83 protein-coding genes and 2 riboswitches are annotated in these 96,270 nt (G+C 76.6%); of the genes, 33 read left to right on the top strand and 50 right to left on the bottom strand.

Going from position 1 to position 96,270, the window contains the following annotated elements:
• Nucleotides 1–87 precede the first annotated feature (87 nt).
• The 8 genes from ACI79E_RS14905 to ACI79E_RS14870 all read right to left on the bottom strand — a co-directional run bounded on the left by ACI79E_RS14905 (nucleotide 88) and on the right by ACI79E_RS14870 (nucleotide 8,206).
• On the bottom strand, nucleotides 88–483 hold the full coding sequence (locus tag ACI79E_RS14905; protein ID WP_456933341.1) for a hypothetical protein: 396 nt from the start codon (nucleotides 481–483) through the stop codon (nucleotides 88–90).
• Nucleotides 484–595: 112 nt separating this feature from the next.
• Nucleotides 596–1,381: an esterase/lipase family protein gene (locus tag ACI79E_RS14900; protein WP_456933340.1), complete on the bottom strand. Its 786-nt coding sequence runs from the start codon at nucleotides 1,379–1,381 to the stop codon at nucleotides 596–598.
• A 71-nt stretch (nucleotides 1,382–1,452) separates the two neighbouring features.
• A complete protein-coding gene (locus ACI79E_RS14895) occupies nucleotides 1,453–1,662 on the bottom strand; it encodes a hypothetical protein (RefSeq protein ID WP_456933339.1) in 210 nt (69 codons plus the stop codon).
• 296 nt (nucleotides 1,663–1,958) lie between these two features.
• A complete protein-coding gene (locus ACI79E_RS14890) occupies nucleotides 1,959–3,158 on the bottom strand; it encodes a hypothetical protein (RefSeq protein ID WP_456933338.1) in 1,200 nt (399 codons plus the stop codon).
• A gap of 92 nt (nucleotides 3,159–3,250) precedes the next feature.
• A complete protein-coding gene (locus ACI79E_RS14885) occupies nucleotides 3,251–5,479 on the bottom strand; it encodes a sensor histidine kinase (protein ID WP_456933337.1) in 2,229 nt (742 codons plus the stop codon).
• Nucleotides 5,476–6,861, bottom strand: coding sequence for a hypothetical protein (locus tag ACI79E_RS14880; RefSeq protein WP_456933336.1), 1,386 nt, complete (start codon nucleotides 6,859–6,861; stop codon nucleotides 5,476–5,478). The genes ACI79E_RS14885 and ACI79E_RS14880 overlap by 4 nt, the downstream gene beginning before the upstream one ends.
• Before the next feature lie 35 nt (nucleotides 6,862–6,896).
• Nucleotides 6,897–7,562, bottom strand: a complete 666-nt coding sequence (locus tag ACI79E_RS14875) for a response regulator transcription factor (RefSeq protein ID WP_456933335.1) — start codon at nucleotides 7,560–7,562, stop codon at nucleotides 6,897–6,899.
• Complete coding sequence (locus ACI79E_RS14870) at nucleotides 7,553–8,206, bottom strand: sensor histidine kinase (RefSeq protein WP_456933334.1); 654 nt, start codon at nucleotides 8,204–8,206, stop codon at nucleotides 7,553–7,555. Before ACI79E_RS14870 ends, ACI79E_RS14875 begins: the two co-directional genes overlap by 10 nt.
• Before the next feature lie 193 nt (nucleotides 8,207–8,399).
• On the opposite strand from ACI79E_RS14870, the gene ACI79E_RS14865 reads away from it, so the two are divergent.
• Complete coding sequence (locus ACI79E_RS14865) at nucleotides 8,400–10,913, top strand: Hsp70 family protein (protein ID WP_456933333.1); 2,514 nt, start codon at nucleotides 8,400–8,402, stop codon at nucleotides 10,911–10,913.
• Nucleotides 10,914–10,947: 34 nt separating this feature from the next.
• Here ACI79E_RS14865 and ACI79E_RS14860 read toward each other — a convergent pair whose 3' ends face one another.
• From ACI79E_RS14860 to ACI79E_RS14830, 7 genes are all read right to left on the bottom strand, one after another.
• Nucleotides 10,948–11,151 (bottom strand): hypothetical protein, encoded by a 204-nt coding sequence (locus ACI79E_RS14860; RefSeq protein WP_456933332.1) that lies wholly within the window; start codon nucleotides 11,149–11,151, stop codon nucleotides 10,948–10,950.
• Between the two features lie 320 nt (nucleotides 11,152–11,471).
• Nucleotides 11,472–11,648 (bottom strand): hypothetical protein, encoded by a 177-nt coding sequence (locus ACI79E_RS14855; protein WP_456933331.1) that lies wholly within the window; start codon nucleotides 11,646–11,648, stop codon nucleotides 11,472–11,474.
• A 222-nt stretch (nucleotides 11,649–11,870) separates the two neighbouring features.
• Nucleotides 11,871–12,668, bottom strand: a complete 798-nt coding sequence (locus tag ACI79E_RS14850; RefSeq protein WP_456933330.1) for a hypothetical protein — start codon at nucleotides 12,666–12,668, stop codon at nucleotides 11,871–11,873.
• Nucleotide 12,669: 1 nt separating this feature from the next.
• Nucleotides 12,670–13,098, bottom strand: coding sequence for an S-adenosylmethionine decarboxylase (locus ACI79E_RS14845; protein WP_456933329.1), 429 nt, complete (start codon nucleotides 13,096–13,098; stop codon nucleotides 12,670–12,672).
• A gap of 100 nt (nucleotides 13,099–13,198) precedes the next feature.
• Nucleotides 13,199–15,451 carry a putative bifunctional diguanylate cyclase/phosphodiesterase gene (locus ACI79E_RS14840; protein WP_456933328.1) on the bottom strand — a complete coding sequence of 751 codons (2,253 nt, stop codon included), beginning with the start codon at nucleotides 15,449–15,451 and terminating at the stop codon, nucleotides 13,199–13,201.
• Between the two features lie 200 nt (nucleotides 15,452–15,651).
• Entirely contained in the window at nucleotides 15,652–16,845 is a 1,194-nt protein-coding gene (locus ACI79E_RS14835; RefSeq protein ID WP_456933327.1) for an FAD-dependent oxidoreductase, read from the bottom strand.
• On the bottom strand, nucleotides 16,842–18,035 hold the full coding sequence (locus ACI79E_RS14830) for an alpha/beta hydrolase (RefSeq protein WP_456933326.1): 1,194 nt from the start codon (nucleotides 18,033–18,035) through the stop codon (nucleotides 16,842–16,844). The genes ACI79E_RS14835 and ACI79E_RS14830 overlap by 4 nt, the downstream gene beginning before the upstream one ends.
• Before the next feature lie 70 nt (nucleotides 18,036–18,105).
• Here ACI79E_RS14830 and ACI79E_RS14825 point away from each other — a divergent pair, with 70 nt between their 5' ends.
• Nucleotides 18,106–18,774, top strand: coding sequence for a TetR/AcrR family transcriptional regulator (locus ACI79E_RS14825; protein WP_456933325.1), 669 nt, complete (start codon nucleotides 18,106–18,108; stop codon nucleotides 18,772–18,774).
• Here ACI79E_RS14825 and ACI79E_RS14820 read toward each other — a convergent pair.
• Nucleotides 18,717–19,685, bottom strand: coding sequence for an MsnO8 family LLM class oxidoreductase (locus ACI79E_RS14820; protein WP_456933324.1), 969 nt, complete (start codon nucleotides 19,683–19,685; stop codon nucleotides 18,717–18,719). The two genes, ACI79E_RS14825 and ACI79E_RS14820, sit on opposite strands and share 58 nt — an antisense overlap.
• Before the next feature lie 267 nt (nucleotides 19,686–19,952).
• On the opposite strand from ACI79E_RS14820, the gene ACI79E_RS14815 reads away from it, so the two are divergent.
• On the top strand, nucleotides 19,953–21,317 hold the full coding sequence (locus ACI79E_RS14815; RefSeq protein WP_456933323.1) for an alpha/beta fold hydrolase: 1,365 nt from the start codon (nucleotides 19,953–19,955) through the stop codon (nucleotides 21,315–21,317).
• An 89-nt stretch (nucleotides 21,318–21,406) separates the two neighbouring features.
• Entirely contained in the window at nucleotides 21,407–21,952 is a 546-nt protein-coding gene (locus ACI79E_RS14810; RefSeq protein WP_456933322.1) for a hypothetical protein, read from the top strand.
• 4 nt (nucleotides 21,953–21,956) lie between these two features.
• Here the strand turns inward: ACI79E_RS14810 and ACI79E_RS14805 are convergent, their stop codons facing one another.
• From ACI79E_RS14805 to recD2, 5 genes are all read right to left on the bottom strand, one after another.
• Nucleotides 21,957–22,229: a hypothetical protein gene (locus tag ACI79E_RS14805; protein ID WP_456933321.1), complete on the bottom strand. Its 273-nt coding sequence runs from the start codon at nucleotides 22,227–22,229 to the stop codon at nucleotides 21,957–21,959.
• 81 nt (nucleotides 22,230–22,310) lie between these two features.
• Nucleotides 22,311–23,393, bottom strand: a complete 1,083-nt coding sequence (locus ACI79E_RS14800; protein WP_456933320.1) for a PD-(D/E)XK nuclease family protein — start codon at nucleotides 23,391–23,393, stop codon at nucleotides 22,311–22,313.
• Nucleotides 23,390–24,841, bottom strand: a complete 1,452-nt coding sequence (locus ACI79E_RS14795; protein ID WP_456933319.1) for a hypothetical protein — start codon at nucleotides 24,839–24,841, stop codon at nucleotides 23,390–23,392. Before ACI79E_RS14795 ends, ACI79E_RS14800 begins: the two co-directional genes overlap by 4 nt.
• A gap of 294 nt (nucleotides 24,842–25,135) precedes the next feature.
• Entirely contained in the window at nucleotides 25,136–25,591 is a 456-nt protein-coding gene (locus ACI79E_RS14790; protein ID WP_456933318.1) for a hypothetical protein, read from the bottom strand.
• A 51-nt stretch (nucleotides 25,592–25,642) separates the two neighbouring features.
• Nucleotides 25,643–27,892: an SF1B family DNA helicase RecD2 gene (gene recD2 / locus ACI79E_RS14785; RefSeq protein ID WP_456933317.1), complete on the bottom strand. Its 2,250-nt coding sequence runs from the start codon at nucleotides 27,890–27,892 to the stop codon at nucleotides 25,643–25,645.
• Nucleotides 27,893–28,079: 187 nt separating this feature from the next.
• Here recD2 and ACI79E_RS14780 point away from each other — a divergent pair, with 187 nt between their 5' ends.
• From ACI79E_RS14780 to ACI79E_RS14770, 3 genes are all read left to right on the top strand, one after another.
• Nucleotides 28,080–28,580, top strand: coding sequence for a single-stranded DNA-binding protein (locus ACI79E_RS14780; RefSeq protein ID WP_456933316.1), 501 nt, complete (start codon nucleotides 28,080–28,082; stop codon nucleotides 28,578–28,580).
• A gap of 195 nt (nucleotides 28,581–28,775) precedes the next feature.
• Nucleotides 28,776–29,465: a hypothetical protein gene (locus ACI79E_RS14775; protein WP_456933315.1), complete on the top strand. Its 690-nt coding sequence runs from the start codon at nucleotides 28,776–28,778 to the stop codon at nucleotides 29,463–29,465.
• Between the two features lie 34 nt (nucleotides 29,466–29,499).
• The gene (locus tag ACI79E_RS14770) at nucleotides 29,500–30,351 is read left to right on the top strand and encodes an alpha/beta fold hydrolase (protein ID WP_456933314.1); all 852 of its coding nucleotides are present in this window, start codon (nucleotides 29,500–29,502) and stop codon (nucleotides 30,349–30,351) included.
• Between the two features lie 143 nt (nucleotides 30,352–30,494).
• Here the strand turns inward: ACI79E_RS14770 and ACI79E_RS14765 are convergent, their stop codons facing one another.
• Nucleotides 30,495–31,682, bottom strand: a complete 1,188-nt coding sequence (locus ACI79E_RS14765; RefSeq protein ID WP_456933313.1) for a cytochrome P450 — start codon at nucleotides 31,680–31,682, stop codon at nucleotides 30,495–30,497.
• A 399-nt stretch (nucleotides 31,683–32,081) separates the two neighbouring features.
• Between ACI79E_RS14765 and ACI79E_RS14760 the strand changes: the two genes are divergently transcribed.
• Nucleotides 32,082–34,667 carry a DUF4062 domain-containing protein gene (locus ACI79E_RS14760; protein WP_456933312.1) on the top strand — a complete coding sequence of 862 codons (2,586 nt, stop codon included), beginning with the start codon at nucleotides 32,082–32,084 and terminating at the stop codon, nucleotides 34,665–34,667.
• A 158-nt stretch (nucleotides 34,668–34,825) separates the two neighbouring features.
• On the opposite strand, the gene ACI79E_RS14755 is transcribed toward ACI79E_RS14760, so the two are convergent.
• Nucleotides 34,826–35,194, bottom strand: coding sequence for a cupin domain-containing protein (locus tag ACI79E_RS14755; protein ID WP_456933311.1), 369 nt, complete (start codon nucleotides 35,192–35,194; stop codon nucleotides 34,826–34,828).
• A 242-nt stretch (nucleotides 35,195–35,436) separates the two neighbouring features.
• Here ACI79E_RS14755 and ACI79E_RS14750 point away from each other — a divergent pair, with 242 nt between their 5' ends.
• Nucleotides 35,437–36,423, top strand: coding sequence for a rod shape-determining protein (locus ACI79E_RS14750; RefSeq protein ID WP_456933310.1), 987 nt, complete (start codon nucleotides 35,437–35,439; stop codon nucleotides 36,421–36,423).
• Between the two features lie 4 nt (nucleotides 36,424–36,427).
• Here the strand turns inward: ACI79E_RS14750 and ACI79E_RS14745 are convergent, their stop codons facing one another.
• The 3 genes from ACI79E_RS14745 to ACI79E_RS14735 form a co-directional block, all read right to left on the bottom strand.
• Nucleotides 36,428–39,376 (bottom strand): FtsW/RodA/SpoVE family cell cycle protein, encoded by a 2,949-nt coding sequence (locus ACI79E_RS14745; RefSeq protein WP_456933309.1) that lies wholly within the window; start codon nucleotides 39,374–39,376, stop codon nucleotides 36,428–36,430.
• Nucleotides 39,377–39,397: 21 nt separating this feature from the next.
• Nucleotides 39,398–40,579: a hypothetical protein gene (locus ACI79E_RS14740; protein ID WP_456933308.1), complete on the bottom strand. Its 1,182-nt coding sequence runs from the start codon at nucleotides 40,577–40,579 to the stop codon at nucleotides 39,398–39,400.
• A gap of 245 nt (nucleotides 40,580–40,824) precedes the next feature.
• The gene (locus tag ACI79E_RS14735) at nucleotides 40,825–41,541 is read right to left on the bottom strand and encodes an HpcH/HpaI aldolase family protein (RefSeq protein ID WP_456933307.1); all 717 of its coding nucleotides are present in this window, start codon (nucleotides 41,539–41,541) and stop codon (nucleotides 40,825–40,827) included.
• A gap of 217 nt (nucleotides 41,542–41,758) precedes the next feature.
• Here ACI79E_RS14735 and ACI79E_RS14730 point away from each other — a divergent pair, with 217 nt between their 5' ends.
• Entirely contained in the window at nucleotides 41,759–42,268 is a 510-nt protein-coding gene (locus tag ACI79E_RS14730; protein WP_456933306.1) for a phosphohydrolase, read from the top strand.
• A gap of 7 nt (nucleotides 42,269–42,275) precedes the next feature.
• Here the strand turns inward: ACI79E_RS14730 and ACI79E_RS14725 are convergent, their stop codons facing one another.
• Nucleotides 42,276–44,990, bottom strand: a complete 2,715-nt coding sequence (locus ACI79E_RS14725; protein WP_456933305.1) for a PEP/pyruvate-binding domain-containing protein — start codon at nucleotides 44,988–44,990, stop codon at nucleotides 42,276–42,278.
• 130 nt (nucleotides 44,991–45,120) lie between these two features.
• Between ACI79E_RS14725 and ACI79E_RS14720 the strand changes: the two genes are divergently transcribed.
• Nucleotides 45,121–46,377 (top strand): cytochrome P450 family protein, encoded by a 1,257-nt coding sequence (locus ACI79E_RS14720; RefSeq protein ID WP_456933304.1) that lies wholly within the window; start codon nucleotides 45,121–45,123, stop codon nucleotides 46,375–46,377.
• Nucleotides 46,378–46,393: 16 nt separating this feature from the next.
• Here ACI79E_RS14720 and ACI79E_RS14715 read toward each other — a convergent pair whose 3' ends face one another.
• The 3 genes from ACI79E_RS14715 to ACI79E_RS14705 form a co-directional block, all read right to left on the bottom strand.
• Nucleotides 46,394–47,374 carry a patatin-like phospholipase family protein gene (locus tag ACI79E_RS14715; protein ID WP_456933303.1) on the bottom strand — a complete coding sequence of 327 codons (981 nt, stop codon included), beginning with the start codon at nucleotides 47,372–47,374 and terminating at the stop codon, nucleotides 46,394–46,396.
• A gap of 102 nt (nucleotides 47,375–47,476) precedes the next feature.
• On the bottom strand, nucleotides 47,477–48,718 hold the full coding sequence (locus tag ACI79E_RS14710; protein ID WP_456933302.1) for a vanadium-dependent haloperoxidase: 1,242 nt from the start codon (nucleotides 48,716–48,718) through the stop codon (nucleotides 47,477–47,479).
• Between the two features lie 18 nt (nucleotides 48,719–48,736).
• Nucleotides 48,737–49,348 (bottom strand): superoxide dismutase family protein, encoded by a 612-nt coding sequence (locus tag ACI79E_RS14705; protein WP_456933301.1) that lies wholly within the window; start codon nucleotides 49,346–49,348, stop codon nucleotides 48,737–48,739.
• A gap of 301 nt (nucleotides 49,349–49,649) precedes the next feature.
• Between ACI79E_RS14705 and ACI79E_RS14700 the strand changes: the two genes are divergently transcribed.
• From ACI79E_RS14700 to ACI79E_RS14685, 4 genes are read left to right on the top strand one after another with little or no spacing between them, the layout of a single operon-like run.
• Nucleotides 49,650–49,901 (top strand): hypothetical protein, encoded by a 252-nt coding sequence (locus ACI79E_RS14700; protein ID WP_456933300.1) that lies wholly within the window; start codon nucleotides 49,650–49,652, stop codon nucleotides 49,899–49,901.
• Entirely contained in the window at nucleotides 49,898–50,728 is an 831-nt protein-coding gene (locus ACI79E_RS14695; protein WP_456933299.1) for a hypothetical protein, read from the top strand. Before ACI79E_RS14700 ends, ACI79E_RS14695 begins: the two co-directional genes overlap by 4 nt.
• A complete protein-coding gene (locus ACI79E_RS14690) occupies nucleotides 50,728–52,524 on the top strand; it encodes a fumarate reductase/succinate dehydrogenase flavoprotein subunit (protein ID WP_456933298.1) in 1,797 nt (598 codons plus the stop codon). Before ACI79E_RS14695 ends, ACI79E_RS14690 begins: the two co-directional genes overlap by 1 nt.
• Before the next feature lie 22 nt (nucleotides 52,525–52,546).
• Nucleotides 52,547–53,362 (top strand): succinate dehydrogenase/fumarate reductase iron-sulfur subunit, encoded by an 816-nt coding sequence (locus ACI79E_RS14685; protein ID WP_456933297.1) that lies wholly within the window; start codon nucleotides 52,547–52,549, stop codon nucleotides 53,360–53,362.
• Between the two features lie 15 nt (nucleotides 53,363–53,377).
• Here the strand turns inward: ACI79E_RS14685 and ACI79E_RS14680 are convergent, their stop codons facing one another.
• The gene (locus ACI79E_RS14680) at nucleotides 53,378–54,394 is read right to left on the bottom strand and encodes a site-specific integrase (RefSeq protein WP_456933296.1); all 1,017 of its coding nucleotides are present in this window, start codon (nucleotides 54,392–54,394) and stop codon (nucleotides 53,378–53,380) included.
• 132 nt (nucleotides 54,395–54,526) lie between these two features.
• Here ACI79E_RS14680 and ACI79E_RS14675 point away from each other — a divergent pair, with 132 nt between their 5' ends.
• The gene (locus tag ACI79E_RS14675; protein WP_456933295.1) at nucleotides 54,527–55,696 is read left to right on the top strand and encodes a hypothetical protein; all 1,170 of its coding nucleotides are present in this window, start codon (nucleotides 54,527–54,529) and stop codon (nucleotides 55,694–55,696) included.
• Between the two features lie 28 nt (nucleotides 55,697–55,724).
• On the opposite strand, the gene ACI79E_RS14670 is transcribed toward ACI79E_RS14675, so the two are convergent.
• Nucleotides 55,725–56,756, bottom strand: a complete 1,032-nt coding sequence (locus ACI79E_RS14670; protein ID WP_456933294.1) for an ion channel — start codon at nucleotides 56,754–56,756, stop codon at nucleotides 55,725–55,727.
• A 174-nt stretch (nucleotides 56,757–56,930) separates the two neighbouring features.
• On the opposite strand from ACI79E_RS14670, the gene ACI79E_RS14665 reads away from it, so the two are divergent.
• From ACI79E_RS14665 to ACI79E_RS14640, 6 genes are all read left to right on the top strand, one after another.
• Nucleotides 56,931–57,530, top strand: coding sequence for a DUF4178 domain-containing protein (locus tag ACI79E_RS14665; protein ID WP_456933293.1), 600 nt, complete (start codon nucleotides 56,931–56,933; stop codon nucleotides 57,528–57,530).
• The gene (locus tag ACI79E_RS14660) at nucleotides 57,527–58,036 is read left to right on the top strand and encodes a DUF2617 family protein (protein WP_456933292.1); all 510 of its coding nucleotides are present in this window, start codon (nucleotides 57,527–57,529) and stop codon (nucleotides 58,034–58,036) included. Before ACI79E_RS14665 ends, ACI79E_RS14660 begins: the two co-directional genes overlap by 4 nt.
• Nucleotides 58,033–58,437 (top strand): DUF4247 domain-containing protein, encoded by a 405-nt coding sequence (locus tag ACI79E_RS14655; RefSeq protein WP_456933291.1) that lies wholly within the window; start codon nucleotides 58,033–58,035, stop codon nucleotides 58,435–58,437. Before ACI79E_RS14660 ends, ACI79E_RS14655 begins: the two co-directional genes overlap by 4 nt.
• Before the next feature lie 46 nt (nucleotides 58,438–58,483).
• A complete protein-coding gene (locus ACI79E_RS14650) occupies nucleotides 58,484–58,948 on the top strand; it encodes a DUF350 domain-containing protein (protein WP_456933290.1) in 465 nt (154 codons plus the stop codon).
• Between the two features lie 4 nt (nucleotides 58,949–58,952).
• A complete protein-coding gene (locus ACI79E_RS14645; RefSeq protein ID WP_456933289.1) occupies nucleotides 58,953–60,524 on the top strand; it encodes a polyamine aminopropyltransferase in 1,572 nt (523 codons plus the stop codon).
• Between the two features lie 87 nt (nucleotides 60,525–60,611).
• Nucleotides 60,612–61,667, top strand: a complete 1,056-nt coding sequence (locus tag ACI79E_RS14640) for an App1 family protein (RefSeq protein ID WP_456933288.1) — start codon at nucleotides 60,612–60,614, stop codon at nucleotides 61,665–61,667.
• A 13-nt stretch (nucleotides 61,668–61,680) separates the two neighbouring features.
• Here ACI79E_RS14640 and ACI79E_RS14635 read toward each other — a convergent pair whose 3' ends face one another.
• Nucleotides 61,681–63,063: a carotenoid oxygenase family protein gene (locus ACI79E_RS14635; protein WP_456933287.1), complete on the bottom strand. Its 1,383-nt coding sequence runs from the start codon at nucleotides 63,061–63,063 to the stop codon at nucleotides 61,681–61,683.
• A 199-nt stretch (nucleotides 63,064–63,262) separates the two neighbouring features.
• On the opposite strand from ACI79E_RS14635, the gene ACI79E_RS14630 reads away from it, so the two are divergent.
• Genes ACI79E_RS14630 through ACI79E_RS14615 form a run of 4 tightly spaced genes read left to right on the top strand, consistent with a single transcriptional unit; the run spans nucleotide 63,263 to nucleotide 67,442 of the window.
• Nucleotides 63,263–64,231: an asparaginase gene (locus ACI79E_RS14630; protein WP_456933286.1), complete on the top strand. Its 969-nt coding sequence runs from the start codon at nucleotides 63,263–63,265 to the stop codon at nucleotides 64,229–64,231.
• A gap of 53 nt (nucleotides 64,232–64,284) precedes the next feature.
• A complete protein-coding gene (locus ACI79E_RS14625) occupies nucleotides 64,285–65,169 on the top strand; it encodes a polysaccharide deacetylase family protein (protein WP_456933285.1) in 885 nt (294 codons plus the stop codon).
• A gap of 44 nt (nucleotides 65,170–65,213) precedes the next feature.
• The gene (locus tag ACI79E_RS14620) at nucleotides 65,214–66,209 is read left to right on the top strand and encodes a GNAT family N-acetyltransferase (RefSeq protein ID WP_456933284.1); all 996 of its coding nucleotides are present in this window, start codon (nucleotides 65,214–65,216) and stop codon (nucleotides 66,207–66,209) included.
• A gap of 54 nt (nucleotides 66,210–66,263) precedes the next feature.
• Nucleotides 66,264–67,442 (top strand): MFS transporter, encoded by a 1,179-nt coding sequence (locus tag ACI79E_RS14615; RefSeq protein WP_456933283.1) that lies wholly within the window; start codon nucleotides 66,264–66,266, stop codon nucleotides 67,440–67,442.
• A gap of 28 nt (nucleotides 67,443–67,470) precedes the next feature.
• Here ACI79E_RS14615 and ACI79E_RS14610 read toward each other — a convergent pair whose 3' ends face one another.
• On the bottom strand, nucleotides 67,471–69,861 hold the full coding sequence (locus ACI79E_RS14610; protein WP_456933282.1) for an ATP-binding cassette domain-containing protein: 2,391 nt from the start codon (nucleotides 69,859–69,861) through the stop codon (nucleotides 67,471–67,473).
• Nucleotides 69,862–70,044: 183 nt separating this feature from the next.
• Nucleotides 70,045–71,256, bottom strand: coding sequence for an L-2-hydroxyglutarate oxidase (gene lhgO / locus ACI79E_RS14605; RefSeq protein ID WP_456933281.1), 1,212 nt, complete (start codon nucleotides 71,254–71,256; stop codon nucleotides 70,045–70,047).
• A gap of 168 nt (nucleotides 71,257–71,424) precedes the next feature.
• Here lhgO and ACI79E_RS14600 point away from each other — a divergent pair, with 168 nt between their 5' ends.
• The gene (locus ACI79E_RS14600; RefSeq protein ID WP_456933280.1) at nucleotides 71,425–71,754 is read left to right on the top strand and encodes a WhiB family transcriptional regulator; all 330 of its coding nucleotides are present in this window, start codon (nucleotides 71,425–71,427) and stop codon (nucleotides 71,752–71,754) included.
• Between the two features lie 33 nt (nucleotides 71,755–71,787).
• Here the strand turns inward: ACI79E_RS14600 and ACI79E_RS14595 are convergent, their stop codons facing one another.
• The gene (locus tag ACI79E_RS14595; RefSeq protein ID WP_456933279.1) at nucleotides 71,788–72,336 is read right to left on the bottom strand and encodes a TIGR03086 family metal-binding protein; all 549 of its coding nucleotides are present in this window, start codon (nucleotides 72,334–72,336) and stop codon (nucleotides 71,788–71,790) included.
• Between the two features lie 36 nt (nucleotides 72,337–72,372).
• Between ACI79E_RS14595 and ACI79E_RS14590 the strand changes: the two genes are divergently transcribed.
• Complete coding sequence (locus tag ACI79E_RS14590; protein WP_456933278.1) at nucleotides 72,373–73,206, top strand: helix-turn-helix domain-containing protein; 834 nt, start codon at nucleotides 72,373–72,375, stop codon at nucleotides 73,204–73,206.
• A 54-nt stretch (nucleotides 73,207–73,260) separates the two neighbouring features.
• Nucleotides 73,261–74,079, top strand: coding sequence for an alpha/beta fold hydrolase (locus ACI79E_RS14585; RefSeq protein WP_456933277.1), 819 nt, complete (start codon nucleotides 73,261–73,263; stop codon nucleotides 74,077–74,079).
• Here the strand turns inward: ACI79E_RS14585 and ACI79E_RS14580 are convergent, their stop codons facing one another.
• A complete protein-coding gene (locus ACI79E_RS14580; RefSeq protein WP_456933276.1) occupies nucleotides 74,080–75,096 on the bottom strand; it encodes an SDR family oxidoreductase in 1,017 nt (338 codons plus the stop codon). It lies immediately after the preceding gene.
• 325 nt (nucleotides 75,097–75,421) lie between these two features.
• On the opposite strand from ACI79E_RS14580, the gene ACI79E_RS14575 reads away from it, so the two are divergent.
• Together ACI79E_RS14575 and ACI79E_RS14570 are read left to right on the top strand one after the other, a co-directional pair.
• Nucleotides 75,422–75,796 carry an ArsC/Spx/MgsR family protein gene (locus tag ACI79E_RS14575; protein WP_456933275.1) on the top strand — a complete coding sequence of 125 codons (375 nt, stop codon included), beginning with the start codon at nucleotides 75,422–75,424 and terminating at the stop codon, nucleotides 75,794–75,796.
• 231 nt (nucleotides 75,797–76,027) lie between these two features.
• Complete coding sequence (locus ACI79E_RS14570; RefSeq protein WP_456933274.1) at nucleotides 76,028–77,287, top strand: NAD(P)/FAD-dependent oxidoreductase; 1,260 nt, start codon at nucleotides 76,028–76,030, stop codon at nucleotides 77,285–77,287.
• A gap of 105 nt (nucleotides 77,288–77,392) precedes the next feature.
• Here ACI79E_RS14570 and ACI79E_RS14565 read toward each other — a convergent pair whose 3' ends face one another.
• The 5 genes from ACI79E_RS14565 to ACI79E_RS14545 form a co-directional block, all read right to left on the bottom strand.
• Nucleotides 77,393–78,319 (bottom strand): hypothetical protein, encoded by a 927-nt coding sequence (locus ACI79E_RS14565; RefSeq protein WP_456933273.1) that lies wholly within the window; start codon nucleotides 78,317–78,319, stop codon nucleotides 77,393–77,395.
• Nucleotides 78,320–78,597: 278 nt separating this feature from the next.
• A riboswitch (cyclic di-AMP (ydaO/yuaA leader) is annotated at nucleotides 78,598–78,750 on the bottom strand.
• Between the two features lie 196 nt (nucleotides 78,751–78,946).
• A complete protein-coding gene (locus ACI79E_RS14560; RefSeq protein ID WP_456933272.1) occupies nucleotides 78,947–79,831 on the bottom strand; it encodes a dihydrodipicolinate synthase family protein in 885 nt (294 codons plus the stop codon).
• A gap of 2 nt (nucleotides 79,832–79,833) precedes the next feature.
• On the bottom strand, nucleotides 79,834–80,814 hold the full coding sequence (locus tag ACI79E_RS14555) for a sugar kinase (RefSeq protein WP_456933271.1): 981 nt from the start codon (nucleotides 80,812–80,814) through the stop codon (nucleotides 79,834–79,836).
• Nucleotides 80,807–82,249, bottom strand: a complete 1,443-nt coding sequence (locus ACI79E_RS14550; RefSeq protein WP_456933270.1) for an Nramp family divalent metal transporter — start codon at nucleotides 82,247–82,249, stop codon at nucleotides 80,807–80,809. Before ACI79E_RS14550 ends, ACI79E_RS14555 begins: the two co-directional genes overlap by 8 nt.
• A 93-nt stretch (nucleotides 82,250–82,342) precedes the next feature.
• Nucleotides 82,343–83,626: an alpha-hydroxy acid oxidase gene (locus ACI79E_RS14545; protein ID WP_456933269.1), complete on the bottom strand. Its 1,284-nt coding sequence runs from the start codon at nucleotides 83,624–83,626 to the stop codon at nucleotides 82,343–82,345.
• Between the two features lie 176 nt (nucleotides 83,627–83,802).
• On the opposite strand from ACI79E_RS14545, the gene ACI79E_RS14540 reads away from it, so the two are divergent.
• Nucleotides 83,803–85,602 (top strand): IlvD/Edd family dehydratase, encoded by a 1,800-nt coding sequence (locus tag ACI79E_RS14540; RefSeq protein WP_456933268.1) that lies wholly within the window; start codon nucleotides 83,803–83,805, stop codon nucleotides 85,600–85,602.
• 6 nt (nucleotides 85,603–85,608) lie between these two features.
• Here the strand turns inward: ACI79E_RS14540 and eda are convergent, their stop codons facing one another.
• From eda to ACI79E_RS14500, 8 genes are all read right to left on the bottom strand, one after another.
• On the bottom strand, nucleotides 85,609–86,265 hold the full coding sequence (gene eda / locus ACI79E_RS14535; protein ID WP_456933267.1) for a bifunctional 4-hydroxy-2-oxoglutarate aldolase/2-dehydro-3-deoxy-phosphogluconate aldolase: 657 nt from the start codon (nucleotides 86,263–86,265) through the stop codon (nucleotides 85,609–85,611).
• The gene (locus ACI79E_RS14530) at nucleotides 86,262–87,203 is read right to left on the bottom strand and encodes a phosphoglycerate dehydrogenase (protein WP_456933266.1); all 942 of its coding nucleotides are present in this window, start codon (nucleotides 87,201–87,203) and stop codon (nucleotides 86,262–86,264) included. Before ACI79E_RS14530 ends, eda begins: the two co-directional genes overlap by 4 nt.
• 89 nt (nucleotides 87,204–87,292) lie before the next feature.
• Nucleotides 87,293–89,446, bottom strand: a complete 2,154-nt coding sequence (locus ACI79E_RS14525; RefSeq protein ID WP_456933265.1) for a putative bifunctional diguanylate cyclase/phosphodiesterase — start codon at nucleotides 89,444–89,446, stop codon at nucleotides 87,293–87,295.
• 140 nt (nucleotides 89,447–89,586) lie between these two features.
• Nucleotides 89,587–90,177: a hypothetical protein gene (locus tag ACI79E_RS14520; protein WP_456933264.1), complete on the bottom strand. Its 591-nt coding sequence runs from the start codon at nucleotides 90,175–90,177 to the stop codon at nucleotides 89,587–89,589.
• Nucleotides 90,178–90,189: 12 nt separating this feature from the next.
• Nucleotides 90,190–91,359 carry a zinc-dependent alcohol dehydrogenase gene (locus ACI79E_RS14515; protein ID WP_456933263.1) on the bottom strand — a complete coding sequence of 390 codons (1,170 nt, stop codon included), beginning with the start codon at nucleotides 91,357–91,359 and terminating at the stop codon, nucleotides 90,190–90,192.
• A gap of 180 nt (nucleotides 91,360–91,539) precedes the next feature.
• The gene (locus ACI79E_RS14510; RefSeq protein WP_456933262.1) at nucleotides 91,540–93,192 is read right to left on the bottom strand and encodes a bifunctional 3'-5' exonuclease/DNA polymerase; all 1,653 of its coding nucleotides are present in this window, start codon (nucleotides 93,190–93,192) and stop codon (nucleotides 91,540–91,542) included.
• A 37-nt stretch (nucleotides 93,193–93,229) separates the two neighbouring features.
• Nucleotides 93,230–93,598: a hypothetical protein gene (locus ACI79E_RS14505; RefSeq protein ID WP_456933261.1), complete on the bottom strand. Its 369-nt coding sequence runs from the start codon at nucleotides 93,596–93,598 to the stop codon at nucleotides 93,230–93,232.
• Between the two features lie 10 nt (nucleotides 93,599–93,608).
• Nucleotides 93,609–94,856: an MFS transporter gene (locus ACI79E_RS14500; RefSeq protein ID WP_456933260.1), complete on the bottom strand. Its 1,248-nt coding sequence runs from the start codon at nucleotides 94,854–94,856 to the stop codon at nucleotides 93,609–93,611.
• Nucleotides 94,857–95,578: 722 nt separating this feature from the next.
• Nucleotides 95,579–95,729: riboswitch (cyclic di-AMP (ydaO/yuaA leader) on the top strand.
• Nucleotides 95,730–95,735: 6 nt separating this feature from the next.
• Here ACI79E_RS14500 and ACI79E_RS14495 point away from each other — a divergent pair.
• Nucleotides 95,736–96,270: transglycosylase family protein (locus ACI79E_RS14495; RefSeq protein ID WP_456933259.1), on the top strand; the 535-nt coding region annotated here is incomplete at its 3' end.

Raw genomic sequence — 96,270 nt, 5'->3', positions numbered from 1 at the left:
GGCGCGGGTGGGGGCGGCGCGGGTGGGCGGTCGCGCGGCGCGCGGGAAGGGCGTGGCGCGGCGCGCGGGGAGCCGGTGGGGGGCCGCTCAGGCGGCGGAGGCGACGCCGGCGGCCGCGGCCAGGGACGGGTAGCGGTCGAACGCCGGGCGCAGCAGCGGCACGAACTCGATGACGGTGGCCACGCTGCCCTTGATCCGGATCCTGCCGGTGGCGACCGCGATGGGCATGAGCAGACGGCCGGCCCACAGGGCGTCGGCGGTGTCGCAGGACATCTTGATCACCATCGACGTCGGCGCGGGCGGCGCGTCGACCCGCACCCCGTCGCCGTCGACCACCAGCTCGAAGTCGGGCCTGGTGTGGACGAACCGCACCGACAGGGCCTGGTCGCGCACCAGCCGGGCGAACTCGTCGTCCTCCAGCATGATCTCGAACAGCTGCGAGAAGACGGCGACGGCCTGGGTCTTGGACGTGTATGCGGGCATGGCGGTACCTCGTGTCCGGGGTCGGGGGTGGGTCCTTGCGGGAGGGGCGGCGGGAGCGGGGCACGGGCGGCCGGCGCGGGAGGGCCGCGGGCCCGCGCCGCGGGGGCGCGCCTCACGCGGCGATCCCGGGAGCGGCCGGCCGGGGGTGTGCGTCGGAGCGCAGCAGGTGGACGACCGAGGTGAGGAACAGCGGCGACCGGATGATCCCGAGGTGCCCGACGCCCGGGACCAGGACGTTGGTCGCGCCGAGGGCGCGCTCCTCCAGCCGGGAGGAGCGGGGCCGGACGAGCAGGTCGCGGTCGGAGTAGTAGGAGACCCAGCGGACGCCGCTGGTGCGGGCGCCGCGGCGCAGGTCCTCCAGGATCCGGGACCCGGGCGCCAGTGCGGCGGCCACGGTGCCCCGGCCGAGCCGGGCGGCGACGGTGCCGCGGTGCGGCGCGGCGACGGTGACGGCGGTCCGGACGTGCGGCTCCAGCCCCAGCTCCTGGACGGCGTAGCGGACCACGACCCCGCCGAGGCTGTAGCCGATGAGGTGCACCTGGTCGGTGCCCGCCTGCTCCATGGCGCCGTGGCAGTCGCGCACCAGGGCCCGCGCGACGTCGGACACGCACCGGGCGAAGGGGCTGTAGGTGGCGTGGGAGACGGCGAGGCCGGCGGCGTCCAGCCAGCCCTCGAGGAGGGACCACGTGGCGGCGTTGCCGCCGAAGCCGTGGACGAGGACGACGGGCGCCCGGGGCCCGGCGGCGGGCGCGTGCGGGGTGGCGGCCAGGTGCCGGGGTGCGGGCCCGCTGCGGGTGGGGCGGCGGTTGACCAGCTGCAGCACGCCCGTGACCGCGCTCTCGTGGACCGACCGGGCGACGCCCAGGGCTCGCGTCGTCAGCGGGGGGACGGTGCCCACGGGGTCCTCCTCTCGGTCGTGGACGGTCTGCGGGGGTGGTCGTCGAGTGGCCGGTGGCTGGTGGCCGCGGCTCAGGCGACGGCGGTCAGCGCGGGGACGGCACCGGGGGCGGCGGCCGGCACGACGGTCAGGCGCGGGACGGCGGGGACGCGCGGGGCGAGGTCACCGGCGGCGGCGTCGCGGGCGGCGATCTGGCGGGCGAGGTGCCAGGCGGTGCAGTCGCCGCAGTAGGCCAGCCACCTGCGCTCGGTGTGACGCAGGCACGGAATGGGAGCGGACATTCTCTCTCTCCTCTTCGGGAGGCCGGGAAATGGTTTCCCGTGTTCTTCTTCCTGAGAAAGAGAATGGCGATCGGCGAGCCGGCGGAACACCGAGCCGACCCCCCGGAACGGCGTCCGGAGCCCCCGTTTCCCGGGTGGGGTCCACCCCCCGCCGACGCCCGGGGACGCCCCCTCCCCCGCCGGTGACGGCAGCGCCCGGCCCGTCGGATCCGGGGGTCCGACGGGCCGGGCGGGGTCTGCAGGAGGAGCCGCGGGAGCGGCCCTTGACGGGGCCGGCCCGAGCCGGCCGCGGGGTCTCAGGCCACCGGGGTGAGGCGGCGTCCCGGCGGCGGGTCGGCCGGGGGGTGGCGGAGGCGGCGGGCGCGGTCGCGCAGCTCGGTCACCGAGCCCAGGTCCGCGTCGACGTCGGCGAGCTCCTCCGCCCTGTGGTCGGCCGCGGCGGCGGCCGAGCGGGCCGCGTCGAGGCGGTCACCCAGCTCGCGGCCCCGCTCGTTCACCGCGGTCGACGTGCTGGTGCGCAGGTCGCTCTGCAGGGTCCGGATCGCGTCGCGGACCTGTTTGCCGAGGGCGAGCTGGTAGTCGTCGACGAATGCACGGACCAGGGCGCGGGCGTCGCTGCGGCGCCGCTCCAGCTGGCGCCGGCGGTCCCCGGTCAGCGCGGCGCCCCCGGTGGCCAGGGCACCGAGGACGGCGCAGAGGACGATGACCCACGTCGGCAGGTGCAGCCCGAGGAACCGGGAGAGCACGAAGGCCATCATGATCCCGGCGTACCCGGGCATGACGACCATGAGCAGCCGGGTGGACAGCGGCTGGGCGCCCCCGCCGGGGGGCGTGTGCGGGTGCAGGCCGGCGACGAGCTCCGCGGCCGGGAGCACCGGGAGGGCCGGCGTCGGGTGCGGGCGCAGCCCCAGGTCCCGGGCGACCCGCGCGGCGATCGCGCGGGCGCCGGTGTGCAGCCGGTGGTGGATGCGCTCGGCCTCGAAGGTCAGGCGCTCGCGCAGCCAGCCCTCCAGCTGCGCCCGGTGCCGGGCGGGGTCCCCCGCCTCGATGCTCGCGTCGGCGTCGGCCTGCACGGCGCGGGTCGCGCTGCGGGCCTCGAACTCCAGGTCGGAGCTCAGCGCGGCGAAGCCCTCGCCCAGGACCGCGGGCCACACCTGGGCCGGCGTCTCGAAGGCCTCGAAGCGGGCGCGGGCCTCCTCGAGCTGCGCGCGCGCCCGGGCGGGCAGGGCCGGGTCGAGCAGGTCCGCGCGGCGGGCGCGGAGGTCGCGCTCGAGCTCGTCGCAGGCGTGCAACGCGACGGCGGCGGCGTCCCGGACGGCGCCGGAGGATGACCACCCCGGCCCGGCGGTCCCCAGGGCCCGCCGCGCGGTGGTCAGCCACTGGACCAGGTCCTGGCGGCGGTGCACGGTCGCGCCCTTGGTGCACAGGTCCAGCAGCTCCCGGGCGGCGGCCTCGGGCCCGGCTGTCTCGGTGCGGTCCGGCCGCGTGGGGGTCATCTCGCGCCTCGTCCTCGCTGTCTGGGGCGACACCGGTGCGGCGTCATGGCGAGGGTCGTCCGGTGGGCGCCTCGGGGGCGACCGGGGAGCCCCTACGACCGGTCGGGTCCGGCCCCCGTGCCCGGGTGGGGACAACCCCCGGTCGGCTGGTCCGCCGGGGCGGCCGTCGCCGACAGCAGCCGTTCGCAGGTGCGCACCAGGTGGTCGGCCAGGTGGCGGGACGCCGCCGTCGACGCCGGGTGCGCGGCGAGGGCCCGCCAGCGGGCCAGTTCCGCCGTCGCCGCCGCGGCGAGCTCGGCCGGCAGCGCGTCCGGGTCGCAGCCCAGGCGGGCCCACGCGGGCACGCCGTCCACCCCGAGCAGTCGCTCCGCGGCGCGGCGCCGGTCACCGGGGACGCGGACCTCCCCCGAGCACAGCGCGTCGAGGAGGTCCAGCTCGGCCAGCTCGTGGGCGCGGGAGCGGATCGCCTCCAGCTGGTAGACCAGCGGCCCCGACGGCGCCCCGGCCAGGACGGTCTCCAGCGCCGACAGCACGGTCCGGGCCTTGAGCACGTCGGCGCGGGCGACCAGGCGGCTGTCGACCGCGTCCCGCAGCCGCGCCAGGGCGGCGGCGTCCAGCAGCGTGCCGGTGCGCGGCCGCACCGCGACCACCGTCTGGCAGCACCGGGCCGCGGCGGGGAGGGGCCCGTCCCCGAGGTGCACGCCGACCGTCTGTGCGGGGCGGGCGGTGCGGGGCAGCCACGAGGGGCGGACGCCGACCTCCGGGCCGGGGTCGCCGAGGACGAGGACGACGGCGTCGGCCGCGTCGTCCCGCGAGGCCGCGGGCGTGTAGCGCACCCCGGGTGGTGCGCCGGCGGCGAGCGCCTCGGCCACGGCCGGCACCGGCGCGCCGGGCGGGCCGGCCACGACGATCCGGAGCGGCTCGTCGAGGAGCCGGGCGAGGGACTGCAGCCGCCCGGCCAGGGCGGTGCCCCGGTGCACCTCCCGGGCGGTGCGCACGGCGGCGCGGACGGCGTCGAGCAGCCCGGAGGCCGCCGGTGGGCCGCCCGGCGGCCGGGTGGCCGGGGGTGCGGGCAGGGACACGGAGCCCTCGACCGTGGTGCCGGCGCCGGGAGCGGACCGGACGTCGACCCGTCCGCCGACCGCGGCGATGCGGGCCGCCAGGTTGCGCATGCCCCGCCCCGCTGACCCCGCGCCGTCCGAGGGGTCCCAGCCCGGACCGTCGTCCTGGACGGCGAAGTGCAGCCGGGCCCCGTCGACCCACAGCCGCACCCGCACGGTGGCTCCGGGTGCGTGCTTGCGGGCGTTGTTCACCGCCTCCAGGCAGCAGAAGTAGACCGCGGCGTCGACCTCCGGGGGGAAGCGCAGGTCCCGCGGGGCGTCCAGGGCGACGGGCGGGTCGTCGGCGCCGAGGTCGGCGTCGAGGGCCGCGACCAGCCCGGCCTCGGCGAGGACCGGTGAGGTGACGCCGGTGCTGGTCCGGGCCAGCAGCTCCTCGACCGTGTCGATCCGCGCGCTGATCTGGTCCAGGGCGGTACGCGCCTGCTCCAGCCGGCCGGTGGCGAGCTCGTGCTCCACCAGCCCCAGCCCGAGGCTCAGGGACACCAGGTGGTGCTGGGCCCCGTCGTGCAGGTCGCGCTCGATCCGGCGGCGCTCACCGTCGGACTCGGCGACGGCGCGGCGGCGGGCGGCCGCGATGTCCGTGGCGTGCGCCAGCGCCGCCCGCAGCTGCCGTTCCAGCTCGATGCCCGCCCGTGCCGCCTGCAGGGACACCCCGAGACTGCTCGCGACCGCCTCCAGCAGCTGCCGGCGCTCGGCGTCGGTCGAGGCGACCGTCACCCGGTCGACGGCGAGGGTGCCGACGTCCTCGGTGCCGTGCCGGACGAGGACCTCCCACCGCAGCTCGCCGGGGTCGGCGCCGGGCCGGGTCCAGGTGTGCACCCGGTCGCGCAGGCCGGGCCGCCGGACGGTCAGTACGCACACGCCCGCCCCCAGCCCCGAGCCCACGGCCTCGGCCACGCGGGCGAGGTCGGGGACGTCGCGGGTCGGCCGGGGCAGGGCGGCCAGCTGGGCGAGCACCTGGTAGCCGGCCGGTCGGTCGGCACCGGCGCGCCGGCCGGTGACCCGCCGTGCGGCCGCGTAGGCGGGCAGGGCGACGGCCGCGGCCGCGGCGGGGGCCGCGACCGCCGCGGCCGTGGCCCCGGCGAGCCGGTCCGCGACGAGCTGCACCAGCAGGTGGACGCCGCCGACCGCCACCGTGACCAGCGCCCAGGAGAGCAGGCCGGCCAGGAGCGCGCGCCGCTCCGGGCGCCCCCGGGTCACCGGAGCGCGACCTCCGTCCCGGTGGTGTCCACCACGACCGGCTCGACGCGGTCGGGCAGCCAGGCGCGCACGACCAGGGGCACCGGGGCGTCGGGGTCCCCGCCCGGCGGGGGTGCCGTGCCGACGTCCATCCCCCCGCCCAGCGCGGCGAGACGGTCGGCGTCGTCGGCCAGCAGGGCGCCCAGCCGCTCGGGGGACACCGGCGGGGCGGGGTCCTCGACGTGCGCGACGATCCGGCCGCCGGGGTGGTCCAGCCGGACGAGCACCGTGCCCTCCCCCGGCCGGCCGGCCAGCGCCCGGACCGCGGAGGCGGTGAGGTAGTAGATGCCCGACTCCAGCTCCCACGGCAGCCGCTCCCCCAGCCCGCCGGTGAGCCGGACCGGCCGGGGCAGGTCGGCGACCACCTCGTCGAGGGCCGCGGCCGGTCCGTGGTCGCGCAGCACGGCCGGGTAGACGCCGCGGGCCACGGCGCGGAACCGGTCGAGCAGGTCGTCGAGCTGGACCCGCGCGCGGGACAGGGCCTCCCGCACCGGCGCGGGGTCGGGCCCGGGGCCGGCCAGCCCCGTCACGGCGCGGCCGACCTCCGCCCGCAGGGCCTCCAGCCGGTCCCCGGTGGCGTAGGCCAGCTCGGCGACCAGCCGCCGCCGCTCGGAGTCGCGGGCCGAGGCGAGCCGGCGCCGCGACGCCTGCAGCTCCTCGGCCAGGTCGGCCGCTCGCCGCACCCGCTCGGCGAGCTCCGCGTTGAGCGCGACGACCCGCAGCAGCAGCCCCGCCCCGTTGGCGACGTCCTGCATGAGCCGGCGGTCCTCGGCGGTGACCGCACCCGGCTTGTGGATCGCCACCACAGCGCGCAGCACCGACCCGTCGAGGACCGGGACGACGTGGTCGGTGTCCGGGCGGGCGAGCAGCGCGGCGAGGTCGGGAACCGTGGCCTCCCCGGCGCCCGGCTCCGGCGGGTGCCGGGCGACCTCCACCAGGCGGTCCCCCACCGCCAGCCACACCGCCACCCGCGCGGCCCCGGTGCCGTCGGCCACCACCTGGGCCAGCCCGGGCAGCGCCCGCTCCAGGGAGCCCGACTGCATCCGCCGGGCCGCCTCGGCCAGGGCGGAGAACCGGTCCGACTCCTGAGCGGCACGCGACCCACGCACCCGGGGCAGGAGCAGGTGCAGGCCGAGGGCGGCCAGCGCCGCCCCGGCGACGGGCAGCACGGCGGCCGGCACCGCGGGGCCGACCACCCGCCCGAGCCCGTGGACGACGGCGACGAGCACCGCGGCCACCCCGAGGGTGACCAGCACGCCGCGCACCGCACCGGCTCCGGTCGCCCGGGCCATCCCCACCACCGACCCCTCGGCCTGCGGAACCGGCAGGTCCCGTGCCGTCACGCTAGGGCGGCCGGCCGCCCGGGCCAACCCGCGCGTTACCGCTGGCCGCGCTGGGAGCGCAGGTAGGTGAGGACGGCCAGGACCCGGCGGTGGTGCTCGCTGCCGTCCTCCTGCAGGCCGAGCTTGCTGAAGATGTTGGCGATGTGCTTCTCGACGGCCTTGGGGGTGACGAACAGCTGCGCGGCGATGCCGTTGTTGGACCGGCCCTCGGCCATCAGCCGCAGCACGTCCAGCTCCCGCGGGGACAGGGCGTCGACGGCCTCCTTGCGGTCCCCGCGCGGGCGCTCGACCAGCCGCTTGGCCAGCACCGGCTCGATCACGATCTCGCCGTCGGCGATCCGGTCGAGGGTGTCGGTGAGGACGTCGACGCTGCCGACCTTCTCCTTGAGCCGGTAACCGACCGCCTCGGTGCCGATCTCGAGGATCCGCATCAGGTAGTGCGTCTCGGCGTAGTGGGACAGGAACAGCAGCCCCATGTCCGGGTGCGCGGCCCGCAGCCGTTCGGCGGTCACCAGCCCGCCGTCGGGTTCCGGCGGCATGCGGATGTCCAGGATCGCCACGTCCGCCGGCTGCTCGGCCAGCAGGTCGACCAGCGCGTCGCCGTCCGCGGTGCAGCCGACCACCTCGTGGCCGGCGGCCTGCAGCAGCATGAGCAGGCCCTCGCGGAACAGGGCGCCGTCCTCGGCCAGGGCTACGCGCACGGGATCCTCACCTCGATCGTCCCCCTCTCCTCCTCGCCGGAGGGCGTGACCTCCCCCTCGAGGCCGCAGACCTGGTCGAGGACCCCCGCGGCCAGCCGCAGGGGCACCCCGGACAGGACCAGGACGAGGACGTCGCCCTCGCGGCCGCCGACCACCTCGATCGGGGCCCCTCCGGCGCGCACGGCGGCGAGGCAGTCGGTGACCGCGAAGTAGGCCGCCCCCTCGGCGGCGGGGCCGAAGCGCCCCGGGCGCACGTCGATGCGCACCGGCACCTCGGCGCGGTCGGCGAACTCGCGCAGCGCCGGTCCGAGCCCCGCCTCGTCGAGCAGCGGCGGGTAGATGGCCCGCGCGATCTCCCGCAGCTCCTGCAGCGCCGCGTGCAGCTGGTCCTGCAGGCCCTCGATGGAGGCGTGCAGGTCCGGCCGCGACTCGGGCACACCGCTGCGGACCACGCCCAGCTGCGGGACGAGCGCGGAGATCCGCAGCGAGGCACCGTCGTGCAGCTGCCGCTGCAGGTGCAGCCGGCGCCGCCACCGCTCCCGCTCGGCGCGGGAGGGCACCGGCCGCAGGGCGGGGGCCACGGGGTGGTCGGCGTCCGGCGGCCCGGCCGCCCCCGGAGCGTCGCCCGCGGAGGCGGCAGGCATCGACGGCATCCCTGGATCGTCGCGGGCGCCGCACCCGAGCGGTAGGGGGGCTCTCCCTACCCACTGGTGGGGTCCTCACCCCGCCCGGTGTTCGCCGCACGGGGCCGGGACACAGGTCGTTGCCAGCCCGATGCGGGCAGTGTTTGGTGTCGGCGACACGAGCCCTCCGTGTGTCGCCCGTCCGGGAGCCGCTGTGGACCACTGCCTCGGAGTCGACCTCGGCACCACGTTCCTGGCTGCCGCGGTCGCCCACGACACGACCCTCGAGATGTTCGCCCTCGGCGACCGCTCGACGGTGGCCCCGGCCGCGGTGTTCGTCCGCGAGGACGGCGTGCTGGTCACCGGTGACGCCGCCGCCCGCCGGGTGGTGAGCAACCCGGACCGCGTCGCGACGGAGATCAAGCGCCGGCTGGGCGACCCGACCCCGATCCTGCTCGGCGGCACGTCCTACGCGGTCACCGACCTGCTCGGGGCGCTGCTGCAGGACGTCCTCGCGCGGGTCGCCGCGGAACGCGGTGCACCGGAGGTCGTGGTGCTGACCCACCCGGCGAACTGGGGGCCCTTCCGGCGCGAGCTGTTCGAGGACGTGCCGCGGGTCGCCGGGCTGTCCTCCGCGCTCACCGTCACCGAGCCCGAGGCGGCGGCCGCCTACTACGCCACCACCCGCCGGCTGGAGCCCGGTGAGGTCATCGCCGTGTACGACCTCGGCGGGGGCACCTTCGACGCCACGGTCCTGCAGCGCGTCGACGACGGCATCGAGATCCTCGGCTCGCCGGACGGCATCGAACGCCTGGGCGGGACCGACTTCGACGAGGCGATCCTGTCCTTCGTCAACCACGCCTCGGGCGGTGCCCTCGACGAGCTGGACCTCGGCGACCCGAAGACGGTGGTCGCGCTGTCCCGGCTGCGGCAGGACTGCGTGCTGGCCAAGGAGGCGCTCTCCCTCGACACCGAGGTGACCATCCCGGTCTTCCTGCCCACGCGGCACCTGGACGTGCCGCTCACCCGGGCGGAGTTCGAGGACATGATCCGCGCCCCGGTCGAGTCGACCATCGGCACGCTGACCCGGGCCCTGCGCACGGCCGAGGTGCGGCCCGAGCAGCTCTCGGCGGTCCTGCTCGTCGGGGGCTCCTCGCGGATCCCGCTCATCGGTCGCATGATCACCGAGGAGCTGGGCCGCCCGACCGTGGTCGACACCAACCCCAAGCACGCCGTCGCCCTCGGCGCCGCCACCCTGGCCCAGGCCCACAGCCGAGGCGGCCGACCGCAGGGGGCCGGCCGGCCACCGGCCGACCGGCGCCCGGGCGTCCAGGGCGTCCAGGGCGAGCCCACCGCCGCCGCCCTGCCCGCGGCCCGGGCCGCGGGGGCCCGCGCGGAGACGGTCGCGGCGGCCGGCCCGCAGCACCCGGTGGCGGCCGGGGGCCCGCTGCGGACGGACGGCCCCGCCGTCGCCCTGGGGGAGGACGCGCCGTCCAGGGACGCACGCCCCACCCTCGGCGTCGCGGCCGGCGGGCCGTTCGACCGGGCACCGGGCGGGGGCGACGGGTGGGACGGCAACGGCGCCGGCGGCCGGTCCGCGGCGCCGCCCCCGCCGCCGCCCATGCCCACCCGGCGGGGACGGCTGCGCCCGCTGGTCATCGGCGTCGCCGCGCTGCTGGTGGCGGCACTGGCGGTGGTGCTCGCGGTCGTCTTCCTGCAGGACGACGAGGCGCCCCGTGCGGGCGCCGACCCCTCGGCGCCGTCCTCGGGCGCGGCCCCCGCCCCCGCTCCGACGGCGAGCGCACCGCCCCAGGCGGCCGTGCCCGTCCCACCGGCCGGGACGCCGATCGAGGTCGGGGAGCTCTCCGGCTTCGTCGCCGTCTCCCCCAACGGGCAGCACCTCTACGTCGCCCGGCGGGCCACCGGGATGCTCACCGTCGTCGACACCGCGCTGAACGCGGTCACCGCGGACATCCGGATCACGGCGGGGCCCCCGCAGTTCCTCACCTTCTCCCCCGACGGCAGCCGCCTCTACGTCAGCGTCTACGACGACGCCCGCACGATCGCCGCGGTGACCGTCATCGACACCTCGACCAACCGCGAGGTGACCACCATCCCGGTGCGCACCCGGCCCTACCTGGGTGCCGTGACCCGCGACGGCGCCCGCCTGTTCGTGCCCAACCACGACTCGGGCAGCATCTCGGTGATCGACACGGCGACCAACGAGGTGGTCAGGGACGTGGAGGTGCCTGCCAACCCGCACTGGATCGAGTTCACCCCCGACGGCTCGCGGGCCTACGTCGCCAACCACGAGTCCAACGTGGTGACCCTGCTCGACCCCACCACGCTGCAGGTGACCCAGCAGGTCCCGGTGGAGCGGAGCCCGCACAGCGTCGCGGTGCACCCGACCCGGCCGCTGGTGGCCAACGTCAACTACGACGCCGCCTCGGTGACGATGATCGACACCGACACCCACCAGGTGGTGCGCAGCATCCCCGTCGGGCGCAACCCGCAGGACATCACGTGGTCGGCCGACGGCCGGTTCGCCTACGTCGCCAGCGTCGAGGACGACAGCGTGTCGGTGATCGACGGCGAGACGTTCGAGGTGACCGCGCGACTCCCGCTCGGGGACGGACCCACCTCGGTCGCGGTGCTGCCCGACGGCAGCCGGGCCTACGTCAGCCTGCTCAACGAGGGCAGGCTGGCCGTGGTCGACACCGCCGGCTGATCCCGGGCAGGGCGCGGGCCGGGCCGGCCGGGGGTCAGCGGGGGGAACCGGCCGCGAGGTACATGTCGAGGACGGCGTCCAGCCGGGCGCGGCACTCCGCGACGGCAGCGCGGTGGCCGGGCGTGTCCTTCGCCGCCTGCCGGGTGCGCGCCTCGGCCAGGTCGCAGGAGGCCCGGGCGAAGGAGATCTCGAGCTCGTCGCGGAGGCCGGAGGTGGTCGCGGTCAGGGTGGTGGTCATGGTCGCTCCCGGTCGTGGGTGGTTGCGGGCTCCCGGAGTCCGTTCCCGCCATTTCCGACGATCTCCTGGAATGGGTTCCCGGTGGTCCTGCCCTCGGTACGAGAATGGCTGTCCCGCGGCCGCCGGGACACCGAGCCAGCCCCCGGGTCCCGCGGAGCGGACTCCCGGCCCCGGGGTGGGGTCCACCCCCGGTCGCCGGTCGGCGAGGCACCCTGCACAGCACCGAGCGCCCGGGGCGCGGAGCCGCACGGGCGCTCGGTGAGCTGGTCGGGCAGGGACGGCGCGGCCCGGGCCGGGCCCGGGCCACGCCGCCTCCGGGGTCAGTAGTGGTGGCCGCCCGAGTGGTCGTCGTAGTCGTCGTGGCACTCGCGGCCCCAGTCGTCGTGGCGGTCGCGACCCCAGCCGTCGTGGTGGTCGTGGTCCCACTTGTCGTGGCGGTCGTGGTCCCACTTGTCGTGACGGTCGTGGCCCCAACGGTCTCCGTGACGGTCGAACATGGGATGCTCCTCCGCTCCAGGCCCGGGAATCCGTTTCCCGTGTTCTCGCCTGGGAGAAGAATGGCGGCACGACCATTCGCGGGAAATGGAGTGGACCCCCGGGTCGCGCTGACACACCCCCCGTCCGGAAGTGGGGTCCACCCCCGGTGGCGCGCCCCCGCCGACGGAGGTGCCCGGGCGTCCAGGTGCCCGTCCGCAGCAGGACCCGCCCGGACGACGGGGTCAGGACGTCGGGGTCGCCCCGACCGCCCGCCGCTGCGTCGGGGACCGCCAGCCGGTCGTGTCACGGCCCGGCGGCGGCCCCGGCGGGGTGCGCGGGTCGGCGTCCGGGAGACGCGCACCCCGGTCCGGTGCCAGGTCGGCCGGGTCCAGCCGGATGGAGCCGAGGACGCCGTCCACCACGGCCGGCGCGACGTCCGGCCGCCGGGCCCGGATGCTCGGCCCCACGGCGTCGACGCGCATGACGCACGGCGTGCTCGCCGGGGACCCCAGGTAGGGCTGGGAGGTCGCTCCCGGGAAGGGTGCCCACGGCACGCCCATCACCCGCAGCAGCCGCAGCACCTTGTCGTCGAGGACGGTGACCAGCCCCTCGGCGCCGCAGAGCCGCGGGTGCTCGAGGATGCCGTGGCACAGGGCGAGGGTGACCTCGGCGCCGGCGGCACCGCTGCGGAACCGGCGGTCCACCGCCAGGCTCGCGACGTCCCACACCGGCCCGCCGGAGAGGCCCGCCGTCGCGAGGCCGTCGGCCACGTCGGCGTGCCAGGGCGGGCCGGCCACGTCGACCAGCGTCTTGACCGGGCCGGCGGCGGGGTCGGGCAGGATCAGCCGGGCGGCGCCCAGGGCGGACCCGGCCTCCTCGTCGAGCACGACGACGAAGCGGGAGCGCGCCTCGAAGGGGCCGTACTCGCGCTCCATCTCCTCCGGGGTGTTGCCGAAGGCCTGCAGGAAGACCTCCCCCTCCACCGTGCGCGCGGCCTCCCGCTCGGCGGGGGTGTGGGCGACGAGCAGCCGGACGGGCACGTCAGAAGGACCGCGCGACGACGGTGCCCGCGTCGAGGAACCGGCGGGTGAAGGACACCGCGGTGTCGACGTCGAAGGCCTTGCACGTGTAGACGTCCACCGAGAAGAACAACCGCGGCTGCTCCCAGGCGTAGAAGTGCGCGCCCGAGGTCTCCCAGTGGATCCAGCCGGCCCAGCCGTAGAGGTCCGAGCGGTGCGTCACCGGCTCGAGCAGCTGCACCATGTCGACCTCGCGGGACAGCGCCGACAGGTACCGCCGGATCTGCACGTCGCCGATCGGGCGGGCCGGGACGCCCTCGATCACCAGCCGCTGGCGGACGATCTCCGGGGCGAGGTCACGCCAGGCGTCGGCGGCAGCCGGCGTCGGTGCGGCACCGCCCCCGGGGAACGCGGGACGGAGCAGCTCACGGGTGGCGGGAGACGGCGTCACGCACCCATCGTGTCCGGAGCACTGCGGAATGCGTCGACAGGGCCGGGCGTGTCGGCGATCCACCCCGTCCCGGAACCGGACCGGCCGGTGCTCGCCGGCCTCAGTCGGTGCTGCCCCCCACGCTCAGCTGCGGCAGCACCGCCGCGTCGAGCAGGGCCGAGTCGGACGCCGCGAGCCAGGTGAGGAAGGCCGCGACCGGCATCGGGTGGGCGACCGCGAAGCCCTGGGCGACGTCGCAGCCCAGGCGCGCGAGCGCAGCGCTGGTGGCGACCGTCTCCACGCCCTCGGCCACCAGGCTCAGCCCGAGGTCGTGGGCGAGGGCCACGGTGTGCCGCACGATCGCCGCGGCGCGCGGGTCGCGGTCGACGTCCGCCGTCAGGCTCCGGTCCAGCTTGAGCTCGTCGGCCGGCAGCGAGCGCAGGTAGGCCAGCGAGCTGTAGCCGGTGCCGTAGTCGTCGATCGACGTCCGGACGCCGAGGCCGCGCAGCTCGGCCAGCACCGCCCGGCCCCGCTCCGGGTCGCCCATGAGGGTGTCCTCGACCAGTTCCAGCGTGAGGGCCTGCGCGGGCAGCCCGTGGCGGCGCAGCGCGACGACGACCTTCTCCGGCAGGTCGAGGTCGGTGACGTTGGCCGCCGACAGGTTCACCGAGACCGGCACCCGGTGCTCGTCCCACCACTGGCCGGCCGCCTGCAGCGCCAGCTCGAGCACGGTGTCGGTGAGCGGGCGCAGCAGGCCCGCCTGCTCGGCGGCGGGGAGGAACTCGCCGGGCGCGAGCAGTCCGCGGGTGGGGTGGTCCCAGCGCACCAGGGCCTCCGCGCCGGAGATCCCGCCGCTGCGCAGGTCGAGCTGCGGCTGGAGGTGGACGACCATCTGCCCCTCGTCGAGGGCGGTCCGCAGCTCCTCCATGGTGCGCAGCCGGTCGCCGCCGGGTCGGCCGGTGATCGGGTCGGGGACGTACACCTGCACACCGCCGCGGGCGCTCTTGGCGGTGTACATGGCCAGGTCGGCGCGGTGCAGGAGGTCCTCCACGTCGGTGCCGGGCACCGGGGTGGTGGCGACGCCGACGCTGACGCCGACGTGCAGCCGGGTGCCGGCCACGGTGAAGGGCTCCAGCAGCAGCTGGCGCAGCCGCTCGGCGAGGGCCTGCGCCTGGGACGCCCCGGTGTCGGGCAGCAGGACGGCGAACTCGTCACCGCCGAGGCGGGCGAGGAAGTCGTCCCCGCGCAGGCCCCGCTGCAGCCGCGGGCCCACCTGGCGCAGCAGGTCGTCACCGGCGGCGTGACCGAGGCTGTCGTTGACCTCCTTGAACCCGTCGAGGTCCAGCAGCAGCAGCGCGCCGGGACGGCCGGCGTCCGCCGCGGCGACGATCTCCGGGGCGCGCTCGATCAGGGCGCGCCGGTTGGCCAGCCCGGTGAGCTCGTCGGTGCGGGCCTCCTGCTTGACCTGGTTGTAGGCGCGGACCTCGCGGAAGGTCACCGCGATGCGGGCGATGCCGGCGAGCACGCAGAGGATGGCCAGCCAGGCCGAGACCGGCGGCATCGGGTGGGTCCACCCTGCACCGAGGACGACGAGGCTGGCCACGATGCAGGCCAGCGGCACGGCGAGCAGCCGCCAGCCGATGCGCGAGCCGCCGGTGCGGTCGACCGGCACCCGCCGCTCCCGCGCCCCGGAGGCCGCGACCGAGGCGCACACGATGCCCGCCAGCCAGCCCAGCTCCAGCGGCCCGCCGTCGACGTAGGCGTCGCGCACCCTGAGGGTGAAGAGCACCAGGTCGGCGGCGCACATGCAGCACAGCCCGAGGGCCACCGTGAGGAGGGTGTGGTCCAGGCGGACGCCGAGGATCGAGCCCACGGCCACGAGGGTGGCCAGCAGCAGCACGCTGGTCACCGGTCCGACCAGCTCGATGGCGCCCACCGCCCGCTCGCCGGGGCCGGGGTACAGGTAGGGCCCGAGCACGAACCCCACGCCGGCGGCCAGGGTGCCCAGGGCGCCCACGACGCCGTCCAGCCACATGCTCGGGTGGAAGCGCGCGACGCGGGCCCGGATCAGGCCGACGACGTGCACGTAGATGGTCAGGTAGCCCACCAGGGCCAACGCGTCGGCGAGCGGGGACGAGGGGCCGTTGCCCTCCAGGCCGGCGGCGAGGACGCGCAGGGCGTTGGCCACCGCGCTGATGGCCAGGGCGGCCCCCAGACCCAGCCAGGCGATCCGCTCCGCCCGCACCCGGCGGGCGGCCGCGACGCACGCGGCGGCGGCGGCCAGGTAGGGCAGGTTGTACAGGACCACGTCGTACGCCCGGTCCCACGCCGTGCCGTCGGGACGGTCCCCGACGCCGGTGGCGAACAGGGCCACCAGACCGAGGGTCACCAACGGCGCGAGGACCGGACGTCGCCGCGCAGCCGTCACCTGTTCGTGCCCCACCATGGTCCCGTCATCGGCCCGGGGGGCACCGGTCTGCACCGGAACGGCTCCACGTGCCACCCGGACGGGTGAGCGGTCTCCCGGCCCGCGCTCCGCGGGGACGGGCGGGACGGGGCTGCTCGGCGCGGTGCTCAGGGCCGGACCGGACGGTCCCGGTGCAGCCGGCGGATCGGTCCCAGCACCGCCGCCAGGGGGACCCGGCGGAACGCCGCGTCCCGCGCGACGGCGACCGGCCGCGAGGTCCGGAACACCAGGCGGGCCAGCCACCGGGAGTTCTCCTGGGCCGACTGGACCCGGGACCGCTGCACCGCCTCGAACCGCCGCAGCAGCTCGGGCACGGCGGCAGCGGTGCCCTGCTGCAGCAACCGGCCCAGGACCGCGGCGGACTCCATCGCCATGGCCGCGCCGATGCCGGCCGTCGGCAGGAAACCGGCCGCGGCGTCACCCAGCAGCCCCACCCGGCCCGACGACCAGGACGCGGCCCGGACGTCGGCCAACGGCCAGAAGTGCACACCGCTGCCCTCGGCGACCGCGGTGAGGGCCCGCGCGGTGCGGCGGTCGTCCGTCCGCAGCCGGCGGCGGACCCGCTCGGCGAAGGCGGCCGGGCCCTCCCCGGTCAGCCGCCGCGGGCCGCCGACGAAGAAGCCGGTCCTGCCCCGCACCGGGTAGGTGCCGACGAAGAAGCCCGGCCCCCAGCACTCCTCGTACTGGTCGGGGGCGTCGTCCGGAGCCGTCCAGCCGACCCAGCCGCCCCAGCCGGTGTCGTACCGGCTGACCCGCTCCGGCGCCATGACCAGGGAGCGGGTGCCCGAGTGCACCCCGTCGGCGGCCACCACCACGTCGAACTCGGCGGTCCGGCCGTCGGAGAAGTCCGCACGGACGACGTCCGCGGACTGGACGAGGCCGCTGACCGTCGTGCCGTACGTGACCGGCCCGCCGGCGTCACCGAGCACGGCCAGCAGCTCGCCGCGCTCGATGCCGCGGTAGTCGCCGAGCGTGAGCAGACCGTCCAGCGGGTACCGGCGCAGGGGCCGGCCCGCCCGGTCCCGCAGCACGTAGCGGCGCACGGGCACGCTGCGCTCCCGGTGGGCCGCGGCCACCCCCAGGTGCTCCAGCACCGGGTCCACCAGCGGCACGAGCCCCAGCATGTAGCCGAGCCCGCCGTCGGCACCCCGGCGGTCGACCAGCACCGGGGACCAGCCGGCCCGCCGCAGGTGTCCGGCGAGGGTCGTGCCCGCCACGCCGGCGCCGACCACCAGCACCCGCACGGGGTCGTCGGAGACCGCGGCGAGCTGCTCGGACAGGCCCGCCGGTGCCGCGGTCACGACGACCGCCCCGCGACCGGAGCGGCGCGGCCGGCCCGGCCGACGGGGCCGGCCGGGTCCACCACCCGGGCGAGGAACGCCGCGACGCCGTCCACGACGGCCTCGAACCGCAGGGAGCGGAACCGGTCGAAGCCGTGCTGCGCCCCGGGCAGCTCGGCGTGGACGACAGGGTTGCGCGAGGACCGCCGCAGGTGCGCCGCGAAGGCGCGGGTGCCCTCCGCCGGCACGCAGGTGTCGCGGTCACCGTGGGCCAGGAAGAACGGCGGGGCGGCCGCGGCGTCGAGGACCAGCGGGGACGACGGCAGCTGCTCGTCGTCGGTCCGCCCGTGGTAACGGCCGTGGTGGCCGTACAGGCACACGGCCGCGCTCACCGTGGTGTCGACCTGCTCGAAGCCCGGCTGGAAGGCCGGCTCGCCCGGGGTCAGGGCGGCCAGGGCCGCGAGGTGGCCCCCTGCCGAGCTGCCGGCGACGACGACGGTGCCGGGATCGGCGCCGTGATCGGGCCCGTGCTCGCGGACCCAGGCGATCACCTTCTTGCAGTCGGCGACGTGGTCGACGAAACCGGCCGCCGGCCGCAACCGGTAGGTCGCACTGACGCAGACCCAGCCCTCCGCGGCCATCCGGTGCAGCAGGGCGCGCGCCTCCCGGCGCTTCCCGCCGCTGGAGTAGCCGCCTCCGTGCAGGTACACCAGGGCCGGTGCGCCGGCCGGGCGGGAGCGGTGCCGGTACAGGTCGAGCCGGTTGCGCCGCCCGGCGTCCCCGTAGGCGAGGTCCGGGATCCGCTCCACCGCGCGCGGTCGCCCCGGGAACGGTGCCAGCAGCACGTGCAGGAGCCGCCGCAGGGGCGGCCGGGCGTACCCGGCGCGGTCCCCCAGCCCGTCGACCAGCGCCCGGCCGACCACGTCCCGGGCGCGCACCGCACGGAGCGCCAGGACGACCAGGCCCGTGGCCGTCAGCGCCGCGAGGCCGGACGGCACCCACCCGGCCGGCTCGTCGGGCAACCCGTCCTCCACGAGGTCCGGAACGGTCGCGGTCAGCAGCAGGACGAGGAAGACCTGCGGGAGCTCACTGGCGCCCAGCGCGGCGAGGGAGCTGCCCACCGCCAGCGACCGGGGACGGCGGATCGGCCACAGGGCCAGCAGCACGGGGCCCGCGAACAGGAGCTGGGCGGGAAGGGATCCGGCGGACACGGCGCCTCCTCTACAGCTGTAGTGGCATGGCCTACGCTACAGCCGTAGAGGACCGGCGCAAGGAGTTCCGATGGCGGAGGACCGCAGGACCCGGCTCGCCGACGCGGCCATCACCACCCTGGCCCGCGAGGGCAGCAGGGGGCTCACCCACCGGGCCGTCGACCGGACCGCCGGGGTGCCCGAGGGCTCCACGTCCTACTACTTCCGCACCCGCCTCGAGCTGCTGCGCGCGATCGTCCGCCGGATGTCCGACCTCGACGTGGCGAGCATCCCGGCGTCCGAGCACACCAGCGCCGAGGAGTTCGCCGACGCGTTCACCGCCGCCGTCCACGGCCTGCTGACCGACGGCCGCGACCGGCAGCTGGCGCGCTACGAGCTCACCCTCGAGGGGACGCGGCGGCCGGAGTTGCGGCAGGCGCTCGTCGCCGACACCGCCCCCGTCCACGCCCGCCTCACCCAGCAGCTGGCGACCCTCGGCGTCCCCGAGCCCGGAGACGCCGCGCAGGACCTCCTCGCCCTCCTCGACGGGATGCTCCTCACCCGGCTCACGGCGACGGACGACCACCCCTCCCCGGACGCCCTGCGCCGCCCGGTGGTGCGCGTGCTCGCCGCCGTCGGCCTCGCGCTGCCGGCCGACGCGACGCCGGGGCCCGCCCGCGGCGGCGGGCCCCCGCGGTCCGGTCAGGCCAGCAGCTCCGCGAGCGCGGCGTCGGAGGCGGCGAGCGCCGCGCGGTCGTAGGTGGACCCCGTGGCGAGCAGCTCGTCGGCGCCGGTGCGCTCGGCGAGCTGCTCCAGGCGACGGCGGACGGTCCCCGGGCTGCCGGCGGTCGCACCGTCCAGCCCGCGCTCCACCCGGCCGGCCAGCCGGGCGTCCCAGCTCCGGGCGCGGAGGGCGGCTGGGGGCTCGAGCGGACCGAACTCCCCGGTGCGCCGGGAGCACACCATCGCCCACACCTCCGGGAGGGCCAGCTCGCGGGCCTCGTCGTCGGTGTCGGCGACCAGCACGTCCAGCGCCACGGTGACGTGCGGACGGCTGTCCCGGTGCGGCCGGAAACCGCGGCGGTAGGCGGCCAGCCGGTCACCGGTGTCGGGCTGGTCGAGCAGCGGGCCACCCAGCACGACCGGGAGCCCCAGCCGGGCAGCGACCTCCGTCCCGCGGCCGGTGGCCAGCACGAACAGCGGGATCGGCGCAGCCGGGACCGGGTGGACGGTGACCGGCGCGGTGCGCTCCAGGTAGCCGCGGAGCTCGGCGACGTCGTCGGCGAAGGTGTCCGGCTCGTCCCCGGTGCGGCGCAGCGCACGCCGCACCGGCGCGGTGAAGCCGAGGGACCGGCCCACCCCCAGGTCGATCCGGCCCGGGTACAGCGCGTCGAGCACGGCGAACTGCTCGGCCACGACGAGCGGCTGGTGGTTGGGCAGCATCACCCCGCCCGACCCGAGCCGGATCGTCGCCGTGCGGGCCCCGACCGCCGCCAGCAGCACCGCGGGCGCACCGGAGGCGATGCCCGGGACGCCGTGGTGCTCGGCCACCCAGAACCGGGAGTAGCCCAGCCCCTCGGCGGCGACCGCCCGCTCGACCGTGTGCACCAGAGCCGCCCCCTCGGCGTGACCGGCACGGGTGCGGGAGCGGTCGAGCAGCGAGAGCCTCACACCAGGGCCAACCGGGCGCGGCCCGTCCGGCTTCCGGCCGCTGCCGCCACGTCCACGACCGGGCGCGACCCGCCGTCCCCGGTCCGGGTGCACCGGCGGCCGCACACGTCCTCACGGGAGTCCGCACCACCGGTCCCCTCCCCTCGCCGGCATGCCGTCCGGTGGTGCGCGGACCTGGCAGGATCACCGGCCCGAGCGCCGCGGCGGTCACCACCCACCGACCCGCCCCCTCGGCCGTACCGCACCCACCAGGCAGAGGGACCCACGATGAGCACCGCAGCACCGACCGCCGCCGCGGGAGCCGCGCCCGCCACCGACCGTGCGGGCAGCGACCCGATCCGCAGCGTCATCGCCGGGTCGCTGGCGACCGGGGCGGCCGGCGCCGCCGTCCTCACCCTGGTGGTCGTCGGCGGGGCGCCCGAGCCCGTCGTCACCGGGGCGGCGCTGCTCGGGTTCGCCGTCGGCTGGGCGGTGCTGGCGGTGCTGTCGGCCAAGCTGACCGACCAGCCCCAGAGCTGGGCGTGGGGCCCGGCCGCGGCCCTGGCCGCGACCGGGCTCGGGCTCCTGGCCCTCACCCCGGACGATCGCGCCATCACCCTCAGCGGCTGGATCTGGCCTCCGCTGCTCCTGCTGCTCGCCGTCTGGACGTGCGTGCGCATCCGCCGCTCGCTGGCAGCCGGCAGGGGCCGCTGGCTGCTCTACCCGGTGGTCGCGGTCATGGCCGCGGCAGCCGTCGGCGGGATGGTCGAGACCGTCGGCCTGGCCGCCGACCGGCGCGACCACCCCATGCCGGGGCGGTCCTACGACGTCGGCGGTCACCGGCTGCACCTGGCCTGCACCGGCTCCGGCGGCCCCACCGTCGTGCTGCAGAGCGGGCTCGGCGAGATGTCGGCGAACTGGGCGCGCATCGTCCCCGAGGTCGCCCGCACCACCCGGGTCTGCGCCTACGACCGTGCCGGGCAGGGCTGGAGCGAGGACGCCGACCACCTCCAGGACGGGGTGCAAGCCGCCGACGACCTGCACACGCTGCTGCGCCGGGCCGGGGAGGACGGACCGTACGTGCTGGTCGGGCACTCCATCGGCGGCGACCACGCGATGGTCCACGCCACGCGCCACCCCGAGCAGGTCGCGGGCCTGGTCCTGCTCGACGCGACCAGCCCCTACCGGGCGCAGGACACCGGTGCGGTCCACGCCGGCCCACCCGGCGCGGTCGCGGTGCTGCCCAGCCTGGCCCGCCTCGGCATCGGACGGCTGCTGCCCGCCTCCTCCTGGTCCGCGCTGCCCGAGCCGGCCGCGGCACAGGTGCAGGCGTTCGTCGCCAGCCCCCGCGGCTGGCGCAACGTGCGCGACGAGACCGCGACGATGCCGGCCCTGCTCGACCAGGCCCGGGCGCTGACCGCTCTCGGCAGCACACCCCTGGTCGTCCTCACCGCCGGGGGCGAGGGCCATGACCCGAGCTGGTCGGCCGCGCACGGCCGGATGGCCGCGCTGTCGACCGACAGCAGCCACCGCCTCGTCGACGCCACGCACGCCGGGCTGCTGGACGAGGAGGCGGGTGCCGCGCAGTCGGCGCGCGCGATCGACGACGTCGTCGGCGCCGTGCGCACCGGTTCGCCGCTGGCGGCGGGGTGACCCGCTGACGCCGGGGCGTCCGGTCCGGCCGGAGCGGGACGCGGCGGGGCAGCCCCGGGCCGTCGTACCGGGGCTCTAGCGTTCCCGGCGTGACCGATGGGTTGGACGCGGGGGACCTGCCCGGAGCGGGCGCGGAGCCGGCGGGCGCCGAGCTCTGGGAGCGCACCCAGCGGGCCGAGGAGCAGGTCGCCGCGGCCTACGAGCGGATGACCGCCGCCGCGTCGGAGCGGGCGCGGGCCGCCGTGGCGCCGGAGTTCCTGCGGCGGGTGCGCCGGTTGCTGACGCTGCGGCTCGTGGCGGTCGCCGGTGACCGGCGGCGCGCCTTCCCCCAGCAGGTGCCGCCCGCCGGGAGGGACGGCGTCGCCGCGCTGTGGGCGGAGGTGTTCTGGGCGGCGCGGGCGCGGAACCCCGACGACGACTCCGGCGTGCTGGAGGCGACCGACGCGTCGATCCGGGGGCTGCTCACCCTGCGGCCGTCGGACCTGACCGACCCGGGCGCGGTGCGGGTGTGGTGGGAACGGCTGGCGCTGGTCGAGGAGACCTTCGGCGGCCTGGAGATGGAGGCCCAGGTGACGGTGGAGCGCCTGCGGGCCACCGCCGAGTACGAGCAGCAGCTGCGCGGCGAGGCGTACTGACCGCTCACGCCGGCACGCGTCCCTCGTCGGCCGCACCCGCCCCGGGCTCGGCCAGGGTCCAGCTCGTCCGCCCGTGCAGCGGCGGGGTCTTGGTGCCGTCGGTGAACCACACGACGACGCCTCCGGAGGCCCGGCAGCGTGCGCGCACGACACGCACCCGGCCGCCGCGCACGGTCCTGGTCGGCCGCACCAGGGGCAGGCCGAAGTCGGTACCGACGACATCGCTGGTCAGCACCGACTCCCCGGCCGCCAGGTGGCTCGTCGAGACGGTGGTCATGGGTGTGCCTCCCGGACACGGGGCCGGTCGGAGGACCGGCCCGGCGATCGGTTTCCTGGGGTGGGGCGAGGTGGCCGGTGTTCAGTCGGGGCGCGTGCCGGTGCGGGTGACCCGGATCGTCTGCGGGCTGCGGATCCGCCGCGTGGGGACGACCTCGCCGAGCTCGGCCAGCCGCTCGACGGCGGCGTCCTTGTCGACCTGGGTGCGCAGGCTGCCGCCGGACCACTCGCAGTGCAGGTCCTCCGCCGGCCCGGAGCGGCCCCGCAGTCGTTCCCGCGCGTACTCCTTGTGGCGCCGGGCCTCGTTCTCGGCCGCCCGCCAGGCGTCGTAGTCGTGCACGGCCTCGACGTAGTCCTGGTCGGTGACCGTGAGCCGGGACTGGCGCGAGACCTCGCCCTCGGTCTCCGGGTCGACCGGCGGACCCCAGCACAGGTCCAGGAAGGGGCACCAGTCGCACATGGTGTCCACCCCGGGGCCGAACCCGTCGCGGGGGACGGCGTCGGGGCCCTCCTCCTCCACGGTGGCGTAGACGTCGGTGAGCCAGAGGAGGGCCTCGGCCGTCAGTGCCGGGTCGGAGTCGGCCTCGAAGACGACGTCCTCGCCCGAGTCCCGGGACAGGTACCGGAGGCGCAGCCCCTCGACGTCCTGACCGACGCCCTCCGGCAGACGCCGGTCGGCGGTCCGCCCGGTGCGCAGCAGCCAGGCGTAGACCGCGACCTGGAACCAGTGCTTGGCCGGCACCCCGCGGGTGAGCACCCGCTCGAAGCCGAACCGGGACGTGGTCTTGAGGTCCTCGACGACCGGGGCGTGCCACCAGTCGCACCGGCCCTTGACCTGCTCGCCCCGCAGCCGCACCTCGGTGAGCCCGCCGTACTGGCGGCGGAGGGTGCGCAGCACCCCCCGGTGCAGCTCCGTGCCGAGGAAGGCCTGCAGCCCGGTGCGGGTGTTGGTGGGCCGGCGCCGGGCGACCCGGTAGGCCGCCCGGCGCCGGCACTCGCCGAGCTCGGAGGCGCCGATCATCCGCTGCCGGGAGCGGGCCCGGCGACGGTCGAGGTCCCGGACCGCCGCGGCCAGGCTCGGCGCGGCCCGCCGCTCGGCCGCGCTGGGCCGAGCCGGCAGGACCGCCTCCGTCGCCCCGGGCGGGGCGGACAGGACCGCCGTCACGCGACGATCTCCTGCTGCCCGACCGGCACACCGGCCCGCTGGGTGGCGATGACCTCGCGGACCAGCGCGGTCAGCCGCTTGGTCGCCACCTGCTCGACCGGCCGGCCGAACCGCTCGCCGATCAGCTCGTCGGTCATCCCGAGGTCCTCCAGGCTGGCGAGCACGCCCTTGCGCGCGGCGGTGAGCCGGCGGTCCCGCGGGTCGTCCGGGGTCGGCGAGGCCTCCAGCAGGGGGTTCTTCGGCGCGGGCGGCGCCTCGACCGCCGCTGCGGAGGCCGCGGCGGCGGCCCGGGCCGCCTCGACCACCGCGGCGGGCGTGGTGGGTGCGGGCGGAGCGGCCGGGGTCCGGCGGCGACCCGCGGGGTGGCTCTGCACGGCCGCCTCGACGAACTCCTCGTGCCGGGCCTGGATCAGCTCGGCGACGGTGTACGACCCGCCCGGGGTCGGGACCTCGACCTGAAGCAGGGCGCCGCGGTTGGCCTCGCCCCACAGCTCGCGCAGCTCGTCGTCGTCCTCGGCCTCCCGGATCCGGGCCGCCAGCTCGCCGACGTCCGGCTCGCTGCGCCGGCCCGCGGTGCCGCTGCGCGCCTCCTCCTCGTCGCGCTCGTGCGCGAGCAGCCCGCCGCCGTGGAACGGGACGAGGTCCCGGACGTGCGCCGAGCCCGGGTCGCACTTGAGCGCGTCGAAGACCAGCCACTCCAGCAGCCGGCCGTCCGCCGCCGGGTCGGTGACCTCCTTGGCCGGGTCGTCGTTCGGCTTGATGCCCACGTGCACGCTGCGTGCCCCGACGATCAGCGGCCGGCGCCCGCGGCGCAGCCGCACCCACACCGTGGCCGCGTAGGGGAACTCCCGGTGGGTCTGCACCGACCAGGTCTTCTGCCCCTCGACCGGTCGGCCGTTGGCGTCGACCTCGGTGACCTCCTTGCCGCGCGCGGTGACGACGACGATGCCGGGGAAGGTGAGCAGCTCGGTCTGCAGCTTGCGCCAGCGGGATCCGGCGTCGTTCCACAGGTTCTGGCTGATCACGATCTCGGCGTTCGGGTCACGCTTGAGCAGCTCGCGGTTGCGGGCCGACGTCGCCGCCCGCGCGCTGGCCCAGTCCTTGAGGCCGTCCCAGATGGCCGAGCCGGTGTCGATGCCCAGCACCACCGGAGGCTCGCCGGCGTCGGCCGCGCGGCGTGCCTCGGCCTTGACCGCCTGGACGGCGGCCAGCACCTGGGCGTAGGAGCCGTCGTGCTCGATCAGCTGGTAGTCCGCGCCGGGGATGGCGCCGTACTCGTCACCCGCGCCCTCGTTGAGGTCGATCCAGTACAGGGCGCTGATGCGCTTGCTCGTGCTGAACTGGGCCAGCGCCCAGCTCTTGCCCGCCTTCTCCTCGCCCTCGACGAGGATGCACGGCCACGGGACGCGGCCGGTGGGCTTGCGGATCTTCAGGCCAGAGACAGCCATGGTGGACTCCTAGCGACATGGGGAAGCTGTCGACCCGGAAGCTATGGGCGGGTACCGACACAACCCGGCGGCCCGCGCAAGCACCTCGCCGACCGCCGACCGAACGCCCAGGTCAGGGGGCCGGGACGGCGTGTCGGCGTTCGCTGTCGGCGTAAATCCGTCCGCCTCGGCGGGGCCGGGGGCCCGCGTGCGCGGCACGTGCACGCGCCGTCGTCCCCGGACGGCGCCGGCAGCGGGACGTGCACGCAGCGCGCCCCGCCGCGGGCGAGGGGGCGCGGCCCGGGGCGGAGGACCTCAGCGCAGCTGCGCGGCCACCCGCTCCAGGCCGGCCCTGATCAACCGTCCGTACTCGTCGTCGCCGAGCGCGTCGATCGTGGCCCGCGCCTGCTCGAGGTGCGCGCGGGCGCGGGCGAGGTCCCCCAGCCGGCGGTGGCACTCGCTCAGGTTCAGGTGCAACGACGGGTACAGGCCGGCCACCGGGAGCGTGAGGCCGGCCTGCGTCGCCCGCGCGGCGGTGACCAGGTCGGCGGCGGCCAGCGCCCGCTGGTCCCAGACCAGCTCGTCGTGCACGTCGTCCTGCACGTCGGCCATGGCGTGCGCGAGCGTGCACCGGAGCAGCGGGTCCCCCTGCTCGCCGCCGATCTCGTCCCACAGCTGCGCGAACCGGTGGCGGGCGGCCGCCCGCTCGCCCCGGTGACCGAGCTGCGCCACCTCGCCGATCCGGATGAGCACCGGGTCCGTGATCACCACCGTTCCTCCCCTCCGGTCCTGGGCGCCGGCCCCGACCTGCGAGCAACCCGGTCAGCCGGCCAGCGGGATCGGCGGGGAGCCGGCGGCGGCCGGCCGGCCGCGGAGGCGGCGGGCGAGGCCGGTGTGCCGGCGTCCGGAGCCGGTGGCGCGCACGGCCTGGGCGAGCGCCCGCGGCGAGCCGACGAGGACCACCAGCTGCTTGGCGCGGGTGACGGCGGTGTAGAGCAGGTTGCGCTGCAGCATCGTCCAGGCGCTGGTGGTCAGGGGGACGACGACGCAGGGGTACTCGCTGCCCTGGGCGCGGTGCACCGTGACGGCGTAGGCGTGCACCAGCTCGTCGAGCTCGCCGAAGTCGTACCCGACGGTCTCCTCCTCGTCGGTGACGACGGTGAGGGTCTGCTCGACGGGGTCGATGGCGGTGACCACGGCCTGCGTGCCGTTGAAGACCCCGTTCGCGCCCTTGTCGTAGTCGTTGCGGATCTGGCTGACCTTGTCCCCGACCCGGAACACCCGACCGCCGAAGCGCTTCTCGGCGCGGTCGGGCCGGGCCGGGGTGAGCGCCTCCTGCAGCAGCTCGTTGAGCGCGGCGGCACCGGCCGGTCCGCGGTGCACCGGGGTCAGCACCTGGACGTCGCGGCGCGGGTCGAGCCCGAACCGGGCCGGGATCCGGCGGACGACGACGTCCACGGTGAGCCGCGCGGCCTCCTCGGCGTCCTCGGTGCTGAACAGGAAGAAGTCGTCGAGACCGCGGACCTGGGGCGGCCGGCCGGCGTTGATCCGGTGCGCATTGGTCACCACCCCCGACCGGCCGGCCTGCCGGAAGACCTGCGTCAGGCGCACGTGCGGGACCGGGCTGCCCTCGGCGAGCAGGTCCCGCAGCACCTCGCCGGCGCCGACCGAGGGCAGCTGGTCGACGTCGCCGACCAGCAGCAGGTGCGCGCCCGGCGGGACGGCCCGCACCAGCTTGTTGGCCAGGAGCAGGTCCAGCATCGAGGACTCGTCGACCACGACCAGGTCGGCCACCAGCGGCCGCTCCCGGTCGAAGGCGGCCTCGCCACCGGGGCGCAGCTCCAGGAGCCGGTGCACGGTCACCGCCTCGACCCCGGACAGCTCGCTCAGCCGCTTCGCCGCCCGGCCCGTGGGAGCCGTGAGCACGACCCGCGCGCCCCGGGCCGCCGCCAGGGTGACGATCGAGCGGACGGTGAAGCTCTTGCCGCAGCCCGGGCCACCGGTGAGGACGGCGACCTTCTCGGTCAGCGCCAGGCGCACCGCCTCCCGCTGCGCGGGCGCCAGCTCCACGCCGGTGTGCCGGTGCAGCCAGGTCAGCGTGGCGTCCCAGTCCGTGTCGGCGAAGCCCGGCACCCGGTCGGCGTCGGCGGTGGCCAGCCTCCTCAGGCCCGCGGCCAGGGAGACCTCCGCACGGTGGAAGGGGACGAGGTAGTACGCCACCGTGGGCGGCTCCCCGTCGGCGCCGGGGAGCTCCTCGCGGACGACGTTCTGGTCGGCGACCAGGAGCGCCAGGCAGTGGCCCACCAAGGCGGCCGGGACCTGCAGCACCTCGACCGCCCGGGCGACCAGGTCGGGGCCGGGCAGGAAGCAGTGCCCCTGCCCGGTCGCCTCGGAGAGCACGTACTGCAGCCCCGCCTCGACCCGCTCGGCGCTGTCGTGCGGGATGCCCACCGCGGCGGCGATCGCGTCGGCGGTCCGGAAGCCGATCCCCCACACCTCGGCGGCCAGGCGGTAGGGCTCGGTCCGGACCACGCCGATCGAGGCGCCGCCGAACTGCCGGTAGATGCGCACGGCCAGCGAGGTGGACACGCCCACGCCCTGCAGGAAGACCATCACCTCCTTGATGGCCCGCTGCTCCTCCCAGGCCGCGGTGATCAGCCGGGTCCGCTTGGGGCCGAGGCTGGGCACCTCGGCCAGCCGGCCCGGCTCCTCCTCGATCACCCGCAGCGCGTCGACACCGAAGTGGTCCACGATCCGCGTGGCCAGCCGGGGGCCGATCCCCTTGACCAGCCCCGACCCGAGGTAGCGGCGGATGCCCTGCACCGTGGCCGGCAGCACGGTGGTGTAGTCCTCGACCTGGAACTGCCGGCCGTACTGCGGGTGGGCACCCCACCGGCCGTGCAGCCGCAGCGTCTCCCCCGGCTGGGCGCCCAGCAGCGACCCGACGACGGTGACCAGGTCACCGCCGCGCCCGGTGTCCACGCGGGCCACGGTGTAGCCGGTCTGGGCGTTGGCGTACGTGATCCGCTCCAGCGTCGCCTCGAGGACCACCCCCGCCCGCCGCTCCCCCATCCGCCATCCCCCTCGCCGACGCACCCGGTCCGGCGATCGATGGTTCCACCGCCCGGGGACAGGTGTGCGGTCCCGGCGCCGGGATCCGCCGGGGAACGGACGGCGAGCCGGGAACTGTCGGTGGGGGCCCCTAGCCTCGGGGCGCGCTCACCCGAGCGATGCACCGAACGACACGGAGGACCGGATCATGGCCGGCGACACTGTTCTCACCATCATCGGCAACCTGACCAGCGACCCCGAGCTGCGCTGGACGCCCTCGGGCGCGGCGGTGGCCAACTTCACCATCGCGTCGACCCCGCGCACCCTGGACCGCCAGACCCAGGAGTGGAAGGACGGCGAGGCCCTGTTCCTGCGCTGCAGCGTGTGGCGGGAGGCGGCGGAGAACGTCGCCGAGTCGCTGACCCGGGGCTCGCGGGTGATGGCACAGGGCCGCCTCAAGCAGCGCTCCTTCGAGACCAAGGAGGGCGAGAAGCGCACCGTCGTCGAGTTGGAGGTCGACGAGATCGGCCCCTCGCTGCGCTACGCCACGGCGACGGTCACCAAGGCCACGCGCTCGGGGGGCGGCGGCGGCCGAGGAGGCGACGGCGGGTTCGGGAGCGGGGACGGCCGCGCCGCGACCGGGCGGGACGACTCCCCCGACCCGTGGGCGACGCCGGTCGGTGCCGGCAGCGAGGAGCCGCCCTTCTGAGCCGCCCGGGCTCCCCGGCCGGCATCCGCCCGTCCCGGGCGGATGCCGGTGCGCCTGCCGCCGCGAGCTGACGGCGCGATCGGCGACAGCCAGCAGGGTCTGGACGCCGCCGACCGCGACGAGACGCACGCGCGGGCTGACCGGGTCCTGGCCGCGCCTGCTCCTCGACCGACCGGTCCTCCAGCATGCCCACCCGTGGTGGGCGCGCTGTTCCGGGACGGGCCCGGACACGGGCACCGCCCGGCGAGGAGCCCGCTCGCGGTCCTCGTCCTGCTCGGGGTCGCCGCCGTGGCCGGCCTCGGGGTGTGGGAGCTCGTCGACGACGAGGACGCCTTCGAGCTCGCCGACCGCTACGGGGCGGACGGGCTGCGGCCCGCCGCCGAGCGCGCGGTCGCCGAGGAGATGGGCGCCCTCGTCGGGGACGCGCAGCCGTTGCTGGACCGGACGCACGACATCTGCCTGGTCGACCCCGAGACCGACACGGGCGACCTGTTCTGGAACGACAGCGAGGGCAGCCTGCGCTGCCTCGTGGGGGCGACCGTCGTCCTGCCGCTCCCCGCGGACGACGACGCCGGGGCCACCGCCGCGACCCAGCGGGTGCTCGGGGACCGGTGCGAGGTGGTGCCCGCCGGCATCGGCGCGGGCAGCCGGTCCTGCCGGGGCAGCCTCTGGTACGGCCTCCACCCCCTCGACGACCCCGCGGGCCGGGAGGAACTGGAGCTGCAGCTGAGCTCGACGCCGGCGGGCGCCCTCGCCGAGCCCGTGGACCTCGGCGACCTCCTGGCGCAGGCAGCCGCCCGGGACGCCGGGTTCGCGCTGGTGCTGGAGTACAGCGACACCTACCTGGAGGTGGACCTGGACTGCCCGCCCGCGCCGCGGTGCTGAGACCGCTGGGGCGCCCGGGGTGGTTGTGTGGGGCATGGACTCCCCCACGTTCGTCCTCGTCCACGGCGCCTTCTGCAACGCCGCGGTGTGGGGGGCGACCGCGCGCGAGCTCACCCTGCGCGGGTACCGGGCGGTCGCCGTCGACCTGCCCGGCCACGGTTTCGGGGCCACCATCCCGGCCGGCTACCTCGGCGCCCAGGACCTCGACGCGCTCGCCCACGCGCCCAGCGGCATGGCCGGCATCAGCACCGCCCAGGACGTCGCCGCGGTCGTCGCGACCGTGCGCCGCGCCCGGGAGCACGGGCCCGTCGTCCTGGTCGGCGCCAGCCGCGGCGGCCTGACCCTGACCGCGGTGGGAAACGCGGCCCCCGAGCTGGTCGACCGCCTGGTCTACGTCTCCGCGTGGTGCCCGGTCGCCGCGACGGTCGGCGAGTACTCAGCCGCGCCGGAGAACGCGGGCAGCCTCCTGCCCGGCGCCGGTGTGCTCGCCGTCGGTGACCCGGGGGAGATCGGCGCGATCCGGCTGAACTGGCGCACCGCCGACCCCGCGCACCTGGACCTGCTCCAGGCCGCGCTGCTGGCCGACGGCACGCGGCAGGAGCTGCTGGCCTACCTGCACCTGCAGGAGCCGGACGAGGCGCTGGTCGTCGACGAGGTGGCCACCCGGGCCGATCCAGCCACGTGGGGGTCGATCCCCCGCACCTACGTGCGCCTGACCGGGGACCGCGCCCTGCCGCTCCCCCTCCAGGACCGCTTCATCGCCGAGGCCGACGCGCTGCTCCCCGACCGGCCCTTCGACGTGCAGTCCCTGGCCAGCAGCCACCTCCGGTTCCAGATCCACCCCGAGGAGTTCGCCGACGTCCTGGCCGCCGGCCTGCCCGGCTGAGGGACCGGCTCGCCCGCTGCGCCGCGCGGCCCGACCCACGCCGGTCCACCGGCGGGCCAGTGCCCGGACACCACCGCGAGCAGCGCGCACACGGCCAACCGCACGGGCGACCGGGCCGGTGCCACGGCGGATCCGCACCCGGGTCAGGCGGCCACGACCGCCAGGGGCAACCGGGTGACGGCCACCATCGTCCACGGGTTGCGGTGCTCGACCTGCTCGTCGCCGGCCACCTCGATGTCGCGGTAGTGCTCCAGCAGCAGCCGCAGCGCGACCCTCGCCTCCAGCCGGGCCAGGGGGGCGCCCAGGCAGAAGTGGATGCCGTGCCCGAAGGCCAGGTGCGGGTTGGGCGAGCGGTGCACGTCGAACCGGCCGGGGTCGGCGAAGACCCGGGCGTCCCGGTTGGCCGCGGCCAGCCAGGGCAGCACCACCTGGCCCGCCGGGACCGGCACGCCGCCCACCTCGGTGTCCGCCCTGGTCATGCGGGCCAGGCGCGGGAACGGCGTCCGCACCCGGAGGACCTCCTCGATCGCCGCCGGGAGCAGGGTGGGATCGGCCCGGACCTCGGCGGCGGCGTCCGGGTGCTCCTGGAAGCAGACGACGCTGTTGCCGAGCGTGGCGGTGGTCGTGACGTGGCCGGCGATCAGCAGCAGCCCGACGAAGCCGATGATCTCCTCGTCGGCCAGCCGCTCGCCGTCCACCTCGGCCCGGACCAGCTCGCTGATCAGGTCGTCCGCGGGGTGCGCCCGCCGCGACCTGATGTGGTCCAGGAAGTAGGCGTTCATCTCCCGCATGGTCGGCGCGACGGCCACCACCGCCTGCTCACCGGCCTCCCGCAGCGCCTGGTCGGGGTCGACCTCCTGGCTGAAGAGGACGTCGGCCCACGTGCGGAACAGCGGCCGGTCCGTGGCCGGGACGCCGAGCAGCTCGGCGATGACGATGACCGGCAGCGGATGGGCCAGGGCGTCGACCAGGTCGAACCGCTCGCCGACCCGGTCCAGGAGCTGGGTCGTCAGCTCGGCGATGCGCGGTTCCAGCCCGGCCACGACCCGCGGTGTGAACGCCTGGCTGACCAGGGTCCGCAGCTTGCGGTGCTGGGGTGGGTCCATCCGGAGGAAGTTGCCGCGCTCGAAGAGCGTGACGTCGGCCTGGTCGGGCAGCAGCGCGCCCAGGTCGGAGGAGAAGACGGACGGGTCGGAGAGGACGGCGCTGGCCTCCGGGTGCCCGAGCACCTGCCAGCACTGCTGCCTGTCGTCGAAGTGGACCTGCCCCTGCGCGCGGCCGCCCTCCAGCTGCGCCAGGAACTCCTCGAGTGTCGGTCGGGTGGTCGTCATGCGGGCCGCTCCTCCGGTCGGCGTCCTGCCGTCGAGCCGGCCGGTACCGGGCGAGGACGCTGCCGGGACGACGGCGGAGGCGCCGGCGCCCCGGGGGGCCGGGTCGGCCCCCACGGGACGTCGCGCGGCCGTCTCCCGGGCCCCGGGGCTCCTGGAGCTGCTGGAGCGGGACCGAGGCGCGCTGCGAGCATCGGCGGGCTCCCCTTGCACCGCCACCGTAGGACGCCGGGCAGCCCCTGTGACCCTCTCGGCGCCCCGTCCGGCTCCCCGCGCGTGCGCCGCTCCGCCGCGGGTGGTCGGGAGGCGGTACCCACGGCGGGCCGGGATCGCGACACTGTGCTCTCGGGCCTCTCCTCCCGGCCGCCGGACGTCGACGGCCGACCTCCCCGGGGACGACGCATGACGGTGGACGAGCAGCACAGGACCGCGATCCGGACGCCGGACCAGCGGCTGCGGGTCTTCGTGAGCTCCACGCTGGCCGAGCTCGCCGAGGAGCGGGCGGCGGTCGCGCGCGCGATCACCGCGCTGCGGCTCACGCCGGTGCTGTTCGAGCTCGGGGCCCGCCCGCACCCGCCCCGCGAGCTGTACCGGGCGTACCTGGCGCAGTCCGACGTCTTCGTCGGGCTGTACTGGCAGCGCTACGGCTGGATCGGCCCCGGCATGGACGTCTCGGGCCTGGAGGACGAGTTCCGGCTGTCCTCCTCGATCCCCCGGCTGCTGTACGTGAAGGTCCCGGCGCCCGACCGTGAACCCCGGCTGACGGCCATGATCGCCGAGCTCGAGTCCGCCGGCGCCGACTCCTACCGCCCGTTCCGCACCCCGCGGGAGCTCGCCCGCCTGGTCCGCGACGACCTGGCGCTGCTCCTGAGCGAGCGCTTCGGCTCCGCCGACCGCGCCGCCGACCACGAGGGACCACCGCCGTCCACGGCTCCGGACCGGCCGGGCCCGCGGACGCTGCCGGTGACGTCGACGTCGCTGATCGGGCGGGAGCGGGACGTCGCCGAGGTCTCGCAGCTGCTGGGGTCCGGCGCGCGGCTGGTGACGCTGACCGGACCCGGCGGCGTCGGCAAGACGCGGCTGGCGATCGCGGTGGCCGAGGGGCTCGCCGACCGCCACCCGCGCGGCCCGGTGTTCGTCCCGCTGGCCTCGGTCGCCGACCCGGCGCTGGTGCTGCCCCGCGTCGCCGCCGTCCTCGGCGCCACCGTCGACGGCGCCCGCCGGCCCCTGGACGCCGTGGCCGAGCACCTCGCGGACGTGCCGACACTGCTCGTGCTGGACAACCTGGAACAGGTCGTCGGCGTGGCACCGGACCTCGACGAGCTCCTCGCGCGGTGCGCCGGGCTCACCGTCCTCGCGACCAGCCGCACCCCCCTGCGGCTGCGGGCCGAGCGGGAGTACGCGGTCGGCCCGCTCACCGTGCCCGCGTCCGCGCAACCACTGGATCCGGACGAGCTCGCCGCGCTGCCCGCCGTGCGGCTGTTCGTCGACCGGGCCCGGGCCGTCCGCCACGACTTCACGCTGACCCCGGACGACGCGCCGGCGGTCGCGGAGATCTGCCGGCGCCTCGACGGGCTGCCGCTGGCCATCGAGCTCGCGGCGGCGCGCACCCGGCTGCTGGACCCGGCCGCGCTGCTCGCCCGGCTCGGCCGTCGCCTCGACACCCTGGGCACCGGGCCCGTCGACCTCCCCGAGCGCCAGCGCACCCTGCGCGCGACGGTCGAGTGGAGCGTGGGGCTGCTGGCCGACGACGAGCAGCGGATGCTGGCCACCCTGTCGGTGTTCGTCGAGGGGTGGACCCTCGAGGCCGCCGTGCACGTCTGCGGTCTCCCCGAGGAACGGACGCTCGACCTGCTCGACGTGCTCACCGGGCACAGCCTCGTGACCGTCGACGTCAGCGGCACCGGCCCGCGGTTCCGCATGCTGGCCGCGGTCCAGGAGCTCGCCGCCGAACGCCTCGCCGCCCGGGCCGACCAGGGCGACGTCGCCCGGCGGCACGCCGGGTACTTCCGCGCCCTCGTCGAGGACGCCGACTGGCCCGCCGAGCGCCAGGGACGGTGGGCCGGACGGCTGCGGACCGAGGAGGAGAACCTGCGCGCCGCCATCGGCTGGTTCCTCGCCCACGACGTCGCGCCCCTGCCGCACCTGTTCCGCATCCTCTGGCTGTTCTGGCAGATGCGCGGGCGCATGCCGGAGGCGCGGGCCTGGATCGGCCGGCTCCAGCGGCAGGCCGACGCACTCGACGACCGGGCGCGCGCCGAGCTGCTGTTCACCTCCGCCGTCACGGCCGTCGAGGTCGGGGACGACGCCAGCGCCCTCGCCGCCGTCGACGAGCTGCGCTGCGTCGTGGGGCGGACCGGGGACGCCTACCTGGAGAGCGCCGCCCAGCTGGCGACCTCGTGGACGCTGCCGATCTCCGACGACTTCGAGGGGGCGCTGCGCGCGGCGTCGACGGCCCTCGACGGCTTCCGCCGCCAGGACGAGCCCTTCATGGCCTTCGCGGCGCTGACCGTCGGGGGGCTGGAGATGGCGCTCGGCCGGCCCGAGGACGCCCGCGCGCACCTCACCGAGGCCGATCGGCTCGGCAGCCGGTACGACAACACGTGGCTGCGGTCGGCCGCGGGCAGTCAGCTCGCCACCCTCGCGGTGCGGTCCGGGCACCTGGACGAGGCCCGCGCCCTGCTGGTGCGATCGGTGGAGCGCGGCGAGGAGACCGAGGTCAGCACGCTGCCCCTGACCTTCTCGCTGGTCGCCACCGCGCACCTCGCGCTGGCCCGGGGCGACGCACCGCGGGCGGCGACCGCCCTGGGCGCGGCCGACGGGCTGCGCCACCGGGCCGGGCTGCGGGCCTGGCCGGCGACGCGGCGCGCGGAGGCCGAGCTGGTCGCCCGCGTGGCGCAGGCGCTCGGCGCCGAGGAGCACGCCGCGGCGTTCGCCGCCGGCGGCGAGCTCGGCCACCGCGAGGCGGTCGCCCTCGTCCGCGGCTGACCGGTCCCCGCGCCCTCAGGCGCCCGGTGCGGCCGTCCGACCGGGCGGGTCGGCCGGCCGCGTGTCCCTGGCGGGCACCGACGGCGACGCCACGGACCGGGCCGGCGGTGGCGTCGGTCCGGGCGCTGCCGGCCCGCTGCTCCGGGCGGACCCGAGGACTACGACGGACGCGCCCACACCGAGGCGCCCTGCCAGTCGATGGCGACGACCACCTCCTCGCCCACGACCCACGCGTCGTGGCCGGGTGGCAGCGACGTCACGTCACCGGGCCCTGCCTCCACCTCGGTGCCGTCGGCCATCAGGACGTGGACCCGGCCCGACACCTGGTACTGCTGGTGCGGCGCCTGGCAGAGCTCCGTCCCGGCCACGGGGCGGACGTGTGCCGACCACCGCCAGCCGGGCTGGAGGGTGATCCTGCCGACCTGGGCGCCACCGGACAGGTTCAGCAGTTCCAGCCGCCAGTTGTCCCCCTCGCGGACCTCGTCCGGCTGGTCGAAGGTGACGTGCTCCAAGGGCTGGGTGTCCATGACTCCTCCCGTTCCCGTGCCCCCCCGATGAGGTCAGTTGTCCCCGCCGTCACCGGTCAGGTCAACGGGGAACGCGCCGTTCTGCTCTCCACGACCGCCCGTCCCCCGACATCCCCACCGCCCGACCGGAGGGCAGGCGGAACGGGCCGGGTCAGATTCCCGCCCGGACGACGCCGCCGAGCCTGGACCGGGCACCGGCGCACCCCCAGACTGGTCCGGCAGCCGGCGGTCAGGAGGCACGGGTGGATCTGGGCATCGATCTCGGGACCGCCAACACGGTGGTGAGCGACGTCCGCCGCGGCATCGTCTTCGACGAACCGACCGTCATGCTGCTGCGCCGCGGCGGTGCCCGCCGGGAGAAGGTGCTCGCCGTCGGGCGCGAGGCGGCGGACCTCCTCGGCCGCGCGCCCTCCCGGTTCGCCGCGGTCCGGCCGCTGCACGACGGCGTGGTCACCGACCTGGAGACCGCCCGGCTCTACCTGCGCCTGGTCCTGCAGAAGGCCGGACGGCGGGTGTGGGCCCCGGTGCGCGCCGTGATCGGGGTGCCCGCCGGCTCCACCGCCCTGGAGAACCGCGCGCTGCTCGAGGCGGCGGAGGAGGCGGGCATCCGCCCGGTGACCGCGCTCGACGAGTCGATCGCGGGCGCGGTCGGCTGCGGCATCGACCCGCTGGAGCGGCGCGTGCACATGGTCGTCGACGTGGGGGGTGGCACCGCCGAGGCGGTGGCGTTCTGCTTCGGCGGGGTGCTCGCCCACCGGACCAGCAAGCTGGGCGGGGACGAGATGACGACCGCCGTCTCCCGCCACCTGCGCGAGCAGCACCAGCTGCACGTCGGCGAGCTGGAGGCCGAGGAGGTCAAGATCCGCTCCGGGTCCGACCCCGGCGGCTCGCTCGTCGTCCAGGGCCGGGACGCCGCCAGCGGCCGCCCGCGGCTGGCGACCGTGCAGGCGGCCGAGGTCGCCGACGCGGTGCGTCCGATCACCGACGAGATCGTCCGGACCCTCGCCGCGTCCCTCGACGACCTGCCGCCGCAGGCGATCGCCGACGTGCTGGCCGAGGGCGTGCTGGTGTTCGGCGGGTCCGCGCTGGTCCCCGGCTTCGCCCAGGAGCTGGAGCGGAGCCTCGGGCTCCCGGTCAAGCTGGCCGAGGACCCGCTGACCTGCGTGGCCGAGGGCGCCGCGCGGGCGCTGCGCGACCGCCCGCTGCTCGCCGCCTACGGCCGGACCTGACCGCTCACGGCAGCTGCACCGGGCCGGTGCCGACCACGTCGGACCGGTGCTCCAGGTAGTGCCGCAGGGCGTCGGCCGTCACGTTCCGCGCGGTGTTGGCGCCCGTGCCCGGGCCCTGCACCAGCGTGGTCACCACGATCTCGGGGGCGTCCACCGGGGCCGCGGCCGAGATCCAGTTGTCGTACTCGTCGGCGCGCAGGCCGCCGTCCTGGGCGGTGCCGGTCTTCGCGCCGGCCGGCTCCGGGAGGTCGGCCAGCCGGGCGGCGGTGCCGCCGGTCACCGCCGCGCGCATCCCGTCCCGGACCGGCCCCAGCTCACCGGCGAACGGCAGCGGCGTCGCCGCCGGCGCGGGGAGGGCGGTGAAGGTGCCGGCGTCGGTGCCGATCGCCAGCCCCAGCCGCGGGGTGACCAGGCTCCCGGTGGCGAGGGCGGCGGTCCACCGGGCGTTCTGCAGCGGCGTGACCTGGATCTCGCCCTGGCCGATGCCGAGGATGACGGTGGACCCGCCGTACCAGGTGCCCCCTCGCGCCCGGACCGACTCCGGGGTGCCGAGGTAGCCGGCGGACTCCGCGGGCAGGTCGATCCCGGTGGGCTCGCCCACCCCGAGCGTCCGGGCGGTCTCGGCGATCCTCTCGGCGCCGAGGGCGAGGGCGAGCTTGTAGAAGTAGACGTCGTTGGAGATCGCGAGCGACTCCACCAGGTCCATCGGCCCCATCGGCTTCCAGTTGCCGAACGTGTGGCCGCCGTAGGTGAAGCTGGCCCCGGTGGGGATGGCCCGGCGTGGCGCGAACACCGGGTGGGCCTGGTTGGCCGCGGCGACGACCAGCTTGAACGTCGACCCCGGGGGCGCGACGGCCTGGGTGACGTGCTCGAGCATCGGCGACCCCGGCGCGTCGGCCAGGGCCTGCAGCGCGGCGGCGTCCACGGGGGGCCCGTAGACGTTGTTGTCGTACGACGGGGTGCTGGCCATGGCGAGGACCTGCCCCGTCCTGGGGTCCATCGCGACGGCGGCACCGATCTTGCCCTGCGGCCGGGGCTGCGCGCGCACGGCCGCGGCCAGACCGCTGTCCAGCAGCCGCTGCAGGCCGAGGTCGATCGACAGCCGCAGCTCGGCACCGGGCACGGGGTCCCGCCGCTCCCCCAGCGCGGCCGGCACGCCGGTGGGGTCGACGTACACGCACTGCCGCCCGTTGATGCCGCGCAGCACCGCGTCGTACTGCTGCTCCAGGCCGGCGCGGCCGACGAACTCCCCGTTCGGCAGGCCGGGCCAGCGTTCCTCGTCCTCGGGCGTGGCCACCCCCGCGAAGCCGAGCACCGGCCCGAGCAGGGCGCCCTGGGGGTAGCTGCGGCGCGGCTCCGGGACGACGAGCACGGCGGCGATCCCGGCCGCGGTGACCGCGGCACCGACCTCCCGGGGCACCTCGGCCACCGGCAGGGAGAGTGTGGTGGGCTCCGCCGCCGCGATCTCCGCGTGCAGGTCCGCGCGCGGCCGGCCGGTGAGGTCGGCCAACCGGTCGACGTCGGCGGGCCGGGTGCGCAGCAGGGCGGGCACCACGAGCACCCGGTCGACGCCGCGGCCGACGTCCGCGGCGTTCACGGCGAGCGGCTCGCCGTGCCGGTCGGTGATCGCGCCGCGCGCGGCGGGCAGCCGGATGCAGCGGGTCATCTGCTCCTGCCCGACCACCTGCAGGGCCTCGCCCTGGGTGCGCTGCAGGCGCCATCCGTAGACGCCGAAGGAGACCAGCAGCACCGAGAGGGCCAGCGCGGTGACCCGGACCAGCCGTGGTCGCGCGGCGTACCGGTCGGGTGCCCACAGCCGCCGCCGGGCGCCGTCCCGCCGCACGGCGAGCACCACCCCGATCGCGGCCAGGTGCACCACGAGCGCCGTCCCGCCGTAGCTGAGCAGGGGGAACGGGACGCCGGCCAGCGGGAGCAGCCCGAGGTTGGCCCCCACCGAGACGACGATCTCCACGCCCATGAGCACCGCCAGCCCCCCGCCGACGAGCGCGCCGTGCGGGGTGCGGGAGGTCCGGCTGGCCAGCGCGAGCCGCCAGACGAGGACGATCGCGGCGAGCACCGCGCCGGCGCCGGCGACCAGTCCCCACTGCCCCACCAGGCTGGCCAGCGCCAGATCGGTGTCCCGTTCGGGCAGGTACTGCGCGCGCAGGCCGCGGAGGGGGTCGTCGGTCCGTCCGAACAGCCCTCCGGAGCCCACGGCGATGTGCGCCTGCCGCAGCGCCCACCCCGAGCCGGTGGGGGACTCGTGCGCGCCGACGAGGAAGGTGCCCAGGCGTTCGACCTGGTAGGGCCGCAGCAGGCTGATCAGCAGCGGCGCCGCGACCGCCGCCGCGGCGACCAGGGGCAGCAGGAACCGGGCCGGGACGCGACCGATGACGAGCATGGCCCCGGCCAGCACCACCAGCAGCGTGGTGGTGCTGAGGTCCGGCTGGAGCAGCGTGAGCCCGATGGGCACGGCGGCGAGGGCGACGGCGAGGGAGAAGCGCTGCCACGCCGGCCGGCCCGAGCCGAGGACGGCGGCCAGCACCAGGAGCAGCCCCAGCTTGGCCAGCTCGGAGGGCTGGAAGGTCAGGGAGCCGATCGCGATCCACCGGGTGGCGCCGTTCGCCGAGAGCCCCATCGTCAGCACGCCGACGAGGAACAGCACGGCCGCGCCGTAGGCGGCCCAGCCCAGGACGCCGAGGTAGCGCACGCGGACCCGCCAGAACACCGCGAGGGCGAGCACCCCGCCGGCGGCGATCACGGCCTGCCGCGCGGCCAGCTCGGTGGCGCCGACGAGGTACAGGTTGGCCAGGCCCAGCCCGACCAGGGCCAGCGCGGCGGCGACCGCGAGCAGGTCGAACGCGCCACTGCGGAGGGCTCGGCGCTGCTCCCGGGTCCGCCGTGGCCTCCGGGGTCCGTCGATCGGCGGCCCGGCCGGGCCCGAGATCGGCATGGCGTCCTCCCTCCGGTGGGGTCACCGGGCCCCGGGGTCGGGCCGGCACGAGCCGACGAGCACGGGCGAGGAGGCGGCGGTGGCCGGCAGGTCGGTGACCGCGAGCACCGCCACCGCCGGGCCGGCCGGGAGCGGGAGGATGCCGACGGCCGCGGCCCGGGTCCCGCCGGCCGGCACGGTGACGGTCCCGCCCGGCGCGGTCTCCGTGGCCCCGGTGCACCGGTCGACGACCCGGTAGGACCACGTCACCACCTGCGGCTCGGCTCCCGGGGCGACCTGCACGAGCAGGCGCAGGTCGCAGGGCGCCCCGGGCGCGCAGGGCGACAGCGGGCGCAGGTCGACGCCGGTCACGGCCCCGGCCGCCGCGGGGGCGGGCGGCACGACGGGCAACCCGTCGGGTTCCGCGGCGGTGGGTGGCGCCGACCCGCTGCGCCCGGCGTCCAGGAGCAGGCCGATGTCCCTGGCGATGTCGTCGCGCAGGAGCACCACCTCCAGCGTCACGACCCCGGCGAGGACCACCACCGAGAGCAGCCACGCGCCGATCCGCCGCACCGGGCTGCGCGCCGCACCGGCGCCGGCGCGCGCCACCGGGCCGGCGGCGGGGCGGTCCACCGGGCGCCCGGCCGCCCCGGGTCCGCGGCCCGGCGCCACGGCACCGCCGGCGGCCCGCACCAGTGCGCCGAGCTCGCTGCGGACGGCTGCGCGGTCGAGGGCGACGGCCGCCTCCGCGAGCGTCCGCGCGACCTCGGCGACCCCCTCCACCGCCAGGTCGCTCGCCGCCCGGTCGAGCGGGGCCAGCAGCCGCTCGGCGGCCGGGTCCGCGCGGCGGGGGCGGACGCGGGCGCCAGCCGCGACGTCCGCGAGCACCGCCGCGACGGGCGTACCGGGTCGACCGTCGGGACTCCCGTGCACCGGAGGGGTGAGGGTCACCCGCCCGTCGGCACCGACGACGAGACGCTCGACGGGGACCCGGCCGTCGCCGGCCGCCGTCCCCTCTCCCCGCGCCGCCTCGGCGAGCACCTGGGCCCCGACCTCGAGGGCCTGCGCGGGGGTCAGCCGGGCGAGGCTGGTCAGGCGGGGCAGGGGCACGCCGGCCGCGTCCAGCGGCGGGGTGCCCGGTCGCGGCTCGGGTCGGTCGGGGACGTCGGGAACGAGGTCCGGGCCGTCGGACCCGGGGGCCCGTGCCGTCGTCAGGTCCGTCACCGCCACCTCGCTCGAACCGCCTGGCCAGGCCCCCCATGACGGAGCAGGGCCGATGCTGGTGGCTGGGGCACCCGCATGTCACCCGCTTGCTGCGCAGCCCGCGCGACACACCGGAGGCTGGTGACGAACGACCCGGCTGGTCATGACCAAGGGCCCGGCGGCCACCGACCATGGCCCGTCGCGGCACCGGCCGGGCGCCGGGGGCGCAGCGGTGTCGGCCCGGGGCGCCCCGGTGTCGGCCCCGCTCAGCCGCCCCGGGCGACGCGCAGGTGCTCCTCCGCGACCGCCCGCAGGCAGGTGGTGTCCATCGCGGCGGTGACGATGGTGGCGCCCTCCGCGGCGTACGCGGCGGCCTCCGCCCCGCTGAACGCGTGCACCCCGACCGGCACGCCGGCGGCCACCGCGCGCGCGACGATCGAGGAGATGACGCCGCGCACGTGGTCCCGGCTGTCCTCGCCGGCCCGGCCCAGGGACAGCGCCAGGTCGCCCGGGCCGACGTAGACCCCGTCCAGGCCCTCCAGGGCGAGGACGGCGTCGAGGTCGTCGAGCGCGCCCGCCGTCTCCACCATGAGGACGACCAGCGGCTCGGCGGAGCCGCCCGACAGCCGGCCGATCGACCGGGTGCCCGCGGGCCCGTACCGGCAGCTGGTGACGACGTCGCGGGCGTGGGCGGCGTCCCGGATGCTCGGGACGACGACCCCGTGCGCGCCCAGGTCCAGCGGGCGCCCCACGTCGGCGGGGTGGGGGCTGCGGGTGCGCACCAGCGGCACCGAGCCGGCCGCGACGACCGCGGCGGTGACGCCCGGCAGGTCCGCCTCGCCGACCGCGCCGTGCTGCAGGTCCAGGACGACGAAGTCGGCGCCGGTGCCGGCCAGCAACCCCGCCGGGACCGCACCCGGGAGCTGGCTCCACAGGCCGTGGCAGGCCTCCCCCGCCGCCCAGCGCGACCGCAGCGTGCTCACCGCGTGCTCCCCGGGACGGCGTCGCGGGCGGACCGTCGCACCCGGCTCCCGGGCGGCTGCTGGTGCAAGAGGGACACGGGCGCTCCTCGCTCGTCGTGGTGCGCGGCCGGGTCGGGCACGCGCCGCGGCATCCGGCGGGACGCTATCGGCCCCCGGTACCGGCGGAGGAGCGGGGACGGCCGCGCCCCGGCCCGCCGCCCGGCATAGCCTCGGGGTCGTGGCGTTCACCGTGGCCGACGCGCACCTGCTGGCGCTGGCGGCGCACGAGGGGCAGGTCGACGCGCAGGGCCGCGACCACTACCTGGCCCACCTGCGCCCGATCGCCGAGACGCTGCGGCCCCACGGCCCCTACGCGGAGATGGCCGGCCTGCTGCGCGACATCGTCGAGCACACCCGCGACCATCCCGACCCGGCCCGCCGCTACGACCTCGACCGGCTGCGCGCCCTCGGCGTCCCGGAGGTCGTGGTCGAGGCGGTCGACGCGGTCACCCGGCGTCCCGGGGAGCCCTTCATCGCCGGCCTGATCCGCCGCTCCGCCGCCCACCCCCTGGGCCGCCTGGTGCAGCTGGCCGGCAACGGGCACGACCTCGCGGCCAGCGCCGAGCTGGCCCGGACCGACCCGGACAAGGCCCGCAGCCTCCGCGAGGGCCGCTACCGCCCGGCCCGCCGGATCCTGCTCGCCGCCGAGGCCGCCGACCCGGTCCACGGCCGCCGCGTCCTCGTCTGACCCGGGCTCAGCGCGCGGGCTCCTCCTCCGCGACGGTGACCCGCCCCCGCGTGCCGTCGACGGTGAGCCGCTGGCCGGTGGTGAACCGGCTGGTCGCCTCCGGCAGGCCGACCACCGCGGGGATGCCGTACTCGCGGGCGACCACCGCCCCGTGCGAGTTCGCCCCGCCCATCTCCATGACCAGCGCACCGGCGGTGAGGAACAGCGGGGTCCAGCCCGGGTCGGTGGACGGCGCGACGAGGACCTCCCCGGGCACCAGGTGCGCCCCCACCGGGTCCAGGACGACGCGCGCGGTCCCGGTCACGGTCCCCGCCGACGCCGGGGTGCCCACCAGCGCGCCGTCCGCCGCCAGGGCGGTCCCGCTGCGCGCCTCCGGTTCGGTGCCGTCGCTGAGCAGCACGCGGGGCACGTGCCGGCGCCTCGTCTCGCGGTCGTGGCCGGCACGGCGGCTGGCGACGAGGTCGCGCAGGTCCCGGCCGTCGAGCCCCTCGGCCACCTCGCGGAGGTCGAGGAAGCAGACGTCCTCGGCGTCCGCGAGCCGGCCCGCCGCGGCCAGGTCCGCGCCGACGCCCAGCAGCTCGCGGCGTGCCTGGGCCAGCACCAGCACGATCAGGGCCTTGGGCAGCTCCCGGATGCCGGCCAGCTGCCGGGCCCGGTCCAGCGCCAGTCCCACGGCCCGCCCCCGCAGCCGGCCGCGCCGCCGGGCCCGCCCGGTCAGGGTCCCCACCATCGCCTCGGCCTCCGCGGCGCCGCGGTCGAACACCCGGCGCGGCGCCCGGTCGGGATCGTCGAGCCGCAGGTAGTTGGCGAGGACGCCGAGGACGTGCGTGGGGTCCTCCGACCAGCGGGGCACCCCGAGGTCGATCTCGGCGACGGCGCGGTGGCCGTAGCGGTCGAGGAAGCCCTGGAGCCCGTCCTGCAGCACCGGCGGCAGCGTCCCGGCCCGGCAGCGCGCGGCGAGCTCGGCGGCCGGCGTCCCGCCCAGGGCCGACGCGGCCGCGGCGTCGGCCCGGACCGCGGTCGCGAGGTCCCACAGCTGCAGGTCCATCTCCGTCGTCACGTTGTGCGGCAGGCCGCGCAGGACCGTCGCGAGGTCCCCGGGTCGCGCGTCGGGACCGAGCAGGCGGCCGGCCAGCCACAGCAGCGCGAACCCGGTGGCGGCCGGCGGTACCACCCGCGGCGCGATCCGGACCGCGGCGGAGCCGAGCAGCTCCACGACGGCGGCCAGCCGTTGACGCGGCGGCGCCGACGCGGGCAGCACCGGACGCGCCCGCAGCCGCGCGCCGAGCCGGTCCAGGCGGCGCCGGGCCGCCGCCGGGCGGGCGACCGCCTGCGCGACCTGCAGCGGGACGCCGAACCGGGCCGCCACCCAGGCGAGCCGGCGCACCACCGGCCACCACGAGGGGTGCACGACCGAGAGCCGGGGATCGGTGGCCAGCTCGCGCAGCACGGTGGCCGAGCGCGCCTCCATCACGTCGAGCACGCGGGGGAAGACGGCGCGTCCGGCGGTGCTGCGCACGATCGGCGTGATGTCGAGGAACAGCCGGCCCGCCGCGTCCCGGAGCCCCGGGGGCCCGGCGACCGGGTCGGCCGGCCGGGAGCCGTAGAGGGCGGCCACCGACGACCCGACCACGCGGATCGCGGACCGCCCGACCGGCGTCAACGGGCGGGTCAGGCCCTGGGCGAGGCTGAAGCAGAACCAGACGCGCAGCCCGGGCCGCGCCGGGTCGCCGTCGGGGAGCGGGAACAGCGTGGTGACCGGCCGGGCCTGGGTGAGCCACAGCGCGCCGGAGGCGTCGAGGGCCCACTCGGTGTCCTGCGGGTACCCGTAGTGCTCCTGGACGCGGTTGCCGAGGGCGACCAGGGCGCGCAGCTGGTCGTCGGACAGGCTGGCGCGGTCGGAGGCCGGCAGGGGCACTGCCTCGGTCCCGCCACCGGCCCGGGCCCGGACGGCCAGGCGCTTGTCCCCGAGGCGCCGCTCCAGGACCGCGCCGGTGCTGCTGTCGAGCACGAAGTGGTCGGGGTTGACCGCTCCGCTGACCACGGCCTCGCCCAGACCGGGGCTGGCGTCGACGACGGTCTCCCCGCGCCGCCCGGTGACCGGGTCGACCGTGAACATCACGCCCGCCACCGCGGCGTCCACCATCCGCTGCACGACGACCGCGAGCCGGGCCGAGGCCGGGTCGACCCCGTTGCCGACCCGGTAGACGACCGCCCGGTCGGTCCAGAGGGACGCCCAGCAGCGGTGCACCGCGTCCAGGACGGCCTCGGCACCGACGACCCCGAGGTAGGTGTCCTGCTGGCCGGCGGCGCTGGCGGTCGGGAGGTCCTCGGCGGTGGCCGAGGAGCGGACGGCCACCGGCGTCTGCTCCCCGAGCTCCCGGTAGGCCGCGGTGACCGCGGCCGCCACGTGCGGCGGCACGGGCGTGGCGAGGACCCGCTCCCGGGCCCGGGCGGCCAGGTCCACCGCCCGGTCCCGGTCGTCGGCGCCGAGGCCGGCCAGCTCGTCGAGGACGTCGGTGAGGCCGGCCGCGGCGGCCACCTCGCGGTAGGCGTCGGTGGTCACGCAGAAGCCGTCGGGCACCGGCAGCCCCGCGCCGATCAGCTCGCCGAGGTTCGCGGCCTTGCCGCCGGCCCGCTCCACCGCCCCGGCGTCGAGCTCCCGCAGCGCGACGACGACCGGACGGCCGTCCTGGACCGGTCCCTGCGACGTCCCACCCACGGTCGCCTCCCGCCGTCGTCCCCGGCGAAGCGCCCCGGACGCTACTCCGGCCGCCGCGCCCCGCGGCCGTTCCGCGGGACGGCACCGACAAGGGGTTGTCCCGCCCGCGGCGTCCGGGGACTCTCGGGCGATGGACCGACGGTGGTCGTCCACGGCACCCGCTGCCGACCCGGTGGTGGAGCTGGACGCGGCCTTCTTCGCCGACCCCTACGCCCTCTACGCGCGCCTGCGGGCGGAGCGGCCGGTGGCGCGGGCGCGGACCCCGGTGGGCCTGCCGGTGTGGCTGGTGACCCGCTACGACGACGTGCGGCAGGCCCTCACCGACCCCCGGCTGGCCAAGGACGCCGGCAGCTTCGCCCGGGTGCTGGGCGCCCAGCCGGTGCCGGCCGAGCGGCGTGCCGTGTTCGCCGAGGAGCTCACCCGGCACATGCTCAGCAGCGACCCACCGGACCACACCCGGCTGCGCAAGCTGGTGAGCCGGGCGTTCACGGTGCGGGCCATCGCGGGGATGCGCCCGCGCATCGAGGAGCTCGCCACGGGCCTGGCCGACCGGATGGCCGCCGGTCCGCCGGAGGTCGACCTGCTCGACGCCTTCGCCTTCCCGCTGCCGATGGCGGTCATCTGCGACCTGCTCGGCGTGCCCGACGCCGACCGCCGGGGCTTCCGCAGGTGGTCGAACACCCTGCTGTCCTCCGACGGGGCCGCGGCCGACCGGTCGGCGGCCGCGGCCGCCATGGCGCAGTACCTCGGTGGGCTCGTCGCGGAGAAGCGGGCCCGGCCGGCCGACGACATGCTCTCGGCGATCGTCGCCGCGTCCGACGACGCCGACCGGCTCTCGCCGGAGGAGACCGTGGCGATGGCGTTCCTGCTGCTGGTCGCCGGCCACGAGACGACGGTCAACCTCATCGGCAACGGGGTGCTCGCGCTGTTCCGCCGCCCCGACCTGCTGGCCGAGCTGCGGGCCGACCCCGACCTGACCCCGCGGGCGGTGGAGGAGTTCCTGCGCTTCGACGGGCCGGTCGACCTGGCCACCTTCCGCCACACGACCGAGGCGGTCGAGATCGGCGGCACGACCATCCCGGCCGGCGAGGTGGTGCTCGTCGCCCTGGCCTCGGCCGACCGCGACCCGGACCACTTCGCCCGCCCCGACGAGCTGGACCTGCACCGCGACGCGGGCGGCCACCTGGCGTTCGGCTTCGGGCTGCACCACTGCCTCGGGGCCCCGCTGGCCCGGCTGGAGGGCGACGTGGCCTTCCGGACGCTGCTCACCCGGTTCCCCGACCTCGCCCTCGCCTGCCGGCCCGACGAGCTGACCTGGCGCGCCAGCCTGCTCATGCGCGGCCTCACCCGGCTCCCGGTGCGGCTGCGGGCCGACGCCGCGGCCTGACCGACCGGTCCGCCGGTCAGCGCCCGTCCGCCTCCGCCGCCTTGCGGACGAGGGCGGCCAGCGCGGGGGTGGCCGCCTGCGCACCGGCGGCGAGGAAGGACTGCTGGACGACCTCGTCCAGGCGGCGCCGGGACATCATGTCGTTGCCCATGGCCTCCTGCTCCGCCGCGCCCGGGGAGAAGACGAACGTCGGGACGCCGGTCGCGCGCAGGGCCGCCACCTCACGGCGCAGCAGCCGGGCCGAGTGCCGGCGCGAGGCGGCGTAGACGTCGGGGCGCAGTCCGGCGGGGCCGCTCATCGGCGAGATCACGACGACGAGGTCCAGGCGCTGTCCCCGCAGGATCGCGGCGTTGGTCGGCGAGTGCACGCCTCCGTCGACGTAGGCGTGCCCGTCGATGCCGACCGGGGCGAAGTACCCGGGCACCGCGCACGACGCCGCCACCGCCAGGTGCACGGGCGCCTCGGGCGCGCCCGGACGGCCGAAGACGACGCGCCGCCCGTCGCGCCGGCGCACCGCGCAGATCCACAGTGGACGGTCCGGCCACCCCGGTTGCTCCAGCTCCCGGAGCGCGGCGAGCTGCTCGACGACGTCGTGCCGCCCCGGGGCCACCAGCGACATGCCCGCGGCCAGCGGCCGGAACCGCCACGGCCGGGTCAGCGCCCGCCCGACCATGTGCCGGCCGGGCACGCGCAGGGGGCGGCGCAGCAGGTGCAGCGGGTTGAACGGGGCCAGGTCGGGCACGGGGGTGCCGGCCATCTGGCGCAGCACGTCCTCGTCGCCGGACAGGGGGGCCCTCACCGTCCAGGCCGCGAGGTCCTCCGCCGAGACGCCGAGCCGCAGCAGCGTGCCGGTGATCGACCCGGCCGACGTGCCGACGACGACGTCCGCGGTCCGCGCGTCGAAGCCGAGGTCGTGCTGCAGGACCGCCAGCACCCCCGAGTGGTAGGCCTGACCGACGACGCCCCCGGCGCCCAGCACCAGGCCGACCCTCGTCATGGGGCGAGTCTGCCCCGTGCGCCGGGCGCGGGCAGGACCTCCCGGGACCGACCGGGGCGTGCCGGCCGGCGACGGGTCAGGGCCGGGCCGCGGCGTCGGGCATCACCGGGCGGCTCCGAACTCGTCGAGCACCGCCCCGGCCACCCCGCGGCCGATCTCCCGGGAGTCGTCCATCGCGTCCCGGAAGTGGATGCCGAGCCAGATCCGCGCGTCCACGACCTCGTCCAGCCAGGTGTCGGCGTCGTCGTAGGCCCGCGCGGTGCCGGTGACCGTGCTGGCGACCTGCAGGTCCACCTGCCCGCGGCCGAACAGCCCCTCGAGGGTCTCGGCGACCGCCGTGCTCACGCAGCCGTGGCCGCTGGGGTTGTCCGGGTAGGGCGGGGCCGGTCGCAGCGAGGTCCACCCCGGGTCGGGGGCGGTGGCCGGGTTCCCGTCCCGGTCGGCCTGCTGGATCGCGGTCACCGGACGCCAGAAGGGCGTCTCGTACTTGACCCGCCAGCAGGTGATCAGCGCGTCGGCACCGGCGCCGTTGGCGGCGGCGAACATCCGCGCCGTCTCCCCGATGCCCATCTGCTGGCGGAGGGCCCGCTCCCGCATGCCGTCCTGGTACTGCCGGATCGGGTTGTCGCTCCAGAAGAGGGCCAGCTCGGTCTGCTCCGGGGTCCGCACGGCGCTCGTCGCGGACCCCGTCGACGCCACCTCGGCGAGGTCGGCCGCGTACGCCTCGCTGTCCAGCGGGTCGGGACCGTCGGTGGCGAACTGCTCGGGCGAGTCGACGACCAGCGGCTCGGTGAAGCCCAGCCACGGGGCCGTCATCTCCCCGCTGCCGGTCGGGACCCACCGGCCAGGGGGCGGGTCCTCGGGCGTGGGGAGGGTGATCGGGGCGTCCCGCCCGTCGTCGGCACGGGCCGCGACCAGATCGGCCGCGGCCCCGGCCCCGACCCGCTGGCCGGACCGCCGCGCCTCGTCGTCCGGGACGCCGCCGAGCCACGCGTCGTAGTCCGCGTCCAGGGCGGCCCGGGACGCCGGGAAGTACTCCACCAGCACGTCGTGGGCAGCCGTCGCCGCGGCCACGTCCGCGGCGGCGTCGTCGTCCGCCGCGGTGACCACCGCGTCGTACACGGCCGTGGACACCAGGCCGAGGTAGAGCTGGGCGACCGGCGGCGGCTTCTGGCCCTCGACGCCGATGGTGCGCCAGGCGATGGCGTTCCAGCTCAGCACGACACCGGGATCACCCCGGGGCGGGCCCGCCGGGGCGGCGGCCGCCGCGGTCGGTGCCGTCGCGAGGACCAGCAGCGCAGTGGCCACGACGGCCCCGCGCGGTGCGGTCCGGCTCCTGGTCATGGCCTTCCCCCTGCCCGGTCAGTCGCCCACCGGGCCGCAGGCGATGCGGCCGCCGGCGTCCCCGGTGTTGCGGGTCGTCTCGTCGGGTCCCGCGGGCGCGTACCGCTCGGGGACGTTCGCGTAGTTGTCCGGGCCGGCATGGACCATCAGCGCGCTGCCGTCGTCGTCGGTCAGGTCGTCGGTGGACAGCGCGTCGGTGACGACGGTGAGGGTCCCGGCGCCGGAGCCGTCGACGAGGAGCACCGGGAGGTCGCCGGCGTGCTCGCCGTGGTCGGCCTCCCCGGCGCCGATGTGCCCCCCGGCCGAGAGGAAGTCGCCCCGCGTGGCCGGGTCGGCGGGGTTGGCGCTGTCCGGCTCGCACAGGCCGACCGCGTGCAGGTGGAACCCGTGGAACCCCGGCGGCAGGCCGGTCACCTCCACCGAGACACGCACGCCGCCGTCGGCGTCCTCCAGGGTGGCCGTGCCCACCTCGGTGCCCTCGGCGTCGACCAGGCGCGCCGTGAGCTCCTGCCCACCTCCTCCGCCGCCACCTCCTCCGCCGTCCTCGGACCCGGTCGCGGCGGAGCACCCTGCGAGGAGCAGGGGGACCACGCACGGGAGGACGAACGAGGTGGCGGCCGGACGGCGCATGGGAGGTCTCCCGACGATCGGCCGGACGGCGACCGGGACGGTGCCGACCGGGACGGGTCCGGGGCCCCGCGCCCGGCCGGACACCGGCCGCGCGCCCCGTACCGGGACCGGCCCAGCGTCCTCCGGGCGGCGGCGCGGCGGAACCCCGTCGGCCGCGGCGGCGCACGCCCGGTCCGTCCGCCGTCCACCGCGCGGCGGGGACCGAAGACCCGGGACCCAGCCCCTTTCCCCAGCACGACGTCCGTGGTCGACTGCCCTCCACCGCCGGCCCGGCGGCGTTCGCAGCGATCTGGGGGCAGCGATGTCTTTGGAGCAGGACGTGGCGGCGGCTCGCAGGGCGGTCGACGCCCTCGAGCAGGCGTGCGCACCGTTGACCAGGTACTTCGGTGACACCGTGGACTCCCGCCGGCTGCGGGTCGACGTCGGCCGGCTCCGCGACGACCTCACCCTGCTGTGCGGTGCCCGGGCCCGGGCCGTGTACGACCCCTTCGCCGTCGTCTACGGCGACGGCGACGACGACGGGTTGGGCGGGTCCGGCCGGACGGCGTCGTGACCACCACCGCGCCCCGCGGGACCGGGGCGGTCACCCCGGGCGGGGGCAACGGGGCGGTGCCGCCACGGCGCGCGGCCATCGAGGCCCGCACACTGCGCACCGACCGCTGGTGGCTGCAGCCCCTGCTGACCGTCGTGGCGCTGGTCGCGTTCATCGTCTACTCGACGTTCCGCGCCTTCCAGAACGCCCACTACTTCTCCGAGCCCTACATCTCGCCGTTCTACTCGCCGTGCATCACCACCGCGTGCGAGGGCGACACGTTCCCCGAGTGGTTCACCGGGCCGGCCTGGATCTCCCCGGCCATCTACATCCTGGTCGTGCCGCTGGGCTTCCGGCTGACCTGCTACTACTACCGGAAGGCCTACTACCGGTCGTTCTGGCTCTCGCCGCCGGCGTGCGCGGTCGCCGAGCCGCACCGGCGCTACACCGGTGAGACGCGGCTGCCGCTGCTCGGCCAGAACCTGCACCGCTACTTCTTCTACCTGGGCCTGGTCTTCAACGTCGTCCTCACCTACGACGCGGTGCTCGCCTTCCGCGACGAGACCGGCGCCTGGGGGCACATGGGCCTGGGCACGCTGGTGCTGCTGGCCAACGCCGCCCTGCTGTGGCTGTACTCGCTGTCGTGCCACTCCTGCCGGCACATCGTCGGCGGCCGGCTCAACTCCTTCTCCCGGCACCCGGTGCGCTACCGGTTCTGGACGGTCGTGTCGCGGCTGAACGCCAACCACATGAAGTACGCCTGGATCTCGCTGTTCGGCGTCGCCTTCGCCGACTTCTACGTCTTCCTCCTCGCCACCGGCACGATCTCGGATCTGAGGTTCTTCTGATGGAGCTCGAGCGGCACGAGTACGACGTCGTGGTCGTGGGCGCCGGTGGGGCCGGGTTGCGGGCCGCCATCGCCGCCCACGAGGAGGGCGCCCGCACCGCCGTCGTCTGCAAGTCCCTGCTGGGCAAGGCGCACACGGTGATGGCCGAGGGCGGGATCGCCGCGGCGATGGGCAACGCCTGGCCCGACGACAACTGGCGGGTGCACTTCCGCGACACCATGCGCGGCGGGAAGATGCTCAACCACTGGCGGATGGCCCAGCTGCACGCGCAGGAGGCACCCGACCGGGTGCACGAGCTCGAGGACTGGGGCGCGCTGTTCGACCGCACCCCCGAGGGGCTGATCAGCCAGCGCGACTTCGGCGGTCACCGGTACGCCCGCCTGGCCCACGTCGGCGACCGCACCGGCCTGGAGCTGATCCGCACGCTGCAGCAGCGCACCGTGGCCCTCGGCATCGACGTGTACATGGAGTGCACGGTCACCCGGCTGCTCACCGACGACGAGGGGATCACCGGGGCGTTCGGCTACTGGCGGGAGTCCGGCCGCTTCGTCGCCTGGCAGGCGCCCTCGGTGGTGCTGGCCACCGGCGGCATCGGCAAGGCCTACAAGGTCACCTCGAACTCCTGGGAGTACACCGGCGACGGGCACTCCCTGGCGCTGCAGGCCGGCGCCTCGCTGGTCAACATGGAGTTCGTCCAGTTCCACCCCACCGGGATGGTCTGGCCGCCGTCGGTGCGCGGCATCCTCGTCACCGAGAGCGTCCGCGGCGACGGCGGCGTCCTGAAGAACTCCTCGGGCAACCGGTTCATGTTCGACTACATCCCGGACTTCTTCCGCAAGGAGACCGCGGAGACCGAGGACGAGGCCGACCGCTGGTACGAGGACAAGAAGAACAACCGCCGACCGCCCGAGCTGCTCCCCCGCGACGAGGTGGCCCGCGCGATCAACAGCGAGGTCAAGGCCGGCCGCGGGTCCCCGCACGGCGGCGTCTTCCTCGACATCGCCTCGCGCCGCTCGGCGGACTACATCCGCCGGCGGCTGCCGTCGATGTACCACCAGTTCAAGGAGCTGGCCGACGTCGACATCACCGCCGAGGCGATGGAGGTCGGGCCCACCTGCCACTACGTGATGGGCGGGGTGGAGGTCGACCCCGACACCGAGGCGGCGCGGGTCCCGGGCCTGTTCGCCGCCGGGGAGGTCGCCGGCGGGATGCACGGCTCGAACCGGCTCGGCGGCAACTCGCTGTCGGACCTGCTGGTGTTCGGCCGGCGCGCCGGGGTGGCCGCCGCCGAGCACGCGCACAAGCGGGCCGGCCTGGTGGAGCTGGCCGACGTCGCGCTGGCCGACGCGGCCGCGGCGGCGCTGGCGCCGTTCGAACGCGAGGGCGGGGAGAACGCCTACACCGTCCAGCAGGAGCTGCAGCAGACGATGCACGACCTGGTCGGCATCATCCGCACGGCGCCGGAGATGGAGCGGGCGCTGGAGCGGATCGAGGCCCTCAAGCAGCGGGTGGCCGCGCTCTCCGTCGAGGGCCACCGGCAGTACAACCCGGGCTGGCACATCGCCCTGGACCTGCCGCACATGCTGCTGGTCAGCGAGTGCATCGCCCGGGCGGCGCTGGAGCGCGAGGAGAGCCGCGGCGGGCACACCCGCGACGACTTCCCCGCCGCCGACGCCGAGTGGGCGCGGACCAACCTGGTCTGCACCCGCACGCCCGACGGCGGTGTGACGGTGACCCGGCAGGCGCTGCCGGAGATGCCACCGGAGCTCGCCGAGATCTTCGAGGAGCAGGCGTGAGCGACGCCCACGAGGAGGACGCGTGACCGAGACGGGCGAACCCAGCGTCGGCGCCGTCGACGAGGGCGACCGGCGCAGCAGCGGCGGCTACGACGCCACGTTCCGGGTGTGGCGCGGCGACGCCTCCGGCGGCGACCTGCAGACGTTCACCGTCCCGGTGCACGAGGGCGAGGTGGTCCTCGACGTCATCCACCGGCTGCAGGCCACCCAGGCCGGGGACCTCGCCGTCCGGTGGAACTGCAAGGCCGGCAAGTGCGGGTCCTGCAGCGCGGAGGTCAACGGACGCCCGCGGCTGATGTGCCTGACGCGGATGAGCACCTTCGCCGAGGACGAGACGGTCACCGTGACCCCGCTGCGGACCTTCCCGGTGATCCGTGACCTGGTCACCGACGTGTCCTACAACTACGAGAAGGCCGCGCAGATCCCGGCCTTCACCCCGCAGCCACGGGACCCCGACGGCCACCACCGGATGCAGCAGGTCGACGTGGAGCGGTCGCAGGAGTTCCGCAAGTGCATCGAGTGCTGGCTGTGCCAGGACACCTGTCACGTGATCCGGGACCACGAGGAGAACAAGCGGGCCTTCGCCGGGCCCCGCTTCCTCATCCGCCTGGCCGAGCTGGACATGCACCCGCTCGACGTCCGCGACCGCCGCGACGCCGCGCAGGATGAGTTCGGCCTGGGCTACTGCAACATCACCAAGTGCTGCAGCGAGGTCTGCCCGGAGGGCATCCACCTCACCGACAACGGCATCATCCCGCTCAAGGAGCGGGTGGTGGACCGCCGCTACGACCCGCTCACCTGGCTGGGGTCCAGGATCGGCCGGCGCCCGCGCCGCTGACCCCTGCCGCCGCGGTCACAGCCCCAGGGAGCCGGACGCCGGGTCGGCCCAGCGGCCGGAGGCGTCGTAGGAGCGGACGACGAGGGACCGCCACCGGCCGGTGCGGCTGATCTCCTTCTCCGGCACGCCCTGCGCGTAGGCGGTGGTGGCGAAGCCCCGGCGCAGGGAGTGCGGCGAGAGCCCCTCCGGGGAGACGCCGGCCCGTTCGGCGGCCCGCCGCAGGACCAGGTCGACGCTGCGGGTGGTCAGCGGGGCCGCCCCCAGCCGCGGGTTGCGGCCCTTGCCGACCGACCGGAACAGGGGCCCGGCGGTGATCCCCTGCCCGGCCAGCGCGGTGAGCCAGGCGCGGGCGGCCCGCACCGGGCAGGTGACCGCGCGGACGCCCTCGGCCAGGGCCAGGGTGTCCCCCGCGCCCTCCTGGTCGGTCTTGGAGAAGCGCACCAGGACGTCGAGCCCGCCGTGCCCGGCCGGGGTGAGGTCCTCGACCCGCAGCCAGCACAGGTCCGAGGCCCGCAGCCCCAGGGCGTAGCCGAGGAGGATGAGGCACCGGTCGCGGGTGCCGGCGAGGGTGTCCGGGAGGTCCTCGACGAGGGCCCGGACGGTCGCGGTGTCCACCGCGCGGGCGCGCCGGGGCCGGTGGCCGGACCGCGCGGCGGTGCGGCGGATCCCGGCGAGGGTCCGCCGCACGCCCTCGTTCTCCCCCGGCGCGGGGTGGCCCGCGGTGCGGTGGGCGTCGTTGAGCGCCGACAGCCGCCGGGCGACGTACCGCGGGCTGTGCCCGCCGTCGGCCATCGCCGCCAGCCAGGCCGCGACGGTGAGCGGGTCCGCCGGCAGCGTGCCGGGCAGCGACCGGCGGGCGCACCAGGCGGTCCAGGCGGCGACGTCGCGGGCGTAGGCCCGGCGGGTGGAGTCGGCCTGGGCGGCGGCGACGTAGGAACCGACGGCGGTGAGGTCGGCGGGTGCGAGCGCCCGGTCGCCGGCCGGGGCGGCTGCGCCGGGCGCGTCGCGCCTGCGGGACGGCTCCGGGTGCACCTCCGCAGTCTCCCGGAGGGCCGACCGGACCGCATCCGATCACTTCGCAGAAGAAGTGCTTCTCGGAAGCAATTGCCGAACACATGGACGGACTGGATATGTGGCCCCATCCATCCATCTATCGTCGACCGCATGACCAGCCCGCCGGAACCGGCGTCACCCGAGGCCTGCGCCTTTCCCGGCTGCCCGGAGCCCCGGCGCCCCCGGACCCCCGGCCGCAGCGGTCCGTCGCCGAAGTTCTGCGCGGATCCCGCGCACAACCCGGAGAGCGCGCGCCAGGAGCGGGTGCGGGCCACCGGGCCGCGGGCCGCGCGGCTGGCCGCCACGGCGGCGCTGACCGAGGACCTCCCGCCGGAGGGCCGCGTGCGGCACCTGGTGCGGCAGTGGGCCGTGGCGGCCCGGGAGGCCGCCGCCGCGGCCGACGCGCAGGCCGCCCTGCTCACCGGCGCCGCCGACGCGCTGGCCGGGTACCGGGACGAGGCGGGCGTGGAGGCCCGCATCGCCGAGGCCCGCGCCGAGGTCGACGCCGCCCACGCCGCGCAGCTACGGGCCGAGGAGCGGGCCCTGCACGCTGAGCAGGCCGGCGCGCAGGCGCAGGAGGCGCGGCAGGCGGCCGAGCGGGCCGCCGACGCGGCGCGGACGGCCGCGGACCGGGCCGTCGCGCAGGCCCGCGCCGAGGCCGGGCACCGCACGGAGCTGGCCGAGGCGGCCCGCGCGGCCGCCGAGGCCGGCCGTGGCCAGGCGGAGGAGGACCGCGACCGGGCCGAGGCCGAGCGCGCCTCCGCCGAGGCGCGGGCCGCCGACGCGGACCTGCGCCGGCGGGCGGCCGAGCAGGACGCCGACCTGGCCCGCCGGGCCGAGGCGCAGGCGCGCGCGGACGCCGCCCGCGAGCACGACGACCTCGTCGAGGCCCGCGCCCAGGCCGCCGTCACCGAGCGCACCCTCGCCGAGACCGTCCGGACGCGGACCCGGGAGCGCGACGAGGCCCTCACCGCGCGGGACGACGCGCGCGCGGCCGCGGAGGCCGCGCGGGTGCAGGCCCGCGACGCCGAGCGGGACCGGGACCGCGCCCGGGAGGCCGAGCAGACCGCCCGCGCCGCCGCGCGGGAGGCCGACGAGCGGGCGGCGGCCGCCGAGCGGGCCCGCCAGGAGGCGCTGACCGCCGCGGCGCGGTCGGCTCAGCGCGCCGAGGACGCCACCGCCCGGGCGACCGCGGCCGAGGCGACCGCCCGCACCGCCAGCGAACGGGTGGGCGCGCTCACCGCCGAGGTCGAGGCCCTCCGCACGCAGCTGCGCGGGTGACCGGACGGCGCCGCCCGGGCACCGGTCCTCAGCGGCCCGCGGTCAGGCGACCGGCGTCGATCCGCCGCCGCGCGACGTAGTACAGCGTGGCCCCCGGCGGCACCGGCCGGTCCCACGGCGGGCTCACCACCAGCTCGTCGGCGCACCGGACGGCCAGCACCGTGGCCCCGAACTCGCGGCCGAAGCGGCTCTGCACCTCGCCGAAGGGCGCGGGCGGCGCACCGGCCGGGAGCCGCACCGAGTAGGTGTTCCCGGAGCCGCCCTCGGTCATCAGCTCGTTGTAGATCTCGGTGATGCCGGGGTCGTTGGCCTCCTCGGTGAGCAGGAACGGCATGTGCCACTGCACGACCTGCACGTCCGGGTTGACGTAGCGGAGGTTCTCCCGGCGCCGGAGGTCACGCACCGCGACCACCAGGTGCGCCCGCGGGTTGGCGTGGTCCGCGGCCACCGCCACGGCGAGGGCCTCGTTGTCGTCCCGGGCGTCGACGACGACGGTCCGCGCCCGGGCGACCCCGGCCCGGTGCATGACGTCGGCGCCGGTGAGGTCACCGCGGACGAAGTGCACGGCGGGCTGGTGGGGCACCGGGTTCTCGGTGACCTCGTCCCAGGCACACAGCGCCACCTGCTGGCGGCCCTCCGCCGTCAGCTCCGCCACGATCCGCTCGGTCCGCCCCGGGGAGTAGCCGAGGAGCACGACGTGGTCGTCCAGGTCCAGCGTCACCCCTCCTCTGAGCCGCCTGCCCCGGACCGACTGCAGCGCCTCGGCCAGCCGGGTGAACAGCAACGTCAACGTGACGATGCCACCCACGATGACGTACAGCCCCACCACCCGGCCGCCGGCCGACACGGGGAAGAGGTCGCCGTAGCCCACCGTGGCGGCCGTGACCACGAAGTACCACCAGTAGTCGCCCGGCCGGACGATCTCGCTGCCCGGGGGCTCGACGAGCGCCATGGCCAGCCAGCTGGTCAGGAACACCCCGACCGCCACGGCCAGCGGCAACCGCCACCCGCGCAGCCGCAGCCGCAGCAGCCGGGCCAGCCGACCGACGAAGAACAGCACGCGCCCTCCCGAGCCTCGCTGGCGGCACCGCAAGCTACCGCTCCCCGACGGGGGGACGGGCACCTCACCCCACCGGCGCGGGTCCTCCGCCGCTGGTGAGGGAGCCGTCGACCACCCCGGGCGGGTCGTCGCGATACGGTCGGCCACTCCCCGTCCCCGCAGGAAGGCGGCTCCGTGACCGAGGTCCTGCTCGTCCTCCTGGCGCTCGTGGTCGTCCTGGCCGTGGTGATCCTGGTCCTGCGCCGGCGGAACCTGGCCCGGCGTCCCGTACGGCGCCGGGTCGACCCGCTGGCCGACGAGCCCGACGTCTACGACCCGCACGCGATCGGCGTCGGCGACGTCATCACCTACGCCGGGATCGACCACGTCGTCCGCGGCACCATCGTGCTCGAGGAGGGCGGCACGACCTGGCGCGAGCACCTGCTCGACGGCTCCACCGGCAAGCGCTGGCTCACCGTGGAGGACGACGAGGGCGACCTGGAGATGACGCTGTGGATGCGCCGCGAGGGCACCGGGCTCACCCCTGACGGGGACGTCGTCCTGGACGACCGGGTCCACCACCAGATCGAGCGGGGCCGCGCCTCCTACACCGCCGAGGGCACCACCGGCACTCCCCCGAGCGGGACCGTCGACTACGCCGACTACGCGACCCGGGACCGCACCGGCCTCATCGCCTTCGAGCGCTGGGCGCCCACGCAGTCGTGGGAGGTCTCGACCGGGCGCGCGGTCTCCCGCGGCGAGCTGACCGTCTACCACCGGACACCCGAGGCATGACGCTGCTCGATCTCGACGTGCAGCCGCGGGACGTCAGCGCCGGTGCCCTCGGCCTGCTGCTGCACGCGCCCGCCCCACCGGCGCTGGCCGAGGTGCGGCTGCACGCCGAGGACGGCGGGACGCTCGTGCTCGGGGTGCTGGGCGCCTCGCACGTGGTCACCGCGACCGTCCCCGGGCACCGGCTCACCGAGCAGGTGTCCTGCGACGCGCTGGCGGCCGGCGGCAGCGCGCTCCCCCGGCACCTGCGGTCGGGTGGCTTCGAGATCGCCTCCGCGGTGTCGGCGGTGTCCCGGGGCGAGCTCGACGCCACCGCCGAGGACCTGCGGGCGCGCGCCACGGACGACCCCGCCTGGCTGTGCGGCCGGTTCCCCGGCTCCGGCAGTGCCCTCACCGCCGTGACCGGCGCACCCCTCGCCGGGGGCGGCTGGGCGTGGGAGACCTGGCACCTCTACCCGGACGGGGCCTCCGGCGAGATCGTCACGACCCGCAGCCGGTGGACGCCGTGAGCGCGCGCCGGTGGACCGCCGTCCTCGTCGCCGCGGCCCTGCTGCTGGCCGGGTGCGGCAGCGCCAACCGGGTCCGGGACTTCCTCCGCGACACCTACGACCTGCAGACCTCCCGCGGGGACACCGCCGTGTACTCCTCGCCCGACCCCGTCGGCACCACCACGACCGCGATCGTCGACGCGGTGCGACCCGCCGAGCGCGCGGCCGACGGCGGCAACGAGTACCTGCGCTACGACGACGACATCGTCATCGTGAGCCCGGCCGCGGGCGGCAGCACCGTGCAGGTCGAGGACACCGACGGCCGCTACAGCCGCGGGTTCTTCGTCTTCCTCGGCCCCGGGTTCCGGCCCGGCTCCCCCGCCGGGAGCGGCGCCGGGAGCGGCCCCGGCGACGGCAAGTGACGTCGCCTGCACCCCCTGCCCCGACCCCCATCCCCAGGAGTGACACGTGAGCGCGACAACCCATGCGCTGGAGTTCGGCTCGGTCGACGGCGAGCTGCTCGGCCAGGGCGTGGTGGCGACCCTGCTGTACTTCCTCATCGGGCTGGCCGTGCTGGCCCTGGGCTTCCTCGCCCTGGACCTGCTCACCCCCGGCAACCTGCGCACCCAGGTCTACGTCGACCACAACCCGAACGCGGCCATCCTGCTCGCCGGCAACCACCTCGCGCTGGCGGTCATCGTGGTGACGGCGATCATGACCAGCGCCGACAGCCTCGGCCAGGGCCTGGTCGACTCGGCGGTCTACGGGCTGCTCGGCGTCGTGCTCCAGGCGCTGGCCCTGCGGTTGCTCGACGTGTTCGTCCCGGGGCACCTGCGCGACGTCGTCAACACCCCGCACATGACCGGCACCGCGTGGGCGGTGGCGGTCAGCCTGGTCGCGATCGGCGCGGTGAACGCCGCCGCGCTGTCCTGAGCCGGTGACCGCGTCGACCGCCGGGCCCCGGGCCGGCACGGGCACCCCGCTCCCGCTGCGCGCCCGCCCGCTGCTGCTCGCCGCCGTGGCGGTGTGCGCGGCCTGCGGGCTGGTCTACGAGCTGGTGCTGCTGACGCTGTCGGCGAGCCTCGTCGGCGGCGGGATCACGCAGACGTCGCTGATCGTCGCCGGGTTCGTCGCCGCGCTCGGCGCCGGGGCGCTGCTGGTCAAGCCCCTCCTCGGGCACGCGGCGGCCACCTTCGTCGCGGTGGAGACCGCGCTCGGGGTCGCGGGCGGCCTCAGCGCCGTCACCCTCTACGTCGCCTTCTCCTACTACGGGACCAGCACCGCGGTGCTGCTGGTGGCCACGGCGGTCCTGGGGGTGCTGGTCGGGGCGGAGGTGCCGCTGCTCATGACCCTGCTGCAGTCGGGCCGCACCGGCATCGACGCGGAGGGCACCGGCAAGCTGCTGGCCGACCTCAACGCGGCGGACTACGCCGGGGCCCTGCTCGGCGGGCTGGTCTGGCCGTTCGTCCTGCTCCCCCTCGCCGGGCAGATCCGCGGCGCGGCCCTCACCGGGGTGGTCAACCTCGTGGCCGCGGCCGTGGTCGCCGGGTTCCTCCTGCGCCGGCAGCTCAGCCCGCGCGCCCGCCGGAGCGCCGCCGCGGCCCTGCTCGCGGCGGCCGCCGTGCTCGGCGTGCTGCTGGTGCGCGCGCAGGACGTCGAGGTGACGGCGCGCCAGCGGCTCTACTCCGACCCGATCGTCGCCGCCGTGCGCTCCGAGTACCAGGAGATCGTGGTGACCGAGCGGGCCGGCGACGTCCGGCTGTTCCTCGACGGCGACCTGCAGTTCGCCAGCCTCGACGAGCACCGCTACACCGAGGCCCTGGTCCACCCCGCGCTCGCCCGCGACCCGGCCCGCGTGCTCGTCCTGGGCGGTGGCGACGGGCTGGCCGCCCGGGAGGTGCTGCGTCACCCGTCGGTCCGCGAGGTCGTGCAGGTGGAGCTCGACCCCGCCGTGGTCGACCTGGCCCGCACCCGGCTGGCCGACCTCAACGACCGCGCGCTGGACGACCCGCGGGTGGACGTCGTCATCGACGACGCCTTCGGCTGGCTGCGCCGGACGCCCGGGCCGGACTTCGACGCCGTCGTCGTCGACATGCCCGACCCGGACACGCCCGTCCTCGGCCGGCTCTACTCGACGGAGTTCTACGGGCTCCTCACCGGGGTGCTGGCACCCGGCGCGCTCGTGACCGTGCAGGCCGGCAGCCCCTACTCCACACCGACCGCCTACTGGCGCACCGTCAGCACGCTGGAGTCCGCCGGGCTGCGCGCGACGCCGTACCACGTGCACGTGCCGAGCTTCGGCGACTGGGGCTTCGCGCTGGCGCAGGCCGGCGGAGCGGCACCCGGCCTGGACCTGTCACCGCGGGCACCGTCGCTGCGGTTCCTCGACCCGGCGGTGCTGCAGGCCGCCGGGGTGTTCTCCGCCGACCGCGGGCCGCAGACCCTCCCGCCGTCGACGCTGGACCAGCCGCGCATCGTCGAGGACATGCGCCAGGGCTACGCCGGCTAGCGGTCCGGCCTCGGGGTGTCCCGCACCGACGTGCGCCGGCCCGTCGGGGTCAGTACGGTCTGCCCGCCGATCCTCCCGGAGGTGCCCGTGCCGACGCCGTCCCCCGGAGCCGTAGGCGGCTCCTCCCGCCTGGTCGCCGCCGCCTTCCGCGCCAAGACGCGGCTGGACCGGGCCCTGTCCGAGCGCGCCCGCGGCCGCGGCTGGACCCTCGCCGCGCTCGGCTACCCCGGGTACGCCGCGCAGGGCCGGGCCCGGGTGCGCGGTCGGCTGCTGCTCGCGCCGGTGGGCACCGACCCGAACGCGCGCCGCGACATCCCCGGCTGGCGGCGGCTGCTGACCCTGGAGCAGGCGCACGGCGAGATCGACGTCAGCCTCGGCGGGACCCGGGTGCGGGCGCGGGCCGACGAGGCCGGGCTGATCGACCTCGCCGTCCCGGTCGACCTGCCGCCCGGGGAGGCCACCGCGCTGCTGCACGTGGAGGGCCGGCCCCCGGTCCCCGCCCCGGTGCACGTGGCCGCGCCCGACGCCGACCGCGGGGTCGTCTGCGACATCGACGACACCGTCTGGATCACCGGCATCCGGCACCCGCTGCGGGCGGCCTGGCGGACCTTCGCGGGCAACGGCTCCACCCGCCGTCCGGTGGCGGGCATGGCGGCGCTGCTCAACCGGCTCGTCGAACACGCGCCGGGCGCGCCGGTGGTCTACCTGAGCAACGGACCCTGGAACCTGGCCGGCCCGATCACCGACTTCCTCGCGCGGCACGGCTTCCCACCCGGCGCCGTCCTGCTCACCGACTGGGGCATCAGCCCGCGAGCCTGGTTCCGCAGCGGCCAGGCGCACAAGCGGGGCTCCCTGGAGCAGCTGGCCCGCGACCTGCCCGGCGTCCGCTGGGTGCTCGTCGGGGACGACGGCGAGCACGACCCCGAGATCTACCGCGGGTTCGCCGGCGCCCACCCCGGCCGGGTGGGTGCGATCGCGCTGCGCACCGTCGCCCCCCTCGGCACCGCCGCACCGGAGAGCGAGGAACGGGTCGGGGCGGTGCCCGTCGTCCGCGCCGGCGACGGCACGCTGCTGGCCGACCGGCTGGCCCGGTCCGGCGTCCTGCCCCTCGCCGGCGGCACGGGGACCGCCGTCCGGGCCTGAGGCGGGCCGGCCCTCACGCCGTGGGGACCCAGCTGCCGTGGAAGCCCAGCGGCACCCGCGCCGGCAGGTGCACCCGCGCGACGGGCGGCCCGGCGAAGTCCTGGGCGGCGAGCACCACCAGGTCGGTCGCGCCCCGGTCGGGGTCGTGCACGAAGGCCATCACGTAGCCGTCGTCCTCACCGGCGTCCGGGGACGACGGGGCGAACACCGCCTCCCCGACGGTGCGGCCCGGGAAGCGGTGGGTCTCCACCGTGCCGGTGGCCAGGTCGTGCTTGAGCAGCGCGTCGGCGAACGCGTCGTCCACGAACGTCCCGTCCATGCCCGCGGTCGCGCCCTCGGCCTGCGCGGTCGCCGCGCTGTACCCGTAGCGGTGCGGCCGGGAGACGACCCGCTCGTCGACCCGGGGGAACTCCTGCGGCCGGTCGTCGAGGCCCCGCTGGTCGACCCGGCCGGTCGCCGGGTCGACGGTCCACCGGTCCAGCGTCAGCCGCCCCTTCCCGGCCAGGTCCGCGAGGTCGTAGGGGCCGTCGTACCGGCACAGGTCGAGGACCACCCGGTCGCCGTCGTCGTAGGCGTTGAGCGTGTGGAAGACCCAGCACGGGTCCACCTCGGCCCACCGGACCGTCCGGTCGGTCCCCTCCCGGGGCAGCAGCCCGACCCGCGGCGGGTGCGCCGGGTTCCAGGCGTAGGGCAGCTGGGAGCCGGCGACGGCGGCGTCCATGCTGAAGGTGACCGGCAGGTCGAGCAGAACGGCGTAGCGGTTGGTGAGGGCGAAGTCGTGCATCATCGGCCCGTCCGGGACGGGGACGTCGGTGGTGCCGGTGACCCGCCCGTCGGGGCCGACGACGACGTGCTGCACGTGGTCCCAGGCCCAGAAGTAGGCGACGGCGTGCAGCTCCCCGGTCCGCCGGTCGAGCTTGGTGTGGGCCGCGTAGCCGCCGGGCAGCGTGCCGCCGAAGTCGCACGGGCCGACGGTGCCGAGCTCGTCGGTGAGCTCGTAGGGCAGCGGGCCGGACTCGACGGTGGCCAGCGTCCGCCCGGCGTGGGTGATGACGTGGGTGTTGGCCGCGAAGTCCGTGTCGGAGTGCACCGGGCCGCCGGGCCACGGCTCCCCCAGCGCCTCGGCCACCTGCCGGGAACGCACCCACCGGTTGCGGTACCACTCCGCGCGGCCGTCGCGCAGCCGCACGCCGTGCACCATGCCCGGGCCGAGGAACCAGTGCTGGACCGGCTCGTCCAGGCCCAGCGGGTTGGGCCCGTTGCGCAGGTACCGCCCGTCGAGCGCTCCCGGGAGGCGGCCGGTGACGGGCAGGTCGAACGCCGTGATCTCCTCGGTGACCGGCGCGAACGGGCCCCGCAGGAACCGGCTGGGGCCGGGGGTCGGGTGGTCGGGCATCGTGGTCTCCCGCCGGTCGTCGGCCTGGGTCCCCGTGTCCCCCGGAGTCTGTCCCGTTCCCGCCCCCACCGGAAGGGACCGGGGCGATCCTGCGGGCCGCGCCGGCCGGGGGTGCGCCGGCCGCCCCGGCGTGCCACCGTGGCGGCGGGGCTCCGCGCCGCCTCGCCGGCCCGGCGGGCGCCGCGGACGGGGAGGTCGCGTGCGACGGGTCCACCTGCTGGCGACCGGCGGCACCATCGCCAGCCGGGCGAGCCCCGAGGGGCTCGCGGCCACGACGCCGGCCGCCGACCTGCTCGCCGCGGCCGGCCGCCCGCCGGACGTCGAGGTCACCGTGCGCGACCTGAGCACGGTCGGCAGCTACGCCCTGACGCCCGCCGACCTCCGGCGGCTGGTGACGGAGGTGCGCCGCGACCTGTCCGGCGACGTGGACGGCGTCGTCGTCACGCACGGCACCGACACGATGGAGGAGTCGGCCTACCTCGCCGACCTGGTGCACGACGACCCGCGCCCGGTGGTCTTCACCGGCGCGCAGCGGCCGTTCGACTCCCCCGCCCCCGACGGGCCGGCCAACCTGGCCGCCGCCCTCGCGGTGGCCGCCTCGCCCCTGGCCCGGGAGCTGGGCGTGCTGCTGTGCTTCGACGGGCTGGTCTTCCCCGCACGCGGGGTGCGCAAGGTGGAGACGCTGCGCAGCGCCGCCTTCGCCGCGCCGGGCCGGGGCCCGGTGCTGCAGGTGGCCGACCGGTCCGTCGTCCCCCTGGCCCGCCCCGTGCGGCCGGGTCCGCTGCCGCTCGACCTGGACCGCGAGCTGCCGCGCGTGGACGTCGTCGCCTGCTACCTGGGCGCGGACGCCGCGCTGCTGCGCGCCGCCGTGGACGCCGGCGCGGCCGGGGTCGTGCTGGCCGCCTTCGGCGCGGGCAACGTCCCGCCCGCGGTCGCGGAGGAGGCCGCCCGGCTGGTCGCCCGCGGCATCCCGGTGCTGGTGTGCTCCCGGGTGCCGTCCGGGCCGGTCGCCCCGCTCTACGCCGGTGGCGGCGCGGGCCTGGCGCGGTCGGGGGCGCTGTTCGCCGGTGACCTGAGCCCGTGGCAGGGCCGGCTGCTGCTCGCCGCCGCGCTCGCCCTCGACGCCCGGGAACCGCACCGGGTGCTGGCCGGCCGGCTCCCCGGCTGACCCGTCCACCACGACCGGGCGGCGTGCGACCGCCCGGGGAGGAGCTGATCGCGATGACCAAGGAGATCCTCGTGGCCTTCGGCGTGGACATCGACGCCGTCGCCGGGTGGCTGGGCTCCTACGGCGGGCAGGACTCCCCCGACGACATCTCCCGGGGTCTGTTCGCCGGTGAGGTGGGCGTGCCCCGCGTGCAGGAGCTGTTCCGCCGGCACGGGCTGACCCAGACCTTCTTCTGGCCGGGCCACTCGATCGAGACCTTCCCCGAGCAGTTCGACGCCTGCGTCGCGGCCGGGCACGAGATCGGGCTGCACGGCTACAGCCACGAGAACCCGATCGCGATGAGCCGGGAGCAGGAGGAGGCGGTGCTGGACCGGTGCATCGAGCTGGTCGAGAAGCGCAGCGGACGCCGCCCCACCGGCTACGTCGCCCCGTGGTGGGAGTTCAGCACCGTGACCAACGAGCTGCTGCTGGAGCGCGGCATCACCTACGACCACTCGCTGATGCACCGGGACTTCGAGCCCTACTACGTCCGCGTCGGCGACAGCTGGACGGCGATCGACTACTCCCGGCCGGCCGACACGTGGATGGCGCCGCTGGTGCGGGGCCGGGAGACCGACCTCGTCGAGATCCCGGCGAACTGGTACCTCGACGACCTGCCGCCCATGATGTTCGTCAAGACCAGCCCCAACAGCCACGGGTTCGTCAGCCCCCGCGACATCGAGCAGTCCTGGCGCGACCAGTTCGACTGGGTGTACCGCGAGCAGGACTACGCCGTGTTCACCATGACCATCCACCCCGACGTCTCCGGGCGGCCCCAGGTGCTGCTCGCGCTGGAGCGGCTGATCGGGCACATCAACGGGCACGCGGGCGTCACCTGGGCGACCTTCGACGAGATCGCCGCCGACTTCCTGCGTCGCCGTCCCCGCGAGCGGGGCTGACCGGCCGCGGAGAACGCCGTTGCGCCGCCCGGTAGGACGGGGAGGTGCACATCTCCGAGATCGGCCCGGACGACGGGCGGTTCCCCGACTGGTGCCGGGTCTGGGCCGACGGCCAGCGCCTGGACCGCCCCGGCGACCCGCCCCGGCCGGCCGGTGACCACGCAGCGCTCGCCCGCCGGCTCCTCGCGCCGGGCGGCTCCCTGACCGGCACCCACCGGGCGGCGCTGGCCGGCGGCACGGTCGTCGGAGCCCTGCGGCTGCTGCTCCCGCTGCGGGACAACCCGACCGTCGCCCACGTCGACCTCGCGGTCCACCCCGCGCACCGCCGCCGGGGCGTCGGCGGCCGGCTGCTCCGGGAGGCGGTGCGGGTGGCACGGGACGCCGGCCGCACCGAGCTGGTCACCGAGGTCGACGAGCCGACCCCGGACGTCGCCGGGCGCGCCTTCGCACTGCGCACCGGCTGGCGCTGCGACCTGCTGGAGAGCCGCCGCGACCTGCTGCTCCCGGCCGACGAGGCGCGGCTGGCGGCGCTGGAGGAGCAGGCGCGGGCGGCCGGCCGCGGCTACGAGGTGGTCACCTGGCGGGACCGGACGCCGGACGGGCTGGTCGACGACCGGGCGCTCCTGGAGCAGCGCATGACCACCGACGCCCCGCACGGGGACCTCCCCGTCGAGGAGGAGCACTGGGACGCCGCGCGCGTGCGCGAGTACGAGGACGCACACGTCGCCCGCGGCCGGACGGTGCTCTCGGCCGGGGCGGTGACCGGGGGCCGGCTGGTGGCCTTCACCGACCTGCAGGTCCCCCTGTCCCGGCCCGAGCGCGCCCAGCAGGGCGGCACGCTGGTCCTGCGGGAGCACCGCGGCCGGCGCCTCGGGACCCTGGTCAAGACGGCGGTGCTCCGGGAGCTCGCCGCGACGCTGCCCGCCGTCCGCCGGATCAGCACCTACAACGCGGAGTCCAACCGGCCCATGGTCGCGGTCAACGAGGCCCTGGGCTTCCGGTGGGCCGGGCAGCTGTCCACCTGGTCCCTCCGGCCCTGACCCGCGGTGGTCCGGGCGGCCCGTTCCCCCCGCGGCGTCGGTAGCGTCCGCGGGGTGCCGGAGGCCACGCGTCAGCGGGACGTCACGCGGCGGCGTCTGGACGCCCTCACCTTCGGGCTGTTCACCGTCGCGCTCGGCACCAACATCCCGACCCCACTGCTGCTGGTGTACCGGCGCACCCTGGGGCTGTCCGAGGCCGACCTCACCGCCGTCTTCGGCTGCTACGCCCTCGGCCTGATCGCCGCCCTCAGCGTGTCCGGCGCGGCGTCGGACCGGTTCGGACGGCGGACCCTCGTGCTGCCGTTCGCGGTCCTCGCCGGCCTGGCCTCGCTGGTGTTCCTGCCCGCCGTGGACCACCTGCCGCTGCTCTACGCCGGCCGGCTCCTGCAGGGCGTGGTGTCCGGGGTGGTGTTCTCGGTGGCCAACGCCTGGCTGCAGGAGCTGGCCGGGCCCGGGGGACAGCAGTCGGCGGCCACCCGCGGGGCGGTGTCGACGTCCCTGGGCTTCGCGGTGGCGCCGGCGATGAGCGGGGTGCTGGCCCAGTACGGCCCGGCCCCGACGACCCTGCCCTACCTCGTGCACGTCGCCGTCCTGGTCGCCGGGCTCGCCGCGCTGGCGACGGTGCCCGAGACCGTGCAGGTGCGCCGCGCCGGTCGGCTGATGACGCTGGGCCTGCCGCCGGAGGCGCGGCGGCCGTTCTGGGCGGTGCTGGCGCCCACCGCCGTCGGGGTCTTCGCGTTCCCGGCCGTCGCGGCGACGCTGCTGCCCCTGCTCGTCGTCCCGGACGGGGTCGGCGTCGCCTACGCCGGGCTGATCGGTGGGCTGGCCCTGGCCGCCAGCGCGGTCGCCGCCCGCGTGGGACGCCGCGCCGACCGCGGCGCCGCGCCGCTCGGCATGGCGCTGGGCGCCCTCGGCCACGGTCTCGGCGTGGCCGCGGTCGTGGCCGGGACGCAGGCGCTGCTGCTGCCCTCCGCGCTGCTGCTGGGCGCCGGCGGCGGGCTCTGCCTCACCGCCGGGCTGACCCTCACCGCGCGGCTCGCGCCCGCACCCACCCGCGGCGCCATGAACAGCGCGTTCTACGCCTTCGCCTACACCGGGTTCGGCACCCCGCTGCTGCTGGCCTGGCTGGGTTCGCTGGTGGGCAACGTCGTGGCGCTGGCCGGGTTCGTGGCCGTGCCGGTCGCGCTGGCGGCCTGGCTGTGGCTGGAGCTGCGCCCCCGCGGGCCGGGCTGAGCGCACCGCCCGGCCCGCGGGGCCCGGGTCAGGCGCCGACGTAGGCCGCCAGGTGCTCGCCGGTGAGGGTGGAGCGGGCGGCGACCAGGTCGGCGGGCGTGCCCTCGAAGACCACCCGGCCGCCGTCGTGGCCGGCGCCGGGGCCGAGGTCGATGATCCAGTCACCGTGCGCCATGACCGCCTGGTGGTGCTCGATGACGACCACCGACCGCCCGGAGTCGACGAGCCGGTCCAGCAGGCCCAGCAGCTGCTCGACGTCGGCCAGGTGCAGGCCCGTGGTCGGCTCGTCGAGGACGTAGACGTCACCCTTCTCGGCCATCTGGGTGGCCAGCTTGAGCCGCTGCCGCTCGCCACCGGACAGCGTGGTCAGCGGCTGGCCGAGCGTGAGGTAGCCGAGCCCGACGTCGGCCAGCCGCTCGAGGACCTTGTGCGCGGCCGGGGTGCGCGCCTCGCCGTCGCCGCCGAAGAACTCCCCGGCCTCGACCACCGACATCGCGAGGACGTCGGCGATGTTCCGGCCGCCCAGCGTGTACTCCAGCACCGACGCCTGGAACCGCCGGCCCTCGCACTCCTCGCAGGTGGACTCGACGGTGGCCATGACGCCCAGGTCGGTGTAGATGACACCGGCGCCGTTGCAGGTGGGGCAGGCGCCCTCGGAGTTGGAGCTGAACAGCGCCGGCTTCACGCCGTTGGCTTTCGCGAAGGCCTTGCGGATCGGCTCGAGCAGGCCGGTGTAGGTCGCCGGGTTGCTCCGCCGCGACCCCCGGATCGCGCTCTGGTCGACCACCACCACGCCCTCGCGGCCGGCGACCGAGCCGTGGACCAGCGAGCTCTTGCCCGACCCGGCCACGCCGGTCACCACCACCAGCACGCCGAGCGGGATGTCGACGTCGACGTCGCGCAGGTTGTGGGTGCCGGCGCCGCGGACCTCCAGCACCCCCGACGGCGTCCGCACCGACGGCTTGAGGGCGGCCCGGTCGTCCAGGTGCCGGCCGGTGAGCGTGTCGCTGGCCCGCAGCCCCTCGACGGTGCCCTCGAACACCACCTGGCCGCCGGCGGTCCCGGCGCCGGGGCCGAGGTCGACGACGTGGTCGGCGATCGCGATCGTCTCCGGCTTGTGCTCGACGACGAGCACGGTGTTGCCCTTGTCCCGCAGCTGCAGCAGCAGCCCGTTCATCCGCTCGATGTCGTGCGGGTGCAGGCCGATCGTCGGCTCGTCGAAGACGTAGGTGACGTCGGTGAGCGAGGAGCCGAGGTGGCGGATCATCTTGGTGCGCTGGGCCTCCCCGCCGGACAGCGTGCCGGCGGGCCGGTCGAGCGAGAGGTAGCCCAGCCCGATCCGGGCGAAGGAGTCGAGCAGGTGCTGCAGCCCGGTCAGCAGCGGGGCCACCGAGGGCTCGTCGAGGTCGCGGACCCAGTCGGCGAGGTCGCTGATCTGCATCGCGCACAGGTCGGCGATGTTCTTCCCCCGGATCCTCGACGAGCGGGCCTCCGGGGCCAGCCGGGTGCCGTCGCACTCGGGGCAGGTGGTGAAGGTGATCGCCCGCTCGACGAAGGCGCGGACGTGCGGCTGCATGGCCTCGACGTCCTTGGACAGCATGGACTTCTGGATCTTGGGGATCACGCCCTCGTAGGTGAGGTTGACCCCCTCCACCTTGATCTTCGTCGGCTCCCCGTAGAGCAGCGTGTGCAGCTCCTTCTTCGAGAAGTCCCGGATCGGCTTGTCCATGGGCAGCCCGGCGCCGCTGAAGATGCGGCCGTACCAGCCGTCCATGCTGTAGCCCGGGACGGTCAGCGCGCCCTCGGCCAGCGACCTGCTGTCGTCGTACAGCGCGGTCAGGTCGAAGTCGGTCACCGAGCCCATGCCCTCGCAGCGGGGGCACATGCCGCCCAGGCGGGTGAAGGTCGCCTTCTCCGCCTTGGTCCTCGCGCCCCGCTCGACGGTGATCGCACCGCTGGCCCGCACCGTGGGGATGTTGAACGAGAACGCGTTCGGCGAGCCGATGTGCGGCTGGCCGAGCCGGCTGAACAGGATCCGCAGCATCGCGTTGGCGTCGGTGGCGGTGCCGACCGTCGAGCGCGGGTTGGCGCCCATCCGCTCCTGGTCGACGATGATCGCCGTCGTCAGCCCGTCGAGCAGGTCGACCTCCGGCCGGGACAGCGTCGGCATGAAGCCCTGCACGAAGGCGCTGTAGGTCTCGTTGATCAGCCGCTGCGACTCCGCGGCGATCGTGCCGAACACCAGCGAGCTCTTGCCCGAACCGGAGACGCCGGTGAAGACGGTCAGCCGGCGCTTGGGCAGCTCGACGCTGACGTCCTTGAGGTTGTTCTCGCGCGCGCCGTGCACACGGATCAGGTCGTGGCTGTCGGCGGCGTGCCGCGCCGTCGACCGCGGGTCCGTGCTCGTGGCCGTGCTCATCGTGTCTCCGTCCCGTCGGGGGGACCGCGGCGCGGTCCCGTCGGCGTCCCCTGGCGCGACCGGGCCGGCGTCGGGCGGCACGCGGTCGCGGCGCCCCCGCTGTCTACCGGATGGGCGGGGTCCACCGGGAGGGGCGGCACGCCGCTGCCGTCCGTTCCGGGGAACGGCTGCGCCCGGCCGCGCTCAGCCCTCCTCGAGCACCCGCTCGGCGACGTACTCGCCGATGGCCAGCGCCGAGGTGGCCGCGGGGGACGGCGCGTTGCGGACCGTGACGACCGGGCCCAGCCGGTTGACCCGGAAGTCGTCGACCAGGGTGCCGTCGCGGTCCACCGCCTGGGCCCGGACGCCGGCCGGCGCCCGACGGACGTCGGCGGCGGTCACGGCCGGCACGTACTCCCGGGCCGCCGCGAGGAACACCGAGCGCGACAGCGAGCCGCGGATCTCGGCGACGCCCGTGCGCCAGTGCCGCCGCGCCAGGGGACGCATGCCCGGCCAGGCCAGCGTGCCCAGGAGCTCCCCCGGCCGGACGTCGCGCCAGCGGTAGCCCTCCCGGGCCAGGGCGAGCACCGCGTTGGGCCCGATGTCGACACCCCCGTCCACGCGGCGGGTGAAGTGGACGCCGAGGAACGGGTAGCGCGGGTCGGGCACCGGGTAGACCAGCCCGCGCACCAGCCAGCTGCGCTCGGGCACCAGGCGGAGGTACTCGCCGCGGAAGGGCACGATCGCCGGCCCCTCCTCGTCACCGGCCAGCCGCGACACCCGGTCGGTCTGCAGGCCGGCGCAGACGACCAGCCGGTCGACGGCCAGCTCCTCCGCGCCGGAGGTGACCACCACTCCCCCGCCGGGAGGCCGCCGCACGCCGGTGACCCGGAAGCCGAGCCGGACCTCGTGGCCCTCCTGCCGGAGGTCCTCGGCCATGGCCCGGGCGACGGCGCGGAAGTCCACGATGGCGGTGTGCGGGGAGTGCAGGGCCGCCGCCCCGACCACCTCGGGCTCGACGTCCCGCAGCTGGCCGCGGGCCAGCCGGCGCAGGCCGGGGACGCCGTTGGCGGTGGCCCGCCGCTCGATCTCCCGCAGCGCCGGAAGCTCGCCGTCGTCCCGGGCGACGACGAGCTTGCCGCACTCGTCGTAGACCAGGCCGTGGTCGGCGCAGAACTCCCGGAGCAGCTCCCGGCCGCGGGTGCACAGCCGCGCCTTCAGCGACCCCGGCGGGTAGTAGAGGCCCGCGTGCACCACGCCGCTGTTGTGGCCGGTCTGGTGGACGCCGACCTCGGCCTCCTTGTCCACCACGGTGATGCGCGCGTCCGGCCGGAGGACGGCGAGGCGGCGGGCCACGGCCAGGCCGACGATGCCGGCGCCGACCACGCCGATGCGGCCCGGGCCGCTCGCGGTCACCGGCTCCCCCTTCCCGACCGTCCGACACAATCCACCAACAGGACGAGACCGTTTCGTTCGATCTGTGCCTGTGCACCCCGATGGGGGGATACGTAACGTCACGGACAGCAGCCAGTTCGTACCGGTCCGTCACGTCGGTGCGATCCAGACCCGTCCGAGGAGCTTCCCGTGTCGTCCTTCTCCCGCCCGTCCCTCACCCTCCTGACCGACTGGTCCGCCGGGGTGGACGAGCCGCTGCCGGCGTGGCCCGCCCCCGCCGCCTCCGACGAGGCGTGGCGGCTCGACGCGCTGTGCGCCGAGACCGACCCCGAGGCGTTCTTCCCGGAGAAGGGCGGCTCCACCCGCGAGGCCAAGCGCGTGTGCACCGGGTGCGCGGTCCGGGCCGAGTGCCTGGAGTTCGCCCTGGCCAACGACGAGCGCTTCGGCATCTGGGGTGGCCTGTCCGAGCGGGAGCGCCGTCGCCTGCGCCTGCAGCGGCGCGACGCGCTCAGCGCCTGACCGTCCCCGCACGGACACGCTCCTGTCGGCCGGTCAGACGCGGCGCCCCAGCAGGGCCAGCACGCGCGTGAGCCGGTCGGCGTCCGGACCCGTCGGCACGGCCGGCGCGCAGATGCCCTCCATGTGCAGCGCCTCGCCGAAGCCCTCCGCGCCGCTCTCGATGCGGTCCAGCTCGGCGTCGGTCAGGCCGGCGTCGATCCCGGCCGCCCGGGCGACGTCCCAGCGGTGCACGACCATGTCCCACACGTAGAACTGCTCGAAGGTCGCCCCCACCGTCGTGGGACCGAAGAAGCCGTCGAACGGGGCGCTGACGACGTCGTCGGCGGCGATCAGCGCGAGGACCCGCTTGGCGTGGTCCCGGAAGGCGGCGGCCGGGTCGACGGCGACGTCGGGCGCCGGCCCCAGGTCCAGGCCGCGGGCGGTGAGGAACTCCCGCTGGGTGTCGACCAGGTGGCCGACGACGTCCCGGGCCGTCCAGCCCTCGCACGGCGAGGGGTTGGTCCAGGCCTCGGCGGGAACGGCGTCGAGGACGTCGAGCAGGGGCTGGGCGGCGGACTCGTACCGGTCCGCGGTGCTGGTCATGGTCCAAGCGTGCCGGGTGCGGCACCCTGCGTCTTGATGAAACCCGACAGCGCGCCGACCCGGCTGGACGTGATCGAGCGGGCCCACCTCAAGGAGCCCGGCGACGCGTCGCACGTCATGTACCGCTACGCCGCCGGCGCGGGGTTCGCCGGCCTCGTCCAGCGGTTCTGGATCCCCGTCTGGTCGGTGCCCCCGGGGCGCGAGGCCCCGCAGCGCGTCCTGCAGTACCCCGGCTCCCTGCTGGTCGTCTCCACCGAGTACGCCCGCTTCTACGGCGTGGTCTCGGGACTGTCGACGACCACGCTCAGCGGCGAGGGCTGGGCCGTCGGGGTCATGCTCGCCCCGGCCGCGGGCGCCCTGGTCGCCGGGGCCCCGATGACCGCCTACACCGACGGCTCGGTCGACGTCACCGAGGTGCTGGGGGCCCGGGGTGGGCAGCTGGTCGCCGAGGTGCGGGCGGCCATGGCCCCGGATCCGCACGCGTCCGCGGCGCACCGGCGGGCGGTGTCGGCGTACGAGGGGGTGCTGCGGGCGTTCCTGCCCGTCGACCCCGAGGGCGAGCTGGTCAACCGGCTCGTCGCGTTCGTCGAGTCCCGCACCGACGTCACCCGGGTAGCCCAGGTCTGCGCGGAGTTCGACCTGTCCGAGCGCGGCCTGCAGCGGCTGGTCTCCCGCCGGCTGGGCCTGACGCCGAAGTGGCTGATCCAGCGCCGGCGCCTGCAGGAGGCCGCCGAGCGGCTGCGGACCGGCACCACGACGCTCGGCGAGGCCGCGGCGGCGCTCGGCTACGCCGACCAGCCGCACTTCACCCGGGACTTCTCCCGGGTCACGTCGATGACGCCGGGCGAGTTCGCGGCCCGCTACGTCTGACCGGCCCGCCGGTCGACGCGCGGGAGCCGGGCCACCCGTCGTTCAATGACCCGGGTGGAGAGCGCGACGCCCCTGCCCCGGATGAGCGGCCACCGCCAGGGCAGCGGGGCACCGCTGCTGCTGCTCCCGGGTCTGGGCAGCACCCGGGCGGAGTTCCGGTCGGTGCTGCCCGACCTGACCCGGCGCTACGACGTCCTCGCCCTGGACCTGCCCGGCCACGGCGACTCACCCCCGCTGCCCGCCGGCGTCCGGCCCGACGTCGCGACGCTGACCGACGCCGTGGAGCAGGAGCTCGACCGGCGGGGCGTCGGCCTCCCGCACGTGCTCGGCGTCTCCCTCGGCGGCCGCCTCGGCCTTGAGCTGGCCCGGCGGCAGCGGGCGCGCTCCGTGGTCGCCATCGCACCCACCGGTCCGCTCACCCCCGGGGAGCGCGTCGTCCAGACCGCCCTGCTCGGCGCCGCCCGCCTCGGCTTCCGCGCCCTCGCCCCCGCCGCCGACCCGGTGCTGCGGGCGGCCGTGCCGCGCACCGCGGCGCTGGCCCTGCTGCGCGCGCGGGGGTGGCGCACGCCGCCCGACGAGGCGGTGGCGCTGGTGCGCGCGTTCGCCGGCGCGCAGGACTTCTGGCGGCTGGTCCGCTCCGCCGTCGTCCGCGAGGCGACGATCGACTACTGGTCGGTCGACTGCCCGGTGGTCGTCGCGCAGGGCACCCACGACGTCATGACGCTCAGCCAGGCCGCGTGGCTGGCGCTGCTGGTGCCCTCCGCCCGGTTCCGCCTGCTGCCCTTCGCCGGCCACAGCGCGGTCTCCGACGTCCCGCGGCGAGTGGTCGGCCTCGTGGACCGGACCGCGGCCGCCGCCGGCTCCCGACGGTGACTACCGGATCAGCGGCCGGAGGACCGAGCCCGCCGCCGCCAGCGCCTCCGGCGCCAGCGGGATCCGGCCCAGCACCGGGTGGCGCTGCAGCGCGGTGTACAGGCTGCGCTCCCGCGCCTGCCCGTCGAACCCGTCGCGGGCGGTGTCGAACCGGTCCAGCGGGGCGAAGAGGTTGTCCGGCGCGTCGGCCGGCTTGGGCTGACCGGTGTCGTGGGCCTCGAACCCGAAACGGGTCATGAGCGCGTCGACCAGGCGGGGGGCGAGCTTCTCGCCGACGATCAGCGCCTTCGCCGACCCGCCGGCGACGAGGTCGCGGACCGGGTGCGCCGCGGCGTACAGGACGGCGTCCACGACGACGTCGGGCTGGTAGATCGGCGGCGGCGCGACGGGCTTGACGCCGATCTTGGTCCGCGCCTGGTCGAACAGCGGGGTGTTGATGGTCGCCGGCAGGACCTGGGTGACGCTGACCGGTGAGCCGGCGCGGCGCACCTCGGTCCGCAGCGTCTCGAGGAACCCGTCGATGCCGTGCTTGGACGCGCAGTAGGCGGTCTGCAGGGGCACCCCGCGCTTGGCGCCCATCGACGAGATGGAGATGAACGCACCCCCGTCCCGCTCCAGGTGCGGGAGGGCGGCCATGGCGCCGTGCACCTGGCCCATCAGGTTGACGTCGACGACCCGCTGGAACTCCTCCGGCGTCGTCTCCGCGAACGGGGCGACGAGCAGGACGGCGGCGGCGTGCACCCAGGTGTCCAGCCGGCCGTACTCGTCGACCGCGCGCTGGGCCACCCGCCGGACCTGCGCCGGGTCGGTCACGTCCGCCACCTCGGCGCTGGCCTCGCCGCCGGCCGCGCGGATCTCCTCGACCAGGGACCGCAGCCCCGCCTCGCCCCTCGCCGCGACGACCACCTGCGCGCCCTCGGCGGCGAACCGGGCGGCGGTGGCGCGGCCGATGCCGCTCGACGCGCCCATCACGACGACGACCTGCTCGCCCACCGGCTTCAACCGTGTCTGTGCCATGGCGGTGCCCTACCCGCGGCGGGCGGGCCGCTCGGCGTGTCGGCCGGATGTGTCCAGCGCGACACCGGCGGCGGGCCGGCCCGGCCGTGGACGCGCCACGGCCCCGGCGCGGGGGTTCGACGGCCACGCCGGGGCCGGTCGACGCACGGGTGCCCTCGGACGGGACCACGCAAACACGCGCGTCACACGCTGGCGGGCGGGGCGCACCCGAGGGACGCCCCAGGGCCCCGCCCGCTGACCAGCATGCGGGCGCCGGGCCCGCGCCGCAACAGATGTCTAGGACGTCTGGCGACGGGGCGCGGTGGCCGACCCCTAGGGTCGGGTCGTGGAGGTCTGGTTCAACCCGTCGTGTTCCAAGTGCCGCACCGCGCGCGACCACCTGGAGGAGGCCGGCGTGGAGTACACGCTGCGCCGCTACCTCGACGACCCGCCGAGCGAGGCGGAGCTGCGCGCCGCGCTGGACGCGCTCGGCCTGCAGCCGTGGGACGTCACCCGGCTGTCCGAGCCGCTCGCCGGCGAGCTGGGGCTGCGGGACCTGCCGCGGGACGCCGACGCGTGGATCCGGCTGCTGGTGGCGCACCCGCGCCTGATCCAGCGGCCCATCGTGCTGACCGACGACGGCCGCGCGTGGGTGGCCCGGGACGACCGGGCGCTGACCGAGGTGGTCGCGGCCGCCCGTGACGCGCACGGGCGTCCGTGACCGGTGGGCCACCCAGGCCCGGGGACGGCGGCCGGGGTGCGTCGAGGGAGGTGGCCTGACGGGCTTTCCGGTCGGTGGCGTTCCGGTGTCCACCCGGCCCCGAGGGTCACGACCCACCACACCGCGGCCGGCGACTCCGTCTCCGACCGTCGACCCACCTCCGGCCTCGGCGAGGCTGTGCCAGGGTCCGCTCGTCCCGCCCGGCGGGGGCGGGCAACGGAGGAGACGGTCATGCAACTCCCATCCGACGTTCTCGTCGTCGGCGGCAGCCTCAGCGGCTGTACGACAGCGGTCCTCCTCGCCCGGCAGGGACTGCGGGTCACGGTGCTCGAGGAGCACCGGGACCCGGACCACTACAAGCGGGCCTGCACCCACTACATCCAGCCGAGCGCCACCGCCGTGTTCGAGCGACTCGGACTGGTCCCGCAGATGGAGGCCGCCGGGGCGATCCGCAACAGCATCGACCTCTGGACCCGGTACGGATGGGTCCGGGCACCCGGCGGAGGCCCGCACGGCTACAACATCCGGCGCAGCGTGCTGGATCCGATGCTGCGGAACCTCGCCGCCACCACGCCAGGGGTCGACCTCCTCCTGGGGGTCAAGGCCACGCAGGTGATCGCACAGGACGGCCGGGTGCAGGGCGTCCGAGCCACCACGCGCGCCGGCGACGACCAGGAGTTCCGCGCCAGGGTCGTCGTCGCCGCCGACGGGCGGTACTCCCTCGTCGCCTCCTCCGCCGCAGTGCCCGCCAAGGAGAAGAAGCACGGGCGCTTCATCTACTTCGCCTCGTTCGAGGACCTTCCCCTCGCCAGCGGCGAGCGCTCCCAGATGTGGCTGACCGATCCCGACGTGGCCTACGCCTTCCCCAACGACAGCGGCGTCACCGTCCTCGCCGTCATGCTCACCCACGACAAGCTCACCGAGTTCCGCCGCGACATCGACACCAGCTTCCGGCAGGTCATCGAGGCCCTCCCCGACGGCCCCGACCTCACCTCCGCGCGACGGGTCTCCGACTACGTCGGGGTGCCCCACTACCCGGACGTGAGCAGGGCACCGGCGGTTCCCGGCATGGCCCTCGTCGGCGACGCCGCCCTGACCACCGACTACCTGTGGGGGGTCGGCTGCGGCTGGGCACTGGAGTCCGCGGCGTGGCTGGCCGACGAGGTCGGTCCGGTCCTGGCACGCCCGAGGGCCGACGACGCCGAGATCGACACAGCCCTCCAGCGGTACGGGCGGCAGCACCACCACCGCCTGGCCGCACACCACTTCTTCATCGCCGACCTCGCCAACGGTCGGAAGCTCAACCCCGTCGAGCGTCTGATGTTCGCCGGCGCCGCGCACGACGACCGACTGGCCTCGAACCTGGCCAGCTACGGAGGCCGGCTGATCACGCCGTGGCAGTTCCTGAGTCCGGCGAAGGTCGGCCGGAGCCTGCGCGTGCAGATGGCGGCCGCCACGAGGGGGCGAGCGGTCGCCGGACAGACCTCGTAGCCGATGTCCCGGCCTGCGGTGTCGCCGGACACGCAACGGCTCCCACCCGTCGACGGGTGGGAGCCGTTGCCTCGTGCAGGTGCGGGGCGCGATGCCCCGCGGGGATCAGCCCCGGTAGTTCACGTGGACGTGGTCCATGTGGTTGGCCGTCGGGCTGCCGCGGTCGGCCATCGGCTTCCAGGAGCCGTTGGGTGAGCTCAGCATCCGCTGCTTCCAGATGACGTACTCCACGCCGAGCTCGTTCCAGTGGGCGATGTGGTACTGGGCGATCGCGTCGCCGAGCGAGGAGCTGGTCATGTAGTCCAGCGCCAGGCCCGAGGGGTGGCCGCCCGGGTCGGCGGCGCTGGCGCGGGTGCCGCCGATGGTGATGCCGGCGGCACCGGGCACGTTGCTGACCACGGCGTTCGCGGCCGCCTGCGCGGCGGGCTTGGTGGCGCCTGCGGTGTTGGTGATGCGCGCGATCGTGGTCGCCGCGACGCTGCCGGACGCGGCGGCGGCCGCGGGGGCGGATCCCCCCGACCGCTGCGGGGCGGCCTCGGCGGCACGCGCGGCCTCGGCGGCCTCGGCGGCCTCCGCGACCCTCGCCGCCTCGGCAGCCCGCGCGGCCTCGGCGGCCCGGGCGGCCTCGGCGGCCCGGGCGGCCTCGGCGGCGCGGGCAGCGGCCTCCGCCTCGGCCCTCTGGCGGTCCAACTCGGCCTGGTCGGCGGCGGCCTGGGCCTGCTGCGCCGCGGTCTGCTCGGCCTCGCGGCTGCTGCGGCTGGCGGTCAGCTGCTCCAGGGACTGGAGGTCCGGCGTCGCCGCTGCCGGGGCGGAGTCGGCGGTCAGCCCGAGCTCGCGAGCGACGCTGACCGACTCCGACGTCCCGGCCTCGGCCTGCGCGGCCGGGTCCGAGCCGACCAGGACGTTGACCATGAGGGCGCCGGCGGTGGCCACGCCGAGGTACAGCGCGGGGCGGCGGACGCTCGCCGGCGGGCGGCGGCGTGCGCGGCCGCGGCGGTCGGCAGCGCGGCCGGTGGTGGTGCGGGGGTCCATGAGGGGATGTGCTCCGGGGTCTACGGGCGCAGCGGCACGCCGGAGGCGGCGGGCTGCGGGGTGAGCGGGCAGCAGGGGGCTGCGGACGTCCGGGCGCTGCGCGGGACACCGGGGAGACGGCGGGAGGCCGGTCGAGCGGGGGTGCTCGGGAGTGGCCCGCGGGCGGTGCGCGGCAGGACGGCCGCGGGCGATCAGGTGCGCGGGCGCACCCGGCTCCGGTGGTACCGGGTCGGGCGGGGTCGTGCAGCAGGGCAGGGGCGCGCCATCCGGCCGCTCTCCGTTCTTCCGATGGCCGCCTACCGAGTTAGCTGACGGGTTCGGGCGGGAAGCAGCCCTACCCGTCCCGGACCAACGGCCCGGGAACGGGATTCACCCCAGTACTGCGATGGGTCCCCGGCTCGCCCCGGAGGGCGACTCGGCGGCGTCCGTTCGGGTTCCCCGGGCGGGGACGTGACGATCGACCGGACCCACCCACGGTAACCGGCGTTATGCAGTTGTGACAATCGAGCGCCGTCGATTCGTCGGGTGACCCGCGTCGCGCGGCACCCGATCGACGGCCCGAGGGTGTATGGGCACAGGCGTCCGGGGACGCGGGTGGGCGGCGGGGGCAGCCGCGTCCCGGCGTCCTCAGCCGACGGGGACCGCCACGGCGCGCTCGACCGCGGCCGCGGCGTCGAACCCCGCCGGGACGGGGACCAGCGGCGGGCGCACGGTGCCCATCGGGTGCCCGTGCCGCTGCTCGGCGATGCGCTTGAGCATCCCGGGCGCGACGAACTCCTTGGTCATCGCCCGCACCTGCTGCAGGTGGGCCGACAGCGCCGCGGCGTCGTCGGTCCGTCCGCCACGGACGTGCCGGTACAGCGCGACGACCTGCTCGGGGACGATGTTGGCCAGCGCGGAGATGGAGCCGGTGGCGGTCAGCAGGCGGGCCGGCAGGTCGTCCTCGGTGCCGACGAGCACCCCCTTGCCCGCCGCGTGCACGGTCTCGGCGTAGCCGGCCTCGCCACCGGAGTCCTTCACCCCCCACACCGGCAGGTCGGCCACCAGCTCGGCCGGGACGGGCACCGCGTACTTGGGGATGTGGTAGACGACCACCGGGTGCCGGGTGGCGGCCAGCACGCGCTCGTAGAACACGCGCAGCCCCTCGGCCGCCGCCGGCCGGAAGTAGTAGGGCGGCAGCACCATCACCGCCCGCACCGGCAGGTCCTGCAGCTGCTCGAGCAGGTCCAGGGTGTCCGGCAGGTTGCCCTCCGCGACGGTGGGGACGACGTGCAGCGCCCCCACCTCGGGCAGCAGGGCCTCCAGCACGGCCCGCTTCTCCCGGACCGACACCGACGGGCCCTCGCCGTTGGTGCCGAACGGGACGACGCCGGTGACCCCCTGCCCGGCCAGCCAGCGGACGTGGCCGAGGTAGGAGTCGACGTCGACGCTGAAGCGCTCGTCGTCGCGGAAGGGCGTCACGTTGGCGACGTAGACACCCTCGAGCACGCCGGCGGGGTCGTCGGAGTGCATCGTCACCTCCCGAGGTCGACGGTCTGGTCGAGGAACGCGGTCAGTTCACGGCGGCTGGGCAGGCCCTCGTAGTCACCCAGGCCCTGGACGCAGAAGGCACCCATGGCGTTGGCGGTGCGCAGCCGCCCGGCCGGCTCGGCCCCCCAGAGGGAGGCGGCGAGGTAGCCGGCGGCGAACGCGTCGCCGGCGCCCACGGGGTCGACCTGGCGGGCGGGGAAGCCCGGCGAGGTCAACCGCTCGCCGTCCACCAGTGCCGTGCAGCCGCGGGCGCCCTGCTTGAGCACGACCTCCCCGGGCCCGGCGTCGGCGAGCCGCTCCAGGCCGGTGTCGTCGTCCCAGCCCCACAGGGCGCGGGCCTCGTCGTCGCCCACGAGCAGGACGTCGACGTGCGGGAACAGGGCCTCGCTGGCGGCGCGGGCCGCGGCCGGCTCCCACAGCCGGCTGCGGTAGTTGACGTCGTAGCTCACCCGCACGCCCGCCGCCCGCGCCGTGCGCGCCGCCCACGGCAGGAACTCCACCGCCTCCGGGGACAGCGCTCCGGTGATCCCGGTGAGGTGCAGGAAGGCCGCCCCCTCGAGGACGGCCGGGTCGAAGGCGCCCGGCGCGAGGGTCGAGGCCGCCGAGCCGCGGCGGTAGTAGTAGACCCGCAGCGCCCCGGCCACCTCCTCGCGCAGGTACAGGCCGGTGGGCCGGTCGGGGTCCCGGCGCACCGCGCGGGTGTCCACCCCCTCCGCGCGCACCCGGTGCAGCACCAGCTCGCCGGGCTCGTCGTCCCCCAGCGCGCTCACCCAGGCGGCGGGGACGCCGAGCCGGGACAGCCCGATCGCCACGTTGCTCTCCGCGCCGCCGATCGACAGCGTGACCGCGCCGGCGTGGCGGAGCCGGCCCGGCGCGGTGGGGACGACCAGCACCATCGTCTCCCCCGCGGTGACCACCCGCGGGACCGCTCCCTCGCCCGCCGCCGACCCCTGCGGCTCAGCCACCGAACAGGGTCCGCAACTGCTCGTTGAAGGTCAGCACGGTCAGGAAGCCGAAGAGCAGGAAGGCCCAGACCAGGGCGGCGACCCGGACGCCGCCCGGGCGGATCTCCCTCGGCAGCGTCCGCCGGTTCACCAGGAGCAGCAGCGCGGAGTAGATGAACATCATCAACCCGCCGGTGACCGCCGAGATGACCAGCAGGATCAGCGGCTGGGACAGCCCGGACAGCAGCACGATGATGCCGATCCCGACCAGGCCCCACACCAGCGCGAAGTAGATCTTGCTCTCGTTCGCGTCGCGCAGGTACGCGGTCTTGAGGACGTCGGCACCGAGCCGGCTGGTGTAGTCGACGATGCCGAGCGCGGCGGCGAACAGCGAGATCGCGCCGATGATCCAGAAGAAGGTGCCGAACCAGCCGCCGACGGTCTCGTTGAGCACCTCGCCCTCCGCCTGCAGGAACGAGATGTCGCTGGCCAGCCCTTCCCGGCCGAACACGGTGGCGTAGGCCAGCAGCGAGGTGAACAGGATGGTGAGGAAGCTGATCAGCACGAACGTGGTCAGCTGCTCGGTGTTGGCGAACTTCCACCAGCGCCGCCACCGGCCCAGGTTCTCCGGGGTGGGTTCGAACACGAAGCCGGTGGAGGGGGCCGCCTCCGGGTGACCGGTGATCGGGCTGACGATCCGCGGGACGTAGGCGCCCATGCCGAAGCGCTTGTCGCGGATCCAGTTGCTCTGGCACAGGTTCTGCCCGCCGCCGGCCCCGGCGAACGCCAGCGCGCCCATCAGCAGCGCGAAGCCGAGCTCCTCGGCGGGCAGCCCGGCCTCGGTGACGATCTGCGGCACGTCCGCCCAGGTCGAGGCGCCGATCACGGCGATCGAGGCGACGACGATGAGCAGCAGGACCGCGGCGACCTTGACCATCTGGATCTTCTCGAGGGCCTGGTACACCACCGGTGCCATGGTGAGGATGACGCCGATCAGCAGGAGGAAGCCGATCGCGATCGGCACCACGCTGCCGCCGACCAGGTAGGTGACCAGCGTCGCCGAGCTCGTCGCCCACCCGGGCCAGATGTTGGCGAAGTAGGCCAGGATCGCGAACACCAGGCCCCAGTGCCGCCAGTAGCGGCTGAAGCCGGTGAGCGCGGTCTCCCCGGTGGCCAGGGTGTAGCGCTCGATCTCCATGTTGAGGAAGTACTGGGTGGCCAGGCCGACGAACGCCGCCCAGACGAAGACCAGGCCGACCTGGGAGGCGATGTAGGGGTAGAGGATGAACTCACCGCTGGCCATGCCGACGCCGGCGGCGATGATCCCCGGGCCGATGACGTGCCGGAAACTGGACGGCGGCTCGGGCAGGTCCCGCACCGACGGCGCCGCCAGGTGCTTGGTCGGGAAGAGGTCCACCACCGAGGAGGGCCGACCTCCGGGACGCGTCGAGACCATGGTGCCCCCTGTGTGAGCTGCGTCACTTCCTCAGGCGGTCCCCATTCCTGCACGTCCCGCGCGCGACGGCAACCCCGGGGTGCACTCCTGTGGTCAGACCGAGACGTTCGGGTAGTCCCCGCTGCCGTGCGGCGTGAAGGCGACGTGCCGCTCGGAGAGGTCCGCGCTGCGGCGCACGCCCAGCAGCTGCATCGAGCGCAGGTACTCCTGGGCGAGGATCTCGTAGGTCCGGGCCACCCCCTGCTGGCCGCCGGCCATGAGCCCGTACAGGTAGGCCCGGCCGATCATCACCGCGTCCGCGCCGAGCGCGCGGGCGGCCACGACGTCCTGCCCGTGCAGGACCCCGCCGTCGATGAGCACGGTGGCCCGCGGGCCCACCTCCGCGCGGATCGCCGGGAGGACGTCCAGCGTCGCCGCGGAGCGGTCCAGCTGGCGGCCGCCGTGGTTGGAGACCACCACGCCGTCGGCCCCGTGCTCCACCGCCTCGCGCGCCGAGGCGGGCGTCGTCACCCCCTTGACCAGCAGCGGGCCCCGCCAGCGCGCGCGCAACCAGTCCAGCGAGGTGAGGTCCAGGCGCGGGTCGAACATCATGCCGGCCACCTCGCCCGGGGTCGGGTTGCCGGGGACGCCGGTGAGCGAGGCGAAGGTCATCCCCCCGGTGGTCAGCTTGTCGAACCACCACCGGGGGAACCGGGACATGTTGAGGACGGTCCGGGCGGTGAGCGTGGGCGGGATGGTCAGGCCGTTGACGACGTCGCGGTAGCGCATGCCCGACACCGTGGTGTCGACGGTGAGCAGCAGCGTCGAGTAGCCCGCCGCCTCCGCCCGGGCCAGCAGGTCCGCGTTGAGCTCGCGGTTCGCGGTGAAGAACAGCTGGAACCACAGGTCGGCTCCCGGCGCCGCCGCCCGCACGTCCTCGATCGAGGTGGAGCCCACCGTGGACAGGGCGTAGGGCACGCCCACGTGCGCGGCCACGGAGGCGACGCCGGCCTCCCCGTGGTGGTGCATCATCCGCGTGTAGCCGGTGGGCGCGAACACCAGCGGCATCGCGATCCGCCGACCGAGCACCTCCACGCCGGGGTCCGGGTCGGCCACCGACCGCAGGGCGTCCGGCAGGAAGGTGACCCGCCGGTAGGCCGCGACGTTGCGGGCCGCGGTGATCTCCTCCTCCGCCGCGCCGTCGACGTAGTCGAAGACCGCGCGGGGTGTGGTGCGGCGGGCCGCCGCGCGCAGGTCCCGCACGGTCAGCGCCCGCTCCAGGCGGCGCGCGGTGCGGCCGGCACGCGGCCGGCGGAACCGCACGACCTCGCGGAGCTCCGACCACCGCGGCACCTGGCGGGCCGTGCGGAGCGGCGGCAGCGGCACCTCGTCGGTCATGTCCCCTCGCTCCCCGTGCACGGTGACGGCCGGCCAGGACGTGGCGCGCTCCAGGGTCGCAGGGCCGCCGTCGGTCCGCTCGTCGTCCGCCGTCGCCGGGCGGCCCGCCGTGTCACGATCGCGCCGGCAGGGCCGGGCCCCCCGACGGCGGCCCCGGCCGGCGGGAGGAGGCGGCGGTGGACGACGCGACACCGGGACGGCGACTGCGCAGCCAGGCGTGGTTCGACGACCCGCGGGACCCCGGGATGACGGCGCTCTACGTCGAGCGCTACCTCAACTGGGGGCTCACCCGCGAGGAGCTCCAGTCCGGGCGGCCGGTGGTCGGGATCGCGCAGACCGGCTCGGACCTCGCCCCGTGCAACCGCCACCACCTGCAGTTGGCGCAGCGGGTGCGCGAGGGCATCCGCGACGCCGGCGGGCTGGCGCTGGAGTTCCCGGTGCACCCCATCCAGGAGACCGGACGGCGCCCCACGGCGGCGCTGGACCGCAACCTCGCCTACCTCGGCCTGGTCGAGGTGCTGCACGGCTACCCGCTCGACGGGGTCGTGCTGACCACCGGCTGCGACAAGACGACGCCGGCCTGCCTGATGGCCGCGGCCACGGTCGACCTGCCGGCGATCGTGCTGTCCGGCGGCCCGATGCTCGACGGCTGGTACGACGGCGTGCGGACCGGGTCGGGGACCATCGTGTGGCGGGCCCGCGAGCTGCTGGCCGCCGGCGAGATCGACGAGGCCGGGTTCGTCGACCTGGTCGCCTCCGCGGCGCCCTCCCCCGGCCACTGCAACACGATGGGCACGGCGTCGACCATGAACGCCGTCGCCGAGGCCCTCGGCATGAGCCTGCCCGGCTGCGCGGCGATCCCCGCCCCGCACCGGGACCGCGCCCGGATGGCCTACCTGACCGGCCGGCGGATCGTGGAGATGGTGCGGGAGGACCTCCGCCCCTCCCACGTCCTGACGCGGGAGGCGTTCGAGAACGCCGTCGTGGTCACCTCCGCGATCGGCGGGTCGACCAACGCGCCGATCCACGTCAACGCGATCGCCCGGCACGCGGGGGTGCCGCTGGACGTGGCCGACTGGCAGGAGCTGGGCCTGGGCGTGCCGCTGATCGTGGACCTGCAGCCGGCCGGCCGGTTCCTCGGCGAGGAGTTCCACCGGGCCGGTGGCGTGCCGGCCGTCGTCCACGAGCTGATGGCGCACGGGCTGGTCCACGAGGACGCCCTCACCGTCACCGGCCGGTCGATCGGCGAGAACTGCCGGGCGACCTCGGCGACCGACCGGGAGGTCATCCGCACCTTCGACACCGCGCTGCTGCCCGACGCCGGCTTCCTGGTGCTGCGGGGCAACCTGTTCGACAGCGCGATCATGAAGACCAGCGTCATCTCCCCGGAGTTCCGGGAGCGCTACCTGTCCGACCCCGAGCACCCGGGGGTGTTCCAGGTGCGCGCCGTCGTCTTCGACGGTCCGGAGGACTACCACGCCCGCATCGACGACCCCGCGCTGGCGGTCGACGAGACCTGCCTGCTGGTCATCCGCGGCGTCGGCCCGCTGGGCTACCCGGGCTCGGCCGAGGTGGTGAACATGCAGCCGCCCGCCGCGTTGATCCGGGCCGGGGTGCACGCGCTGCCGTGCATGGGCGACGGCCGCCAGTCGGGCACGTCGGGCTCGCCGTCGATCCTCAACGCCTCCCCGGAGGCGGCCGCCGGCGGGGGGCTGGCACTGCTGCGCACGGGGGACGTCGTCCGCATCGACGTCGGGTCCGGGCGGGCCGACGTGCTGCTGCCCGACGAGGAGCTGGCGGCGCGGCGCCGGGCGCTGGAGGAGGCCGGCGGCTACCCGGTGCCGGAGTCGCAGACGCCGTGGCAGGAGATCCAGCGCGGGATGGTCAGCCAGCTCGACGAGGGGATGGTGCTGCGTCCCGCGGTGGGCTACCGGCGCGTGGCGCAGACCGCGGGCATCCCGCGCGACAACCACTGAGCGGCCTCACCCCGGGCCCGCGTCGCGCTGCACCAGCGCCACCGCCTCGGCGGTCAGCCGGCGGACCGTCGCGACGTCGCCGGCCGCGACGCGGTCGCGGGGCACCATCCACGAGCCGCCGACCGCCAGCACCGCGTCGACCGCGAGGTAGTCGGCCACGTCCGCCGGCCCGATGCCGCCGGTGGGGACGAAGCGGACGCCACCGAACGGTGCGGCGAGCGCCCGGATCGCCGCGGGGCCCCCCGACGTGCCGGCGGGGAAGAACTTGACCGCCGTGAGACCGAGCTCCAGGGCGGCTTGCACCTCGGTGGCGGTCACCGCACCGGGCAGGGCCAGGACGCCGTGCTCGGCGCACCGCTCGACGACCGCGCGGCCGAGGCCGGGCGAGACGACGTAGGACGCGCCGGCGGCCACGGCCTGGTCGACCTGGGCCGGGGTGAGCACGGTGCCGGCCCCGAGCAGGACGTCGCCCCGCTCGGCCATCACCCGCAGGGCGTCGGCCGCGGCCGGGGTGCGGAAGGTGACCTCGGCGACCGGCAGCCCGCCGTCCACCAGCGCGCCGGCCAGCGGCGCGGCGTCGGCCGCCTCGTCCAGCACGACGACCGGGACCAGCCGGGCCCGGCCCAGGGCGGCGAGCACCTCCTCCGGCGGAGGCGGGCTCACCGCTCCACCACGTTGCGCAGCTGCCCGCCGTCGAGCAGCGCGGTGACGTTGTGCGCGATCAGCTCGTCGGCGCCGACCGGCCGGCCGCCCGCGGCGTGCGGGGTCAGCAGGAGGCCTGGCGCGTCCCACAGGGGCGAGTCGGCCGGCAGCGGCTCGACCGCGGTGACGTCGAGGGCCGCCGCGGCGATGCGCCCCTCCCGGAGTGCGGCGAGCAGGGCGTCCTCGTCGACGGTGGAGCCGCGGCCGACGTTGACCACGAGCGCGTGCGGCGGCAGCGCGGCCAGCCGGGCAGCGTCCAGTGCCCTGTCGGTGGCGGCGGTCGCGGGCAGGATCATCAGCAGCACGTCGGTCCGGCCGAGCTCGGCCTCCAGGTCGTCCTCGGCGACCACGGGGAAGCCGGCCCGCTCCCCCGCGCTGCGCGCCACCCCGCGGACGTCGGCCCCGAGCGCGGACAGCAGCGGCGCGAGGTGCTGCCCGATGGCGCCGAACCCCCAGATCAGGACGCGGGCGTCGATCAGGGTGGTCACCGCGCCCTCCGGGTGCAGCGGCTGCAGCCCGCCGAGCTCGTCGGCCCAGCGGTGCCCGGCCTGCGCCCGCGCGGCGGCCGGCAGCCGGCGGACCAGCGCGAGGGTCAGGGCCAGGGCGTGCTCGGTGACCGTGCGGCTGTGCAGGCCGGCCCCCCCGGTGATGACGACGTCGTCGGGGAACCCCGCGCCGAGGACGGCGTCCGGCCCGGCCGCCAGCGTCTGCACCCAGCGCAGGCGCGGCATCCGGCCGGCCACCGCGGCGAGGTCGGCCCCCGAGTTGCCCCACACCACCAGCGCCTCGGCGTCCAGGTGCTCGTCCGGGACGGGGGCCGAGACGGCGTAGGTCACCGCGTCGACCCCCTCGGGCAGGTCCGGGGCCAGCGGGAGGGAGTCGGGCAGCAGCAGCTTCACCGGGGACGACCGCCTTCGTCGGGGACCGGGGTCGGTCAGGGTCTAGCACGCCCGCGCGGGGCCCGCAGGACCGTCGCCGGGACGCGCGGTCAGGTCCCGGCGGGGAGCCGGTCCGGCAGCTGCCCGGGCGCTGCGGGCCGGGCCAGCAGGAAACCGCTCGCGGAGTCCGCCCCGAGGGTCCGCAGCGACGCCAGCTGCTCCGGTGTCTCGACGCCCTCGGCGATGACGTGCGCCCCGATGGCGTGGGCGAGGGTGACGATCCCCGCCAGCACCGCCTCCCCGCGGGCCGAGCCGAGGTCCGCGACGAAGGACCGGTCGATCTTGATGACGTCGACCGGGAACGCGCCCAGGCGCGCCAGGGAGCTGTAGCCGGTGCCGAAGTCGTCGATGGCGATCGCCACGCCGAGCGCCCGCACCGCCGCCAGCGCCTCCAGCAGGCGGGCGCGGTCGCCCAGCGTGGACTCGGTGACCTCGATGCCGAAGCGGTCCGCGGGCAGCCCGGCCCGCCGCAGGTGCCCGGTGAGCTGCGGGACGAACCCCGCGTCGGCCAGCTGCCGCGGGGACACGTTGACCCACACCCGTGTGCCCGGCGGGTGCGCCCACGCCGCCGCCTGTCCGACGGCGCGGGCGAGGACCCACTCCCCCACCCGGTCGATGAGCCCGCTCTCCTCGGCGACGGGGATGAAGTCGCCGGGGGCGACCCGGCCGCGGACGGGGTGCTGCCAGCGGACGAGGGCCTCCACGTGCGCGATCTGCCCGGACGCGAGGTCGAAGGCGGGCTGGTACTCCACGAACAGCTCGTCGCGGTCCAGCCCCTGGCGGAGGTCCTGCTCGAGGCGGACCCGCTGCACCGAGCGGGTGTGCAGCTGCTCGTCGAACCAGGCCACCCGCTCCCGGCCGGCGTCCTTGGCGGCGTAGAGGGCGGCGTCGGCGTCCCGCAGCAGCCGGGGCAGGTCGGCGCGGTCGGCCGCGGCGGCCAGCCCCACGCTCGCGGTGACCAGCAGCCGGGCGCCGACGTGCACGGGCTCCCGGCTGGCGGCGACGACCGCCTCGGCGAGCCGGCCGGCCGCCTCGCAGCCGGCGTCCACCAGGGCCACCACGAACTCGTCGCCGCCGAAGCGGGCCACCAGGTCCCCCGGCCCGGCCAGGTCCGCCAGGCGCCGGCCGAAGGCCACCAGCAGCCGGTCGCCGAGCGCGTGGCCCAGGCTGTCGTTGACCAGCTTGAAGCGGTCCAGGTCGATGAACAGGACCGTCACGCCGACCCCCGGGCGGGCGGCGAGCACCCGGTCGACCTCCTGCACCAGTCCGGCCCGGTTGAGCAGCCCGGTCAGCTCGTCGTGGGTGGCCCGGTGGGCGAGGTGCCGCTGCGCCGCCTCCGCCTCCGCCCGGGCGGCCCGCTCCGCGGCCAACAGGCGCTCCCGCTCCAGTTCCATCTCCCGCCGGTCGGCGGTGTCGCGGAAGTAGATGCCGATCCCGCCCCGGCGCAGCGGGTAGGCCCGCGCCTCGCACCACAGGTCGGCCGCCGGGTAGTGGCCCTCCACCGTCGTGGGACGCCCCGTGCGCGCGGCCCGCCGGTAGGCCTCCTCGAAAGCGGTGCCGACCAGGGCGGGGAACTCCTCCCACAGGTCCCCGCCGACGACGTCCCGGCGGGAGACGCCGAGGCGCAGCTCGGCCTGGGCGTTGATGTAGGTGACCCGCCAGTCCGCGTCGGTCCCCACGTACATGTCGCTGAAGGACTCGAGGCTGTCGACGACCTCGGCGGCGGCGCGTCGGCTCTCCGCCGTCCGGGCCGCCTCGCTCTCGGCCGCGGTCGTGTCCCGGAAGGCCACGTACGCCCGTGGGGCGTTCCCGTCGCGGAAGAGCGCCGTGGTGATCTCGGCCGGGAACGTCGTCCCGTCCGACCGGCGCATCGGGACCACGCCACGGAAGGAGCCCTCGCGGGCACGGGTCTGCACCGCGTGGGCCCACCGGCCGTCTCTGGTGTCGACGACGCCGTCCCGGCCGGCTCGGACCAGGTCCAGCTCGCCGGCGCCGAGCAGCTCGCAGGCGCGGGTGTTGGCCCCGAGGGTCCGGCCGTCGGCGGAGGTGATGAGCACGCCGTCGACGCCGTGGGTGAACAGCGCCTCGTAGACGCTGCTGCCCAGGGTCGTCCCGGTCGGGGACAGCACCACGTCCACGTACCGGGCCGCGCCCGTGCCGGCTCCGTGGTCCTGGCCGGGCCAGGGGTCGCGCCGACCAGTCATCGGCGCGGCGCTCGGCGAGGGGGGATCACGGTCTCCGGGACGGGCGGGGCGGACGGGGGCGGCTCCCGGAGTATCGGCAGCCGGGCCGCGGGGTGCAGCCGGAACGGCGTCCTCCGCGTTCCCCCCGTCGCCCGCGGCGGTCACCGCCGCAGGGCGCGCACCACCGCCCGGACGCCGAGGGCGGCACCGCCGGCCGCGGCCACCCACGGCCCCGCCACGAGGACCGGGTCCAGGAGCTGGTGGCGGGCGTCGCTGCGCCCGCGTCGCGAGCGCAGCCCGCCGCGGGTGAGCTCCGCGCGCACGCCCGTCTCGGTCACCGGGTTGTCCGGCCGCAGGCTGGCGAACGAGCGCAGGTGGCTGCCCCAGGCGTCGACGCGGTCGCCGAGCAGCAGCAGCAGCCAGTGCGCCAGGCGGCCCTCGCTGAACCGCCGGTAGGCCAGCTTCCGGATGGCGCCGGACAGGCCCCGCGGGGGCTGGGCGGTGCCGAAGACCGGGGTGACGAAGGCGTGCTCGATCGACCGCTCCCGCGGCCACTGCTCCGGCTGCCGCTCCGGGAAGTGCCAGTGCGCGCCGGTGGTCTCCGGCGCGTACACCAGCTTGGGGTGCGACGGCCGGTCGGCGGGGTCCAGGTCGGCGCCCCAGCCGGGGATGCGGGCGCGCAGCTGCTCGACGGTCTCGCCGGGTGCGCGCTTGTCCCGGACGTAGGCGCTCGGGATGTCGGCCTCGGTCACGTCGGCTCCTCCTCAGGCCGCGGTGGGCAGGATCAGCGGCTTGATGCAGCCGTCGAGCTTGGCGGAGAACACGTGGTAGGCCTCGGCGATGTCCTCCAGCGGGAACCGGTGGGTGACCATCTCCCGGGGCGTCAGGTGGCCGTTGCGCACGTGCTCGAACATCCGGGGCCACTGCCGCTTCACCGGCGTCTGGTTCATCCGCAGCGTGAGCCCCTTGTTCAGCGCGTCACCGAACTTGACCGCGTTGGGCACCGGTCCGTAGGCGCCGACGACCGAGACCGTCCCGCCCTTGCGCACCGCGTCGATCGCCCAGTTCAGCGCCACCGGTGAGCCGCCCTGCAGCTTGAGCTTGGTCCCGGTCACCTGCTGCAGCAGGTTGCCGTCGGCCTCCGCCCCCACCGCCTCGATGACGACGTCGGCGCCGAGGAAGTCGGTCTGCTTCTTCAGCTCGACCACGATGTCGTCGTACTCGTCGTAGTCCAGCGTCTCGGCGTAGGCCATGGTGCGCGCCTTCTCCAGACGCTCCTGCAGGTGGTCGACGACGATCACCCGCCCGGCGCCCATCAGCCACGACGACTGGGCGGCGATCAGCCCGACCGGGCCGGCACCGAGGACGACGACGGTGTCGCCCTGCGCGATCTCGCCCAGCTGCGCGCCGAAGTAGCCGGTCGCGGCGGCGTCGGTCAGCAGGACGGCGTCCTCGTCGTGCATCCAGTCCGGGATCTTCACCGGGCCGACGTCGGCGAACGGCACGCGGACGTACTGCGACTGGCCGCCGTCGTAGCCGCCGGTGGTGTGCGAGTAGCCGTAGATGCCGCCGACCGCCGTGGCGTTCGGGTTGACGTTGTGGCAGTTGGAGTACAGGCCCCGCGCGCAGAACCAGCAGGAGCCGCAGAAGATGTTGAACGGCACCATCACCCGGTCGCCGACCTGCAGGTTCTGCACCGACGGGCCGACCTGGTCCACGATGCCGATGAACTCGTGACCGAACGTGTGCCCGATCCGGGTGTCCGGCATCAGCCCGTGGTAGAGGTGCAGGTCCGAGCCGCAGATGGCGGCCAGGGTGACCCGGACGATCGCGTCGTTGGGGTGCTCGATCCGCGGGACGTCCTTCTCCTCCACCCGGATCTTGTACGGCCCCCGGTACACCATCGCCCGCATCGCGTCTCCCCTCGTCGCCACCGGTGACTCCGCCACCGCACGGTGCGCAGTGCCCAGCCCGGCCGCGGGCGAACCCGCCACTCGGGGCCGGACCCTCGCTGCCGTGCTCCCGGGGCCGTCAGCCGGCGATGACACCGGCCGACTTCCGCGCCCCGGTCCGCTCCTCGCTCGCTGGCGCTCGCTGCGATGCTCCCGGGGCCGTCAGCCGGCGTCGGCCCAGGAGCGGACGACCGCGACGTCCAACGGGAAGTCCACCGGGAACGCGCCGAACAGCAGCCGGCCCGCCGTGGCCGCCGCCCGGTGCACCTCCCCGACGACCGCCGCGGCGAGGGGCTCGGGGGTGTGGACGACGACCTCGTCGTGGAGGAAGAACGCCAGGTGCGGCCGCTCGCCCCCGCCGCCGAGCCGCCACAGCCGGTTGCGCAGGTCGGCCAGCCAGCACAGCGTCCACTCCGCGCCCGTGCCCTGGACGACGAAGTTGCGGGTGAACCGCCCCCAGGCGCGCCGGGCCCGCTCCCGCTCCTCCTGGGGGCCACCGCCCTCGGGCGGCTCCCCCAGGTCGGCGGGGCGCTCGGCCCAGGCACCGGTGGGCGGCGGGGACCCGCGGCCGAGCAGCGTGTGCACGACCTCACCCCGCTCGCCGGCGCGGGCGGCCTCCTCCACCAGGCCGATCGCCCGCGGGTAGCGGCGTGCCAGCCGGGGCATCATGCGGCCGCTCTCACCGCGGGTGCCCCCGTACATCGCCGCGAGCATGCCGACCTTGGCCTCGGCGCGGGTCGCCACGGCGCCGTCGGCGACCATGCCCTGGTAGAGGTCGGCCGACCGCGCCGCCTCGGCCATCGCCGCGTCGCCGCTCATGCCCGCCAGCACGCGGGGCTCCAGCTGCGCGACGTCCGCGACCACCAGCGCCCACCCGTCGTCGGCGACCGCCGCCGGGCGGACCTGCACCGGCACCGACAGCGCTCCCCCGCCGGTGGACGCCCACCGCCCGGTCACGACCCCGCCGGGCAGGAACCACGACCGGAACCGGCCGCCGCGCACCCAGGTCTCCAGCCAGCTCCAGCCGTTGGCCTGCAGCAGCCGCGACAGCTTCTTGTACTCCAGCAGCGGGAGGACCGCGGGGTGGTCGACCGACTCGAGCGTCCACGACCGGGTGTCGTCCACCGCCACGCCCGCCGCCTGCAGGGCGCGCAGCACCGCGGCCGGGGAGTCCGGGTTCAGCTCGGGGGCGCGCAGGGCGGCGCGGACCTCCCCCGCCAGTCGCTCCAGCACGGCCGGGCGCTGCCCCGGCGCCGGTCGTGGCCCCAGCAGGTCGGTGAGGATGCGCTCGTGCACGTCGGCCCGCCACGGCAGCCCCGCGGCGGTCATCTCGGCGGCCACCAGGGCCCCGGAGGACTCGGCGGCCAGCAGCAGCTCCAGGCTGCTCCGCCGCGCCGACGCGGCGAGGGCCGCCTGCTGACGGGCGTCCTCGGCGAGCGGGTCCAGCCGGTCGGCGGGGTCCGCGAGCGGGAAGAGGGCGGCGTCCGTGGCGGTCACCGGCTGCAGCGCGTCCCAGCCGGGGGTGTCGGGGCCGGCGAGGACGGACCGGTCGACGAACGGCGACCGGCGGAGGAGGGCGTGGCTCAGCCGCAGGTCGGTGCAGCGCTCGACCCGGACGCCGGCGTCCAGCAGCGCGGGGTACCAGCGGGTCGTGTCGTCCCAGACCCAGCGGACCGGCGTGGCCTCCCGCTCGCGGACGAACCGGGGCAGCTCGGCGGCCGGCAGCCGGGTGACCGCTCCCGGCGTCCCGTCGTCGGGCAGCTCGCGCGCCTCGACGGTGCCCTCGCCGCACCGCAGGAGGACGACGCGATCCACCCGACCAGTGTCGCCGGGGGGTCCGACGGTCGGGCGGCTACGCCGCGCCGAGCAGCCGGCGCACGCAGCGGACCGGCCACCCCGCCACCCGCAGGGGCACGCCGGCGGCGGCGCGCACCGCGCGGCCTCCGAACCGCAACAGGTCGGCGTACTCCGCCGGCCGCGGCCCACCGGGCGTCGCCGGCCGCGCGGCGGCGGGGGCGGCGGCCGGCGGAGCGGGGTCCGGCGGCGGGGTGGCCGGCACGAGCAGGTCGACCGCCGTGCGACGCCGCGGCCCCCGCAGCGACTCGAACGACGGGATGGCCGGCGTCGCCGGCGACTCCTCCTCCGGGTCCGGGTCCGGCCCCCGCCGGTGCAGGTCGTGGACCGTGCCCACGGACTCGTCCCCCCGCGACCTGGTCGGCATGGCCCCGACCCTAGCCGCGTCCCCCGGACGCCGTCGGGCGGTCGGTGGCCGGCTCCCGCGGCGCGGGCCGGCGGGAGAGGACGACGACGGCGAGGACGGCGGGGACGACGGGCACCGCGAGCAGCAGCAGCGCGGCGGGCCGCTCGCCGCCCGCCGCGGCGACGGTCCCGGCGAGCACCGGGGCCAGGAGACCGGCGCAGCCCCACGCGGTGAACACCCGGCCGTAGACCGTGGGGAAGGCGCGGGCGCCGACCCGGTCCGCCGTCGCCGCCGGGACCAGCGCCGACACCGCCCCGTAGGCCAGCCCGACGGCGGTGAGGGCCGCCAGCACGGCGGCGGGGGCGGCCGAGGCGGCCAGCACCGCGACGGCCGCGGCCGTGACGGCCAACGCGGTCGCCAGCGCGGGCAGGCGCCCGACGGCGTCGGACCACCACCCGGCGGTCAGCCGCCCGGCGAGGTTGCCGGCCGCGAGGAGCGCGACGGCCGCACCCGTCGCGCCGGGGCCCAGGCCCCGCGCCGCCGCGAGCGGTGCGGCGGTGGCGAACAGGACCAGGCCGGGCGCGGCGCCGCCGGCGAAGAGCACCCACAGCGCGACCAGGGTCCCGCCCGGGACGGCACCCTCGCCGGGCCCGCGGGGGCTCCCGGGCGCCCGGTCGGCCGGGGCCAGCACGGCGGCGACGGCGAGCAGGGCGGCCGTCGTCCCGGCCAGGACCGCCAGGCAGGTCCGCCACCCGACGGCGGGCAGCGCGGCGGGGGCGACCAGTCCGAGCAGCACCGGCCCGGCCGCGTACGCCCCGACCACCACGCCGCTGGCGGTGCCGCGCCGCCGCTCGGGGACGCGGGCGGCCAGCGACACGGCCACGCCGTAGGCCAGGCCGTTGGCGGCCCCGAACAGCAGCCCGATCCCCAGCCACGGCAGCTCCGGCCGCTGCGCCGCGGCGGTCAGCCCCAGCCCGGCACCGGCGAGGACGGCGGCGGTGGTGAGCAGCGCCCGCGGTCCGTGGCGGCGCAGGGCGGCGCCCACGCCCAGCAGGCTGACGGTGAAGACCACGAGCGCGGCGGCGAACACCCCCGGGCCGCTGCCCGGTGGGGCACCGGTGTCGGCCCCCACCTGCGGCGCGACCAGGCTCCAGGCGAACAGCGTCCCGACCGCGAGGTCCGCGAGGACTCCGGCCGCGACCAGGCGGACCGTCGGCGTGCGGCCCGGCGGTCGGTGACCGGTCGCGCGCCGGTCGGGACGGAACGGCCACCTGTCCACGGTCCTCCCGCTCCGGTCCCGGACGGACGAGGTGGCCAGGATGGGTCGCCGGCTGCTGCGGGGCCACCCCGCGGACGACGCCGGGACGACTCCCGGCGGGGCCGCCACCGTGCTCGGCTCCCGGCACGGTCTGCGAGGGGTCCCGGTGCCCCTCCAGCTGGACCACCCCATCGTCGCGGCTCACGACCGGGACGCGTCGGCGCGCTTCCCGACCGACGTCCCGGGCCCGGCACCGCCCACCCCCTCCGGGCCGTTCGCCGTCGTCACCCTGACCAACGGCGTGTCGCCGGACCCCCTGGCGAGGACCCGGTCACGCCGCGGCACCACCCGTTCCTGGACACCCAGGACAGGGGGCGCGGCGTCGACTGGCCCGACCCGGACGGCCACCTGCTGGAGGCCATCACCCGCCGTACGGCGGCTGGGCGCGCCACGACCTGAGCCCGCCGCGCGGCGCACCGCGGGGACGACTCGCGCTCTGCCGGTGCTGCAGCCCCGGTGGTGCACGGGGAACACCGGCACCGCGCACCGCCGGGACGGCGACACGCCGTCCCGGGCCGTGAGCCGACTCACCGACCCGGTCCGCCGCCCGCCGCGCGACCTGCCCGTTCGCCGAGGACGCCGGGATCGTGACCGGCGTTACGGCGACAGTGCACATGACAGCCCGTAGCGTTTTGGCTGCGTTCAGCAAAGAGAACGTGGCACCGGTCCGCCCAACCCTGCCCACCGGCTGTCATCCAGATCCCTCAGGGCAGGGGTGGGGGACCCGACGTTCCCGGCGCGTCCGACGCGCCTCGGGGTGAAGCCGCGCACCGCGGCCGGGCACCGATCGCCCGAACCCGACAGCTCACCTCGCCGGCGGTGATCGGAGACCACATCCCCATGGCAAAGCACCGCGCGCCCCGTTACCTCCGCACCAAGAAGGCGCTCTCGAACGTCCCCGTCGCAGCCGGCGCCACCGTCGTCGGGCTCGGCGTCCTCAGCACCCCGGCCAGCGCCGCGACCACCCACGACTGGACCGGCGTGGCCCAGTGCGAGTCCGGCGGCGACTGGACCATCAACACCGGCAACGGCCACTACGGCGGCCTGCAGTTCACCCCCTCGACCTGGGCCGGCTACGGCGGCACCACCCTCGCCCCCCGCGCGGACCTCGCGACCCCCGCCCAGCAGGTCGAGATCGCCGAGCGCGTGCTCGCCGGCCAGGGCATCGGCGCCTGGCCGACCTGCGGGGAGCTCCTGACCGGCGGCACCACCGCCGCCGCGACCCCCGCCGCCGCACCCGCGCCCGCCCCCGCACCGGCGCCGGCGGCGGCGGCGGCGGCTCCCCCCGCGCCCCCCCCCGCCCCGGCCCCCCCCAGCCCGTCGGTGGAGGCGCTGGTGTCAGGCCTTGACGATCGCGGCCACCGGGCCGCCACCC

Source organism: Geodermatophilus sp. SYSU D00079, assembly GCF_054050635.1.
The sequence above is the reverse complement of the archived record's forward strand: the minus strand, read 5'-3'. Positions and strand labels throughout refer to the sequence as shown.

What these genes read in the sequence shown, in the direction of transcription:
- ACI79E_RS14550 (WP_456933270.1), bottom strand. Translation starts at nt 82,249, where the DNA reads ATGGTCTCGACGCGTCCCGGAGGTCGGCCCTCCTCGGTGGTGGACCTC.
- ACI79E_RS14755 (WP_456933311.1), bottom strand. Translation starts at nt 35,194, where the DNA reads ATGGACACCCAGCCCTTGGAGCACGTCACCTTCGACCAGCCGGACGAG.
- ACI79E_RS14565 (WP_456933273.1), bottom strand. Translation starts at nt 78,319, where the DNA reads ATGGACCCCCGCACCACCACCGGCCGCGCTGCCGACCGCCGCGGCCGC.
- ACI79E_RS14805 (WP_456933321.1), bottom strand. Translation starts at nt 22,229, where the DNA reads ATGACCACCGTCTCGACGAGCCACCTGGCGGCCGGGGAGTCGGTGCTG.
- ACI79E_RS14745 (WP_456933309.1), bottom strand. Translation starts at nt 39,376, where the DNA reads ATGCCGATCTCGGGCCCGGCCGGGCCGCCGATCGACGGACCCCGGAGG.
- ACI79E_RS14690 (WP_456933298.1), top strand. Translation starts at nt 50,728, where the DNA reads ATGGAGCTCGAGCGGCACGAGTACGACGTCGTGGTCGTGGGCGCCGGT.
- ACI79E_RS14765 (WP_456933313.1), bottom strand. Translation starts at nt 31,682, where the DNA reads ATGACGACCACCCGACCGACACTCGAGGAGTTCCTGGCGCAGCTGGAG.
- ACI79E_RS14795 (WP_456933319.1), bottom strand. Translation starts at nt 24,841, where the DNA reads ATGGCTGTCTCTGGCCTGAAGATCCGCAAGCCCACCGGCCGCGTCCCG.
- ACI79E_RS14715 (WP_456933303.1), bottom strand. Translation starts at nt 47,374, where the DNA reads ATGACGAGGGTCGGCCTGGTGCTGGGCGCCGGGGGCGTCGTCGGTCAG.
- ACI79E_RS14890 (WP_456933338.1), bottom strand. Translation starts at nt 3,158, where the DNA reads ATGACCCCCACGCGGCCGGACCGCACCGAGACAGCCGGGCCCGAGGCC.
- ACI79E_RS14700 (WP_456933300.1), top strand. Translation starts at nt 49,650, where the DNA reads ATGTCTTTGGAGCAGGACGTGGCGGCGGCTCGCAGGGCGGTCGACGCC.
- ACI79E_RS14710 (WP_456933302.1), bottom strand. Translation starts at nt 48,718, where the DNA reads ATGACCAGGAGCCGGACCGCACCGCGCGGGGCCGTCGTGGCCACTGCG.
- ACI79E_RS14595 (WP_456933279.1), bottom strand. Translation starts at nt 72,336, where the DNA reads ATGACCAGCACCGCGGACCGGTACGAGTCCGCCGCCCAGCCCCTGCTC.
- ACI79E_RS14815 (WP_456933323.1), top strand. Translation starts at nt 19,953, where the DNA reads ATGAGCACCGCAGCACCGACCGCCGCCGCGGGAGCCGCGCCCGCCACC.
- recD2 (WP_456933317.1), bottom strand. Translation starts at nt 27,892, where the DNA reads ATGGGGGAGCGGCGGGCGGGGGTGGTCCTCGAGGCGACGCTGGAGCGG.
- ACI79E_RS14895 (WP_456933339.1), bottom strand. Translation starts at nt 1,662, where the DNA reads ATGTCCGCTCCCATTCCGTGCCTGCGTCACACCGAGCGCAGGTGGCTG.
- ACI79E_RS14705 (WP_456933301.1), bottom strand. Translation starts at nt 49,348, where the DNA reads ATGCGCCGTCCGGCCGCCACCTCGTTCGTCCTCCCGTGCGTGGTCCCC.
- ACI79E_RS14720 (WP_456933304.1), top strand. Translation starts at nt 45,121, where the DNA reads ATGGACCGACGGTGGTCGTCCACGGCACCCGCTGCCGACCCGGTGGTG.
- ACI79E_RS14870 (WP_456933334.1), bottom strand. Translation starts at nt 8,206, where the DNA reads ATGCCTGCCGCCTCCGCGGGCGACGCTCCGGGGGCGGCCGGGCCGCCG.
- ACI79E_RS14560 (WP_456933272.1), bottom strand. Translation starts at nt 79,831, where the DNA reads ATGCACTCCGACGACCCCGCCGGCGTGCTCGAGGGTGTCTACGTCGCC.
- ACI79E_RS14860 (WP_456933332.1), bottom strand. Translation starts at nt 11,151, where the DNA reads ATGACCACCACCCTGACCGCGACCACCTCCGGCCTCCGCGACGAGCTC.
- ACI79E_RS14610 (WP_456933282.1), bottom strand. Translation starts at nt 69,861, where the DNA reads ATGAGCACGGCCACGAGCACGGACCCGCGGTCGACGGCGCGGCACGCC.
- ACI79E_RS14905 (WP_456933341.1), bottom strand. Translation starts at nt 483, where the DNA reads ATGCCCGCATACACGTCCAAGACCCAGGCCGTCGCCGTCTTCTCGCAG.
- ACI79E_RS14505 (WP_456933261.1), bottom strand. Translation starts at nt 93,598, where the DNA reads ATGCCGACCAGGTCGCGGGGGGACGAGTCCGTGGGCACGGTCCACGAC.
- ACI79E_RS14760 (WP_456933312.1), top strand. Translation starts at nt 32,082, where the DNA reads ATGACGGTGGACGAGCAGCACAGGACCGCGATCCGGACGCCGGACCAG.
- ACI79E_RS14545 (WP_456933269.1), bottom strand. Translation starts at nt 83,626, where the DNA reads ATGACCGACGAGGTGCCGCTGCCGCCGCTCCGCACGGCCCGCCAGGTG.
- ACI79E_RS14825 (WP_456933325.1), top strand. Translation starts at nt 18,106, where the DNA reads ATGGCGGAGGACCGCAGGACCCGGCTCGCCGACGCGGCCATCACCACC.
- ACI79E_RS14580 (WP_456933276.1), bottom strand. Translation starts at nt 75,096, where the DNA reads ATGGCACAGACACGGTTGAAGCCGGTGGGCGAGCAGGTCGTCGTCGTG.
- ACI79E_RS14635 (WP_456933287.1), bottom strand. Translation starts at nt 63,063, where the DNA reads ATGCCCGACCACCCGACCCCCGGCCCCAGCCGGTTCCTGCGGGGCCCG.
- ACI79E_RS14660 (WP_456933292.1), top strand. Translation starts at nt 57,527, where the DNA reads ATGACGCTGCTCGATCTCGACGTGCAGCCGCGGGACGTCAGCGCCGGT.
- ACI79E_RS14675 (WP_456933295.1), top strand. Translation starts at nt 54,527, where the DNA reads ATGACCAGCCCGCCGGAACCGGCGTCACCCGAGGCCTGCGCCTTTCCC.
- ACI79E_RS14570 (WP_456933274.1), top strand. Translation starts at nt 76,028, where the DNA reads ATGCAACTCCCATCCGACGTTCTCGTCGTCGGCGGCAGCCTCAGCGGC.
- ACI79E_RS14525 (WP_456933265.1), bottom strand. Translation starts at nt 89,446, where the DNA reads ATGACTGGTCGGCGCGACCCCTGGCCCGGCCAGGACCACGGAGCCGGC.
- ACI79E_RS14855 (WP_456933331.1), bottom strand. Translation starts at nt 11,648, where the DNA reads ATGTTCGACCGTCACGGAGACCGTTGGGGCCACGACCGTCACGACAAG.
- ACI79E_RS14590 (WP_456933278.1), top strand. Translation starts at nt 72,373, where the DNA reads ATGAAACCCGACAGCGCGCCGACCCGGCTGGACGTGATCGAGCGGGCC.
- ACI79E_RS14770 (WP_456933314.1), top strand. Translation starts at nt 29,500, where the DNA reads ATGGACTCCCCCACGTTCGTCCTCGTCCACGGCGCCTTCTGCAACGCC.
- ACI79E_RS14625 (WP_456933285.1), top strand. Translation starts at nt 64,285, where the DNA reads ATGACCAAGGAGATCCTCGTGGCCTTCGGCGTGGACATCGACGCCGTC.
- ACI79E_RS14780 (WP_456933316.1), top strand. Translation starts at nt 28,080, where the DNA reads ATGGCCGGCGACACTGTTCTCACCATCATCGGCAACCTGACCAGCGAC.